This window comes from Cryobacterium sp. BB307, from assembly GCF_012274275.1.
GTDB lineage: Bacteria > Actinomycetota > Actinomycetes > Actinomycetales > Microbacteriaceae > Terrimesophilobacter.
In genome coordinates, this window is record NZ_JAANZA010000002.1 from 57,515 (window position 1) to 170,824 (window position 113,310).

Here is a 113,310-nt window from a genome sequence, read left to right on the forward strand (position 1 = left end):
CAGCGACAACAACCCTGTCTCTCAGGTCATGCAACGAATGATCGACGCGCTCGAAAAGCAGCACCTCGAGAAAGAGACGGAGAAGCTCGACAAGTTCTATGACTCTGTGCGCACGCGAGCCGCAGGAATTACTGACGCCGCTGCAAAGCAGCACATCGTGAAGGAGCTGTACGAGAAATTCTTCAAGACAGCCTTCTCTGGAACGAGCGACCGGCTTGGCATCGTTTACACACCAAACGAGATTGTGGATTTCATCATCCACTCTGTCGATGACGCCTTGAAGGCAGAATTCGGGGCGAGCCTGTCCGACAAGGGGGTGCACGTACTTGACCCCTTCACTGGAACCGGCACCTTCATCGTCCGACTGCTCCAATCCGGCCTTATCCGACCGGAAGACCTCGCCTACAAGTACCGGTACGAGCTACACGCCAACGAATTAGTGCTGCTCGCGTACTACGTCGCTGCAATCAACATTGAAGAGACCTACCACGAGCTCGCAGGCGGCGAGTACATGCCCTTCGAAGGCATCGTGCTCACCGACACATTCCAAATGAATGAAGCCGACGACGAACTCGACAATCACGGCGTCTTCCCCGAGAACAATGATCGCGCAGAGGCCCAGAAGGCGCTCGACATTCGCGTCGTCATTGGAAACCCGCCTTACTCCAAAGGGCAAGAGTCGGGGAATGACAACAACCAGAACCTCAGCTATCCGACCCTCGACGCCAGGATCGCCGCGACGTACGCTATCCGGTCCACGGCTCAGAACAAGAACAACCTCTACGATTCGTACATTCGAGCGATCCGCTGGGCATCCGACCGCGTTGGCGACCGAGGCGTCGTCTCTTTTGTCTCCAACGGCGGGTTTATTGACGGCAACACGGCAGACGGCCTCCGCAAGACCTTTGCCGCCGAGTTCAACAGCATCTACGTTTTCAACCTCCGGGGCAACCAGCGAACCGCAGGCGAGCAGTCCCGAAAGGAAGGCGGCAAGGTTTTCGGTAGCGGCAGTCGCGCGACTGTGGCGATCTACCTCCTCATTAAGAATCCCGTCGATCCAAGCCTAGGAAAAATTTTCTACTGCGACATTGGCGATTACCTCACCCGAGAGGAGAAGCTTGAGATCGTCCGCAACGCACGCAGCTACACCGGCATCGAGTGGACGTCGATCACGCCGAATGTGGAGGGCGACTGGATCAATCAGCGCAACGCTGATTTCGAGTCTTTCACGCTCCTGGCCTCCAAGAGGAAAGAAGATCAGCGAAAACTCCGCGTGCTTCACAGCCATTCGAGAGGATTAGAGTCTGGCCGGGACGCTTGGATCTACAACTACTCAGCTAGCCGACTGCAAGCGAACGTTCGACGAAGCATCGAGACCTATACGAGTGAGGTCGCGCGGTGGATCCAGTCCGGACGTCCGGTCCCGGTCGAAGCTTTCATCGACACTGATCCCACGAGACTCAGTTGGACCCGCAGCCTGCGCAATCATCTGCGCAGGGAGCGATCGATTAAATTTAGGCCCGAGAACGCGCGGTACACCGTGGTCTATCGCCCCTTTTCAAAGCAACATGCATATTTCGACGAACACCTAAACCACGAGCGATCCCAGACTCCGAAGTATCTCCCCACGCCAGAAACTGAGAACTGGGGATTCGTCGTGACGTCTCCCTCCTCGCACTATCCGAGTTTTGAGGTGTTGGCGGTTCGGGGGATCCCCGATGTTCACACTCTGGATACGGGGCAGTTCTTCCCGAGGTTCACGTTTGAAGGGAACGATTCCGCCGGTGACCTGCTCGCAGCTCTGGACGACAGCGACGGCGACTTCCGTCGAGTCGACAATGTAACCGACGAGATCCATGGCGACTATAAAGAAAGCTATGGGCCCCAAGTAACAAAGGACGACATTTTCTTCTATTTGTACGGTCTGCTCCATTCCCGTGAGTATCGAGCGCAATATGGGAGCGACTTGAAGAAGTGGCTGCCCCGCATTCCGAAAGTCAAGGACTTCCGGGCGTTCAGCGAAGCTGGACGCAAACTGTCGGATCTGCACCTGAATTACGATGCCGTTGAGCAGTACCCGCTCGAGGAGCATCGCAGCGCAAACGCGACCTACCGAGTCCGGAAAATGAAGTATGCAAAGGCAGGGCGCCTCGCGGACAAGTCCACTCTCATTTACAACTCCGACATAACTGTCTCCGGCATACCGGCGGAAGCACACGAGTACATGTTGGGCTCCCGTTCCGCGATCGACTGGATCATCGAGCGCTATCAGGTCAAGCCCGACAAGGCCTCTGGAATCATTAATGACCCAAACGACTGGGCCGAGGAGCAGGGAAACCCGCGATACATCCTGGATCTCCTTGCCCGAATCGTCACGGTGAGCGTGGAGACGGTCCGCATTGTCAACTCGCTGCCGGCCTTGGAGCTTCTGAGTGAAGAAGATGAGTCGCCGGCCGCGTGACTAATTGGATTGAAGCAAAGGTGGAATAGTGCCACTGACCGCCTTCCTCAACGGTGAGGAAATCCTGGCTCCATTCGTTTCGGAAAGCGATTGGGTCGGAATGAAGGGACGCAAGCCGCGGCCGCTCCTGAGTTGCGGCGTCGAGGCCGTGGTCAAGACCTCAAAGTTGGGGACGCAATTCTTCGCGCATCTCTACGTGCCAAGGGACGACGAGCACAAGGGCGAGTCCCCCGAGCACTTACGGGTGAAGTCCGCCATAGTCACGATCGCGCGTGAACTGGGATGGAACGCCCGCGCCGAAGTAGCGGCCGCGGATCGCAGCTGGATAGCGGATGTGCTGGTCGAAAAAGGCGACCGGCGGATCGCCTTCGAAGTGCAACTCGCCTCGCAGACGGCGGCTGACTACCGCATGCGGCAGAGTCGCTACGAGCGCGACGGTCTCGAGTGCTATTGGTTGGTGCGGCGCGGTGACTACATCGTGCACCGTGACGTCCCGGCAGTACAGGTCAACCTCGAAGCCGAACTGTCAGTGTCTGCTTGGGGGAGCACACACCGTTGGATCGGTGATGAGTCGTTGCTTTTGCCGCAATTCTTAGGGAACGTCCTAGGAGGTGACCTGCGCTGGAATTCGCGGCCCAGGGGCGAGATTCACGCCGAGGTGGCATGGGCCGTGCATGAGTGTTATCGCTGCCACGAACTCAACGTGCTTCACGATCTCCGAGTCGAAGCCGCACTCAGATGTGCGGAGTGTGAGTTCAGCAGTGTCATTCGCCCACCGGAAGCCAAGCAAACCTACCCCGCCCGCGCGCTGAGTTCCCTGGGGCTGTTCATCGAGTCAGCCCGCGTCGGCTGGCAACACAATTACCGAAACGGGAAACGTGAGTGGGGATGGTCTTGCCACAAGTGCGATGCCTACTTCTACCGTTCACACGTGGAGCCGGCACTGCAATGGCCCCATCACGCGATAGCCAGCGCGAAGCTCGGCCACGGAACACTCCGTGCACATTGGTGCACGCCCGGTCATGACATCGGCGACATGGTCGACTTGATCGGCTTTCTTCACGACCCCGTACCGAAGGTCCAAAAGGAACCGGATGAGCGCTCCGGTGAGGACATGATCGCGGAAGCCCGTCAGCGCGAACGGCATCGCCGCAAGCACCGGGACCTTGAGCGAGAGGCTGAACAGCGCCAGGAGCGACCCGGAAAAACCGCCACGCAAGCCAAGGAAGTGGAGTTCTACTTCGTCGCATCCGGCGACGCGCCGGCGTACGAGGGTCCCCGGATCGTTAACCCTCACCAGCGAACCAGCGCCATCGACGCTTACACGCGTGAGCACCTCCGGCATGTCGACGAACTCCTCGAGATCTTCCCCGTTCTGGAAGGGGAGTGCGGTTGCGCCGAGTGCCAAGCAATCTGGAAGGAGTTCACGCGCACACACCGCAAACAACTGTGGCCTGGGCGAAGTGAAAGTCGTATTGACTGGGCGGACCCAGATCGCGACGGTGCGCCGAAATGAGTTCTCGGCTTCCTCCGTGGGAAGAACTGAAACACGCTGCGGCGAAGCACGTCGATCCGGCGCCGCAGACCTCCCAGCGGCGATCAACCAAGCACGGGATCGAGCACATTGCGTAAAGGCTGGAGTGCAATTGCGGCCACGTGACCGTCTGGTCGGCCCGACAGCAAGATGCAGTGAGTAAGTGGCTGAACCACCTCGCGCTCGTAGGCGGGCTAAAGCGACCGACAGATCATCAGAAGGTGACGCCAAGGTCGCACCCGCGGGGACGCTAATCAAGAGTCAGTGCGTTTATCCCACGATTGAAGCCCCGGTCCAACCAAGAAGATGAGTGCGGTTCAAAGCGAAACCTATCCGCCCATCTCAGGAAGTGCGCCCATCGAGACTATCGATCCGGCGGCGTCGCAGGCCTGACTGACGGCACCCTTCGCCGCAAGGAACGCGGGGTCGTCCGGGTCAACACCATCTGCAGCTACACGCTGAGCCTCGCGAAGGCTTGGGGTCACGGTGGAGTCGCCGAAGACGGCGTACATCCAGGCATCTTGAAGGGCGTCGAGACGTGAGGCGTAGGCCGCGTCGTCGATCTTGCCGCTGTTGTGCTCCCACCGGGTCCGGAACTCGATGCCTTCAAGTGCGCTGAACTGGCCGCACTCCCAGTCGGGACTTGCAACCCGGCCGAACATGTCCGCCGGCGATGGAGAGGGAGCCTCAGCGGCTACCGGACTCGGCGCCGGTGAAGGCGTGTCAGTGGCGATCGTGCACCCGGCTGTACCGATTGCCACGGCCAGCAGGAGAACAACGGAGAAGTGGCGCGACCTCGGGTTCATCTCGCCATCGTAGCCGCGGTCCAATCGAAAGATGAGTCCAAACCTACTTCGGCCCGTTTGCAACAACCGATGAGGGATGGGAGAACGGATGAACTATGTGGCGCAGTTGCGGGCAGGAAGTGCGGGGATGGTGAGTGTGGGTTCACCGATATCGGTTATCGGTCCTGGGTTCGAATAGGTGTCCCGGTACCAGATGTCCAGCGAGTGACCATTGCGCTCGGCAATGTACTCACCGTGCGCGAACCGCAAACCATCCGCATGGCCTGTGCGAGCGACTGTCGCCGCGAGGAGACCGTTCGGCTCATAGATGGTGCCGCTTGTGTCAAAGAGCCCGCGTTGCTCTTCTACTACGTATCCTGTTTCGCACCCGTCGCTAAGAAGCGGCGTCACGATCGCGTCAGCGCTGAAGGCCCACAACGCGGGCCAGATTGCGGCAAAGGCCAGGAACCGCGCCGGGACCATGAGCAGGAGCCCCGTCCTTGGCACAGGGATCAGGCACAGAGCGACACCGATCAGACCGAACGCCACCATCATCGTGACGGCAGCAATTGAATCTGAGTCGATAGAGCCGATAAGTACCTTCTGTCTTCCTCCCGAGCGCATGTCGATCAGCGCCAGCGCTAAAAGAATCAGCGCTGTGCACCCAAGAAAGACCGCAATCACAACGAGCAGCGCCCGACGAACCCAGAAGGGGAGAGACACGGGCGGTTCGGCCTCCCCAGGCCAGCTCGGAGGTGTAAGTGACATTTCACCAGTATGAGACTGAATGACCCGAAAGGCTCTCCTGGAGCGACCCGCCGGGCGCGCTTCCCTGGATGAAAGGGTCCGATTACCGCGATTGCGAGCCGGCTGTCTCAACTAGGTTGGCAAAAGTCTCAACAAGGTTGGCACGTGTCAATTGGAGGGGATGACGGGAATCGAACCCGCACCATCAGTTTGGAAGACTGAGGCTCTACCATTGAGCTACATCCCCACAGGCGCCTGAATCAGGCGCGACTGCCGTAGCTACTGTACCGGATGCGTCAAGCTCACGGGATCGGCACGCCCGCCTCACGGAGCCACGCCAGCGCGGGATCCAGGTAGGTACCAACGTTCAGCCCGAGGTCGACGCCCGCCCACTGCCTGAGCACGACGTAGCCGACGACGATCGACAGCAGCACGCCGAGGATGCCGAGGAACACGCCCCAACCCGCGCGTCGTCGACCATTCGGCCGGTAGCCGAGTCGACCCCAGCCGCGAGCTCGCGCCGCGCCGATCCCGCCAACGATGAACGCGGCGACGCTCAGCACGAATACAGGCACGACAACCGACAGCAGACCCAAGATGAGGCCGATGGTCGCGGGGAAGTTCCTGCGGTCGTCCTGCGCACGGTGGGGGAGCGGCGGATTCGCCTCACCCGCGCGAGGAGCGCTCAAGCTGGTGTCCGGCAGACCTGACAACCGTGGCGCCGTGGCCATCCCGGCCGGCGCGGTCGGCAAACCGGGAGGCGCAGGAGGAAGGTCTGCCGCGCCCAGCGGTGCCGAGCGGACCGGAGGCGCCGGCTGCGCGAGGGGCGCAGCTGCTGAAGGTGAAGGGGGCGCTGCCTGAGCGGGGGCGGCAGGCGGAGCGGAGGGCGGAGGCGGCGCTGACGTCCGCAGCGGTTGCGCACTCGCCGGCGGCACCGGCGCGGGAGCAGCGCTTCCAGGGAACCGCGGCGCGGCCGGCGCAGCAGGAGTGGTCGGCAGGGGTGGTGCCGGAGGGGCAGCTAGAGCCGACGCGAAGGCCGCCTCGAAACTGGGCAGCTCATTGTGCGACGGCCCGAACGAGACCAGTTCTGCAGGCAAAGCCGCGGTGGCCATGGCGGGTGCGGCAGGCTGCGGCGTGCCGCCATCCGGAGCATTCCCCGAAGCCCGTAGCGGGGTCGCCGAACTCGGCGGCGGCGGAGCGGAAACCGGGCCGCTCGACGTGATCGCGAGCGGTGCTGCAGGCAGCGACGCATTCCCCGTCGGCTTGGGCACCGAATGGCTCGTCCAGTTCTTCCCATCGAACCAACGGATGTTTCCGGTGACGATCGGATCCGGGTACCACCCGGCCGTCGGCGCACCAGTGATCGTGTCAGTCATGCGGGCCACCGTTCCCCCCGGGTCAGCATCAGCATCCGCACGAGGTCGGATACTGCCGCCAGCATAGGGCAATCCCAACCGATAACCACAGCGAACCGCTCGCGAAAAGCGGCTAGACTTGCCGAGGCCAATTTGCGTTCACTTGCGCGTGCACTGGCCGAGCCACCCAGTTGAACGGGGCGTAGCTCAGCTTGGCTAGAGCGCCCGCTTTGGGAGCGGGAGGCCGCAGGTTCAAATCCTGTCGCCCCGACGATTGCCCATTTCCATCATCAGGAGTAACGACAAGCCCATGAAGACCACCGTCGACCGGTTGAGCCCCACCCGCGTGAAGCTGATCATCAACGTCAGCCCCGAGGAGCTCAAGCCCAGCATTGACCACGCCTACAAGCACATCGCTGAGCAGGTCAACATCCCTGGTTTCCGCAAGGGCAAGGTGCCGCCGCCCATCATCGACCAGCGGATCGGCCGCGACGAGGTAATCAACCACGCTGTGAGCGAGGGACTCGACAAGTTCTTCCGGCAGGCAACCGAGGAGACCGGCATCCGCCCGCTCGGCCGCCCGGAAGCCGACGTCACCGAGCTCCCGAACAGCAAGGATTTCAGCGGCGACCTGGTCGTCACCGTCGAGGTCGACGTGCGGCCAGAGTTCGAGCTGCCCTCGCTGGACGGCGTCGAGCTCACCGTCGACCCGATAGAGGTGACGGATGACGAGGTCGAGGCCGAGCTCGAGAACCTGCGCAGCCGCTTCGGCACCCTCGTCACGGTGGACCGCCCCGCCAAGACCGGCGACTTCGTACAGATCGACCTCAAGGCCACCATCGGCGACAGCGAGGTCGACACCGCGACCGGCATCTCCTACGAGGTCGGCAGCGGCGAGCTCATCGAGGGCATCGACGAAGCGCTCGACACCCTCACCGCGGGGGAGAGCACCACGTTCGACGCTCCGCTGCTCGGCGGCGACCACGCAGGCGAGACCGCGCTGATCTCGATCGACCTGATCGCGGTCAAGGAGCGCGACCTGCCCGAGGCGGACGACGACTTCGCTCAGATCGCCAGCCAGTTCGACACCATCGACGAGCTGCGCGAGGACCTCCGCGTGCAGCTGAACCAGTCCAAGGTGTTCGGTCAAGGCGCCAAGGCGCGCGACCTGCTCGTCGAGAAGCTGCTCGAGTCGGTAGAGATCCCGATCCCGCAGCAGCTCATCGACGACGAGGTGCACCGCCACCTCGAGAACGAGGGACGCCTCGAGGACGACGAGCACCGCGCCGAAGTTGCAGAGTCCAGCGAGAAGACGTTCAAGCAGCAGCTGCTGCTCGACGCCGTGGTCGAGGCCGAAGAGGTCAAGGTCAGCCAGGACGAGCTCACCCAGTACCTGGTGCAGAGCGCCGCGCAGTACGGCATGGAGCCGGGCGAGTTCATCCAGGTGCTGTCGCAGAACGGCCAGATCCCCGGCATGGTCGGTGAGGTCGCGCGCGGCAAGGCGCTAGCGCGCGTGCTCGCCAAGGCCACTGTCAAGGACACCGCAGGCAACGTGGTCGACCTTTCCGCCTTCACCGCCACCCCGGATGAGGACGAAGACGGCTTCGACCCGCGCGGCACCGCCGACATGCTGCAGCAGCTGAACTCAGCCGACACCGGCACCGACCGCCACGGTCGCACACCCGACCACGAGCACTTCGGTCACGACCACCAGTAGTCGCATCGACTCGCGGGCTGGGCTTCGGCTCGGCCCGCGCTGTCCTTAACGGACGGATGTGAGTTCGTCGGCGTAGGCATGGATCGCCCGCGAATACTCCGTCATGGTGCCCGCAAGCGCGTGCAGCGCGATCGCCGCACCCTTCTGCGGGTCGCCGCCCGACACGTGAGCCAGCGCGAGGAAGGCGTTCGCTGCTGAGGACTGCGGATGCGCCGGGTCGGTGACCCCGCTCTCCTCGAGTATCCGGATGGCTTCGCTCGCCTCTCCGAGGTTCCGCAACGTGCTCGCGAGCTGGATGATCGCGTAGGACTTGTGCGGCTCGGGCAGCCCCGCCTCGAGCGCCCGGCGGTACAGAGGTGCCGCCTCGGCCTCCTGCCCGACATAGTCCCTGGCGCTGGCCGCCTCGAACGCGGCGAGGGCATCCGTTTCGCCCCGCTCCGCCACCAGCTCATCGATCCGGCGCAGCACTTCAGCCTCGCCGAGTTCGGCAGCGGCACCCCACACAGCATCGACCCGAGCATCCCAATCCGCATTCACGCCTGTAAGCGTAGGCGGGACTCTCAGCCGACGGCGAACACGGCAGTTCGCAAGGTGTCGCTCGGATAGATTCGTAACGCAAGCGACAACTGAATGGAGCGCGACAGCATGGCCCAACCGGCACTCGTCAGCAGTATCTTCGACCAACTCCTCAAGGATCGGATCATCTGGCTCGGATCCGAGGTACGCGACGACAACGCGAACGAGATCTGCGCCAAGATCCTCCTCCTCGCCGCCGAGGACTCGAGCCGCGACATCTACCTGTACATCAACTCGCCCGGTGGCTCGATCACCGCGGGCATGGCGATCTACGACACCATGAAGTTCGTCGGCAACGACATCGTCACGGTGGGCATCGGCATGGCGGCGTCAATGGGTCAGTTCCTGCTGTCCTCCGGCACTAAGGGCAAGCGGTACATCACGCCGAACGCGCGCGTGCTGCTGCACCAGCCCTCCGGCGGCTTCGGCGGCACCGCTGCCGACATCCAGACTCAGGCCAAGCTGATCCTCGACATGAAGCAGCGGATGGCTGAGCTCACCGCGGAGCAGACCGGCAAGTCCATCGAGCAGATCATCAAGGACGGTGACCGCGACAACTGGTTCACCGCGCAGGAAGCGCTGGAGTACGGATTCGTCGACCACCTGCGCGAGTTCGCCACCGACGTCGTCGGCGGCGGCGGAACCGAAGACACCTCGGCAGAGAAGTAGGGAACAGGCACAAACACCATGGAATTCACGAACCCCTCAATGTCCTCCGGCTACCAGCCGTCAGGGCTGGCCCGCCCGACGGCGGAGTCGCGCTACATCCTGCCGAGCTTCGAGGAGCGCACAGCCTACGGCTACAAGCGCCAGGACCCATACGCGAAGCTGTTCGAGGACCGCATCGTCTTCCTCGGCGTGCAGATCGACGACGCCTCGGCGGATGACGTCATGGCGCAGCTGCTCGTGCTCGAGAGCCAGGACCCCGACCGTGACATCGTCATGTACATCAACTCACCCGGTGGCTCCTTCACTGCAATGACGGCGATCTACGACACGATGCAGTACATCCGGCCGCAGATCCAGACCGTATGCCTCGGCCAGGCGGCATCGGCGGCCGCCGTGCTGCTCGGCGCCGGTGCGCCCGGCAAGCGTCTCGCGCTGCCGAACGCGCGCATCCTGATCCACCAGCCGGCAACCGGTGACGCCGGGCGCGGCCAGGCCTCCGACATCGAGATCCAGGCGCGGGAGATCCTCCGGATGCGCACCTGGCTCGAGGAGACCATCTCGCAGCACTCAGGCCGCACGATCGAGCAGGTCGGCTCCGACATCGACCGCGACTACATCATGAGTGCCGCCGAGGCGCTCGAGTACGGCCTGATCGACCAGGTGCTCACGAGCCGCAAGAGCGTGCCGGCGCTCACCAAGTAGCGCCCGCCAGGAACCAAGAATGCCCCGCACTCTCGAGTGCGGGGCTTCTTGTTGCCCGACGCCATGTGAAAGAATCTGCGTATGGATGCAGATAACGTGATTGGCGGTGCGGGCGACGCCGAGTTCGCCGAAGTCGCGGTCGAGGTATTCCGGATGCTCGCCGACGCGACTCGGGTGCGGATCATCCTCGCCCTGCGTGCTGGGGACCTGTCGGTCAGCGAGCTGGCGGAGGCGGTTGGAAAGTCGCCGGCGGCGGTCTCGCAGCACCTCGCCAAGCTGCGTCTGGCACGCATGGTCTCGACCCGTCATGTCGGCACGCGCGTGTACTACCGCCTCGAGGACGAGCATGCGAGTGCGCTCGTCACGAGTGCCATCCAGCAGGCCGAGCACTCGCTCGGCGGAGTGCCGCGCCACCACCGTTCGGACGCACGGAGCGCCTCATGACGCACGAGACCCGCGAGCACGACGACCACCACCCGCACGACCATCACCACGATCACGGTCACGACCATCAGCACGGGCACGATCACGCCCACGGGCACACCCATCCGACCGGGTTGAAGGGCTTTCTGCATTCGATCTTCGTGCCGCACAGTCATGATGCCAGCGACTCGATCGACGATGCGCTGGAGGCGAGCTCGCAGGGCATCCGCGCGGTCAAGCTGAGCCTGGTCGGCCTCGGTATCACCGCCGTGCTGCAGCTGTTCGTCGTCATGATCAGCGGCTCGGTCGCCCTCCTGGCCGACACCGTGCACAACTTCTCCGACGCGCTCACCGCAATCCCGCTGTGGATCGCGTTCGTGGTCGGCCGCCGGGCAGCCAACCGGCGCTACACCTACGGATACGGGCGTGCCGAAGACCTCGCCGGGCTGTTCATCGTCGCCATGATCGCGCTTTCGGCAGTCGTGGCCGGTGTCGAGTCGATTCGAAGGCTCATCGAGCCGATGCCGATCAGCAACCTCGGCTGGGTGCTGGCCGCGGGCATCATCGGCTTCGCGGGCAACGAGCTCGTCGCCGTCTATCGGATCCGAGTCGGCCGCCGCATCGGATCCGCGGCGCTCGTCGCCGACGGGATGCACGCCCGCACCGACGGGTTCACATCCCTCGCGGTCGTGCTCGGTGTCATCGGCGTGTGGTTTGGGATGCCGCTGGCCGACCCGATCGTCGGTCTGGTCATCACCGCGGCGATCCTCGTGCTGCTCTGGGGGACCGCACGTGACATCGGCCGTAGGCTCCTCGACGCTGTAGACCCGGAACTGGTGGACCGCGCCGAGGAAGCTCTGGCTCGCGTCGATGGCGTGCGCTCGGTCGACGTCGTCCGGCTCCGCTGGATGGGCCACCGGCTCACGGTTGCCGCCGACATCGACGTCGATCCTTCGCTGTCAGTGTCGGCGTTCAGTCAGATCGAGCAGCGGGCAGCGCACGCGCTATCGCATGCGCTGCCCGGCGTCGGACTGGTCCGACTCAGCCCTTCGGCGCGCTCTTCGCGCGATGCACCAGGATCGCAATAAGCGCACCGATCGCCCCGAGTCCCAGCACGCCGCCGAGGAGCAAGCCCCACGGCGTGCCGCTGTCCGCGACCGTCTCGGCGTCGTCCCCGTTGTCGGTGGGCAGTGGCGTGTCTGTCGCGTCGGAGGTCTGCTCCGGCGCGGCTGCCGGCTCCTCGCCACACATCGGCGCAGTCGCGCGTCCCTCGCTGATCGGCGCATCCGGGGCAGCGGGCGCCCAGCTGAACGGAATGGTGCCCGAGATGGTGTGCCCGTCCGCGGAGACGACCTGCCAGTCCAGGGTGTAGTCGCCGGGCGCGCCGAGCTCCGGCACGCTTGACGCGCTCGGTCCCTCGACGACGACGCAACCGTTTCCGTAGAACAGCCCGTCGGCATCCGTCACCTGCATGATGGCCGCGCCAGCGGGAAGCAGGTCGTCGCTCGTGCGGATCTCGAAGCGCGCGGGCAGTTCGGTGAGCACTTGATCGTCCGATGGCGTCGTCGAGATGACGGCGTTGTGCGCGGATGCCGGCCCGGCCAGGCCGAGCAGCGCGATGGTTGCGACCGCTCCTGCGGCCATTAAGTTCTTGCGTTTCACTGTGATCTTCTTTCAGCCGTGGGCTGCACGGCGACAATGTGGCACGCGGATGCGTGAGTGCTTCGTTCGCCGATCTTCAGGCGAAGAGGGCGAGCGGCGGACCGCGATGCCGCATCGGCGACAGCATCCGTCGCAGCGCACGCGGGGAGATACTGCGTGACAGTTGCGCGCCGGATGCCCGGCGGGGGAGAGCCACGGGGGCGACGAGCAGCCGGTTGAGCAGTGCGCCGACGCTGAGCCGCGCGGTCTCGAGCAGGCTCCAGAAGGCCCGCTCGCCGAAGCGCAGAATCAGGAAGGTGATGGCCGCGGCCACCGCGTGGGCGAGCCACATGGTCTCACCCGCGTGCACAGCGTGCACGGTGGGCGCGATCGGCTGAAGATTGGCGAGCCCGCCCGGATGCGCGTGCGCTGCGACAGGTACCGCTGCGATCGGTGCGCTCAGGCTGCTGAAGAACGCGTGGAACGCGAACTGGCTCAACGCGATCGAGACGGCCAGTCGCATCCGGGACAGCCGCTTGCCGGCCAACGCGACGCAGAGCATGCCGGAGAAGGCGAGGCAGAGCAGGATGCCGGCCGGTCCAGGAAGGGCGCCATCGGCTGCGGCGTGCGAGAAGGCTGCGACGAAAGTCGACACCAGAGCCGCCGCCTGACCGCGGGCGACGCGGGCCCAACGTGTCGACATGTGTGCGCTCCTGAGTGCTGCGAGGTTCCTCGCGAACAATCCTAGGCGGCGCGCCGTGGGAGGTTATCGGCACGGTGCATCAGAGTGTCCTCGGGTCGGGTTAGGCTCGGTAGCAGGATCACGGTAAAGAATGCGACCCCCGAAGGTGGGGGACCGGGAGGAGGCCGCGAATGGCACGGATAGGCGAAAGCGCCGACCTGCTGAAGTGTTCTTTCTGCGGCAAGAGCCAAAAGCAGGTGCAGCAGCTCATCGCGGGCCCAGGGGTCTACATCTGCGACGAGTGCGTCGAGTTGTGCAACGAGATCATCGAGGAGCGCCTCGCGGAGTCGGGGGAGCAGGCGACAGCCGACTTCGACCTGCCGAAGCCCAAGGAGATCTTCACGTTCCTCGAGGAGTACGTCATCGGCCAGGAGCCGGCCAAGCGGGCGCTCTCGGTCGCGGTGTACAACCACTACAAGCGAGTTCGCGCCGGCCGCACCATCCACTCGGCCGATTCCCACGATGACGTGGAGATCGCCAAGAGCAACATCCTCCTCATCGGGCCGACCGGATGCGGCAAGACCTATCTCGCTCAGACGCTCGCCAAGCGCCTCAACGTGCCGTTCGCCGTTGCCGACGCCACCGCGCTCACCGAGGCCGGTTACGTCGGTGAAGACGTCGAAAACATCCTGCTCAAGCTGATCCAGGCCGCGGACTATGACGTCAAGCGGGCCGAGACCGGCATCATCTACATCGACGAGATCGACAAGATCGCCCGCAAGGCGGAGAACCCGTCGATCACCCGCGACGTGTCGGGTGAAGGCGTGCAGCAGGCGCTGCTGAAGATCCTGGAGGGCACCGTCGCATCCGTGCCGCCGCAGGGCGGACGCAAGCACCCGCATCAGGAGTTCATCCAGATCGACACGACGAACGTGCTGTTCATCGTCGCCGGCGCGTTCGCCGGGCTGGAGGAGATCATCTCCCAGCGTGCGGGCAAGAAGGGCATCGGCTTCGGCGCCCCGCTGCACAGCAAGGGCGACGACATCAACCTGTTCAGCGAGGTGCTGCCGGAGGACCTGCACAAGTTCGGACTCATCCCGGAGTTCATCGGTCGTCTGCCAGTCGTCTCGACGGTCACCCCGCTCGACCAGGCTGCGCTCATGGACATCCTGACGGTGCCGAAGAACGCCCTCGTGCGGCAGTACCAGCGCATGTTCGAGATCGACGGTGTGCAGCTCGAGTTCGAGACGGATGCGCTTGAGGCGATCGCCGATCTTGCGGTGCTGCGTCAGACTGGCGCCCGCGGGCTGCGCGCGATCATGGAAGAAGTGCTCGGGCCGATCATGTTCGAGGTGCCTTCCACCGAGGATGTCGCGCGCGTCATCGTGACCAAGCAGTCGGTCATCGACAACGCTGCGCCGACCATCGTGCCGCACAAGCAGCGCCGCCAGGAGAAGTCCGCGTAGCTCTCCGCCTCACGGTGGTCGAGCTCACGGTGGTCGAGCCTGTCGAGACCTCCACCGGCGACCTCAGAGACCAGCACCCAGCATCCGCCGCGCCTCGTCCGCGTGCGTGACGTCGACCATCACCGAGTAGGAGCTGGCCTCCATCGTCTTCACGCTCGAGAAGTCACGCTGTCCGCGAGTCGACCATTGCCCGATCGCGCCGAAGATCGCCCCCCACAGCGCTCCGAGCAGCACGCTGAACAGCAGCACCGCCCACCAGGCGATGCCGATCACAAACAGACCGAAGATAACGCCGATGAGCAGGCCGAACCAGGCTCCGCCGATCGCTCCCATCCCTGCAGCCTTAGCCACGGTCATCCGGCCGGTGATCTGCTCGACGCTGCGCAGCCCGGTTCCGACGATGCGCAGCCGACTGACGTCGAACCCGTCGTCGGAGAGCTTGTCGACAAGTGCCGCAGCCTCGCGATAGTTGGAGAACTCACGAAGCGGTGTCTGCGCGACCTCTTCTGTCGGTTGAACGGATGCGTCGGTCATCATCGTCTCCTCTCGGTCAGGCCCCGAGGCTATGGCTCAAACCTGACCGATTCGCGAGACTTCGATGCTGGCTTACTCCAGCCCGCGGCGCTTCAGCAGCGGCTCGATGACCGCGTCACGCCCACGGAACTCGCGGTATGCCTGCAGGGCGTCCTTCTTGCCTCCGACACCGAGCAGGAGCTTGCGGAAGCGGTCGCCGTTCTCCCGCTTCAGCCCACCGTTCTCCTTGAACCATTCGACGGTGTCGGCGTCGAGCACCTCACTCCAGATGTAGGAGTAGTAGCCGGCGTCGTAGCCACCCGAGAAGGTGTGCGCGAAATAGGTGCTCGAATATCGGGTCGGCACCGCTGCATTGTCGAGCCCGACCGCGGCGAGAGCCTCGGCTTCGAAGGCCGCGACATCCGTCACCTCGTCATCCGCGGTGATCGCGTGCCACGCCTGGTCGAGCAGGGCCGCCGCGAGGTACTCGCTGGTCTTGAACCCCTCGTTGAACTGCTCGGATGCATGCAGCTTGTCGACGAGCTCCTGCGGCATCGGCTCGCCGGTCTCGTGGTGCACCGCGTAGTTCGCAACCACCTCTGGCCACAGCATCCACATCTCGTTCACCTGGCTGGGGAACTCGACGAAGTCGCGGAACACCGAGGTGCCGCTGAATTTCGGGTAGCTGACGCGCGCGAACAGGCCGTGCAGCGCGTGGCCGAACTCGTGGAAGAAAGTGTTGACCTCGTCGTAGGTGAGCAGTGTCGGCTCGCCGGCAGCGGGTTTGGGCACGTTGAGGTTGTTCACCACCACCACGGGGTGGTCGAGCAGCTCGTTCTGGCCGATCAGGTCGTTCATCCAGGCACCGCCGCGCTTGGAATCCCGCGTGTAGAGGTCGAGCAGGTACAGCCCGACCTCGCTCCCGTCCTCGTTCCGGACCTCGAACACGCGGGCATCCGGGTGGTAGGCCTGCAGGTCGGCGCGCTCGGTGAAGGTGATGCCGTAGAGCTTCGTGGCTGCGAAGAAGACGCCGTCCTGCAGCACTCGCTCCGCCTCGAAATACGGACGCATCGCGGCCGTGTCGACGTCGTACTTCGCCTGGCGGACCTTCTCGGTGTAGAACGCCCAATCGTGAGCCGCGATCTCGTGGCCCGCGAGCTGCTCGAGGTCGGCCTGCTCCGCGCGAGCATTTCGAGCTGCGGCCGGCGCGAGGCGACCCAGCATGTCGGCGACCGCCTTCGGGGTCTTCGCCGTCTCATCCGCCGTCACATACTCTGCGTGAGTCTGGAAGCCCAGCAGTCGGGCGCGTTCGGCGCGCAGGCGCGTGATCTCCAGCACCAGCTCGCGATTGTCGTGTTCGCCGCCGCGGCTGCCACGCGTGCGTGAGGCGTCCATGATGCGCTCCCGCACCTCGCGGTTCGTCAGGTCGGCGAGGTACGGATGCCCCGTCGGCAGCACCAGCGTCACCAGGTACTTGCCGTCGAGTCCGCGCTCCTTGGCTGCCTCGGCCGCTGCGGAGAGCTCGCCCGGTGCGAGTCCGTCCAGCTCGGAGGCGTCATCGAACACCAGCGCGAGGTCGTTGGTGTCCGCGAGCAGATTCTTCTCGAATCGGGTGGTGAGGGTGGACAGCTTGCTGTTGTAGTCCTTCAGCCGTTCCTTCTGCGCGTCGTCGAGGCCGGCGCCGGCGAGGGTCATCTCGGTGTAGTTGCGCTCCACGAGGTAGCGCTGCTCGTCGTCGAGCCCCAACTCGTCGAGAGAGTCGTGCAGGCGCTTGATCCGCGCGTACAGTTCGGTGTTGAGCCGGATGGCGTCGGCGTGCGCCGCCATCTTCGGTGCGAGCTCCTCCTCGAGCTCGTTGGTGAAGTCGTTGGAGTCCGCCGAGGTCTTGTTGTAGAACACGCGAGCGACGCGCGCGAGGGTCTGCCCGCTGCGCTCCAGCGGCACCATGGTGTTCTCGAATGTTGGCTCGTCGTCGGTCGCCGTGATGGCGGCGATCTCGACCAGCTGCTCCTCGAAGCCGCGCTCGAAAGCGGGTCGGTAGTGCTCGTCGGTGATCTCGGCGAACGGCGGAAGCTGGTACGGAAGCGTGCTCGGCGTAATGAACGGATTCGTCATGCCCCGAGCCTATTAGCGTTGAGCCCATGACCGAATCTGACGAGCGATACACGCATGGCCATCACGAGAGCGTGCTCAGGGCGCACAGCTGGCGGACGGTGGAAAACTCCGCCGCCTACCTGATCCCCGAGTTGCGCGCAGGGGCGACCATCCTCGACGTCGGATCCGGTCCGGGCACCATCACCATCGACCTCGCACAGCGGGTCGCGCCCGGCGTCGTCACTGGTCTCGACTACTCGGCGGATGCTGTTGCCCGCGCGCAGGAGAACGCGCGTCAGAAGGGCGTCGAGAACGTGAAGTTCGTGGTCGGCGACGCCTACAACCTCCCGTTCGAAGACGACAGCTTCGACATCGTTCACACGCACCAGACCCTGCAGCATGTTGGGCGTCCGGTTGATGTGCTGCGCGAAATGCGTCGCGTGGTGAAGCCCGGGGGAGTCGTGGCCGCGCGCGAGGTGGACTGGGCGGGCATCATCTTCTACCCAGAGTTGGACGCGCTGTCGCGCTGGCAGTCGCTGTACGACGCCGTGCACCGCAGCAACGGTGGCGAGCCGAACGCCGGCCGCCGCCTGAAGGCGTGGGCGTACGAGGCGGGGTTCACGGATGTCTCTGGCTACGCATCCGTGTGGGGGATGAGCTCCGATGAGGACCGCGGCTGGTGGGGCGAGACCTGGTCACAGCGCGTGCTGTCGTCGTCGTTCGCGAGCGATGTGCAAGAGCTGGGGCTGGCGACCGTCGACGACCTGGAGCAGCTGTCGAAGGCGTGGATCGACTGGCGGGACGACCGCACCGCCTGGCTCGCCATGCCGCACGGCGAGATTCTCGCGCGCCCTTAGCGCCGCATCCGCACACCATCATCGAGTCGGGAGTTGTTGCCCAATTGGACCGGTCCAATTCGGCAACAACTCCCGACTCGTTTGGTTCCGGATGCCATAAGCCGAGAGGCGATGCAAAGGGGTGATTGCAAAGAAGAGGTTGCAAAAGACTAATTGCAAAGAAGTACTTGCAAAGACGTCTTTGCAATGCTACCTTTGCACTCATGGAAGAAACACCGGGCCCGCAGCAGCAGAAGCGCATCCTCGACCTCGAGTCGCTGAAGGCTCTCGCCCACCCGCTGCGAGTTCGCATCTTCGATGCGCTCTCCACCTACGGGCCGGCAACAGCCAGCGGGCTTGCCGAGCGACTCGGTGAGTCAAGCGGGGCTACCAGCTACCACCTCCGCCAACTCGAGAAGCACGCGTTCGTTCGCGAACTCGAGGGCGCAGGCACAGGGCGCGAGCGCTGGTGGGAACGCATCCCCGGCGCCGTCGACCTCGGGCCGGAGGAGTTCATGCGCACCGAGGCAGGCAAGCAGGCATCGAACCTCGTCATGAACGAGTGGTCGAAGAGCCGCGAGCGCAACCTCGCCGACTTCGTGAACCGCGGCATGGAAACCATGCCGGAGGAGTGGCTCAAGGCGAGCATGATCAACGTCACCAGCGTGTTCGCCAGCGCGGCCGACCTGACCGAGTTCAACCAGAAGGTGCTCGCCCTGCTCGAGCAGTTCGCCCTCGCGCACCGCGCACGCAACGTCCCGGGCACCCGCCCGGTCCAAATCCAATTCAACGGATTCCCGATCGTCGATGGCGAGGAGATTCCGTCCCCTGAAACAGGAGAAAAGCCATGACTAGCTATGCCGCAAGTGCACCATTCACGGCCCCTGTAATGACAGTGGTCACGGGTACGTTCGAAGTAATCAAGGAGGTGAATTCGATGACAACCGCAACCGCCAGGGAGGCCTTCACCGGCTCATCCGTGGCCCGTCGCGCGCCCCACACCGGCTTCGACCGCATGGTCGCCCGACTCGCTGTTGCGATGCTCAAGTGGTCACGAGAGCGTGCCGAGCGCAAGGCGCTGACCCATGAAGAGCATGCCCGTCTCATGATGACGGCCACCCACACTTCTCAGCGCGAAGCTGATGCGCTTCGCCTCACCCAGCTGCGCGGCTAAGCCGGCAGCTCCACAGCCCCAACCAGCTCCACCAGCCCCACAAAGACTCAACTCCGGCGAGAAGTGGCGTGCCAGCTGCCTAGAGCTGTTCCTCCACCCACTCCTCGCCGGAGTTGACTTGTCCTTATGGTAGACGCCCTCCCGGCGTCTACCCTTCCTCGGCCTTGACCTCGTCGGCGAGTTCAATCGCGGTGACGCTGACCTCGTCGCTCTCGACGAAAGTCAGCTCCTCGATCCGGCCGACCGACTTCAGGTCCACCGCGGCCTGCTGCAGCAGTGCCGGCCCGGCGATCGTGGCTGACGCGACCGGGGTCTTCTGCGAAGCCTTCGCGTTCGTCTTCGCTCCGCGGATGCCGATGAGCGCCTGCCCGACAAGGCCGAGCAGTCCGGTTGCCTCGGCATCCGTCGGAGAGGCCGGCCACTCGGCGGTGTGCACCGACCCGTCGTGCGTCCACGACCAGACCTCTTCGGTGGCAAACGGGATGAACGGCGCGAACAGCCGCAGCATCACGTCGATCGCGGTGCGCAGGGTGGTGACGGCCGACGCCTGCGCTTCGGCTCCGGATGCCCCGTACGCGCGTTCCTTGACGAGCTCGAGGTAGTCGTCGCAGAAGGTCCAGAAGAACTGCTCGGTGACTTCGAGCGCGCGAGTGTGCTCGAACTCATCGAACGCTCGCGTCGCGGCGGCGACCACGCGGCTCAGTTCGGCCAGGAGGTCGATGTCGAGCGGCTCGGTGACCCGGTCGGCGCCGTCGGCCGCCTCGGGGAACGAGTACACGAACTTCGCGGCGTTGAGCACCTTGATGGCGAGCCGGCGCCCGATCTTCATCTGCTTCGGGTTCTGCGGGTCGAACGCGGCGTCGGTGCCGAGCCGGCTCGAGGCCGCCCAGTAGCGCACTGCGTCCGAGCCGTGCTCGTCGAGCATCGCAGCGGGCGTGACGACGTTGCCCTTCGACTTCGACATCTTCTTGCGGTCGGGGTCGACGATGAAGCCGCTGATCGTGGCGTTCTTCCACGGAACGCTGCCCTGCTCGAGCTGCGCGCGCAGCACGGTGGAGAACAGCCAGGTGCGGATGATGTCCTGGCCCTGGCTGCGCAGCGAGTACGGGAAGACAGCGTCGAACAGCTCCGGGTCGCTCTCCCAGCCGCCGGCGATCTGCGGCGTGAGGGATGAGGTCGCCCAGGTGTCCATGATGTCGAAGTCGCCCTCGAACCCACCCGGCTGCCCGCGCTGGCTTTCGTCGAACCCGTCGGGGACATCCGATGACGGATCGATCGGCAGCTGTGCCTCCGCGGGCGCGATCACGTCGGCGCGTTCGCCGTGCTCGTCCAGCCGGTACCAGACCGGGATGGGCACGCCGAAGAAGCGCTGCCGGGAGATCAACCAGTCGCCGGTGAGGCCGCCGACCCAGTTCTCGTAGCGCACGCGCATGAACTCCGGCACGAAGTTGATCTCGCGGCCGCGCTCGACGAGCTTGTCGCGCAGGTCCTCTTCGCGCGCGCCGTTGCGGATGTACCACTGGCGCGTGCTGACGATCTCGAGCGGCTTGTCGCCCTTCTCGTAGAATTTCACCGCGTGGGTGGTGGGCCGCGGGTCGCCGATGAGGTCGCCGCTTTCGCGCAGCAGCTCGACGATGCGCGCCTTGGCGCTGAACACGGTCTTGCCCGCGAGCTCGGCGTAGGCGACCTTGCCCGCCTCAGCGGTGATCGCATCCGGGGCATCCGGCAGCACGCGGCCGTCCTTGCCGAGGATGGTGCGGTTCGGCAGGTCCAGCTCGCGCCACCAGACGACGTCGGTGACATCGCCGAAGGTGCAGATCATGGCGATGCCGGTGCCCTTGTCCTGCTGCGCCAGGTGGTGCGCAACAACGGGGACCTCGACATCGAAGATCGGGGTGCGCACGGTGGTGCCGAAGAGCGGCTTGTAGCGCTCGTCATCCGGATGCGCGACCAGTGCCACGCAGGCGGGGAGCAGTTCCGGCCGGGTCGTCTCGATCTCGATCGGCTGTCCGTCGGGCTTGTGGAAGGTCACCCGGTGGTAGGCGGCCTGCTGCTCCTTGTCCTCGAGCTCGGCCTGCGCGACCGCGGTGCGGAAGGTGATGTCCCACAGCGTCGGGGCGTCCGACTGGTACGCCTCGCCGCGCGCCAGGTTGCGCAGGAACGCGCGCTGCGCGACCGTGCGGGCGTGGTCGCCGATGGTGCGATAGGTCTGGGTCCAGTCGACGCTCAGGCCGAGTTTGCGCCAGAGCGCCTCGAACTGCTTTTCGTCCTCAATCGTGAGGCGCTCGCACAGTTCGATGAAGTTGCGGCGGCTGACCGGAACCTGGTCGGCTGCCTTCGCGCTCTTGTTGTCGCCGCCCTCGAACGGCGGCGTGAAGTCGGGGTCGTGGGGCAGCGACGGGTCGCAGCGCACGCCGTAGTAATTCTGCACGCGGCGCTCTGTCGGCAGCCCGTTGTCGTCCCAGCCCATCGGGTAGAACAGGTTCTTGCCGCGCATCCGCTGGTAGCGGGCGATCAGGTCCATGTGGGTGTAGCTGAACACGTGGCCGATGTGCAGCGACCCGGATGCCGTGGGCGGGGGAGTGTCGATCGAGAACAGGTCGTCGCGCTGGGCGTCAGCGGCGAGAGCACGAGCGCGGTCGAAGAGGTAGGTGCCTTGTCGCTCCCAGCGCTCACCCCACTTAGCTTCGAGTCCCTCGAGGGCGGGTTTGTCGGGCAGAGAAAAGGCCATCAGGGGCTCCGAATCGCTATGTGCGGCACCGTGTCCGTTCCAAAGGTGCCTGAGTGTGGGTTTGCCCCATTCTAACCGCCCGGCTCAGCGGGTGAGCGTGATGGTGAAGTGCGCTTCCTCTCCGTTGCCCCGGATGCTCACCGTGTACACCTGCGACGGCTCGCTGCACTGGTACGGCAACTCGAACTGCCCGTTCGCGGGCAGGCCGGTCTCGTACGGTTCGGAGAATGCGTTCGTCGTCGCCACGCCGATCGCGGCCTCAACCGCGTTGGTGGTGGTCCAGGTGAAGTTGACCGGCACGGATGCGTTGTCGTTCGGGCAGCCGACCGAGGTGCCACTCGGCGGGGTGAGGCTGAGGAACGCCGGGCTGGTCGACGGCGGCGGCTCCTGCGTCGGTTCCGGGCTCGGCTCTGGCTCGGGCGTTGGGGTGGGCGTCGGAGTCGGAGTCGGTGTCGGTGTCGGCGACTCCGCAGTCTCGGTGGGTGTCGGGGTCGGCTCCGGCTCGCTCGGACGCGTGAACAAGAGAAAGAGCAGCACGATCAACGCGATGAGGAGCAAGCCGCCGATGATAGAGAGCCACGTGATCAGCCGGCGGTTGCGCTTGCCGGGGTCTTTGCCCGCGCCGCCTCCGCTGCCGCCCGGGGGTTGGCCGTAGTTGGGCGGCTCACTTCGTGGCGGGACCTGCGGTGCAGCGGCTGGTGGCGGGGTGAACATCTCCGTCGGCGCGTCATCGCCGGGTGTTGGCAGCCGCCGGGTCGGATCGTTCTCCGGATCGGGCATCCGCTGGGTCGGAGTGTCGTCACTCATTGTCCACTCGATTCGCGAAAGGCGCAGTCAGCGACAGTGTAGACAGCGCCCGTGCGCACAGGTCGTGAACCGCGGTTCACTCGTCGGCGAAGGCGCCGATCACCGGGGATAGGGCTGCAGACAGGTAGGGCAGCAGGTCACCACGCGCGGTGCCGGCATCCGCCCACGCCTGACCGGCTGCTACCACGGCCCCGAGCGCCGCGTAGGACGCGGTCTGGGCGCGCAGCCGCTCGAAGCCGCGGGATGTGAGGAAGTCGGCCAGCAGCGCAGCCTGTCTGGTGAATCGGGTCAGGGCGGATGCCTGTAGCTCGTTGACGCTGCCGACGAGCTCGTATTGGGTCAGGGCGAACGGGACCCGTCCGGGACCGAACTGGCCTCCGAACTCGAGTAGGGCCGCCTCGACGGCCTGCATTCCTCCGGCGGTAGGTGGTGCGGTGCTGAGCGACGCGGGAATCCGTTCGAGGGCGTCGTCCAGCTCGACCCAGAACACATCGCTCTTGGCGTCGAAGTAGTTGAAGAAGGTGTTGCGGCTCACTCCGGCGCGGGTGGTGATCTGCTCGATGGTGGTGCCCGCGTAGCCGTTCTCGAGGAACAGCTCGAGCGCGGCATCCTGGAGCAGCTCACGCGAGGCCGCCTGTGGTCTGCCGCGCGGGGTGCTGGTTTCGGTCATGTCGTGTCCTTGTCTGCTGGCTGAAGCCGAGGCGCGGAATCCACGAGGAGACGGGTATACTCGTGGGTCGGCGAGGTGAAGAGGCGCTCCGGCGGGCCGGTCTCGACGATGCGGCCGTGGCGCATCACCGCCACCTCGTCGCTCATGTGCCGCACCACCCCGAGGTCGTGCGAGATGAATAGGTAGCTGACCCCGAGCGCCTTCTGCAGGTCGGAGAGCAGGTCCAGCACCTGCGCTTGAACCGACACATCCAGGGCGGACACCGGCTCGTCGCAGATCACGATCCTCGGGCCCGGGGCGAGCGCCCGCGCGATCGCGACGCGTTGACGCTGCCCGCCGGAAAGGTGCAACGGGCGCCTGCCGCGCAGAGCATTCGGGAGCCCGACGGCGTCAAGCAGCTCGGTGACGCGCGCACGGTGCTCCCGCCCGCGTCTCGACGTGCCGAGGCTGACGGCATCGGTCAGCACCTCCTCGACGGTGAACCGGGGGTCGAACGAGCTCAGCGGGTCCTGGTAGATCGCTCCGAGGAGCGGCCGGCGGCTGCGGCGATCGCGCTCGGGAACCGTGCTCCACGGTGCGCCGAGAAGGGTCACATCGCCGGCATCCGGTGCGCTGAGCCCGAGGATCATCCGGGCGACGGTGGTCTTGCCGGATCCGGACTCGCCGACCAGGCCGAGGGTCTGCCCCGCGCGCAAGTGCAGGGACACGTCGTCGACTGCGGTGAGCGTCGTGCCGTGCCGGAGACGGAAGGTCTTGGTGAGGCCGGTCGCTGCGAGCACGACATCCGGTGCCTTCGTAGCGGTGGCGGGATCGGCCGGATGGAAGGACAGGGGCCGCACCGGTTCCGATGACGACAAGCGCTCGCCGCGGTCTCGGCCGGTCGGCACGGCGTCCAGGAGCGCCTGAGTGTACGGATGCTGCGGTGCGCCGAGAACGCGATCGGTGGGCCCGTGCTCGACGATGCGCCCGGCCCGCATGACGGCGACGCGGTCGGCGACTCTGCCGACCGCGGTCAGGTCGTGGCTGATCAGCAGGAGAGCGGTGCCATTGCTCTTGAGCCCTCCGAGCAGGTCGAGGATCTGCGCCTGAATGGTCGCGTCCAGCGCGGTTGTCGGCTCGTCGGCGATCAGCAGCCCGGGGTTCAGTGCGATCGCGGAGGCGATGAGCGCACGTTGGCGGAGTCCGCCGGACAGCTCACCGGAGCGCTGGCCGATCCGGTGCTCCGGGTCGGGCATCCGCACCGCCTCGAGCAGTTCAATCACGCGCGCTCGCCGCGCGGCGGGTGTCAGCGACGTGTGCAGCCGCAGCGTGTCGTCGATCTCCCGCCCGATGGTGCGCAGCGGGTCGAGTGACACGAGCGCGTCCTGGAGCACCAGCCCGACTTCGCTGCCCCGGATGCGTCGCCACTGGGCAGGCTTCAAGCCCAGCACCGACCGGCCGGCAAGCTCGAGCCGCCCCGCCGACACCCGGGAACCCGACCCGGTCAACCCGAGGATGGAACGGGCGGTCACGCTCTTGCCCGAACCGGACTCGCCGACCAGCGCGAGCGATTCGCCCGCCTCGAGTTCGAACGACAACCCGTCCACCGCGGTGACCTGGCGCGGGCCGGCCCCGAAGGTCACCCGCAGGTCCTCGACCCAAAGCATCCGGCTCACGACTGCACCTGCCTCGTCCTCGCTTGCAGGCTGCGGCCCAGCGCCGTGGAGGCGGCAGCGGCGAGCACGATGAACAGCCCGGGGAACACGGTCAGCCACCACGCGGTGCTGATGTAGGTGCGCCCGGCGTTGAGCATCGCGCCCCACTCGGCCGCGGGAGGCTCGGCGCCGAGTCCGAGGTAGCTGAGGGACGCTGCCCACACGATCGCCTGGCCGACGCCGAGCGTGGCCAGCACGAACACGGGTGCGATGGCGTTCGGCAGGGTGTGGCGCCGCAGGATAGTGAACCGGGAGCGACCGAGCACCGTTGCTGCCTCGATGAACGGCGCATCGCGCACCGCCCGCAGCTGGCTGCGGATGATGCGCGCGTAGCCGGGGGCGGTGGCGATCCCGACCGCGATAGTCGAGGTGACGACTCCCGGTCCGGTGATGGTGATGAAGATGAGCGCGAGCAGCAGGCCCGGCAGCGCGAACAGCACCTCGCCCACGCGCGTGACGGCGTAGTCGACCGGCCTGGGGCCGAGTCCCGCGAGCATGCCGAGGATGAGCGCGAGCACCAGCCCGATCGCGGTCGCGGCGACGCCGATGATGAGCGAGGGCCGGGTGCCGTAGATCATGCGCGCGAAGACGTCTCGCCCTGACTCGTCGGTGCCGAACCAGTGAGTGAAGCTTGGGACCTGGAACGCCTCGCGAGGGCTGATCGCGAGCGGGTCGAATGGCGTCAGGAGCCAGGGCGCTATGGCGGCGACAACCAAGAGCAGCAGCGCGGTGACAGCGAGCACTTCGCCGACGGTCGGCCGGGCACCCACTCTCGTGCCGGCGTGGCTCAGGGCTCCCGGTTGCGCGGTCTGGGTGTCGATGGTGGCGGTCATGCCGACCTCAATCGCGGGTCCGCGACCCGGTCGATCGCGTCGGTCGCGATGGTGACGAGCACGAACGCGAGCGCCGAGATCAGAGCGACCCCGGTCACCATCGGCACGTCCCGGATGAGCACGGCGTTCAGCAGGCTGCGCCCGAGCCCCGGCCGGGCGAACACGGTCTCAACGACCACCGCTCCGCTGATGAGCGAGCCGAACGCCCACCCGGACAGCGAGATCGCGGGAAGCGCCGCGTGCCGGATGGCGTGCCGCCAGCGCACACCGGTCTCCGACTCGCCCCGCGCCCTGGCGGACAGCACGAACGGCGACTCGAGCGCATCCGTCAGCGACTCGCGCATCACCTGGCCGAGGAAGCCGGCGAGCGGAATGGCCAGCGTCAGCACCGGGAGCACCAGCCCGAGGGGGCCGGGCGTGCTGATCGGCGGCAACCAGCCGAGCGCCGTGGAGAAGATGACGATGAAGATCGACGCGAGCCAGAAGTGCGGCACGGCGGCGGCGATGATCTCCATGCCGGAGCCGATCATCCGGCCGATGCGGCCGCCGCGGGTCGCCCAGAGCGCCAGCGCCAGCGCGAATGCCCAGGCGACGAGCAGCGACAGCACGGTGAGGATGAGGGTGCTGAGGAACAACTCGCCGACCAGTCCGGCGACGTCAGCCTTCAGCGCGTAGGAGGTGCCGAGGTCGCCGGTTGCGAGGCGGCCGAGTGACAACAGGTACTGCTCGTACAGCGGCCGGTCCAGCCCGTACTCGCTGCGCACTTGGGTGATCGCCTCGTCGGATGCCTGCGATCCCGGACCGCCGAGGATCGCCTCGGCCGGGTCGCCAGGGATCGCGCGCATCGCGAAGAAGATCAGCGTTGCGACCGCCCAGAGCACGAAGATGCCGCCGAGTGCCCGAGTGAGCACCCAGCGGCCGATCCTCATCGTCAGCGGGCCAGCCACGCGTCGTAGAACGTCGGCGTGGAGACCGTCGGCATCGCGCGCAGGCCGCTCACGTTCCCGCCGACCAGGAAGTGGTTCTGCTGGTCGTACAGCGGCAGTGCGTAGAACCCACTGAGGATGAGTTCCTGCACCTCGGCGTAGAGGGCGGCCCGCTCATCGGCGTCCGTCACCTGGCTCGCCTCGGTCAGCAGAGCGTCGACCTCGGGGTCGTTCAGCTGGGCGAGGTTGGCGAAGTAGCCGCTCGGCGCGGGAGTGATCGAGTCGGAGTGGTACAGGATGCGCAGCACGTCCGGGCCGACCTTGGTGTAGGGCGCGCTGACCAGGTTGTAGTCGTTGCCGATCAGCGTCGAGTACCAGCTGGAGAGGTCCATGGGCTTGAGTCGCACCTCGAATCCGACCTGCTTCACCGCTGCCTGGATCTGCTCGAACAGCGACTGCTCGGCGGGGATCGACTGGTTGGTGCTCACCGGGAAGTCGACGCTCAGTCGCTGCCCGTTCTTCACGCGGTAGCCGTCACCGTCGCGCTCGGTCCAGCCGGCTTCGTCGAGCAGCGCGTTCGCGGCATCCGGGTCGATGCCGAAGTGCTCCTCGGCCGAGAGCCCGAGCGTTTCGACGCTGGAGAGCACGGAGAAGGAGCGGTCGGCGGTGCCGAAGAACAGCGCCTCGATGCCGTCGTTGACGTCAGCGGCGCGGATGAACGCCTCACGCACCCTGATGTCGTCGAACGGCGCCTTGCCAGAGTTCAGCTCGATGCGGTTGGAGGCACCGGGGCGAGGCGCGTCGAGGTCGGTGATGCCCTGACCTTCTGCGGCGGCGATATCGCTCGGCTGGGCGTTGTCGATCACGTCGACCTGCCCCGACTGGAGGGCAGCGAAGCGTGACGCGGAGTCGGGGATGAAGCGCCAGACGATCTCGTCCAGGTAGGCGGGCCCGTCGTGCTCGGCATCGGCCGGCGGGGAGTTGTAGTCGTCGTTGCGGACGAGCGTGATCGAGTCCTGGCGCTTCCAGTCTGTGACGATGAACGGGCCGGTCCCGACCGGGCTCTCGCAGTTGACGTCCATGCCGCGCGCCAGCGCTGTGGGGGACTGGATGGCGACCCACGGCATCGACAGCGAGTCGAGCAGAGCGCTGTCGGGCGTTGACAGGTTGAACCGGATGGTGTGCTCGTCGACGATGTCGGTCGATGCGACCTTGCCGAGGGCGAGATACCCGGTGGAGGAGGTGGTCGCCGGGTCGAGCAGGTGCTCAACGTTGGCCTGCACCGCCTCGGCGTTGAACGGGGTGCCGTCGGTGAAGGTCACGTCGTCACGGAGCTGGAACTTCCAGCTGAGGCCGTCCTCGGCCGGCTCCCATGCGGTGGCGAGCCAGGGGATGATCTGGCCGTCGGCGTCCTTCGACACGAGCGACTCCAGGTACTGGGTCGCGATCAGCGCCTGCGGGTAGTTGCCGCCGACGTGCGGATCGAGGCAGGTCGGCTCCGCATCGCCGCTCGCATAGACCAGTGTCCCGCCCGCGGTCGGTTCGGTGTTCTGCTGGGCCGCTGGTGTGCATCCGGCGAGCAGGAGCGTTAGAGCCGTGATGCCGGCCGCTGCTGCGATGGACCGATGGGCGAAATGGGCGGGCGCGCGCATGCGGCTCCTGACGTGACGGGTGCGGGATGATTTGTTGAACTCAGTCCAACAATCCTAGCGGGGCACATGGGGCTGATTGCACACGCCTGCCAACGTAGGGACTTGTACTAGTTCAAGTAGAACAATAGACTGAGGGCATGCTCCTCAGAATCGACGCCGCATCCGACGTCCCGATCTTCGACCAGCTGGCCGCTGGCATCCGGACATCGGCGATCTCCGGCGCCGTCGCCCCGGGGGAGCGACTGCCGTCGGCGAAGGAACTCGCGCGCACGCTCGACGTCAACGTGCACACGGTGCTGCATGCGTACCAGGTGCTGCGCGACGAGGGCATCATCGACCTTCGGCCGGGGCGCGGTGCGACCGTCACCGATCGAGCGAGCGAGTACGCCAAACTGAATGCCGCCATCAACGTGGTGGTCACCGAAGCCAGGGAACTCGACATCCATCCAGCGGCGCTTACCGCGCTCATCAGAGAGGCCTACCAATGACATCCGGCACCGCGCGAAGCACTCACCGGCGCATGATCCTCGTCGGGGGAGTGCTGCCGACTGTTGTCGCACTCGCTGCCGCGATCGTGATGTTCAGCTGGCTGCCGGAGCTGCCCGAGGTGATCGCGACACATTGGGGCCCGTCCGGGCCAGACGGCTTCGGCTCGCCGTGGTTCGCCATCCTGATGCCGGTCGGGCTGACACTTGCCTACGCGATGTTCGTGCTTGTCCTGTCTTGGCGGTTGCGCGACGGCGTGCTGCTGGCCAACCAGAAGCTCGTGCTGACGTCGATCGCGTTCATCAGCGGGCTGCTGTCGGTGGGCATAACCGGCACCGTGTACGTGCAGCGCGGGCTGGAGGATGCCACGCTGGCGCCCGATGCGGGCTGGTGGATGCTGGTGGGCGCGGGAGCCGGACTCGCGTTTGGTGCCATCGCCTGGTTCTTGCTTCCGGCGGCAGGTGCCGTGACGGATGACGGCATCGAGGCGCCTCCGCTGCAGCTTCGCGCCGATGAGATCGCGGTTTGGTCGCAGCGGGTGCGGGGGCTGTGGCGAGTGACGGCCGGTCCAGCGGGACTGAGCGTGACGGGACTGGGTGTGCGCAAGTTCCTGCCTGCGGAGTCGATCGAATCGGTGCGCGTCGTGCAAGTCAGTCCGGTTCCGGAATTCGGTGGCTGGGGCTACCGCGTCTCGCTCGACGGTCGCTTCGGGGTGGTGCTCCGCGCGGGCGTGGCGATCGAGGTCAAGTACGCGGGCGGCAAGCGCTTCGTGGTGACGGTCGACGATGCAGCGACCGGCGCATCCGTGCTCTCGGCGGCGGCTGCCGCGCGCCGCCCCGCCTGACCCGCTTTTTGCGCCCCCGCCTCACGCCGCGCCGGATTCACCGAGTTGCCCACTTCCGCCCCGAATTGAGGCCCAAACAGGGGCAGAAGTGGGCAACTCGCGATGTTGGGGCACGGACAGCGCGACCCGCTAGAATTGCGGGCAACGACTGCGATCCGGCCATCACCGGGGAGTCTTCGGAAGAACGGCGGGCAACCGCCAATTAGAACCGAACGGGTGGCCCGTCACAGCCGCAATGAGGGGCCAGTCACGCGCAAGCGCGGCCGGCAAGCGAGGTGGTACCGCGGCATCCGTCGTCCTCGTGTTGGAAGTCGACACGAGGGAAGGCAGCGAATGTATCCGCGATCCGGCACCGGCGATGAGTCCGTCAACCCGAGCCCGCGCTTTCCGGAGATCGAAGAGCGCATCCTCAGCTTCTGGAAGGCGGATGCCACCTTCCGCGCCTCGGTCGCGCAGCGCGAGGGCTGCGAAGAGTGGACGTTCTACGACGGCCCACCGTTCGCCAACGGCCTGCCGCACTACGGCCACCTGCTGACCGGCTACGCCAAGGATGTCTTCCCGCGCTTCCAGACCATGCGCGGCAAGCAGGTGCACCGCCGCTTCGGCTGGGACACCCACGGACTGCCCGCCGAGCTCGAGGCGGAGCGCCAGCTCGGCATCACCGACAAGAGCCAGATCGAGGCGATGGGCATCGCCGAGTTCAACCAGGCCGCGCGCGAGTCCGTGCTGCGCTACACGCAGGAGTGGCAGGAGTACGTCACCCGGCAGGCGCGCTGGGTCGACTTCGAGAATGACTACAAGACGCTCGACATCACCTTCATGGAAAGCGTCATCTGGGCGTTCAAGCAGCTCTACGACAAAGGTCTCGCCTACGAGGGCTACCGCGTGCTGCCGTACTGCTGGCGCGACCAGACCCCGCTGTCCAACCACGAGCTGCGCATGGATGACGACGTCTACAAGCAGCGCCAAGACCAGACCGTCACAGTGACCTTCCCGCTGGTCGGCCCTAAGGCGGAGGCGCTCGGCCTCACCGCCGTGCGCGCCCTCGCCTGGACGACCACCCCGTGGACGCTCCCGACCAACTTTGCTCTCGCGCTCGGGCCCGAAATCGAGTACGCGGTCGTCCCATCCGGCCCGCTGGGCGCCGGCGACGGCGCCGAAGAGGGCGTCGCCGAGTACCTGCTCGCCACCGACACCGTCCACTCCTACTTCAAGGACCTCGGCTACGAGTCCGCCGAGGCCGCGCGTGCCGCGGTGTCCCGCACCCACCTCGGCGCCGCGCTCGAGGGCATCCACTACGACCGGCTCTGGGACTTCTACGCCGACACCGAGAAGTGGGGCACCCAGAACGCCTGGCAGCTGCTCGTGGCCGACTACGTCGAAACCGGCGAGGGCACCGGCATCGTGCACCAGGCGCCCGCCTTCGGTGAGGACGACCAGCTCGTCGGCCAGGCTGCAGGCATCCCGGTCATCCTCTCGGTCGATGACGGCGGCAAGTTCCTCCCGGATGTCGCGCCCGTCGCCGGCCTGCAGGTGTTCGACGCGAACAAGCCGCTCACCCAGCTGCTGCGCTCCGACGGCCGCCTGCTGCAGGTCAAGAGCTACGAGCACCCGTACCCGCACTGCTGGCGCTGCCGCAACCCGCTCATCTACAAGGCGGTGTCGAGCTGGTTCGTGCGCGTCCCGGATTTCCGTGATCGGATGGGCGAGCTCAACGAGCAGATCAACTGGGTGCCCGACAACGTCAAGCACGGCCAGTTCGGCAAGTGGCTCGCCGGTGCCCGCGACTGGTCGATCTCCCGCAACCGCTACTGGGGCTCCCCGATCCCGGTGTGGAAGAGCGACAACCCCGAGTACCCGCGCGTCGACGTGTACGGCTCCCTCGATGAGCTGGAGCGCGACTTCGGCGTACGGCCCACCGACCTCCACCGCCCGTACATCGACGACCTGACCCGCCCGAACCCGGATGACCCGACGGGCAAATCGACCATGCGCCGCATCGAGGATGTCCTCGACGTCTGGTTCGATTCCGGCTCGATGCCGTTCGCGCAGGTGCACTACCCGTTCGAGAACCGCGAGTGGTTCGACAGCCACAACCCCGCCGACTTCATCGTCGAATACATCGGGCAGACTCGCGGCTGGTTCTACACGATGCACGTGCTCGCGACGGCGCTGTTCGACCGTCCGGCGTTCAAGAACGTGATCAGCCACGGCATCGTCCTCGGCAGCGACGGGCAGAAGATGTCGAAGAGCCTGCGCAACTACCCGGATGTCTCCGAGGTCTTCGCGCGGGATGGCGCGGATGCGATGCGCTGGTTCCTGATGTCGTCCTCGATCATCCGAGGCGGCAACCTGGTCGTGACCGAGGAGGGCATCCGCGAGGGTGTCCGGCAGTTCCTGCTGCCACTGTGGAGCACGTACTACTTCTTCACCCTGTACGCCAACGCTTCGACCGGGCTCAGCGCAGGTGCGAGCGGCTACGAGGCGAAGTGGCGCACTGACTCCACCAACGTCCTCGACCGGTACCTGCTCGCGAAGACCCGCACGCTCATCGAGCAGGTCACGGTCGATCTGGAGGCGCTCGACAGCCCGATGGCCGCGGCTAAGCTGCGCGACTTCGCCGATGTGCTCACCAACTGGTACGTGCGTCGCAGTCGCGACCGGTTCTGGGGCGGCGACGACACCGACGCCTTCGACACGCTGTACACGGTGCTCGAAACCCTCACCCGCGTGGCCGCTCCGCTCGCGCCGCTCGTCACAGAAGAGATCTGGCGCGGGCTCACCGGCGGGCGCAGCGTGCACCTGACCGACTGGCCGGATGCGAGGGTCTTCCCCGCCGACGGCCTGCTCGTGGCGACGATGGACCGGGTGCGGGAGATCGCATCCGCCGGTCTTGCATTGCGCAAGACGCGAGGCCTGCGAGTGCGCTTGCCGCTCGCGGCGCTGACCGTGGTCGGCGAGCAGTCCGGTCTCGAGGAGTTCAGCGACATCCTGCGCGACGAGCTCAACGTCAAGACCGTGCAGTTCGTGCCGTTGACCGAGCAGAGCCTCAGCGACTACGGCATCGTCCGGCGTCTGACCGTCAACGCGCGAGCGCTCGGCCCGCGCATCGGCAAGAACGTGCAACGCGTCATCCAGGCCTCCAAGGCGGGCGACTGGTCGCAGGATGGCGACGCGGTCGTGGTCGGCGGCACGCCGCTGCAACCGGGCGAGTTCGACCTCGTCCTCGAGGCGGGCGACGAGAACCACGCGGTGTCGTTCCTGTCCGGCGGCGGCTTCGTGCTCGTCGACACGCTCACCACCCCCGAGCTCGAGAGCGAGGGCCTCGCCAACGACCTCGTGCGCGCGATCAACCAGGCGCGCAAGGCACGCGACCTGGACGTGAGCGACCGCATCCGGTTGACCATCGCCGTTGACGGCGCGTTCACGACCGCGGTCGACTCGTTCGGCGGCCACATCTCCGACGAGGTGCTCGCGGTGGAGCTGCAGACGATGCCGTTCACGGATGCGTCGGGAGACAATTGGGACGAGCGCGCCGCATCCGACAACGGCGAGGGCTCCTACGCATTCAGGATCGAGAAGGTATGAGCGCGCGCGACGACGACCCGGAGCTGAGCGACGACGCGCTGTTCCAGTCCCAGGCTGACCGGGTGTATGCCGAACTGCTGGCCCGGGTGGGGGAGTCCGCCCCGCAGCCCCGGCTCGAGCCGACCCGGCAGGCGGCCGAGCTGCTGGGGGACCCGCAGAAGGCGTTCGGCATGATCCACATCACCGGCACCAACGGCAAGACCAGCACGAGCCGCATCACCGAGAGCATCCTGCGCGCGCACGGCCTGCGCACCGGACTGTTCACCAGCCCGCACCTGAGCCGGGTGAACGAGCGCATCATGATCGACGGGGAACCGATCTCGAACGAGGCGCTGGTGACGAACTGGGACGACATCACGCCGTACCTGAAGATGGCCGACGAGCAGCTCGTCGCCGAGGGCGAGGAGCCGCTCACCTACTTCGAGGCGCTCACGCTGCTTGCCTACGCGAGCTTCGCGGATGCGCCGGTCGATGTCGCGGTGGTCGAGGTCGGCATAGGCGGCGAGTGGGACTCGACCAACATCGCCGACGGCCAGGTCGCGGTGTTCACACCGATCGCGCTGGACCACGTGCACCGACTGGGCGACACCATCGCCGAGATCGCCGAGACCAAGGCGGGCATCATCAAGCCCGGCGCCCGCATTGTCACCGCAGCTCAGCATCCGGATGCCGCGGACGCGATCATCCGCGCGGCAGCCAGCAACAACGGCACCATCGCGGCCGAGGGTCGCGACTTCGGGCTGGAATCGGCCACCGTCGGCGTCGGCGGCCAGCTCATCACCGCGCAGGGCCTCGCCGGACGCTACGAGGAGGTCTTCCTGCCGCTGCTCGGTGACCACCAGGCGCAGAATGCGGCCGTTGCGATCGCCGCGGTCGAGAGCTTCCTCGGCGGCGGAGAGCAGCGCATCGGCGAGGACGTGCTGGCAGAAGGCCTCGCCACCGCCACCTCGCCCGGCCGGCTGCAGCTGCTGGGCATCGAACCGTCGGTGCTCGTGGACGCCGCACACAACCCGCACGGTGCCGAGGCGCTCGCAGCGGCGATCGGCAAGTACTTCGACTTCCGTGAGCTGGCGCTCGTCGTCGGCATCCTCGCCGACAAGGATGCGCACGGCATCGTCGATACTCTCGCGCCCCTCGCGACGCGCATCCACGTCACCCAGTCGCACTCGGATCGGGCGATCCCCGCCGACGAGCTGGCCGATGATGTCGAGCAGTGGACGCACGAGACGGTCATCCGATTCGACACCCTCGAGGAGGCGCTCGACGCCGCACGCGAGTGGGCAGGGCTGGAGCAGGGACGTGCCGTGCTGGTCACCGGGTCGATCACCCTCGTCGGCGAAGCGATCGATATCGGACGAGACCAGGGGTGGGCGCTGTGACTGAGGTGAATCAGCCCAGGCAGCGCAAGCCGCGCAGGCGCCGCAGCGCGACCGAGTCGCTGGTATCGATCGCCCTCGGGCTTGAAGCGACACTCGTCTTCTTTGTGACTATGGCCGTCTTCGGGCTGCGTGAAGTGTCTCCGGGGGTGGCCTTCGGCGGCGGGGCGGTGCTGTTCCTGCTGCTGATCATCGCCGCGGCGTACGCGCGTTTCCCGTGGGCGATCTGGCTCGGCTGGGCGATGCAGGTCGTGCTCATCGCGCTCGGCCTCGTGCTGCCCGTCATGTACGCGATCGGGGCGGGCTTCGCCGCGATCTTCATCTACTGCTTCCTCACCGGCCGCCGGCTGGACAGGCAGAACAACTCAGCAACAGCGTGAACAGGAGAGAAGAAATGACCGATTCCGTCGAAGAGACCCTGGTACTGGTGAAGCCGGATGGCGTCGCGCGTGGGCTGACGGGGGAGATCCTGCGCCGCATCGAGGCGAAGGGGTACCTTCTCGTCGACGTGCGACTCGTGCAGCCGGATCGCGAGCTGTTGGCCAGCCACTACGAGGAGCACCAGGGCAAGCCGTTCTACGAGCCGCTGGTCGAGTTCATGGAGAGCGGCCCGGTCGTCGCGCTGCGCATCGCAGGCAACCGCGTCATCGAGGGCTTCCGGGTGCTTGCCGGCACCACCGACCCGACCACAGCTGCGCCGGGCACCATCCGCGGCGACCTCGGGCGCGACTGGGGCCTCGCGGTGCAGCAGAACCTCGTGCACGGCTCCGACTCGCCAGAGTCGGCTGCACGCGAGCTTGGGCTCTGGTTCGCCTGACGGCCTCTGAGCGCACATAGGTAACGAAACGGCAACGAACACGCCGAGCGGCGAAAGTGCCGAGATTCGCCCCTGACCTGCGGTTTTCCGGCCGAGGACCGGCATCCGGCCTTAACGGCAATTTCCCAGTTTCGCTAAGGTGGTCGACGCAGTACACAAGGCCGCGCCCGAATGAAACCCCATTTCGTTCGGTCGTATGGTTCGTGTCAGGGGAGCGTTCCCGAAGTTCGCTCCCGCCCTGCGGCACTGTCGCACCGGGCACCTGGCATGCACCCGGACCGTGACCAATGACGCCCGCGATCCGAATTTCGGATGCGTGCGCGGAGGTACCGTGACCACGTCCCGACCCGCTGTAGAAGTCCGAAACCTGTTCAAGGTGTTCGGCAGGAAGCCCGAATCCGTAGTCGCCAGGCTGCGAGCCGGTGCGAGCCGCGACAGCGTCGCTGGCGACGGAACAGCCGCCGTCATCGACGCATCGTTCGATGTTGCTCCGGGCGAGATCTTCGTGGTCATGGGGCTGTCAGGGTCGGGCAAGTCGACGCTCATCCGCATGCTCAACGGGCTGCTGGAGCCGACAGCGGGCAGCGTCACGATCGATGGCACGGAGATCGTCGGCATCTCACCCAAGGAGCTGCGCGCCGTACGCCGCTCGAAGGTGTCGATGGTGTTCCAGCACTTCGCTCTGCTGCCGCACCGCACCGTGCTCGACAACGTGGCTTACGGGCTCGAGATTCAGGGTGTGCCGGTCGCCGAGCGGCAGGAGCGCGCTCGCACGATCATCGGCAAGGTGGGACTGGCTGGCTGGGAGGACCGCCTCCCCAGCGAGCTGTCCGGTGGAATGCAGCAGCGCGTCGGTCTCGGCCGGGCGCTGGCGGCGCAGACCGACATCCTGCTCATGGACGAGGCGTTCTCCGCCCTCGACCCGCTCATCCGGCGCGAGATGCAGGAACAGCTGGTCGAGTTGCAGGCAGAACTCGGCAAGACCATCGTGTTCATCACCCACGACCTGAACGAGGCGATGTTCCTCGGCGACCGGGTCGCGGTCATGCGGGACGGTCGCATCGTGCAGATCGGCACACCGGAGGAGATCCTCACCGACCCGGCCAACGACTACGTCGCGCAGTTCGTGCAGGATGTCGACCGCTCGCGCGTGCTCACCGCCTCTAGTGCAATGGAACCGGCGCGCGCGGTCATCTCTGACACGGCCGGCCCTCGCGCCGCCCTCCGGATGATGCGGGACCTGCAGACATCCGCCCTCTACGTCGTCGGCCGCAACCGCAAGCTGATCGGCGTCGTACGAGATCGCCAGATGGTGAAGCTCGTGAGGGCGGGGGAGAGCAGCTTCGGGTCGGCACTTGGGGTCGAAGTGCCGCGCGTGCACGCCGACGAGTACCTGAGCGACCTCTACGAGAGAGCGGTCGAAAGCGACCTGCCGATCGCGGTCGTCGACGAAGACGAGCGCCTGCTCGGGGTGATCCCGAACGTGACGCTGCTCGCCGCGCTCGGCAATGTGACGACGAACACCGGCGAGCAGCCGATCGTCGAACCGCCGCCCACGGTTGAGGTGTCGATCGTCACCGCGACGCTGGAGGAGACGGCGCAGCCCGACTCGGATGCCGTGATGACGGGAGGTCGCTCGTGAACGACTTCCGCATCCCTCTCGGCGACTGGGTTGAGTCCCTCGTCCAGTTCGTGACCAAGTACTTCTCCGACGTGTTCGGCGCAATCAGGACCGTGTTCAAGGGCGCCTATGACGCGCTCGACTGGATTCTCGCGACGCCCCCATTCTGGGCCGTCATCCTCGTGCTCGCGGTCATCGCACTGCTCGTGAAGGGCGTGCCGTTCGCCATCGGAAGCGTCGTTGGCCTAGGTCTCATAGTCGCCGTCGGTCAGTGGGACTACGCGATGGATTCGCTTGCTCTGGTCATTGTCGCGAGCGTGATCGCGGTGCTGCTGAGCATCCCGATCGGCATCCTCGCTGCAAAGTCGCGGGCCGCTTCGACGATCATCCGGCCGATCCTCGACTTCATGCAGACGATGCCGGCGTTCGTCTACCTGATCCCGGCGCTCATCCTGTTCCGCGTCGGCGTCGTGCCGGGCATCGTCGCGACGATCATCTTCGCGCTCGCGCCGGGTGTCCGCCTGACCGAGCTCGGCATCCGCGGTGTCGACCAGGAGGTCGTCGAGGCGGGCAAGGCGTTCGGGTCTTCACCTGGCCGCATCCTCCGCCAAATCGAGCTTCCCCTCGCGATGCCGACCATCATGGCCGGTGTCAATCAGGTGATCATGCTCGCGTTGTCCATGGTCGTGATCGCCGGAATGGTGGGTGCCGGTGGACTCGGCGGGCAGGTCGTCGCGAGCCTGAACCGGATCGACATCGCCCTCGGCTTCGAGGCTGGACTTTCGGTCGTGATCCTGGCGATCTTCCTCGACCGGCTCACCGCGGCATTCGGCAACGGCGGCAGCTTCCTCAGCAGGTTCTTGGGGCGCCGCCGGCCGAACGGCATCACCCAAGAGGCCGAGGTCGCTGCCGTGGGCGAGGGAAGCAAGCGGCCCATCGCCGTCCCCTGAACTCGCGGGCGCCCCGTGCGCCCGTGACCCGTGCGCGCGGAGATTCCGCGTGCAATCACGTCAACCCCGGACGCGCATCTGCGCGCCCAGAAAGGAAGACACCAATGAGAAAGCGCCATTCAGCGCTGATCGCAACGGGCGCCATTGCGGCGCTCGCACTGACCGGATGCTCGGCGGAGGCCGAGCCCGGCAACGCCACCGAGAGCAAGGGCGAGATCACCATCGCCGTGTTCAACGGCTGGGACGAGGGAGTCGCGACCTCGTTGCTGTGGGAGAACATCCTCACCGAGCAGGGTTACGACGTGAACCTCGAGTACGCAGACCCCGCACCGGTCTTCGCGGGACTGTCGACCGGCGACTACGACTTCACGACCGACGTCTGGCTGCCAGGCACGCACTCCAAGTACCTCGAGACCTACGGCAACGACATCGTCGAGTTGGGTGCCTGGAACGACACGGCCTCGCTCACCGTTGCCGTGAACGCGGATGCGCCGATCGACTCACTCGCCGAGCTGGCCGAGAACGCGGACCTGTTCGGCAACCAGATCGTCGGCATCGAGCCGGGCGCCGGCCTCACCGGCGTGATGGAGGACGCCGTGATCCCCGGGTACGGGCTCGAGGATATGAACTTCCTCACCTCGTCGACCCCGGCGATGCTGACGGAGCTGTCGACCGCACTGGATTCCGGCGAGAACATCGTCGTGTCCCTGTGGCGTCCGCACTGGGCGTACGACGCGTTCGACATCAAGGATCTCGAGGACCCGGATGGCGCGCTCGGTGGTTCCGAGAGCATGTACAGCTACAGCCGCACGGGCTTCGCGGACGACTTCCCCGAGGTCGCGAAGTGGCTGGAGGACTTCACCATGGACTCCGACCTGCTTCACTCGCTCGAGAACGCACTGTTCAACGAGTACGACGGTGATGATTACGCGCCCATCGTCGAGGACTGGATCTCGCAGAACCAGGACTGGGTCGACAGCCTCACCAACTAGTGCCGAACGTCCCGAGTTGCCCACTTCCGCCCCAGTTTTCGCACATTTTGGGGGCCGAAGTGGGCAACTCGGCGCTAGAAGAGGTTGTTCACGACGTCGAGGCGCACCTGCGCCAGCACCGCGACGACCACGTAGCAGAGAACGGTCAGCAGCGGCACCCAGGAGTAGAGCTTCCCGAAGAAGCGGCGGGCCGCCGGCGGGACCGGGATGTTGCCCGACTTGAGGTTGTACAGCGTCACCGCAAGGAACAACGGGATGGTCACCGACCAAACGACCATGCACCACGGGCACAGCGTCCCGAGCACGAAGATGCTCTGGCCGATGAGCCAGCACACGAACACGAAGGCGCCGAGCAGCCCGAGGTTGAACAGCATCCAGAACCAGCGCGCAAACCGTGCGCCGGCAAGCAGGCTGACACCGACCGCGATCGGCGCTGCGAAGCCCGCGATTCCGAGCAACGGGTTGGGGAAACCGAATACCGCGCCCTGCCATGAGTCCAGGTTCGGGCCGCACGCGACGAGAACGCTGATGTCGCAGCTGAGCTGCGTGTCAGGGTTCTGCAGCACCTCGAACTTCGAGATGGTGAGCTCCCACGAGCCCCAGAATCCGATAGCTCCGGCGATGATCAGGAAGATCGCGAGTGCCGTCGGACGGGCAGTGGGTTGGGGCGGGCGCACGCTCGCGATTATTCCACTCCGAGGCAAATGCGTACGTTCCGGGCGACAGCGTGCGATAATTGACGACAGTCACCCGAGCCGCGCTCGGCGTGACCTACGACAAGCTTCCCGGTCACAGAACCGGAATGGCCGAGATCCACGGTTGCACGACGCACCGAGTGCCACGGTCAGGACGCACAGGATTTGCGGATGTTCATGACGAACGCCGCTCGAGAATTGAGACCCGGATCGCAGGGTAGCGCGGATACCCGCACCGGGCTGGGAGCGCACCAGCAATGCTGGAGACAGACGACAACAACGAATCACAGGATCCAACAACCGCGCCGGAGGGTGCCGCTGAGGCGGCCCCGAAGCGCCGCATCTTGAGACGGCGGAAGGCGGAGCCGAAGTCGGCTGCCGTGGCCGCGAACGATGTCGCTAAGGTGCCGGATGCGTCGGCTGACCAAGCGGCAGACGTCGCCAAGTCGCCGAACGCCGAGGCTGAGCCTGCAGAGACAGCGGAACCCGCAGCGCAGCCCGAGCAGGCGGCCGAGCCCGAGGCGACCACCCCCGAGCCCGAGCCCATCCGGGCACTGACGACCACGTCGCTGATCTTCCAGGCACCGGACCTGCCCCCGTTGCCGCCGGTGGCTGACTTCGACGACACGGAGGAGACGCCGTCATCGTCGCGTCGACGCACCAGGCGTCGTGCGGGTGAGGACTCCGACCCGGGCGACGACCAGCCAAACACCGTTGTGAGGGTCCGCCAGCCGCGCAAGCAGCCGGAGCTCATCACCGAACCGCAGCGAGTGAAGGGCTCGACGCGGCTCGAGGCGAAGAAGCAGCGCCGCCGTGACGGCCGCGACGCCGGCCGCCGCCGCCCGGTCATCACAGAGGCAGAATTCCTCGCACGCCGCGAAAGCGTCGATCGCGTCATGGTCGTGCGGTCGAAGAACAACCGCATCCAGATCGGCGTGCTCGAGGATGGCGTGCTCGTCGAGCACTACGTCGCCCAGTCGCAGGAATCGTCGCTCATCGGCAACGTCTACCTCGGTCGCGTGCAGAACGTGCTGCCGAGCATGGAGGCAGCGTTCGTCGACATCGGTCGTGGCCGCAACGCCGTGCTGTACTCCGGCGAGGTGGACTGGGATGCCGCGAACACCGATGGCGAGAAGAACCAGCCGCGTCGCATCGAACTGGCACTGAAGCCCGGCGACAAGGTGCTCGTGCAGGTGACCAAGGACCCTGTCGGACACAAGGGTGCCCGACTCACCAGCCAGGTCAGCCTGCCCGGGCGGTACCTCGTGTACGTCCCGAACGGGTCGATGAACGGCATCAGCCGCAAGCTGCCGGACACCGAGCGTGCGCGCTTGAAGAAGATCCTCAAGGAGGTGCTCCCGGAGAACGTCGGTGTCATAGTGCGCACCGCCGCCGAGGGAGCGACGCAGGAGCAGCTGACCCTCGACGTCAACCGCCTGATCGCCCAGTGGGCCGAGATCAGCAAGGCAGTTGAGAAGGGGAACGCGCCGTCCCTGCTGCACAGCGAGCCTGACCTGCTGGTCAAGATCGTGCGTGACGTCTTCAATGAGGACTTCCAGTCCCTGGTCGTGCAGGGTGACGACGCCGAGAAGACCATCTCCGGCTACCTCAGCCAGGTCGCCCCCGACCTGATGGACCGCCTGAAGCGCTACGACGGCGACGGCGACGCATTCGACTCGTACCGCATCTCCGAGCAGATCGAGAAGGCGCTCGACCGTAAGGTCTGGTTGCCATCCGGTGGCTCGCTCGTCATCGACCGCACCGAGGCGATGACCGTCATCGACGTCAACACCGGCAAGTTCGTCGGCTCGGGCGGCAACCTCGAAGAGACGGTCACGAAGAACAACCTCGAGGCCGCGGAGGAGATCGTCCGCCAGCTGCGCTTGCGCGACATCGGCGGCATCATCGTCGTCGACTTCATCGACATGGTGCTGGAGACCAACCGTGACCTCGTGTTGCGGCGCCTGGTCGAGTGCCTCAGCCGTGACCGCACCAAGCATCAGGTCGCCGAGGTGACGAGCCTCGGTCTCGTGCAGATGACCCGCAAGAAGCTCGGCCTTGGGCTGCTCGAGTCGTTCAGCGAGCCGTGCGACGTGTGCGCCGGACGCGGCATCATTGTCCACCACGACCCCGTCACCAAGCACCGCCAGACCCCGCAGCCGGAGACGCGCCGTCGGGGCAAGGCGCAGACCGCGCCGCCGTCGAAGCCCGGCAATGGCACGCACGCCATCACCGATGACGTGAAGAACGCGCTCGCCCAGATCGCGGCGAGCACGATCATCCCGGATGCGCATGACGACGCGGCGAAGAGCGAACCCGCCGAGGAAGCGGTCGAAGAGGCTGCTCCCGCGACAGCAGAGGCGATGGCCGAAACGCCCGCGGCACCCGAGAAGGACGCCGAGGACGCCGAGCTCGCGATCCTGGACATCCCGCTGAAGAAGGTGCAGCGCGCCCCCCGCCGGGTGAGCCCCGAGGCCGCCGAGGACATTCTGGGTTCGGTGCTGGAAGCGCTTCCGGCGCCGAAGGAGCCGGGCACAGGACGCTCAGCACGCCGACCGCGACGCGCGACCTCCGCGAGCATCGCGGCCCAGGCTGAGACCGAAGAGTCCTAATCCCTTCATTGAGTCGGGAGTAGTTGTCCAAATGAACGACCTCATAAGGGCAACTACTCCCGACTCGATGGTTTAGGTCAGAGACCGCGACGCTCGCGCTGCGTCACGCGCAAGCCGCTCGCCAGCAAGCGCTCGACGAGTTCCCGGTTGCTGACGGGGATCGCCCCGGCCGCGACGAGGTCGTCGTACCGGTGGTCCGGCACGTCGTAGTGGTCCAGGTCGAAGCCGCGCCGGGGGAGTCCGACCCGTGCGGCGAAGGCGTGCAACTCCTCGAGGGACGAGTCGCTCACCAGGTGACCCCATAGCATCCCGTGCGCTGGCCAGCTAGGTTGATCGATGAGCACGGCCATGGTGGGAGTTTAGAGGGGGCATCCGGATGCACAGCGTCGCCACAGCGGTCCGCAAACCAAACTCGGTCACGGCCGCGTACGCGGCTGGCCTCGTCCTCGCGGTGATGGTCGCCCAGCAGTTGGCGAACGCTGTGTACACGATCGCCTTCTACGGCAGCTCCGGTCAGCTTGGGCTGTGGCTAGGTGGGCTGGGGTTTGATTTTCTCACCGTCCGGCTGCCGTTCGCACTCGGAGTGTTCGTGAGCTTCTGGCTTGTCGCACGCATCGTCGCGGAGCACAGGATGGCCCAGGTGGTGGCTCGCTCGCTCGCAGCGGCGGGTCTCGGCGCCTTGGCGGTCTTTATTGCCTCGTTCCTGTTCGAAGCGATGGCGCGGCTGTCCGAGGTGAGCTGGTTCGGGCACTCACTGAGCGGTGTCGCCGGCGCACTCGCCCAGAGTGGCAACTACGCGATCGCCGTTGGTCTGATGCAGGCGGTCAACGCGCTGATCTACGCTGCGCCGGTCGTTGTCCTCGCCGGGGTATGCTTGTGGTTCTGGCTGACGAAGCGTCCGGCTCAACAACCCGCGGAAGGCATCCTCGACGAGGTTTGACCGCCGTACCGCCCATCAAGTAGCATTGACCCTTGGTGTGCGCTGGGCTGAGCCCGCTTTTTACGCCAATAGCTTCCTTCAAGAGTTAGGGTCCCCACGTGGTTTACGCAGTTGTGCGCGCCGGCGGTCGGCAGGAAAAGGTCGAGGTCGGTTCGATCGTCGTCCTCGACCGCATCCAGGCGGATAAGAACGGCAACATCGAGCTTGCGCCGGTGCTGCTCGTCGACGGTGACAAGATCACCCACGACGCGAAGTCACTCGCGAAGGTCACGGTCACGGCCGAGGTGCTCGGCAACGAGCGCGGCCCGAAAATCGTCATCCAGAACTACAAGAACAAGACGGGGTACAAGCGCCGCATGGGCTTCCGTGCCGAGCAGACCCGCGTCAAGATCACCAGCATCAAGTAAGGGGCTGAAGCACTCATGGCACACAAAAAGGGAGCTAGCTCCACCCGTAACGGTCGCGACTCCAACGCGCAGCGCCTCGGCGTGAAGCGCTTCGGCGGCCAGGTCGTCAGCGCGGGCGAGATCCTCGTCCGCCAGCGCGGCACCAAGTTCCACCCGGGCGCCGGTGTCGGCCGCGGTGGCGATGACACGCTGTTCGCCCTCGAGGCGGGCTCGGTCGAGTTCGGCACGAAGGGCGGCCGCAAGGTCGTCAACATCGTGGCGGCGGCTGCCGAGTAGCAGCAAAGCTTTTCCCTGCGAGCGAGCTTCGGCTCGCTCGCAGTGTTTAACGTGAGAGACAGGAGGCAGCCATGGCGACGTTCGTCGATGAGGTGACGCTGCACCTGCGTGCTGGCAACGGCGGGCACGGATGCGTTTCAGTGCGTCGTGAGAAGTTCAAGCCCTTGGGCGGTCCGGATGGCGGCAACGGCGGGCACGGCGGGGACATCGTGCTGATCGCCGACCCGCAGGTCACCACACTGCTCGGCTACCACCACTCGCCGCACCGCAGCGCACCCAACGGTATGCCGGGTATGGGCGACAACCGCAACGGCCCGCGCGGCGAGAACCTCGTGCTCCCGGTGCCCGTCGGCACCGTCGTCAAGGACCCGGACGGCACAGAGCTAGTCGACCTGAACGAGCCCGGCATGGAGTTCATCGCCGGCCCGGGCGGCCTGGGTGGTCTCGGCAACGCGGCGCTCGCGAGCACCAAGCGCAAGGCGCCCGGATTCGCGCTGCTCGGCACGCCGGGCTGGCAGGGCGATGTCATCCTGGAGCTCAAGGTCGTCGCTGATGTCGCGCTGGTCGGCTACCCGTCCGCCGGCAAGTCCAGCCTCATCGCCTCCCTCTCGGCGGCACGCCCGAAGATCGCCGATTACCCGTTCACCACGCTGCACCCGAACCTCGGCGTAGTCCAGGCGGGCGAGGTCCGGTACACGGTCGCCGATGTCCCTGGACTCATCGAAGGCGCCAGTGAGGGTCGAGGTCTCGGCCTCGAGTTCCTGCGCCACGTCGAGCGGTGCACCGCGATTGTGCACGTGCTCGACTGCGCCACCCTCGAACCCGGCCGGGATCCGGTGAGCGACCTCGACACGATCCTCGCCGAGCTGGGCGCGTACCCGGTGCCAGCCGGCCAGACGCCGCTGCTGGAGCGCCCGCAGCTCGTGGCACTGAACAAGATCGACGTGCCCGAGGCTCGCGAACTCGCGGACTTCGTCCGTCCCGACCTCGAGGCACGCGGCTACCGCGTGTTCGAGATCTCCACCGTGAGCCGCGACGGCTTGAAGCCGCTCAGCTACGCACTGGCTGAGCTCGTCGAGGCCGACCGCGCCGCAACGCCTGCGCCGAAGCCGCGCATCGTCATGAGGCCGAAGGCCGTCGACGACAACGGCATGACCATCACCGTCGAGGGCAGTTCCGAGGGGCCGATCTACCGCATCCGGGGCGAGAAGCCCGAGCGCTGGGTCGCCCAGACCGACTTCCGCAACGAGGAGGCCATCGGCTTCCTCGCCGACCGGCTGTCCAAGATCGGCATCGATGACCGCCTGTTCCAAGCGGGTGCTGCAGCCGGCGCTACAGTGGTGATCGGCGCCGACGACGGCGTCATCTTCGACTGGGAGCCGACGCTGACGTCTGCCGCCGAGCTGATCACGAGTCCGCGAGGCACCGACTCCCGTTTCGGAGGAAGCGAACGTCCGACCCGCGCCGAGCGGCGCGAGGACTACTTCGCCCGCATGGACGCCAAGGCAGCGGCCCGCGAGGAACTCCGTCGCGAGCGCGAGGCCGGCCTGTGGACCGAAGACGGCGATTTCGAGATCGACCGCACCGGCGATACGAAGGAACAGAACACCGAGGATGACTGAGCCGATAACGCTCCCGCCGCTATCGTCCCGTACCCAGATCCCGCAGGCGAGGCGTGTGGTCGTGAAGGTCGGTTCGTCGTCGATCAGCGGCGCCAACGCCGGACAGATCACCGAACTTGTCGACGCGCTGTCTGAAGCCCACGGGCGTGGTGCTGAGGTTGTGCTCGTGTCGTCAGGCGCCATCGCAACAGGCATCCCGTACCTGCAGCTCGACGCGCGGCCAACCGACCTCGCGACGCAGCAGGCGGCCGCGGCAGTCGGCCAGAACCTTCTGATCTTCCGCTACCAGGAGAGCCTCCGCCGCTACCGGATCGTCGCCGGTCAGGTGCTGCTCACGGCGGGCGACCTGGAGAACCCGTCACACCGCAGCAACGCGCAGCGCGCCATGGAACGCCTGCTCGGGCTGCGTATCCTCCCGATCGTCAACGAGAACGACACCGTCGCAACGCACGAGATCCGCTTCGGCGACAACGACCGGCTCGCGGCGCTCGTCTCGACTCTGGTCCGCGCCGACCTGCTTGTGCTGCTGTCGGACGTCGACGCGCTGTACACCAAGCCGCCGTCGCATCCGGATGCGCGCAAGATCGAGCATGTCGCATTCGACGACGAGTTGGCCGAGGTCGAATTCGGCGGAATCGGCGAAGCCGGCGTTGGCACCGGTGGAGCCGGTACCAAGGTGTCCGCGGCGAAGCTCGCGGCAGCCGCCGGAACCCCCGTGCTGCTTGCGTCGACCACTCAGGTGCGCGAGGCGCTCGCGGGGGACCACGTCGGCACCTGGTTCGACGCGAAGGCTTAGGTCAGCGGCTCGTCGTCACCGTGAGGGTCCGAAGGCTCTGACGAGCGCCTCGACCATCGCATCCGTCTCCCAACCGTGATTCGCTCCGGCAACGGTGACGTGGGCGGCGCTGGGAAGGGACCGCTCAAGCGCGTCAGCCGCAGCGGGGAAGAGCGGCAGCGTTTCGGCGCCGGTCATGACGGTGGTCGGTTGCGTCACGGCAGCCCATTGGGTCGCCCACGGCGTGCCCGCTTCCGCCTTCGCGAGGATCGCTGCGTCGTAGGGCAGTGTCGGAGCCAGAGTGAGCATGGTTGGCCACGCAGGGCTTCGGCGCGACGCCTCCAGCCATTCGGGCGGCATGTCCTGCATGAACACCGCGGTGGCGCCCTCCCGGTCGCCCGCGGTAATCCGCTCGGTCAGGCTGCGCTGATAGGCACCCCCGTCACCCTCAAGCGCCAGCGGAGGCTCCCACAGAGCGAGCGCCGTGACCGGCAAACCGGCGGCAGCTGCCCACAGCGCGAGCACAGCGCCGGACGAACTGCCGAACAGCGCGGCGCTGCCACCGTTCGCCTCGATGAGAGCGGCGAGATCCTCGACCTCACGGTCGACGTGGTACGTGCTGGCGTCACCGCTCTCACCGCGTCCGCGGCGGTCGTAGGTCACGGCGGTGAAGCCCTGCGCGGCCATCCGGTGGGCCAGTTCGCCCGTTCTCGGATCGAACGCCCGGAACTGCATCGCCGCACCGATGAACACCACGGTCGGCCCGTCGCCTTCGCGTTCGTAGGCGAGCCGTGTTCCATCCGTCGATGTGACGAACTCTGTCATGAATGCCTCCGGATGCGTGTAGACACTGACCACGTCGGAGACCCGCACGCAACGCCCAGACGGCTGCCGCGCGACGGTAAACTCGCGAGCATGCACGGTACCACCACGACCAGCACCCTAGCCGACAAGCTTTTCGCCGCTCGGGAGGCTTCACTCGGGCTTGCGCAAGCGACCACCCAGCAGAAAAACTCCGCACTCGAGTCGCTCGCGGTCGCTCTCGAAGTGAATGCCGAGCGCATCGTCGCGGCCAACGCGCACGACCTGGGGGCCGGCAGCAGGAACGGGCTCAGCGACTCGCTGCTCGACCGACTGCGGCTGGACGCCAAGCGTATCGACGCCCTCGCCGCGGCGGTTCGCGAGATCATCGGCCTCACCGACCCGATCGGACAGTCCGTGCGCGGCATGACGCTGCCGAACGGCCTCAGGGTCAACCAGGTGCGTGTGCCGTTCGGCGTTGTCGGCGCGATCTACGAGGCCCGACCAAACGTGACCATCGACATCGCAAGCCTCGCCCTCAAGAGTGGCAACGCGGTGGTCCTGCGGGGCGGGTCTGCCGCGGAGAACTCGAATCGGGTGCTGGTCGAGCTGATCCAGGATGCGCTCGCTGCAGCCGGTCTCCCGCCTCTCGGAGCCCAGACCATCGATGAGTTCGGACGCGACGGAGCGGCGGAGCTCATGCGCGCCCGCGGCCTCGTCGACGTGCTCATCCCGCGCGGAAGCGCAAACCTCATCAACACCGTCGTCGCCGAGTCGACGGTGCCTGTCATCGAGACCGGCGCCGGCATCGTGCACATCTTCGTCGACGAGAGCGCCCCCACCCAGTGGGCTGTCGACATCGTCCGCAACGCAAAGGTGCAGCGGCCGAGCGTGTGCAACGCCGTCGAGACGGTGCTCATCCATCGCGCCGCATCCGAACGCGTGTTACCCGCCCTCATGCAGGCGATGCGCGATTCTTCGGTCACCGTGCACGCCGATCAGGAGGTGGTCGCGAACTTCCCGGACGCGCTCGTCGCGACCGAGGAGAACTGGTCCACCGAGTACCTGTCGCTCGAACTGTCGGTGCGCATCGTCGACACGCTCGATGAGGCGATCGAGCACATCCGGCGCTATTCAACGCGTCACACGGAGTCGATCGTCACCAACGACCTCGCGAACGCGGAACGGTTCCTGAACGAGGTGGACTCCGCGGTCGTCATGGTGAACGCTTCAACCCGGTTCACGGACGGCGGCGAGTTCGGGTTCGGCGCCGAGGTCGGAATCTCCACGCAGAAGCTGCACGCCCGGGGCCCCATGGGGCTGCCGGAGCTGACGAGCACGAAATGGATCGTCAGGGGCTCGGGTCAGGTGCGCGCGTAAGACCCGGCGCCATCGACGGAACACGGTAGATTGGCTATGGTGCTTGCCGAAGCGCCGAACGGAGAAGAAATGTCACTGCTTGCTGTAGTCGCCGCCAGCGAAGAGCACCTGGCACCCATCTGGATGCCCATCATTTGGTTCGCGATCATTCCCGCCGCGGCATTCATACTCATGGGCCTGATCACCTGGAGCTTCCGCGACGTCTCGAACCGTCACGTCATTCAGTCGCATCGGCATGACGAGGCTGCGCACCAGTAGGTTCGCCAGTGACCATGCCGGCAACCGCGCAAGGACGCGCCCGAATCGGAGTGATGGGCGGCACTTTCGACCCCATCCACCATGGACACCTTGTCGCGGCGAGCGAAGTCGCGCAGTCATTCGACCTTGACGAGGTCGTCTTCGTCCCCACCGGCGAGCCGTACCAGAAGCGCGACGTCACAGCCGGAGAGCATCGCTACCTGATGACCGTGATCGCCACGGCATCCAATCCGCGCTTCACTGTGAGTCGTGTCGACATCGATCGAGGCGGCCCCACCTACACGATCGACACGCTGCGGGAGCTGCAGTCGGCCCGCCCCGACGCCGAGTTGTTCTTCATCTCGGGTGCGGATGCGGTGGCGCAGATCCTGGAATGGAAGAACGCCGAGCAGCTTTTCGATCTCGCTCACTTCGTCGCTGTGACCCGTCCTGGGCACAACCTCACCATTTCCGGATTGCCGCAGGAGCACGTAAGCTTGTTGGAAGTTCCCGCGCTGGCCATTTCTTCGACGGACTGTCGAAGCCGCGTCAGTCGGGGTTTCCCGGTGTGGTACCTGGTTCCCGACGGTGTCGTGCAGTACATCTCCAAGTACCGCTTGTATCGGAGTCTTACGTGACAGCCTGGCAAGATGAGCCGCCCCTGAGCAGGCGAGCGCTTCGCGAACGCGAGCGAGCTCGAGCTCAAAGTGATGCCCAAAACCAACAGGAACCGGCAGCGCAGCCGGAACCCCTGAGCTACACCACCTCGGCGCGTCCGCACATCCCGAGCTACGACGGGCCCTCGTTCCGGAACCGTCCGGTGTCGACCGCGCCGCATCAGCCGGACAACCCCGGCTACCGGATGCGCGATTTCAGCCCGGAGTCCCGTCAGACGCGCGCCGCAACACCGGTCGAGGCGCCGGCTCCGTGGTCGCCGCAGGTGGCCAGCGGAGACCTCAAGTACCAGACCTCGGCGCAGCAGCCAGACGCGAAGTCGTCGGCACGACCGCAGGCGTTCCAGAGCCCCGAGGTGGTGCCGGAATCCCCGGTTGAGCGGACCGTCGCCGAGCAGGCTGCGGCGCAGCCCCCGGTTGAGCACACACTGACCCGCCGCGAGCTGCGTGCGATCCGCAACGCCGCCAGCCCCACCCCGCCGACCCTCATCGAACCGAACAACGTCGAGCCGAGCGAGCCGCAGGCGATCCCGCTTCCGGTCGTTCTGCCGCCGATCGAGGACGTCTTCCCGGCCAAGCAGGACAGCGCGGTCGAGGTGCATCCGGAGACGCTCGTCGAGGCGCATCCTGAGCCCGAAGCCGAGCCCGAGATCGTCGTGGAAGCCAGCGAGCCGCCATCGTTCACCGCGGTGATCCGCCCTCCGGTGTTCCCGGAGGCGCCGGCAGCGCAGGTGTTCCCCGAGGTCATCGAGCCCACCGTGATCGAACCGGAAGCGGCCCTGCCGGAGCCGCTGATCGAGCCGCTGCTGCGGCCGACCCGTGACTCACACTCGGCGCAGAGTGCGGACGACCTGGTCATCCCCGGAACTCCGGCTGCCAGCGAATTGCCGACCGACCGCGAGGTGGTCGTTGCACCCGAGTTCCACACTCCGCCGCCACCGGCAGTGAACGTCACCGAGCATGACCACGTGACCGGGCACATCCGCGACCTGTCGATCAGCGACGCCATCACGACCAGCGCGCTCGTGCTGCCGTCCCTTCCTGCCGACCCGATCACCAGCGCGGTCAGTCGCAGCGGGGAGGTGCTGGTCACCGGATCGATCGACCTGCCGCGCAGCTTGAGCGCCTTGGGCATCAGCGCGTCGCATGAGACGCGGGACATCGACCTCGACGACGACCTCGAAGACGGTCAGCCGAGTTCTGCGCCGGTGCGCGCCATCCGCGCCGTGAGCAGTTCGCACACGTCCTCGCACGGTCTCATCGCCAGCAAGCGGCACAAGACCGGCCGCTTCCCGATGATGGCTCTCGCGGTGAGCGGTGCGGTCATGGCTGGCGGTGTCGTCGTGCTGCTCGTCGGCGGCGTCGTCTTGAACATCTTCTGATCAGTGATCGACAATCTCTCAACAGTCAGGCCTCAGTGACAGCATCCGATCGCGCACGCGAACTTCTCCGCATCGCCGCTCAGGCGGCGGATTCCAAGCAGGCAGAGGATCTGGTTGCGCTCGATGTGTCGGGCAGGCTTCCGTTCACCGACATCTTCCTGCTCGCAACCGGTCGGAACGAGCGGAACGTCTCGGCGATCGCCGATGAGGTCGAGGACAAGCTCATCGAGCACGGCGCGAAGCCGCTGCGCCGCGAGGGCAAGGCCGAAGGTCGCTGGGTGCTCCTCGACTTCGGTGACATCGTCGTGCACGTGTTCCATGAGTCAGACCGCGTCTATTACTCACTGGAGCGACTGTGGCAGGACAGCCCGACGCTTCCGACCCTCTGACGCTCACCCGGTGGTGGCGCGCGGCTCCGGATGCGGCGGAGCAGGTCCGCGCTGACGTCGACGCCTGGGCGCAGCGCGTCACGGACAGCGGACTGCTCGAGGCGTTCGGCGGGACAGTGGCGGCGGGGGAGCCGCTGCTGGACTTCCTGGAACGGTTCGCTGCCGCGCACTGGGACTTTCGTGCCGGGCGTGAGCGCAACCTGGCCACCGTGCCCGACCTGACTCCTGCGCAGTTGGAGGCGATCGCCGACGCTGTTGGTCCGCTCGGACTCGATGGCACGCCACCGCCGTCGCTGGATAACTATGACGCGGTGATCATGACGGGCGGGATGGTGCGAGCGGGCATCGTGAAGCCGCGGCATGTTCGCGAGCTGGTGGATGCGGGTGTCAGCTTTGACGAAGGCACGTTCCTGGGCGCCTTTCGGCCGTTCGCGGGCGATGAGGTGGATCTCGCGAGCGAACTCGGCGTCGAGGGTGATGACGAGTTCGATGCGATGGTGGCGGGGTTGGAGAAATCCTTCGGCCCGTTCCCGCACGGCGAGGTGAGCGAGTACTCGGACGACAGCCCCTTCGCGAGCTGGCGTGATGTGCGCTGGAAGCTCGACGGGATGGACGTGCGCGCGGTCGCGGCACCATCATCCGAACCGGAGCGCAGGCGGGCGCACACCGGCGACACATTCCGGTTCTGGGCCGAGCGCATACCTTCGAGCATCCGCAACGTGCTCGTCGTGACGACCCCGGTGTACGTGCCGTACCAGGCGGCGGTCGCGGTCGAGGTTCTCGGCTCGAGTACGGGATCACAGTGGAAACGGTCGCGGTGAGCGACAGCGCGAACGACCTCGGTCCGCTCACACAGCGGTTCCTGCCACACCACCAGTTGCAGGAGCTCCGGTCGGCCATCAGGGGCATGCGGAGCCTGGCTTCCGCGTTAGACGATTGCAACATTCCAACGATCACCCGAGTCGTACGCTATGAGTGACGGTGGCGGAGGCGGTTGGCATGCGGATCGGTACAGCCTGGGTGACGATGGCGGTCGCCGGAATGATCTTGACCGGATGTACCGGAGTGACCGAACCGGGTGCAACTACCACCACCCCGAGTCCGACAGAGGCTGAGGAGCCGACGAGCGTGCCATCTCCCACCGTTCGGGAGTTGGAGCTACCGGAATCATGCGATGAGCTCGTCGACCTTGACGTGGTGCAGCAGCAGTACGGCGCCGATTACGTCGCAATCGACATCGATCCCGCGCATCCGACCGCTGTCGAGTTCCAGGGACGGGGCGGTCTCGCTTGTCAGTGGGGCATCCCGAATTCGGATGCGGGCGTGACTCTCGGGGTTGCAACACGGGCCACCGCCACCGACGCGGAGCAGGTGGCAGCGTGGGAGTCCGAGGGTTACGCAGAAGGACCCGACTTCCTCGACGAGACCTGGGTGCTCAGCGAGGAGACGGTTCTTGGACCGATGATCACGGCGGGCGTGCTGGTTGAAGGCTACGAGCTGCATCTCACGGCCAACGGCACGAGCGTCGACCCGTTGCTCGTGCTCGCTCGCAACGCCACCGAGAACATGGGTTACGTCTGAGCGGTCAACGCACGGGCGCGACGTGTAGTAATCTAGGTAGTCGTTCCGCTCATCCGGAACGAAGCACGGGTCTGTGGCGCAGCTGGTAGCGCACCTGCATGGCATGCAGGGGGTCAGGGGTTCGAGTCCCCTCAGATCCACCAAATTTTCACCTTATGCGCGTGAGCGCAATGGCTGGCTTCTATCGCTGCTGCCGTTTGTTATCGATGCGTGCTTTCTACAGAAGACGCATCGATAACAAATCGCGTCATCGACCAATTAAGCGGCGACTCAGCTCTCGGTGATGGGTTCCTTCGGCAGCTTGCGCACCTTGCTTCGGCGGCGGCGGTTCGGGATCATCGACCGCATCTCCTCGAACTTGCCGAAGCACAGCAACCGGTCGCCGGCCTGCAGCAGCTGGCCACGACGTGGGTTCGGGATGACGGTCGCGCCGCGGTGCAGCGTCAGCACAGTGATGTCGCGCTCAGTCAGCCCGGATTCGCCGAGCGACGTGCCGACCAGATCTGCTCCGGCGTTGACGACCAATTCGGCAACTCCGTACCCGGTGGAGACCGCCAGCCGCTGGCGTACGTCGATGTCGGGGAACGCGACCTCGTTCGAGATGTAGTCGATGATCGCGCCGGCGACATCGAGCTTGGTGGCTGCCTCGATTCCCTGCAGGCCTGGGGAGGAGTTGACCTCCATCACGAGCGGTCCGTCATGGCCCTCGAGCATGTCGACACCCGCGATCTTCAGCCCCATGATCTGCGCCGAGCGCACCGCGGCGCGAGCATACTCCGGTGTCAGGTCGACCGGCTCAACCGAACCACCGCGGTGCACGTTGGAGCGGAACTCGTCGCCGATGGCACTGCGCCGCATCGCCGCGACAACGCGATCGCCGACCACGAGGGCCCGGATGTCGCGTCCGCGGCTCTCCGCGATGAAACGCTGGATGAGCACGTTCTGGTTGGTGGAGTGCAGCGTCTCGATGATCGCCTCAGCCACCTTGGCTTCCGGCGCGAGGATCACGCCGATGCCCTGCGTGCCCTCGAGCAGCTTGATCACCACGGGAGCTCCGCCGACGCGCTCGATCGCGGGCCGCACATCCGCCCGGTTGCGCACGAACGCGGTCGCCGGCATCCCGATGTTGTGCCGGGACAGGATCTGGGTGGCCCGGAGTTTGTCCCGCGCATTGGTGATGCCGTTGGCGGTGTTCGGTGTGTAAACATCCATTTGTTCGAACTGGCGCACCACCGCGGTGCCGAAATAGGTGATCGAGTTGCCGATACGGGGCAGGATCGCGTCGTAGATCGACAACGGGCGGCCGCGGAAATGCAAGTCGGGCTCCGGCCCGGACAGGTCGATCGCGAAACGAAGTGTGTTCAGCACTTTCACGTTGTGCCCGCGCTGCACCGCGGCAGCGCGCAGGCGCTGCGTCGAGTACGAGTGCGGGGCGCGCGAAAGGATGGCGAGTTTCAAACGGTGACCCCTGAGAAGATAGTGAAATGACGCAACCGTCCCATTCAAGCACCATCGCCGGATGGCGCGAGTGGGTGAGCCTTCCCGGCATCGGCGTGCCGTGGATCAAAGCGAAGCTCGACACCGGCGCGCGCACGTCGAGCCTGCACGCGTTCGATGTCGAGGAGCTGGGCGAGGGTGGGGCGCAGCGCGTCCGCTTCTGGGTGCACCCGTGGCAGAACTCGGCCGATGACGCGATCGCCGTCGAATGCCCGATCCACGACCGGCGCATGGTGCGCAGCTCATCCGGCCACGAGGAGGAGCGCATCGTCGTGCTTATGGACGTGGCCATCCTCGGGCGCACCGTCAGCGCGGAGGTCACCCTGAGCAACCGCGACTCGATGGGGTTCCGGATGCTCGTGGGCCGGGAGGCGCTGCGGCAGTCGTTCATCGTCGACCCGGCACGGTCGTTCGTGGGTGGCCGGGCGCCGCGGCGGGTCCGCCTCACCAACCGGGGGCGTTGAACCGCTGTCACGCGCCGCACACCGGGTAGCCGAGTGTTCCCTCATAACCCGGCATCGGCGGCAGGGGCCGAGCGTAGCCTCTGGGTGGTGCTGCCGGCGCATCCGGTGCATCTCACTGTCGAGAGGAGCAGCCCATGCGCGCTGTGGTGTTCGAGGACTACAAGACGTTTCCCGCCCTGAAGGATGTGGAGAGTCCCGTTCCGGGTGCCGGTGAGGTGCTGCTGAAGGTCGCCGGTGCAGGGGCATGCCATTCGGACGTCGCGATTTACGACACCTTCGAGGAGGGGATGCCGGGCGCGCAGCCTCCTGCCTTCACGCTGGGTCACGAGAACTCCGGATGGGTCGAAGAGCTCGGTTCCGGAGTGAGCGGCTTCACCAAGGGCGATGCCTACCTCGTGTACGGTCCCTACGGCTGCCAGCGCTGCCAAGCCTGCTCCCGCGGTCAGGACACGTACTGCGAGAACGTCGCCGAAGTCGGCTCGCTGGGCATCGGTCTCGGACGCGACGGCGGCATGGCCGAGTACGTTGTCGTGCCCGCCCGCAACCTCGTGCCGTTGGGCGACGCTGACCCGGTGAACGCCGCGCCGCTGTCGGATGCGGGGCTGACGCCGTACCACGCGATCAAGAACTCGCTCGACAAGCTGGCCAAGGGCGGTGCGACTGCGCTCGTGATCGGCCTCGGCGGACTAGGCCAGCTGGCCGTCCAGATGCTCAAGGCGATGACGGGCGCGGAGGTGATCGCTACCGACATGAAGGAGGACGCGATGGCACGCGCCGCGCAGTCCGGCGCGAAGACGGTGGGTGGTGGGCCGGACCAGGTGGCCCAGATCCGTGACCTCACCGGTGGTCGTGGCGTCGACGTGGCGCTGGACTTCGTCGGCATTGCCCCGACAGTAGGGACTGCGATGGCTTCCGTCGCACAGGGCGGGCGGGTCACTATCGTGGGGATCGCCGGCGGCAAGTACACCTGGGACTTCTTCTCGACCCCGTACGAGGCGGAACTCACCAATACCTATTGGGGCACCATCCAAGACCTCTGGGAGGTCGTCGCGATGTACCGCGCCGGCCAACTGAAGCCGGCGGTGGAGCGGTTCAGCATGGACGACGCCCTGGACGCGTACCACAAGCTGCAGGCTGGGGAGATCTCCGGTCGTGGCGTCGTCGTGCCGCATTCCTGAGAATTTGCCCCACGTTCCGTTTCCGGTCGCGATGACTGTGGACGGTGCGGTGGGAATGTCTGCGGGTCGTGGTGCAGTGAAGTATGGAACAAATCAGCGACCCGGAACAGCCGCCGGCGCCGGATCCGGCGACCCGAGTTGAGCCGTTGCGGTTCGTGTTCGATGCGTTGGACGATGCGATCGGTGGGGTGGAGACCGCGGATCGGATGATCGCGATGATCATGGCGGCACGGGTAAGGCAACTGCAAGCCGTGATCGAGTTGAACGAGCTGAAAGGGATGTTCGGCAAGTCGGTGCCGTGGAAGCAGAACTTGGAGGCGCGGGCGCTGCGGTTGGAGGTGGCGATGCGGCTCAAGATCTCCGAGCGGGCCGCGGAGGGGCAGTTGGCCGAGGCCGACCAGCTAGTGACCAAGCTGCCGGCGACGCTGGCGGGCCTAACAGCAGGTGAGTTCTCCTACCGGCATGCGCAGGTGATGGTCGAGCACAGCATCGGCCTGTCCGATGATGACTGCGCGGCGTTGGAGCAGAGGGCGCTCCCATACGCGGTGAAGCTGACCCCGACGCGGTTCAGCCAGAAGGTGCGCACCCTGCGCCAGTTGCTCCACCCGGAGGTGCTGGCCGAACGGCACCGCGCCGCCCGGGAGCAGAGGCGGGTGGAGTCGTGGCCGGTCGAGGACGGGATGGCCTGGCTGAGCCTGCACCTGAGTGCGGAGGACGCGCTGGGGGCGATGAACCGGATCACGGCCCACGCCAAGCTGCTGTACGGCAAGGAGGGCGAGACGCGCACGGTGGCGCAGATCGGCGCCGACTTCGCCCGCGACCTGATGCTCGACGGGGTGCCCACCACGGGCAAGTGCAGTATCCGGCCGAAGGTGTTCGTCACCGTCCCGGTGCTGACCCTGCTCGGAAAGAGCGAGGAACCGGGCAACCTGAACGGGTACGGCCCGATCGACGCCAAACCGCCCGCCGGCTCGCTGCCCACGCGCCCTCCTTCATCCGCATCCTCACCCACCCGGAGACCGGCGCGGTGCTCTCCATCGGCCGCGACCGCTACCGGGTGCCTAAAGACCTGCGCGATGCGATCATCGCCCTGGACGAGACCTGCCGGGCGTTCGGATGCGGCGCACTGGCAGGGCATTGCGACATCGACCACGTCCACGACTGGGCGCTCACCGGTGAGACCAACCTCGACAACCTGATCGCGCTGTGCCGCAGCCATCACACCCTAAAAACCGCAGGCAAGATTAAGGCCAAAGCCAAACCCGGACGTGGGGTCACCTGGACCGGGCCGATGGGCGGCACGGCCACCACCGAACCAGCCATCATCCTCCGACTATGAAGATCGGCACAGTCCGACTGTGAAGAATCGGCGTGCTCATCGGTGAAGTGCTGGTGAATTTCGCGACGCGCGTCCGGCCGCTGAGGGAACGCTCATCGGACGAAAGATAGGCTTGCCTTACCTGGGCCTGTTAAAACGTGCTGGCCCTAGAACGAAAGGCATGATTCGCATCATGGGTTATATCAAGTCCGCCGCGCTCGAAGAGACCGGCTACGTCGTACTCGACCGCTACAACCAGGAGCTCGACCCCAAGGAGTGGCTCGACCTCGAGTACGTCGACTGGAAGTCATCCGGTGACACCCGCTTCGCGCCGCTCGCGAGCGCCAAGGGTGAGATCGAGGTCAACGGCTTCTGGAATCACCAGCCGCCGCGCACCGACAAGGACGGGGTCTGGATCCCGTCGCAGGTTGAGAAGGCTCCCAACCTGACCCGTCGTGCGCAGGAACCGGGCGCGAACGTCGGCCGCTGCCGCGTGATCGAGTTGCAGCCGAACAGCTACGCGGATGCCCTCTACAACCTGCACCAGGACGACAACAACCGTCTCAACCCTGACGGCACCGGCTGGATCGTCCGCGGGTTCTTCAACCTCACCGACGACAAGGACAGCTACTTCGTGCTGCGCGACAACCGCACCGACCCGAGCGTCGAGTACCGGATCGCGCTGCCCGCGGGAGCCCAGCTGATCGTCGACACTCAGCGGCTGTGGCATGCCACGTCGCACCCGGGCGCCGAGCCGCGCTACTGCCTGATCACCTCGTGGGAGTCCGGCCCGGAGCTGGACGCTTACATCGCGAAGCACAACGGCGTCAACCGGGTGCCTAACGTAGAGGTGCCGCAGGAGCTGCTCGACGCCGGCCAGGCCGAGCAGACCCGCCGCCTCGAGGCGCGTGCCGCCTACTACGCCGCCAAGGGCAAGGCCGAGGCCACCGCGATGAGCGAGGCCTGATTACTTAGCGCGGATGCCCCGGTCTTCGGACCGGGGCATCCGTCGTCTTTGGGGTCGCTGGGAGCCCTACGGCGTGATGACCACCTTGCCGAGTGAACGTCCGGCACCGACGTGGGCGAGCGCCTGCGGCACCTGGTCAAGCGAGAACGTCCGGTCGATCCGGATGCCCAACTCGCCGGCGACGCAGCGCTCGGCAACCGGCGTGAAGTGTCTTGGTCCCTCGTGCGCCACGAGCAGACCCAGGTGCCGACCGGTCAGACCGCCCAGCGCGGCGCCGAGCGTCACCACCCGCAGCAGAGTTCGCACATTACCGCCGACGCACAGGTAGCGACCACCAGGCGCCAATGCCCGCCGGTAGGCGAACACCGAGCGATCTGCGACGAGATCGAGCACGAGGTCGAACGGCCCACGTCGGGTGAAATCGTCCCGACGGTAATCGATGACATCATCGGCGCCGAGGTCGCGCATGAAATCGAGCTTGTGATCGTTGTCGACCCCGGTCACATGGGCGCCGGCCAATTTGGCGAGTTGGATCGCGAACGTGCCTGCCCCGCCTCCCGCCCCATTGATGAGCACCCGCTGACCGGCGCGGGCGCTGGCTGTTCCTTGGGTCGCGATCGCACCCGCCTGGGGGATGGTCGAAGCCTCGGCGAAGCTCAACTCCGGCGGCTTGCGCGCGAGCGCGGTCTCGGCCACCACAGCGTAATCGGCGAAACCGCCCATGAGGGCGAGATTGTCGCCGTACACCTCGTCGCCGACATGCCAACTGGTGACACCCGAGCCGACGGCCGTGACCTGCCCCGCGATGTCGGAGCCGAGTACCTTGCGCCCGGGCGCGAACAATCCGTTCAGGCGCGCGTATCCGGGGTTCCCCGTCAGCATCTCCCAATCAGACAGGTTGATCGAGGTGGCTGCCACCTTCACAAGCACCTGCTTTTCGCCGGGCGACGGCACCGGACACTCCTCCAGTCGCAGCACTTCAGGCGGTCCGTATCGGTCGTAGACGACGGCTCTCATGCGCTCATTCCCACCGGCGGGCATGCGACAAAGCCTAGCGAGGCGACTACGTCCGGAACGGCACCCCTACATCGGCACCACCCTCACGGGTGAGGCGCGCCCCCATCGTAACCATGGTGGGAGCGGGTACGAAACTGCCGGCGAACAGCGCCTCGCCCTGCCGGAATCGTGGGGAGCGGGCAAGCATCGCGAGAGGCACGAAGCCGAAGATGCGCGCAAGCTCGTCGAGGTCGATGGGGGAGGTCATCTTCATCAGCGCCAGGTTGTCGCATTGGGAGATGATGCTCGAGTGGATGCGTGACGGACGCTGCGTAGAAAGCAGGAGCCACAAGCCGAATTTGCGCCCTTCCGCCGCAATCTGGATGATCCGCTCCCGCACGGCGACATGCAGTGGGCTGGTCTCGTCCGGCGAGCACAAGTTGTGGGCCTCATCGATCACGATCAGGATCGGACGGCGTTCTTCTCGCCGCGCCCACAGGTCCTCGAGCACGGCCATCGCAACGACCAGTGATTCATCCGGGAACTCAAAGCCACCCAGGTCGAGAACGGTCGCATCCGGACGAGCGTTGATGACCTCCGTTACTGGTTCCAGCTTTCCCGCCCAGACACTCCAATCCGTCAATCTGAGGTTCTCGATGCGTGCCGCGAGCGCTGCCGAGGTCCCAGTGCCGCGTTCACGGAGTCTCGGCACGATCTTCGCTGTATCCATCGTGCCGAGGGTCTCTTCCAGGTGCATGAGTTCGTTGTACTCCGCACGATTCTCAAGTGGATCGAGGCGCAGAATTGCCGCCTTCGCCCGCACCGGAAGGTCGAGGTACCGCACGCGAAGCGGTTCCGTGTTCGGTGACGACGGTCGAAGGATTCGGATGTTCCGCTCGGACAGAATGCGGGACTCATCCGAGTCTTCGCTCCCGCTGGGTTCGCGGAGCTTCACGAAATCAGCGTTCGGGTCGAGTACCACGATCGGGAGGCGGGTGCACACGAGCAGCTGTTCGAGCACAACGCCGAGCGCATAGGTCTTACCCGACCCGCTCTGACCGCACCAGAACGTGTGTCGATTGAACCGCCGGGGGAGGAGGTGCGCAGGAGTGCCTTCAGAACCGAGGTGTGAACCGATGTGCAACAACTGCCCTGTGTCTCCGTACAAGAGCTCGAATGTGGCAGCATCCGCCTTCTCCATCTGCGCCGTTGCGAAGGTGACCGGTCGGGAATCGTCTACGCGGCCCTCCATGATGACGCCGAGGATGGTGCCCGTTCCGTGTATGGTCCCGCGCTTGCCGAGGATGACATCGTGGACCTGACCGAGCTGGGCGGAGCCTTCGTGGCTGCGCAGGGTGACGAAACCGCCCGGGTCGAAGGTCGCCCCACGACCACCCTCGAACTGGAAATGTCGACCGTCCAGCGACGCCGCAGTGGAACCGCCGCCCGGAGTCTCAGGCTTCATCATCGCCATCCTTGGGGCACATTTCTCGCAAAGGGTAGCGTCGCCCTTGCGGCACCGAGTCATCCCCCAAGGGTGAGGCAGTCGCAACACCCCACGGTTAGTTTCGTGCCGTGTGAGGTGATGACTCGTGACCGATCCTGGAAGCGCTGAGATGCAAAGACGGATTGATGAGCTCGAAGCTGAAAACTCCCGACTCCGGGACCCAGCCGGGAGCACCGTCCCGGGGCAGTCCGGCGTGGCCAGACGCAGCTGGGCGTGGACGCTGCTCGCCGCGGTGCTGATCACGATTGGCGCGATTCTCGCGCCGGTGGCCGTCATCGCCTCATGGTCGAAAACCGAACTGACCGACACCGGGCAGTTCGTGGCCGCTTACGCACCGCTGGCCAACGACCCCGAGGTTCAGGCGTACATCACCGACGAGATCATCGCCGTCATCAACGAGCGGGTGGATGTTGAGGAGCTCACCACGCAAGTGATCGACGGCATCATCGCTCTGGGCACCGGACCAGCTGCCACCGACGCGCTCAACCTGCTCAAGGGGCCAGCTGCCTCGGGTATCGAGAATCTCATCCGGAATGGCGTGACACGGTTCGTCGCATCCGACGCCTTCGCAAATGTCTGGGCAGCAGCGCTGCGCGTCAGTCACACGCAGCTGGTCGCGGCGATGCAGAACGATCCGGATGCCGCACTCACGATCAGTCGGGAGGGCGCGGTCGGCATTCAACTCGGGCCCATCATCGAAGAAGTCAAGGCTGCACTGCTCAGGCAGGGCATCGATATCGCGAGCCGGATCCCGGCGGTCGACCGCACGATCGAGGTCGCCCAGTCTGATGCATTGCCGACGGTGCAAGTCGTGTACGGACTGACCGTCACTCTTGGGACTTGGCTTCCTTGGATTGCCATCATTCTGCTCGCGGCGGGAGTGCTCGTCGCGCGGCGCCGAGTGATCGCGCTGATCTGGGCGGCCGTGGCTCTCGCTCTGGCGATGATCCTGACGCTTTCGGCGTTCGCAGTCGGCAATGTCGCGTTCACCTCCGCCGTCAGCCAGACCGATCTTCCCGTGGACGTCGCGAGCCTGCTCTACGAGACCGTTGCGACTGACATGCGCGCCACGGCTGTTGCAGTGCTGGTGCTCGCGCTCGTCGTCGCCGTCGTGGCGTGGATGGCCGGACCGTTCGAGGTTCCTCGGCGACTCAGGGCTCTCGCCCGTGAAGGAGCTGGCCGCCTGCGCGGATCCGCTGAGCGGCACGGGGTGACCACGGGGCGGACGGGTGAGTGGTTCTACCAACAGCGGGTGCTCTTGCGTGTGCTTATCGGTGCGGTTGCCGCCATAGTGGTGTTGTTCGTGCGACCGCTCACACCGGGGTTGATCATCTGGACGCTGGTGCTCGCGGTCATCGCTCTATGGATCCTGGAGCTCGTGCAACGACCTGTCGTCACCGTCCCGGCGGAGCGAGCCCTGAACGTGACGACAGAGCCCTGAATCTCACGGCGCCGGGTCGGTCGGCGCGGGCGGGGCGGCGATGCTCAGCCACGCGTTGGGATCCTTGCCAGCCTGGGACTTACGGCCCTGTGAGGTGCCATCCCTGAGCTGCTGCAGCTGCCGGTCGACCTCTGCCTTCGCCGTCACTGCAGCGAGCTGCCGTTCCAGGTCCTCGTCCGGCGGCGCTGTGAGGTCACGGAAGGCACCGCTGGAAAGCAGCTCATCGGTTGCGTCTGCTCGGGCCTGCATCTGGGCGATCCGATCCTTGGCCCGGTCGAGACTGACGCCCACCTCGGTCATCTGTGAGCTCATGCCGGTGGCGGCCTCGTTCGCCTTCACTCGCGCGGCAGAGGCCGTGTAGCTGGCCTTGATGGCTTCCTTCTCGGTCCGGAACGCGTCGATTCGATCGGCGAGTCTGCGCTCGTTCTCCTGCAGTTGAGCCTGCTGTTTCTGCAGCGAGGTGTGCTGATCACGCAGCATGCTGACCTGGTTCTCGAGAAGCGCGCGACGCTCCAAGGCAACGCGGGCCAGGTCTTCCCGTCCTTGGCTCAACGCCTCGCCAGCCTGATCGGTCAAGCGCTGATAGCGGGCCCCCATCTCCTGCCCTTGAAGTTCGACGCGCTTCTTCGCCGTCGCAACCTCGGCTACCCCCTGCCGAACCTCGTACAGCATCCTCACCTGCTGCTCATAGCTGTCATCGAGGGTCTCTCGTGGGTCCTCCATGCTGTCCAGCACGCGGGTGGTCTTGCTGCGGAAGATGGTTCGCAACCGGGCCGCAACGCTCATGATGCTCTCCTAATCAGGCGCTCCATCGATGGCTGGCGGTCAGGCTCGGATACGACGTCGTTCCGATTGAGCGCGTGCAACTCTTGCACCCCAGCGCGCAACGCGATTACTTCCCGATCGACGTCGGAACGCAGCGCGGTCAGCGTGTCGTCGGTGAGTTCTCCGAGACCTGTTGTGACGGCTGAGCGCAGCCGCCGCACTGACCCGGCGAGCTCATCAACCTGCCGCGAAGCGTCAGGCAGCCACTCGGCCAGAACCGCGCCATCCTGCTCGCTTTCCATCAACCGCAATTGCCTCTCCAGCGCTTCAGCGGCGATTCGGATGCGGCGAAAGAGGCGCGGGACTTCTCCGTGTGGGCCGTCGTTATGCGCCGCGAAGTCGACCGCCGCCTGGCCGCTGTCGAGAGTGTCCCGCAGGCGCACGCGCAGCATCAGAACCTTCTGTTGGTCGCCCCAACTGAAGCGCGCACGAGTGCGCAGTGCCGCACCGCCGAGGGTCCGACTGTTGCGAATCCGCTTGTACAGCGTCCGCACGATCACGACTACCATGACGATCGATGTGAGGGCGATCATCGCAAGGGTTGCCAACACCCATCCCAGTACGTCCACGCTAACCACGAGCCTTCCGTCTTGGGATTCATCGGTGCGCAAATCCCTGACTGTGGAGCAAAGAGTACGCGGGACGGTTGCAATTGCGCCTAGAAAACTTTCGCCGAAGCCGGACGCTAAGGCATTCGGCAATTGCTCAGCGAGCGGCATAAATCGGCACTGGCGCTCGTTACTACAGCATGAGCAGCGAAGACCCGCTGGACGCCTACTCGCAGGTGGTGATGCGCGTCGCCGAAAGTCTGCTGCCGAGTGTAGCCAGCGTGCAGGTGGAGACCGCACTCGGACGCGGAGCCGGCAGTGCGTCAGTGGTCGGCGCGGATGGGTTCCTGCTCACCAGCGCTCACGTTGTCACCGGGGCGCGTGCAGTCGTGGCCGCCTTCGCCGACGGCACCGAGGTAGCCGCCGACGTGTTCGGCCGAGATACGTTGTCCGACCTGGCCGTGCTGCGCGCGAAGGGACCTGTGCCGCGGCCAGTGGTGCTCGGTGACGCCGCAGAACTCCGGGTCGGTCAGCTGGTGGTCGCCGTGGGCAACCCCCTCGGCATGGCCGGCAGCGTGACCGCGGGGATCGTATCCGGGCTCGGACGATCCCTCCCAACGCCATCCGGCCGGGTGATCGATGAGGTCATCCAGACGGATGCCGCGCTCAACCCTGGAAACAGCGGCGGCGCTCTGGCTGACAGCGCCGGTCGCATGGTCGGCGTCAACACCGCCGCGGCCGGAATGGGGCTTGGGCTCGCGGTGCCCATCAACGCGACCACGCGCGAGATCATCACAACGCTGATGACCCGCGGTCGCGTGCGCCGGGCGTGGCTGGGCATCGCCAGCATGCAAGTCCCGCTCGCACCGGACCTCGCGGCGAAGGTAGGCTCGCCCACCGGGTTAGAGGTTGCCCAGGTGGTCACGGGCAGCCCGGCCGAAGAAGCCGGCCTCTACCGCGGCGACATCATCGTGCACCTGGACCATCAGCGAGTCGTCACCGCAACGGCCGTTCAGCGCCTGATGGTGGAGGACGCCATCGATCGCCCAATCGAGATCACGGTGTGGCGAAACGGCGCTCTCGTGGATGTCATCACCCGTCCGCGGGAGCTCCAGGAGACCTGACGAAGCGCCGCCGCCAGCACGCTGACGATTTTTCTCGCGGCGGATTGTGCGCTTATGATGACCGTGTCATCAGTCGATGCCCTCGCAATTACCGTTCGTTTCGGGTGCCGAATCGGACCGCAAGAAAGTAAGTACGCCGCCGCATGGGCATCGACATCTCGCTTCTGGACCTCCTCGGATTCACCGCCACCGCGTTCTCCGTCTGCATGTGGATCCCGCAAGCACGCACGACGTGGAAGAGTCGAAACGACGTCACCCGCCTCGCCGGGATCTCCCAAACCAGCCAGTGGCTGATGATGATCGGCTACGTCCTGTGGGGGTTGTTCGGCGTGTTGAGCGGATCGCTCTGGGTGGCCGCACCGAGCGCGGTGATCATCCCCCTCGCGCTGGCGACCATCATCATCGTGCGCCGCGCGCGACGCCTGCCGTTCGTGCGGTCGGTGCCCATCCTCTCGACCAGCGATCCGGTTACCGTCGACGAGACAACAGCGTCGATTCCTATCCTGTCGACGGATGACGCGGTGCCGGCAAGCGAGATATCGGCGCCCGGCGTTTCGCCCACGACCGGAACAATCCCGGTGCTCGCTTAGCGCTCAGGCGTGCACAGCGGCACCGGACGGAGCAGGCTCGTGCCGCAGATAACGACGCCGGAAGCTGCCGGTGCCCGCAGTGAGGGCGCGCAGCTCGATCGCGTAGCGCAGCAACTCGGCATCCGGGATCTCCGCGCTCACCTCGCTGCGGTCGCCGCCGGCCGAGTCCGTGCCGGTCATGCGGCCGCGACGCGATGACAGGTCGTTCATCACAGCACCCAAGTAGCTGTCCGGCACGCTGATCGTGACAACTGACACCGGCTCAAGCAGTTGAATGCGGGCACCGGATGCCGCCTCTCGCAGTGCGAGCGCGCCGGCCGCCTGGAACGCGGCATCCGAGGAGTCCACGCTGTGCGCCTTGCCTCCGACGAGCTTCACCCGGATGTCGACCACCGGGAACCCGGCGGACACCCCTTTCTGCATCTGCTCCCTGACGCCCTTCTCGACCGAACTGATGAACTGACCGGGTACTACGCCGCCAACCACCTTGTCCACGAACTCGAAGCCCGCTCCGCGCTCGAGCGGCTCCACCTCGATGTCGCAGATCGCGAACTGGCCGTGGCCGCCGGACTGCTTGACGTAGCGTCCGCGGGCTGCCGCGGGCGTGGCGAACGTCTCGCGCAGCGGCGTGATGACGTCCACGGTTTGCAGCTTCACCCCCTGGGCGCGCAACCGGTCCAGCACCACCTCGGCGTGGGTTTCGCCCATGCACCACAGGATCAGCTGGTGGGTCTCCGGGTTGCGTTCGACCCGCAGCGTCGGGTCGACCGCCGCGACCTTGCCGAGGCTGCGCGCCAAAGCGTCCTCGTCGCCGTGCGATGCCCCCTGGACTGCAACCGGCATGAGCGGCTCGGGCATCTCCCACGCCGCGATACGCAGCGGCGACTCCCGGTCGGACACGGTGTCGCCGGTCTCGGCCGTAGCCACCTTGGTGAGCGCGCAGATGTCACCCGCCACGGCGAATGAGACGGCACGCAGGCTGGAACCGAACGGAGCCTGCAGGTGCGTGACCCGCTCGTCGCTGTCGTGATCCTGATGGCCGCGATCCTCCAAACCGTGTCCGCCGATGTGCACTGTCGAGTTCTCTCGCACCGTGCCGGAGAAAACGCGCAGCAGGCAGACCCTCCCCAGGAATGAGTCGATCGCCGTGCTCACCACCTCACCGACCAACGGACCGGCCGGATCACAGGTGAGTGGCCCCACCGGATTGCCATCGAGATCCGTCACGGGCGGCACCTCGCGCTCGAGCGGCGAGGGGAACGCGCGCGTCATCACCTCAAGCAGTTCATCGATGCCGACACCGGTTTGGGCGGAGGTCGGCAACACCGGGTAGAAGGAACCGCGCGCCACGGCGGTCTCCAGATCGCTGATCAAGATGTCGAGGCCGACGTCCTCCCCGCCGAGGTAGCGGTCCATCAGCGTCTCGTCCTCGCTCTCGGCGATGATCCCCTCGATGAGCGTCCCGCGGGCGGCATCAGCTGCCGCGAGTTCGCTCGCATCCGCCGGCCGGGTCGTGGGGGGTCCCCCTTCCGGGCGGTAGTCCGACACACTGCCGGACAGCAGCCCCTGCAAGCCGATGATCACGCCGTCGGCGCGCACGGGAAGGTAGAGCGGCAGCACCCCGCCTCCGAAGGCTTCCTGACACCCCATGAGCACCGCCTCGTAGTTGGCGCGGGGATGGTCGATTCTGCTGATGACGACGGCTCGCGGCATCCCGACGTGCTCGCACTCGGCCCACAGCGCGGTGGTCGCCGCGTCCACGCCGTCGACAGCCGACACCACGAACAGCGCAGCATCCGCCGCCCGCAAGCCGGCACGAAGGTCGCCGATGAAGTCCGCATATCCCGGGGTGTCGAGCAGGTTCACCTTGATCTCATCGACCGCGAACGGCAACACCGACAGGGCGACAGAGCGCTGCTGGTGAATCTCGGACGGGTCGGAGTCGCTAACCGTTGTGCCGTCGACTATCGAGCCCATGCGGGAGATGACCCCGGTGGCCGCGAGCAACGATTCGGCCAGCAGTGTCTTGCCTGCGCCGGATCGACCCACCAGGGCGATGTTGCGGATGTTGTCTGGCCTACTGGCCGACACCACCGGTGATGCAGTGCCGCGCGAAACCTCCGCACCGCTCCGGCCGGTGTTCTTGGCGGTGCCGTTAGTGCCTTTCGCGGACATAGGAACTCCCTAGGTCGCCTGCGCTGTCTGCACGTCTGACTAGATTTGACACCCAGAACGGCTGAACGGCAAGGGGAGGACGAATGTCAGAAGTGATTCCAGCAACCGCGGCGATCGCCGACGCGGCACTTCGGCTCGGTATCGACGTGCGGCCAGGGCCGGTCGCGCTGCGTCCGGCCGTCCCCGGCGCCGCTTTCGCCGGCCCGGCCCGACCAGTCACACACCTCGGAAGCGTTGACGTCATCCTTGAGACGATCGACGCGGCATCCCCGGGCGACGTGCTGGTGGTCGACAACGGCGGGCGAATGGATGAGGCGTGCGTCGGCGACCTGGTCGTTCTAGAGGCGCTTATGGCCGGGCTGAGCGGTGCCGTGATCTGGGGACTGCACAGAGACACCAGGCAGTTGATCGAAATCGGGCTGCCGTTGCACAGCCTCGGTGCCCTCCCGTTCGGTCCGCGCCGTGTGCCACCCGGCGGGAGCGCGATGCCGGTCGCCGTGCTTGATTCAGTGACGGTGACACCCGCGTACTTTGTCGTCGGTGATGACGACGGGGTGCTGTTCTTCGAGGCACAGCACCGGGACGCGCTGTTCGAGACCGCCCGGCAGATTCAGCGCAACGAGACTGCGCAGGCGGACAAGATGCGGGGAGGGCTGAGCCTCCGCCAGCAGCTGGATTACGCCGGCTATCGGGCTCGTCAAGCGGTCGACCCGGCCTACACCCTTCGTCGGCACCTGGTCGAACGGGGCAACTCGATCGAGACGTGATTCGCGAGAGCCGCAAGCGGATGGAACGGGGGATGCAGGACATCATCCGGAACCCGGGGGAGCGCACGCCAGAGCTCATGGACGAGATCATGGCCGCCACGGAAGCTCCAGGCGCCATCGAGATCATGGCGGTGCTGGTCAGCTCGCTCGAGCTCAAGTGACAAGAGGCTACTTGTAAAGGCCCTCGCGCAGGTTGATTCCGTGCTCGAGCCACGCCTTCATCGCGATGAGCATTCCGGTCCAGCCCTCGCAGTTGCCGAATGCGCTCTTCGCTCCTTCCCTCGTGGCAGTCCACGCAGACTCGGTGATCGTCACCAGAGTTCGCGTGTCGTCATCGATCGGTTCGAATTCGAAGGTTGTGGTCGTCGTCCCGTCGGGGCTGCTTGTCGAGTTGCCGTCCCAGCGCACGACGATCCGTCGCGGCGGATGCGCTTCGACGACGGTGACCGGGAAGGCGCCGGGGAAGTCGTGGAAGTCCCAGGTCACGTCGCCGCCTGGCTCGAGCCGACCGCGAGCGCCGCCGGTCGTGAAGTACTTCGACAGCTGTTCGGGGTCCGCGACCGCCTCGTAGACCTCGGTGCAGGGGAACGCGATGCGCCCGGAGACGGTGAAGGAGAGTTCTTCCAGGGGAGTGTCCGCAGTCATGGGGCAATTCTGCACGGAAGCAGCGCCGGTCGACCGTGACAGAGTGGAGACAATCAGGAAGGAGACCCGACATGCAGCTCGGTGCATTCTCGATCAGCCTCACAGTCAAGGACATCAACGCATCACGGGAGTTCTACGAGAAGCTCGGTTTCGAACAGTTCGGCGGCGACATCGCCCAGAACTGGCTCATCATGAAGAGCGGCGACGCCATCGTCGGACTGTTCCAGGGCATGTTCGAACGCAACATGCTGACCTTCAATCCGGGCTGGAATGCCGACGCCAAGGAAGTCGACCCGTTCACCGACGTGCGCGAACTGCAGCGGCGACTGAAGGAATCCGGGATCACGATCGCGACGGAAGCGGATGAGCAGTCCGAGGGCCCAGGCTCGTTCATCGTCGTCGATCCGGATGGCAACCCGATCTTGTTCGACCAGCACCGCTGAGTCGGCGGGCCACACGGCACGCGGCGGGAGAATCGCCAGGTGGACAAGTACGACGTCAAGGCGGCGCATAAGGCGCTGTACGCACCCTCGTCGAAGGACTTTGCGATCGTGGACGTTCCGGCGATGCGCTACCTCGCGTTCGACGGTCATGGCAATCCCAACACATCAGCGCTGTACGCGGAGGCGATTGAGGCCCTGTACGGCGTCGCGTACACGGTGAAGTTCGCCAGCAAGGCGGCCGGCCGGGATTTCGCGGTCGCTCCCCTTGAAGCGCTATGGCGAGCCGACGATCCAGCGGTCTTCGCCTCGGGCGACAAGGACGCCTGGGACTGGACGCTGCTGATCAACCAACCCGACTGGATCACGGACGACGCCGTCGCATCCGCCGTCGCCAAGGCACGCGCCAAGAAGCCGCTGTCCGCACTCGATCGACTCCGACTGCTGTCGCTGACAGAGGGTACGTCGGTGCAGATCCTGCACGTCGGACCCTACGACGACGAGGCGCCGACGCTGCACAGGCTCCATCACGAGTACCTGCCCGCGCACGGGCTGACCTTCAACGGCGACCACCACGAGATCTATCTCAACGATGCGCGGCGCACCGCACCGGCCAAGCTCAGGACGGTGCTGAGACAGCCGGTCAGACCCGCATAGGCGGGCTGACCGACCGGATACCAGCGTCAGGCCGCCTGCGCCGTTGCCCTCGCGCGGATGAAGCGGCGTGTCGGGGGAGCCAGCTCAAGGCCGACGACGATTAGGGCGACAACGCCGAAGCTGATCGCCTCGGTCTCCTGGATGGTTACCAGCTTGACCACGGTGAACAGCGCCATGAAGATCGCCCAGGCGATGACGCCCGCCCGGCCCGTGGCGCTTCCCCTGAGTTGGGCGATGACGGCGGCGACCCCGATCAGGGAGAGGTAGCCGTACATCGAGAGGAAGGTCGCATCCACAGGGTCGTAGCCGTCGAGTCCGGAGAAGAAGACGGCACCGTACGTGCCGACCGACGCCAGGAGAATGGTGAGGACCGTGGCGATGATCACGGTCACGGGCGGGCGAGCGGATGTCTCGCTGGGGTCAGCGGACAGGTGCTCTGAGGTCGTATTGGTTGTCATGGGATAACGGTGCCGTCGGTCGAGTCCCAATCGGCAGTGGTGCTCGTCCTATCTTCAGTCGGGACTTCCTGTCCCGTGCTGTTGCGCGCGTTCGCCGCCATAATGAGCGAATGGGAGCGGTCGGGGGTGTTGTTGCGGTCGCTGCCGGCCTGCTCGGCGGACTGCTCCACGCGGTCAACGCCGCATCCGATCGGGTGCACACCCCGTCGTTCTGGTTCATGGGGCTCTCCACCGCCGTGGCCTACGGTGCTGTCTCGGTCATGCTGCGCCGCAGCGATGCCGTCTGGATTCGCCGGGTCACCGCCGTGATCGGGGCAACTTCGGGAGTTGCGCTCTTAGCGATGGAATGGGCTTGGCTGGGCGACGTTGCGCTCGCCGGTTTCGCCCTCTGGCTCGGCACCTGGCTGTGGGTTGTCGCCTATGTTGCGATCCTCACGGTGCTCCCGCATGTGCTGCCGCACGGTCAGCTCACGGCCTCTCGGTGGCGCCCCGCATTCTGGCTCTCGGTCGCCACGCTGGTGGTCGCTTCGGCGATGTGGGCGATGACGCCGTACGACCAGCAGGACTTTTCCGTTCAACTTCGCGACCTGGTGAACCCGATCGGTTCGCCGCTGGCGACTCATCCCGCGCCGGTGATCGCTGTCGGCGCCTTGCTGGTGCTGTCCACCGGGTTGGCGATTGCGTCCCTCGCCGCGCGCTGGCGTCGCTCGACCGGTGTGTCGCGCCAACAGCTCAAGTGGCTGCTGCTCGGGGTCACCGCAACGCTGGCACTGGCCGGCCTGGCCCGCCTCTTCCCCGCGGGACCGACCGAGGTCATCGCGGGCCTGGCCATGCTCCCGGTGCCTCTAGCGTTGGCGGTCGCAGTGCTCCGCCACGGACTGTGGGAGATCGACACCGTCATCTCCCGCTCCATCACCTACACGGCGCTTTCTGTCGCGGTGATCCTCATCTACCTGACCGCCGTCTGGTTGCTTGGCAGCACCGTCGGAGATTGGATCGGAGCCCCGGTTGTGGCGACCGCGTTGGCGGCACTGGTCGCGCTGCCGTTGCACGCGCAACTGCAGCGTTGGGTCAACCTGCGAGTGCACGGCGATGTCGAGGAACCGCACGTGGCGCTTGCCAGGCTCGGCGAACGGTTGGCCGCTGCATCGGACCCGCAGGAGCTGTCGACGAAGGTGTTGCCTGCGGTCGTTGAACAGGTCACCAGATCGCTGCGAGCATCCGGTGCCGAACTCACCCTCGTCAACGGCACAGTCGCGAGCTTCGGCACGCCGATCGAAGCGGACGCCACAGACGGCGTCACCCGGGTGCCGCTCACCTACGGCGGGGTCCCCAGTGGTGAGCTGGCGGTGCACCGGCCGGGTGGGCTGGATGCCTCCGACCGACTGGTGCTCGACCGGCTGGCGACGCAAGCGGGCGTCGCGGCTCACACGGTGATGCTGGCGCACGAAGTGCAGCGGGCGCGTGAGGCGATCGTCGTCGCCAGGGAGGAGGAGCGGCGCCAGTTGCGGCGCGACCTTCACGACGACATCGGGCCAGCGCTCGCCGCGCTCGCGTTGCAGGCGGAAGCGGCGCTGAGTGTGCCATCGGCCGACCCTGACGTCGCATCCGGGTTGATCGCCCGGCTGGTGCCCCGGTTGAACGCGACCGTGGCCGACCTGCGTGCGCTGGTGCATGATCTGCGCCCGCCGAACCTGGACGAGTTCGGCCTGGCCGCATCCGTGCACGACCTTGCCTCCCACCTGACGACGCCGGATGCTCTGGTCACCGCGGAGGTCGCCGCCCTTCCCGAGCTGTCCGCCGCCCTCGACGTTGCCGCCTACCGGATCGTGTCGGAAGCGGTGACGAACGCCGTGCGCCATTCCGGTGCCTCCGTCATCGCGATCCGACTGGCGTTTGAGGACAACGCACTTGCGATCACGGTAGTGGACGACGGTGGCGGCCTGCCCGCGGTGCCGGCGAACGGATTCGGCCTCACCTCGATGAGGCTGCGCGCGGAGGAGTTGGGTGGCCAATTGAGCCTTACGACCGGAGCATCAGGAACGCAGGTCACCGCGCGAATTCCGTTGCTGTCGCCTGCGCGAGCCGGTGCGCAGCAGGTTGCGAGCCTCTCGTGACAACACGCGTACTCGTGGTCGACGACCATCCGCTCTACCGTGAAGGGCTGGTGAGCGTGATCGCCACCATGGCGGGCAGCGAAGTGGTCGGCGAAGCTGCCGACGGCGCTGAAGCGGTGCGCCTTGCCCACGAACTTCAGCCGGACGTCGTAATCATGGACCTGAACCTGCCGGTGGGCAGCGGTGTCGAGGCGACTCGGCAGCTTATCGGGGTGTCGGAACACAGCGCGGTGCTGGTGCTCACCATGCTCGAAGGGGACGACTCCATCTTTGCCGCACTGCGGGCCGGCGCTCGCGGTTACCTGCTGAAGGGCGCGGACCGCTCCGAGATCGAACGCTCCATCGCTGCTGCTGCACGCGGTGAGGTCGTGTTCTCGCCGGCGATTGCCGAACGGGTGCTGTCGTTCTTCGCAGGCGGGGGCAAGCCGGATGCGAGACCGTTCCGGGCGCTGACCGCGCGTGAGCATGAAGTGCTGGATCTGGTCGCCAGGGGGTTGACCAATGCGGAGGTGGCTCGCCGTCTGTTCGTGAGCGACAAGACCGTGCGCAACCACGTTTCGAATGTGTTCGCCAAGCTTCAGGTGACGGGACGCGCTGAGGCCGTCGCGCGGGCCCGCGACGCAGGTCTAGGCGGGGTCTAGCGCCGTAAGCCTTCCATGAGCGTTTTCAGGGCGGGCGCGTACGGTCACCTTGCCGGTGCGAGGGGATCTGCATCGTGGCGGATTCCGGTCTCCGCGGCAGAAGGGTGACACCGCCATGACTGGGCGAGTTGTGCATTTCGAGATCCCGGCGGATGACTTCGATCGGGCAACGGAGTTCTACCGCTCCGCGTTCGGCTGGGACATCAGCCCAGTGCCTGACATCGACTACGCGATGCTGGGGACGACACCGTCCGACGAGAATGGTGCGCCGACGGATTCCGGAGCGATCAACGGCGGTTTGATGTTGCGCGACGCGGACCGGAAGAGCCCCATCGTCACCATCGACGTCGACGACATCGAGCAGGCACTGGAGAAGATCACGACGCTTGGTGGCCGGATGGTCATGCCCAAGCAGGATGTCCTGGGGATGGGTTACAGCGCGTACTTCACCGACAGCGAAGGCAACTTGATGGGGTTGTGGCAGAACGCCTGACCCGGCTCATTTCACATTCCGGCGCGCCCAGTGTCCCCGGGCGTCTCCGCTCTGGCCCGGGCGACCACCATTCCGCGCGCCGACCTGGGGAAACGTTCGAGCATCGCCCGCACTTCGTCAGCATTGACGTCCGCACCGAACAGTTCAGCATGCGGTTCGAGCCGGATGCCTTCGGCCAGCGGGCCCGCGATCACCGGATCGAACCCGAAGGCGTCGACCAACTTCGCGACGGCTGACAGGTCAGCAGGATCGTCGCCGGCGATGGCGATGGCCTTGCGCCCCGGTTGGCCTGCTGGACGTGCCTCGTCCTCCAGGTCGTGATAGCCCATGTGATTGAAGGCCTTCACGACGCGGGACTCTGGAAGGTACGCCTGAACGATTTCGCTCGAGGATGTGCGCGGGTCCGTGAACTCAGTGCGGATGCCGTCGGCCTCCCACCAGTAGTTCATGGCGTCGATGACAAGCTTGCCGCGCAGTTCATCAGCGGGAACCGTCCGATACTTTCCGAGGGGCAGCGCGAGGATCACGATATCGGCTCGCGCGGCGGCCTCCGATGCGGTTGTGGCCTCAGCGCCGTTGCTCAACACATCGACGCTCAGAGCGAGTCTCGCCGGATCGCCCGTACTGGCAATGAGCACGTGGTAGCCGGCGGCGACCGCGAGCCGGGCGAGCACGGGACCGACCTTGCCGGCGCCGAGGATGCCGATGGTGCTGCGCTTGACCGTGTCGTTCACGTTGTGGATCCCCGATCACTGGTTGCGTCGTCTGACTAGCTTCCATTCTCGAGTCTTGGCGCCGGTGTCGGGGGCTTCTTCTAGAGTCTTACCGCATGGGGCGCATCATCTTCGATACCGCGGCGACGTTGAACGGGTTCATCGCCGACAACAGCAACTCGTTGGATTGGCTGTTCGCAGTCGAGGGCGGGGAGCAGCCAGAGTCGGGCTTGTTCCCGGCGGATGCGGTGGTGATGGTCGAGGGCTCGACGACCTACGAGTGGGTGCTCGCGCATGAGCGCCTGCTCGATAACCCGGAGCGGTGGAGCGAGTTATTCGGGAGCAAGCCGACGTTCGTGTTCACCACGCGCATCCTGCCGGTGCCGGCAGGTGCGGACGTGCGGTTTCTGTCCGGCAGTGTTGCGGAGGCCCTGCCGACAATTCGTGAGGCAGCGCGCGGCGGCGACATCTGGGTGGTCGGTGGGGGAGACCTGGCCGGCCAGTTCCTGGACGCCGGGGCGCTCGATGAGATCGCGGTGTCGATCGCTCCCGTGACGCTCACCGGGGGCGCGCCGTTGCTGCCGCGGCGCGTGGAAGCCGACCGTCTGCATCTGGTGTCAGCGGTCCGGGTCGGCCAGTTCGCGCGTCTGGTCTATGAGGTGCGACGGCCTGTCGAGTAGGCGCGGTATCGAGCGCTCGTCTCAAATCCTTCTGGCAATCGCCCCAAAAGGGTTTGAGAACGATTGACACCCGGATGGCGTGAGCGGATTGTTAGGTGAAACCCCCGATCAGGAAACAGTGCGACCCGAGTCACACAACCCGCTTGCGTGTGGCTGATGAGTGATCGCCTGCATGAGGAACGATGCCCTACGTTCTCGCTGTCGATATCGGCACCCGATTTACCACCGCCGCCGTCGTTCGACTAAGCCCCGATGACCGAAGCGCAACACCAGTTCCGCTGAGGCTGGGTGCGCAGAGCGTCGCGACCGTATCCACCGTCTACTTCGCAGACGACGGGCGTGTTCTTGTCGGTGATGCGGCCGAGGAGTGTGGGATCGAACACCCCGACCGTGTCGTGCGCGAGTTCACCCGGCGGGTTGGCGACACCGTGCCGATCATGGTCGCCGAGGAACCAGTCACAGCCGAACACGTCTTCGCAGTCGCGGCTCGCTGGGTGGTCGAGCGGGCTGAGGAGTCCGAGGGAGAGCCACCTGCAGCAATCGTGGTCTCGCACCCGCGTGATTGGGGCGACTACAGGCTCGCGTTGATCGCGAACGCCCTTGCTGAATTCGGGCTGGGCGACGCGACACTGGTAAGCGAGACGCACGCCGCTGCGACACATCACGCCAGCGGGGCGATGGCTGGCACCGGCACTTTCGCGCTGTGCGATCTGGGGGCCGCCACCGCCGATGTGGCATTGGTCACCGTCGACGACACACGGTCCTGGCACCTCAGTGGAGAGCCTTCCTCGATCGACCTCGGGGGGACGGACTTCGACGACGCAATGCTTGCCCATGTCCTGACCAATCTCGACGGGGCCACTGAACAGATCGATCAGGCGGATTCGGAAACTCACCTCGCGCTCACCCGCCTCCGCGCCGACTGCACGCAAGCGAAGGAAGCGCTCTCCTTCGCTTCAGAGGCAACCGTCCCTGTGCAGCTGCCCGGCCTCCAAACGCAGGTGCGAATCGTCCGCTCCGAGTTCGAGGGCATGATCGCAGCCGACGTCCGCAGAATCGTCGAGCTGCTCGCGGGCCGACTGGAGACGGCCGGTGTCGACTCGGACGACCTGACCGCCGTGGTGCTCGTCGGCGGATCATCGCGCATCCCGTTGGTCGCCCAGCTGCTCTCCGAGAAATTCGACGTGCCAATCGTCATCGACACGAATCCCCAGACGTCGATCTCACTGGGCGCGGCCGCGTTCGGGGCACTGCCGTTGCTCGCATCCGTGAATACGGCGGAGATCGATACCGAGGACGAAGGCACAGACACCGAGAACGACGACGTTGTGCAACCCATCTCACGCAGAGACCGGATGCTGGCCAAGGCCGTTCCCGTCGCAGCCGCGGCCGCCGCCGCCGTGCTGGTTATGGGCGTGACGATCATGCAGGGCTCTGGCTTCAATCTGTTCCCTGAGGAAGGGACCAGCGGCACGGGCACAGAGACCAGCGGCGATGCGCCAGCGGTCGGAACAGCGGACGGTGCGGCAGGCGGTGGCGGGCAGCCCGACTCTGCCAACCAGGGCGCCGCGCCAATTTCGGATGCGCCCCGGCAGGGACGGGACGACAGCCAGGGACGCGGAGACGGCGAGGAGCCGCTGCGTCGCCGAACGGGCCAGCCGGTGTCGCCGCGTGACGGCGCCGGGACCTCATCACCGGTGAGGACATCGACAGAAACGCCCGGAACCGCCCCGCGGGGGACAGACCCGGCCCCATCGCCGAGTCCGACGCCCACGCCAACGCCTGATCCAACCCCCGACCCGACTCCGGACCCGACACCCGAGCCGACGCCGGATCCGACACCCGAGCCCACCCCGGATCCGACACCCGAGCCGACGCCTGATCCAACACCCGAGCCCGCTCCCGATCCCACGCCGGATCCGGCTCCAGAACCGGCTCCAGAACCCACGCCCGAACCGACCCCCGAACCGACTCCGGAGCCCACGCCCGAACCCACGACACCGCCGGCGGAGGCGCAGGCAGCGCCGCCCGAGCTCGCCGTGTAAGGCACCGGCATGGGGCAGGCCAACCCGCCAGAGGCGATCGAAGCGCTCGGCCACGAGCTTGAAACGACGTCCGATGCTCTGCGGGAGTTGTTGCTTGCCCTCGCGGTCGGATTCGATCTCGCCGACCATGTGCCGCCGACTCTGGACGCGGCACAGATCGACGACCTCGTCGAGCAGGCCCGCGCGGCCGGGTGGTTGTCGCCCAACGGACGACTTCTGCCGGTCGTGAGACAAACCCTTCTCGACACCACACCGCCCTACCGCGTGCGAGCGCTCCAGCGGATGCTCGTCGATACCTTCGTCGACGAGGGCCTCCCGCTAGACACCGTCGCGGAAGCTCTCGCGCAGGATGGCCTGAGGGACGTCCGGATTTCCCGAACGCTTGAGCACGCCGCCGATGCCGCCCTGGACACAGAACCAGCGCGCGCCGGCGTGCTCTACGAGGAAGCTACCGCGGCCGGAGCCGACGAAGTCCACACGGCTGCCCGACGCGCGCAGGCCGCGGCGGCAGTGGGCGATGTGGACGGTGCATCCCGAATCGTGGATGCCCTTCTCGCACAGGAGAATCCGCCAGATCACTCCAGGGCGATTGACATCGCAGCCGCCGCATGGGCGCAAAGAGGGATGCTCGCACGCAGCGCAGAACTGTACCGATCGCGTGGACCCGAGAACATCGGAGGCTCCGCCGGTCTAGCCGTCGTGGCCATGATGGGAGCAGGCGACCGCGCAGGCGCAGAGTCGATGGCGAACGCCGCTTCATCGCCAGGTACAGTGCATTCCTTGGCGGTGGCCGTCAACCTCATGGGCCAGGGCATCATGCATTCGGTCAGCGACCAAGCCGCCCACGCGCTTCCTTCGCTGATCCAGGCATCCGACATGATGACCGCTTCCGGCGCTACCGTGCCGTTGCCCGAATCGCCGGCCGCTCTCGCCACGCTCGCGGCGCTGCACGCGGGTGACCTCGACGTGGCTGATTCGATCCTGGATGCCGCGCTCCTTGGTGGGCAGGGCGGGCCGGCGGCACGACCGCGCCTCCTGCTGCTGCGAGCGTGGGTAGCCATGCAGCGCGACCGGCCGGAGCGGGCGTACGAGGCCATCACCCAGGCCACCACAGTGGACTGCGAACTCGTGCCGCGCGACGTGCTGTGGCTGCGCGCGCTCGAGGTCGGCTTGGCACGACGAGCGGATGACGGATCGTCACTCGTGCGCGCGTGGCATCGCGCGCGGGAGAGCGTCCTGCACGTCGACATCGACCTTTACAACCTCATGCCGCTGGCCGAACTGCTGATAGCCGCGACGCGCTTGCGTGATGCAGAGCGCCTGGAACCCCAATTGCTCGATGCGTGGGCACTGCTGCAGCAACTCGGCGATCCGCCGCTCTGGTCGGTTCCGCTGCACTGGGCGGCGATCCAGGCAGCCATCCTTGCCGAGCGTCCGCAAGACTTGGGGCCGCACGCGGCCGCGCTCGTACGAGCGTCCGATCACGATCACCTCGCTTCGACGCTTGCCTCAGCAGGGCGGGCCTGGGTAATGGTCCTGGCCGGCAACTTCGACGTCACGGTGGTCGAAGCAGCCGCTCGCGGACTCGCTGCCGTGGGCATGACCTGGGAGGGCGCGCGGCTGGCTGGACACGCTTCGGCACGCGCGCCCGAACGCAAAGACATGGCGCGACTCCTCGCTTGTGCACGCGACCTGCGCCCCAGCACTAAACGGCCACCCGATTCACCTGCGGGCGCACACCCAGCCACACCCAACGACTCCGCCGACTCGGTCGAGAACGGGATGAGCGCTCGTGAACGCGAAGTCGCGGTACTCGTCCTGGAGGGAAAGACCTATCAGGAGATCGGCGAGGCCATCTTCATCTCGCCGCGCACGGTTGAGCACCACATTGCGAGCATCAGGCGGCGGCTCGGCGTCACAACGCGTGGCGAGTTGCTGGCCCAGCTTCGCATCATGCTGGATGAGCGCGACGCCTTTTCCGACTGAGCGGCCGACCAGCCGGTCCGAAAACCCCTATCGAGGGCTGACCCCGGACCGGCAAACCCCGCACCAGAGGAAGCCGAGTAGGGGAGTGCACCCGGATGCCCGGGCAACCGGCCGAAGCCTACGTTCGTCAGACCAGGCAAAACCGCCGGTAAATGAACTCAAGGATGAGGTAACCCGACATGACCACTCTCACCACCATGCTGCTGGATTTCCTGCTCAGCCTGCTGGGCGACCCGGAAAAGGCCGAAGAATTCCGCAATGACCCGGAGGGAACGCTCGCGGCAGCCGGACTGGGCGATGTGACCAGCGATGACATGGACGCCGTCATGCCGGTCGTGCTCGACTGCACGACCCCAACCGGCGACCACCACGGCGGTGGCGGACATCACGACGATGACCACGACCACGACCACGACCACGACCACGACCACGACCACGACCACGACAAGGATCACGGCCACGGACACGGTCGCGACCGCGACGATGATGACCACGGCCACGCCGTGCAGCAGATCACGCACGTCGTGAACAACTACTCCCTGACGGAGACGAACACCGACCAGTCGGTCCACCAGAACATCTGGGCTGACGGCGACGTCACGCAGTACTTCGACAACGACGCGATCATCGCATCTGGTGTTGGCGCAGTTGCCGCAGGCGGCGACGCCGACGTCGACAACTCGGTTGACAACTCTGTCGACAACTCCAGGGACGAATCGACGAACATCTGGGCCGGCGACGACATCTCGATGGGAAACACGGACATCGACGTCGACGTGGAGGACTCGTTCAACGACAACTCCGACAACTCGGTAGACAACTCGGTAGACAACTCCGTTGAGATTGAGGATTCGTTCAACGACAACGAGATCGACACCGATGTTGACATCGAAGACTCCTTCAACGAGGACAACTCGGTTGACAACTCCACCAACACCGAGGTGGACGTTGACATCGAAGACTCCTTCAACGAGGAGGAGACCAATGTCGAGATCGAGGACTCCTTCAACGAGGAGACCGAGGTCGAGATCGAGGACTCCTTCAACGAGACGACGACCGAGATCGATGCCGAGATCGACGTCGAGTTCGAGGACTCCTTCAACGAGGACAACTCGGTCGACAACTCGATCGAGGTCGAGGACAACGTAGTTGTCGTCGAAGAACCCGCCCCCTAGGAGGTGGACCCCAGCTGGGTGACCCGACACCTGGCAAAAACCCGACGAAGGCGGCCCAGCAGGAGCGATTGCTTTTGCTGGGCCGCTTGGTGTGTTCTGATGGGAATGGTCCGTCAAGAGGAAGACATCGTGGTCGAACTTGTCAAGCTGGTGGAACGTGGCATCGAACTCGTCAGCGCGGCCGAGAGACCGGACCTCCTGCGGCGGCTCGAGCACACCCGTGAACGGCTGGCGGACTCGAGCACACGAGTGATCGTCGTCGGTGAGTTCAAGCAGGGCAAGAGCCAGCTGATCAACGCACTCGTCAACGCACCGGTATGCCCGGTGGACGTCGACATCGCCACAGCGGTGCCCACCGTGGTCAGGCACGGAGACACACCATCCGCACGGATCCTGATCACAGGGGGCGAAAACGGCTCAGGCATGGGCGAGCGCGCCATCGAGACTCGGCCGATCAGCATCGACGAACTCGCGGCACACGTTTCTGAAGGCGGCAACCCCGGCAACAAGGGGCAGCTGATCGCGGCGGAGGTCTTCCTTCCGCGCGAGATTCTCGCAGGGGGACTGTCGCTCGTCGATTCGCCCGGCCTCGGCCGGCTCGATCCCGCCCACTCGCTCACCACGCTGACGGCACTGCCCACGGCGGATGCGATGCTGCTGGTCTCGGATGCATCTCAGGAGTTCACCGAGCCGGAGATCCAGTTCCTCCGTCAGGCGTTGCGCGTGTGCCCCAACGTCGCGTGTGTTGTCTCCAAGACCGACCTGTACCCGAACTGGCGGATGGTGGCCGAGATCAACCGCGAACACCTCGACAAGGTCGACCCGGAGATTCCGCTCTTCCCCGTCTCATCGGAACTTCGGCTGCACGCGGCCCGCCTGGCGGACGAGGAGCTCAACACGGAATCGGGCTTTCCGAGTCTGGTTGCCTATCTGCACACGGAGATCCTGGGCAAGGTCGAACGGATCCAGCGTCGCTCCGTCGCGTTGGACCTGATCTCGATCACGGAGCACCTGCGGCTGTCGCTTCAGGCAGAGCTCAGCGCACTCGAGGACCCCGAAGGCATGCCACAGATGATTGCCGGACTCGAGGCGGCCAAGAGCCGCGCCAACGACTTGCGTCGACAGTCATCCCGCTGGCAGACAACGCTGAACGATGGGGTCAGCGACCTGATCTCCGACATGGAGCACGACCTCCGTGACCGGATGCGAAGCGTGCAGCGGGACGCGGAACAGGCCATAGACGAAGCCGATCCCGGACCGGTGTGGGACGAGACGGTCGAGTGGCTGGATCAGAGGGTGGCCGCCGCGGTGTCAGACACCTTCGTGTGGACTAACGAGCGCGCGCAATGGCTTTCCGAGCAGGTGGCCCAGCACTTCGTGCACGACGAGGTGCCGCTCCCGGTGCTGAAGGTCGATAACACCGACGAGGTCCTCGACCCGGTGCAGGAGGTGAACGAGCTCGACCGCGGGCGACTGACCCTCTTGCAGAAAGTGTTCATCGGAATGCGCGGTTCCTACGGTGGGGTGCTGATGTTCGGGCTCCTCACCGGTGTCATCGGCATGTCCCTGATCAACCCGATCTCCGTCGGCGCCGGGATCCTCATCGGAAGCAAGGTGTACAAGGACGAGCAGGAGGCGCGGCTCAAGCGACGACAGTCTGAGGCCAAAGCACTCGTCCGCAGCCATATCGACGATGTCGTATTCCAGGTGGGCAAGCAGCTCAAAGACCGACTGCGACTCGTGCAACGCCAGACCAGAGATCACTTCATCGACATCGCAGCCGAGCACCACAGGTCGCTGGAGGAGTCGGTGTTCGCCGCGCAGAAGTCGGCGGCAACCTACAAGGTTGAGCGCGAGCAGCGGATCACGCAGATCAAGGCGGAGTTGGCTCGGGTCGACGACCTTCGCAAGCGGGCAGCTGCGCTCGAGCCGAAGGTGGCTGGGGCAGCCCAATGATCGACGAACCAAGCACGATGGTGGCCGAGCTCCTGCAGGACACTATCGCGGTCTATCACGACGACCCGCAGGCGCAGGAGACGCTTCAGCATCATGCGCGCCGGCTCGAGGAGCCGCTGCGCGTGGCTGTCACGGGCATGGTCAAGGCGGGCAAGTCAACGCTGATCAACGCGATCATCGGGGAGGAGCTCGCGCCAACCGGCACGGCGGAGTGCACCCGCATCGTGACCTGGTATCGCTACGGTGACACGCCCAGGGTCACCATGATTCCCCGCAAGGGCGAACCGCGTCTGCTTGCGGTCAAGCGCGTCAACGGATTGCTGGACTTCGATCTGCGCGGCGCACGAGCCGATGAGGTGGATCGGCTGGTCGTGGACTGGCCCAACAGCAGTCTGCGCGACATGACCCTGATCGACACCCCTGGCATCGCCTCGCTGTCGGGAGATGTCTCCGCACGCTCTACCGACATCCTCATCCCGGACCGCGGATCGTCGGCGGTGGATGCACTCGTCTACGTGATGCGCCACCTGCGAGAGGCGGATCTGACGTTCCTGGAGTCGTTCCGCCGCATCAGCGCGAGTCAGCCGGGTGCCATCAATGCCCTCGCGGTGATCTCCCGGGCGGACGAGATCGGGGCGGGCCGCATTGACTCGTTGCTCGCCGCCCGCGACATTGCGAAGCGCTATCGGAATGACAGCACCCTCGGTTCGGTGGCCATGGGCATTGTGCCGGTTGCCGGGCTGCTCGCACAGACGGCCAGAACCATGCGGCAGGCTGAATTCGCCATACTGCTCGAGCTGTCCAAACTTGATCGCGCAGAACGGGAACGGATGCTGCTGTCGGCGGACAGATTCATCCGGTCGCCCGACCACATCTCCGCGGATGCTGAGGCGCGGGCGGCCCTGCTGGACCGCTTCGGGATCTTCGGCATCCGCTTGGCCACGGTGCTCATCAACAGCGGCACGACCGAACCCACGGAACTGGCTCACGAGCTGGCCCGGCGCAGCGGCTTGAACGAACTGGTGAGCCTGGTTGCTGGTCAGTTTCAGGTTCGGGCGGACCATCTCAAGGCGTACAGCGCGATGGTGGGAGTGGAAACCCTGCTGCGCGAGCGCCCGCATGCCGGAACCGAAGCAGTGGCGGCATCACTTGAGCGCATTCGCGTTGGTACTCACGAGTTCCGCGAACTCCGGTTGCTCGCCGCGTCGCGGACCACTGGATTGAACCTGCCCACCGGCCTGGCCGCGGAGGCGGAACGACTCATCGGTGGCACGGGAGTCGCGCCATCCGATCGACTGGGATTGGCTCGCGAGGCCTCAGCCGACGACATCCGCTCCGCGGCGCTGGCGTCGCTGGCGCGGTGGCACGCGCATTCCGAGAACCCGTTGAACGACCGAGCCACCACCGAGGTCTGTCAGGCGGTGGTGCGCAGTTGCGAGGCCATCCTTGCGCGGTTGCCTTAGTTCAGCGCATCCGTCCGCTGTGCCCGTGCTGGCCCCGGAACCATCCTGACGCCCCGGGGAGCAGGCTGCAGACGAACCCCGCACCGGCCAGCACGAATTGGGCGATCAACAGCAGCCAGAGGTACAGGCCATTGCCTTCGGGCGGAATGAGCACGGCGTCGGCGAGCAGCACGGCGCCGGCGTTGAGGACGAGCAGGAACAGCAGTGCCCATCGGGCTCCGCCGTGTCCACGCAGCATGACGCTGAGCATGATCGCCTCCAGCACGAAGACCAGGGCGAGGATCCCCAGGGCACCCCAGAACACGAGTAGTGACAGCGCATCAACGGTTTCGGCAGCGCGCGTGGCATCGAGCTCAGTGATCAGCTGCTTCAAGCGGTCGATCTGGTCCGCCCGGTAGATGAAGATGAAGAAGCCGGCGATCAGCCCCAGGGCGAGACTTGCCAGCCACAGCCAGCGGGCAGCCAGCAGCATTCCGGTCGGCGGGCTGAGGCGCCGCACCGGTGCTGGCGTCGAATCGGACATGCCCGGCCGCGGTGGGCGGGCGTGCGCTGAGGCGGGTTGGTCGGCTCCCGGTTCGCGAGACATGGTGCGTAATCTACCCTCGCCCTCTGCGAGATCAGAAGAATCCACACTGCTTAGCAGGAATGAGGCGTACCCTGTGCCGCGCACAACAACGGTGGAGCCTTCGAGCTTGGAGCAAGCATGCGAACACTTGTGGTCTACGAGTCCCTGTGGGGGAACACCGAGAAGGTCGCACGCGCCATCGCCGACAGGCTCGGCCGGTTGGGTGCGGTGGATGTCGTCGATACGGACGCCGCGCCGAAAGTCGTCACGGGTTACGACCTGGTCGTCGTCGGCGGCCCGACCCATGCCTTCTCGATGAGCCGCCCCAGCACGCGTGGCGACGCAGTGAAGAACCATTCGGCACCGCACGAGCCCAAGCGCGGCATCCGGGAATGGCTGAACGCGGTGGAGCGCTCTGCGATCAAGGTTCCCGCGGTCGCGTTCGATACCCGCGTCGACAAGCCGCGCCTGCCCGGCTCTGCCGCCAAGGCGGCACGACACGAGCTGCGATCGCTGGGCTTCGACACCTCGATCAAGCAGAAGACCTTTCGCGTGCACGACTACGCCGGCCCGCTCCTCGACGGCGAGGAGCAGCGCGCTGCCGATTGGGCCGACCAACTGGTCAAGCAGACGATGCGGTGATGGAGTTCATTCGGCTCGCCTCGATGTCTAGACGCGAAGCTTCCATCGCACTGACGGACGCAAGATCACGACCGCATAGATCAACCACCCGACCCCGTGCAGCATGAAGATCGCGTACTGGTGTGCGGATCCCGGCTCAACGTTGCCGAGTCGGAACGTCAGGTCGTAGACACTGTGCAGGAGGATCGGGATCCACAGCGACCTAGTGCGCAGTCGCATCGCCGAATAACCGAAACCTGCCATGGTGGAGAACGCCACCTGCAACAGGGCGGTGTACCAGGGTGATCCGAGGGCGAGGTTGGTGAGGTGCATGAGGCCGAACATCGCGGACGAGATGCCGACGGCCGGCCAGATGCCTCGTGGCTGCAGTAAACGGAGGAAGACACCACGGAATGCCAGCTCCTCGCTGAACCCGGCCAGGGCGACAGAGGCGATCGCGAGCACAACCGTTGAGACGCCAGCCACTCGGAAGCCGGCAAAGAACCCGAACAGGATCGTGAGCACCGGGAACGACAGCGCTGCCAGATCGCGCCACGACGGCCAGCTCATCATGCCGATGGCGCGCCAACCGGTCATCGCCACAAACGGCACAACCAGCAGGGTGATGAGCGCCTGAAGAGCGACCTGCAGAGTCGCGAGACCGCCGGGGCCGGACGTCAGCTGTGGCCAGAGCGCTTTGGCCGCAATCGCGATTCCGGTTACGACCACCAGGTACGAGCACCACAGTGCGACCGGGTAGCGCAGCGCGCGAAACCGAACAGGATGCTCCCACAGGTCTGCCGTCATAGCGTGTCCGAGACGGTGAACAGGTAGTCGTCCGGGGACCAGGATGCGGCAACCCTCGTCTTCAGGTCGGCGCCAAGACGCTGATAGAAGCGATGGCCGTCCACGTTCGTCAGGCTGGCGCTCCAGACGACAGGAAGGCGATCCGGGGCTGCAAGCCCCGCGACGGCCGCCATGAGCACCTGTCCAACTCCGCGATTTCGGGCAGCCTCCCGCACGTACAGATCGTCCATGGCGAGAACGTCGCCACCGAGCCACAGGCTCAACCGCCGAACGGTGGATGCGTATCCGACCGCGCCAGGGCCGTCACTGGCAATCACAACCCTGACATCATCGCGACTCAGGAGCCTCTTCCAGCCGTCAACGGTCACACGGACGTCGTCGAGCGAGTCTTCGTGAGCAGCGAGTTCCAAGACAAGCGCATGCAGGATTTCGGCGTCGACTGGGCAGGCGAGGCGCGTGCGGACTTCGGTGAGGTGGCCAGACATTCGTGGTTCCTTTCGTGGGTGCTCCGTGACGATCCTCAACCACGCCCGCCTGATTCGCGCCGGTGATTCCACCGGGTAATCGCCTGTGCTCCGATAAGATTTGCCCGTGCTTCTCGGGCGGGACACGGAGCGGGCGATGATCGCCCAAGTGCTCAATCGTGCCCACGATGGGCACGGCGGCGCCCTGGTCCTTCATGGTGAGGCGGGCATCGGGAAGTCGGCTCTGCTCGACTCCGTGGGTGAGGACGCTCGCGACGTGACCGTGCTGCGCACTGCCGGAATCGAATCCGAGAGTCCTCTCGCGTTTGCCGCGCTACACCGACTGCTTCAACCCCTGATGGCCGGGGTCGCGAGTCTGCCGGGTCCGCAAGCACACGCTCTTGGTCAGGTGCTGGGTCTCCAGGCGCCGAAAGAGGCAGGAACCGAGCGTTTTCTGGTGTTCCTCGCCGTGCTCACCCTGATCAGCGAAGCCGCGGAGGGGCGTCCGGTGGTGTGCATCATCGATGACGCACATTGGCTGGACGAGGCGTCAGCCGCCGCGCTCCTCTTCGTCGCACGGCGAATCGACGTTTCGGCAGTCGGGATGCTTTTTGCAGCCAGAGACGGTGGCCCGCGGCGCTTTGACTGGGAGGACCTGCCGGCGCTGTCGATACAGGGACTGCCCGAGGACGCGGCAGGCGAGCTGCTCCTGCACGGAACTGCAGGCATAGAGATCGCCGTGGGCGTTCGGCAGGAACTCATTCGACGAACTGGAAGGAATCCGCTCGCTCTCGTCGAACTGCCTGGTGCGCTCTCGACTGAGCAGCTTGCCGGACTGGAACCGCTTCCCTCGCATCTTCCTTTGACCGACGGCCTCGAGCGGGTGTTTCTAGACCGGTATCGGAGCGTTCCCGCCTCCGCTCAGGCTTTCGCCCTCGTAGCCTCTGTGGACGACTCTGGAGATTCTGCGATTGTCCGCGACGCGGCCCAGCGGCTTGGCGCTGTCGACGGCGAGGATGATGCGGTTGGCGCTGGGCTCATAGTGACAACTGGCACGCGGGTTCACGTGCGGCATCCACTGGTGCGCTCCGCCATCTACCTGGCCGCACCCGACGAGCAACGCCGGCGCGCGCATCTAGCCCTTGCAGAGGCACTTGAACTTCGCGGTGAGACCGACCGTGCGACCTGGCACCGGGCATCCGCCCAAGTTTCCCCGGACGAACCGATTGCCGCGGACCTCGATGCGATCGCCCGCCGGTTCCATCAGCAGGGAGGTCACGAGGCCGCATCAGCGGCGTGGGAACGTGCCGCGACGCTGAGCGAGGAGGGGGAGCTCGCCGCTACCCGCACGGCAGCGGCAGCGATGGCAGCGTGGCTGGCTGGCAAGCCAGACAGAGCGAAGTTCCTGGCACAGTCAGCGCGTGCGCGAAGCACCGACCCGGCGACGATTGCGCAAAGCGATCGGCTGCGCGCCTTCGTGGAAATGAATTTCGGCTCGCCGACTCTGGCGCACGGGATCCTCGCTCACGCCGCCACTGAAGCGGCCGCTTCGGGTCACCTGAGCGTCGCGGGAGAACTTGCGATGATCGCGACGACCTTGGCCGCGTTCGGGGCCAGCTCGGGCGCAACCATCGCCGTTGGGGACTTGCTTGCCGTGTCTTCGCCAGACGACGGTGCAGCTGGGCAATCCGCTCTGCTCCTCTCCATGGACCACTACACCCATGGTCGGCTGGAGGCAGCCGAGAGCGAGCTGCAGCGTGCCCTCCGGCTGCGAGTCGGACTCACCGACCCCGACCTGCTCGCCAACGTCGGCGTCGCCACGCTGTTGCTCGGCGATGACGAGCAGGCGTTGCGATGGCACGATATCCAGCTCGACCAGGCTCGGCTTCAGTCATCTCCCATTCGCATCCTTCATGCGCTCACCCGCAGGGCTATCGCCCAGCTCTCTACGGCGCAGTGGGACGAACTGAGTGCCGCCGCCGACGAGGTGTCGCAACTTGCGGGCATCACGGGGCAGCAGAATCAGCGGCTGCTTCCCAGCGCACAGATCCTCGTCGTCGGCGCCTATCGCGGCGAGGACACCTTCGAGCCGCGCGCCGAACAACTGCAAGCACTCCTATCCACAGAGCGTGCAGGAGTGCTCGACCGGATGATCGCGGACACCTTCTCTTGGGCCCAGGGAATCCGACGCAGCGCACAGGACGCCGTTGCGGCTGCCCACTACTTCGACCGCATTGTCCACCCGATGCTGCGTCGGGCAGCGTTCTACGACATTCTCGATGTGGCGATCCAGGTGGGAGATACCAAGACCGCGACAGCTATCACCGATGACATGGCGCGCTTCGCCGCAGCGACGGGCCACGCTTGGGCCGCGGCCGCTGCCGGGCATGGCCGTGCATTGCTCGCCCACTCAGACGCTGACGCTGAGTCGCACTTCGAGGAAGCGCTGGCCCACCATGCCGGCAGCAGTCGCCCGTTCAACCATGCACGCACCCGCCTCGCTTATGGCCAGCAGCTGCGCCGGGCTCGTCGTCGGGTCGATGCCCGGGGGCACCTGCGCGTTGCTCTTGCTATCTTCGATGGGCTCGATACCGGCCCCTGGTCTGGTCGCGCCGCGGAAGAGTTGCGTGCCTCCGGGGAGACCGCTCGGCGCCGCGGCGCGGACTCGGCGGAGCGTGTCGCCCTGACCGCTCAGGAACTGCAGGTGGCCAGACTCGTGCAGCAGGGACTGTCGAACCGGGATGTCGCTGCGCGCCTGTTCATCAGCCCGCGCACCGTCGACTTCCACCTGCGGAACGTGTTCGCGAAGCTTGGCGTCAGTTCACGTGGAGCGCTCGTCGGGCAGAACATCACACAACCGACCTAACGAATACCGGTGATTTGGCCGGTGCGACAGCCCATCGGTCACCGGGAACCTTGCAGACATGCAAGCCACCATCCTGCTTTTCGACAGGTTCACCGCACTCGAGGCGGTCGGCGCGCACGATGCGCTAGCCGGCACACCCAAGATGGACGTCACGTTCATCGCAGAACGCGTTGGTCCGATCCGCGACGACACTCGACGCCTGCAGCTCACAGCTGACGCGGCTCTCAGTGAGTTCCCGCATCCGGACATCGTCGTATTCCCCGGCGGCCCAGGCGCCCAGCAGCACCTGGTCAATGGCACCGTTCACCAGTGGCTTCGCGCGGCCGACTGCCGGGCCCAGTGGATGCTCGCGATCGGCTCGGGGTCCACTGTCCTTGCGGCGGCAGGACTGCTGCGTGGCGTCTCGGTCTCGGCGACCGACACGACGGGCCGCTTGCTCCGTGAGCACGGCGCCCGCCCCGCTACCCAGGCGGTCGTCATCGACGGCAAGTACGGGACTGCCGCCGACGGCGCCGACGCAGGCGTTCTGATCCGAAACGTTCTTCACCGCCGATTCCACCCACCGCATCATCCCATCGAAAGGAACTACACGTGATCGAAGCACGAAACCTCACGAAGACGTACGGTGACAAGACCGTCGTCGACGACATCACCTTCACTATCCAGCCGGGGCGCGTGACCGGGTTCCTTGGCCCGAATGGTGCTGGGAAGTCGACAACCATGCGCATGATCCTCGGTCTTGACACACCGACGAGCGGGTCGGTCACGGTGGATGGACGCCATTACGGCCAGCATCGTGCGCCGCTCCAGGAGGTCGGCGCACTCCTCGACGCCAGGGCTTTCCATCCCAGCCGCAGCGCACGCAACCACCTGCTCGCCATGGCTACCACCCACGGCATCTCGGCCCGACGTGTGGACGAAGTTCTCCAGCTGACCGGTCTGGCAGAGGTCGCAGGCCGTCGGGCTGGAAACTTCTCGCTCGGAATGGGTCAACGTCTCGGCATCGCCGGCGCCCTGCTCGGAGATCCGAAGAGCGTCATCCTCGACGAACCGGTCAACGGTCTCGACCCGGATGGAGTGCTGTGGGTGCGGCATCTGGCAAGGACACTTGCTGACGAGGGCCGCACGGTGTTCCTCTCGTCTCACCTCATGAGCGAGATGGCGCAGACGGCCGACCACCTCATCGTCATCGGACGAGGCCGAATCATCGCGGACGCCCCGATCGCCGACATCCTCGCGGGCGGGGGACATCGCACCCTCGTTCGCGTCGAACAGCAGGAGCTCCTTCAAGCGGCGGTCGTCGCAATGGGGGCGACCGTCCAGACGGGGGACGATGACGAACTGCTGGTCGCCGGCTTGGAACCCCGCGAAATCGCCGGTGCGGCACTCGACCGTGGCCTGCTCATCTATGAACTGACACCGCAACGCGCCTCTCTCGAAGAGGCCTACATGGAATTGACAAGAGACGACGTCGAGTACCAGTCGCTGGCGCTCACGGGAAAAGGAAACTGACCGACATGACCACAACACTCGAAGCTCAACAGAACCCTGCAGCTTGGACCAAGGGTCTCTCCTTCTCACGGATCGTGCGATCCGAGTGGGTGAAACTCCGCAGCCTGCCCTCCTCCTACATTCTGGTCGCGTCCTCGGTCGCGGCCATGGTGGGCGTCGGAATGCTCGGCGCAGGGGGGATGATCCTTTCACAGCGCGACGGTCAGCCCGTCGCGACCCAAGCCATCCAGTCGATGCCGATGGCCGGACTGTCGTTCGGTCAACTCCTTCTCGCTGCGCTGGCGGTGCTCCTGGTCAGCTCGGAGTTCGGCACGGGGATGATCCGCCCGACTCTGACCGCCGCGCCGATGCGAACCGGTGTGCTGGCAGCCAAAGCGCTGGTCGCGGCCGGAATCGGTGCTCTGACCGGTGCAACCGCAGCGTTCCTGAGCTACCTACTGATCCAGCCGATCCTTGCTCAGGAGGACTTGGACTATGCCCTCGAGAACCCCCGCATGTACGGCCTGCTGCTGGCAACCGGCGTGTACCTGGCGTTGGCAGCGGTCATCGCCGTCAGCATTGGTGTACTTCTCCGGAACTCGGCAGGAGCCATCGTGACGGTGATCGGGCTGCTGTTCGTTCTGCCCACCGCTTTGTCGATGATTCCCGGTGGGGTGGCGGCGGAAATTCTCCGCTACCTTCCGTCGGAAGCGGGATCCCAGTTCATGGCCGCCGAGATCGCCGACGGTGAGCTGACGCGGCTCGAAGGCGCCCTGGTCATGACTGCCTGGGCGGTTGGCTTCGCCCTCACAGCCGCCCTCGTATTCCGCCGCCGCGACGTCTGAGCGAAAGCTACAGGGATCAACGATGAATGGCCGAATCGCCAGCACAACAAGCCGGATGACTCTTGTGCTCCTGGTCGGTGCGCAGTTTGTGGTGATGCTTGACACTTCGATCGTCAATGTCGCACTGCCGACCATCCAAGACAGGCTGGGGCTGAGTCACACCGGAGCAGCGTGGACGGTGAACGCATACTTCCTCGCGTTCGGCGGGACTCTGCTGCTTGGCGGGCGGCTCGCCGACACGCTCGGGCGGCGCCGACTGTTCACGCTGGCGGCGGTCGCCTTCACAGTGGCTTCGGTGGGCGCCGCCCTGGCGTCCACCGAGGTCATCCTCATCGCTGCCCGAGCCGCTCAAGGTCTTAGTGCCGCCGTGCTTAGCCCCACTGCGATGTCGATCCTGCTCGCCTCCTTCCCGGGGAACACCCGGGGCAGGGCGATGAACGCATGGGGCGCCGCATCGACTCTGGGCGGGGCGATCGGAGTCCTCGTCGGTGGCGGCGTGACAGCCGCGTGGGGCTGGTCGGCCGTCTTCTGGATCACGGTGCCTATCACTGCCATTGCCGCGCTCAGCACCCGACGGCTCATTCCCGCCGATACGTCGACAACTAGGCAGCGGACTCCCATCGATATTACAGGCGCAGCATCCGTCACCGCCGCTGCGCTGTCACTCATCTACCTGGCAGTGAGCGTTCCGGTGCAGGGATTCGGCGCACCGGGCACAATCGTTGCGTCGATTGGAGGAGTCGCCGCGATGGTGGTGTTCTGTCTCGCGGAACGTCGAGCGGCCGATCCAATCCTGCCGCTCGTTCTGTTCCGATCCCGAACGGTGTCGCTTGGACTCGTCGTGAGTCTGCTTGGCGGCGCTGCGCGTGCATCGTCCTTCACAATCGCCGCTCTCTATCTTCAACAAGTGATGCGGATGGATGCCGGAACCGCTGGGCTAGCGATGGTGCCCACTTCTGTGGCGGGCTTCGTGGTGACGATAGTTGGCCTACCGCGCGCCCTCCGGAGGCTTGGAGCTCGCGTGACAGTCACAATCGGATTGGTGGTGCTCGCCGTTGGGCATGCCTGGCTGTCCTCCGCCTCGAACTGGGTCCACTACACCGCGGGTGTGTTGCCCGGACTGCTCTTGATCGCCGTCGGCGTCGCGCTGAGTTTTACCCCAACCACGATACTGATCGCGGACGCTATGTCGTCCGAGCGCCCCGGCCTTGCCGCAGGGATGGCGAGTGCGTCGTCGCAGATTGGCGCAGCGCTCGGCGTGGCCGTTCTCACTGCGTCGATTGTGGCCCACGCGGGACCGCAACCGGTGCTCGGGGCGTCCGCGTTGAGCGAGGGCTTCAAGCACGCGTTCCTGAACGCTGCCGGGATCGCGACAACCGCGGCTCTGCTTGCGCTCTCGCTCGTAATTGCCAATCGAGAGCGGCCGGTGTTCGGCATGAATCGGCTTCGGCCCGTTAACGCCGCGTCCCTCCCGGAATAATCACGGGAGGGACGCGAACTCTTCTGATCGGTTAGACGCTGACGGACTCTGACTCTGCCGCCGGCGCGGACGCCGCCTTGGCCGTCGAGACCAGGCCACGCGCGCGGTTGAACAGGTGGTAGGTGACCACCCACGCGCCAAGCCCGACGAGCACGTGGAAGCTCACGATGATGGTTGCAGCCATGGAGTCGGCGGGCGCGTCCGGGTTTACGAAGAGCCCCGCGAGCATGAACAGCCCGGGCTGAAGCAGGATGAGCACAAGAGGCAGCGCTGAGAGCGCGATCGTGCGACCGCCGGCCTTGATGAAGAACGACACGATCAGCAGCAACAGCGATGCGACCGTCAGCACGTAGCGACCGTTCATGCCGTGGAAGCTGAACAGCTCATCGTCGGGGTTGGAGAACACTCCGACGCCGGCCAGGTAGAACTGCACGGTCAAGGCGACCAGCAAAATGACAGTGAGAACAAGGTAGACAGAACGCACGGTGGATCTCCTCAGGTTCGGGTGGATTCGGCACCGACTCCTGATCGGTACCTCCATGACCGCCTCGGAGACTACCTTCGAATGACCCTCACTAGTGGGTCCTAGCCTCGATCCGGCACCCTAGTTCTATCCCTAGTGATTGGTGCCGAGCCACGAGTCGAGCACGGCGCTGGGAGATTCGCCTTGCGCGGGTGCACCTTCCGCGCGCGGGTCAAATTCGACCCGCGCGCGGAAGTTCGACCCGCGCGAGCGCCTACTCGCCGAACGCGAAGATCTTCTTGTTCAGGAACTCCTCGATGCCGAACCGGCCCAGCTCGCGACCGAAGCCGCTGCGCTTGACGCCGCCGAACGGCAGGTACGGCGCATCCAGGCCGACGCCGTTGATGAACACCATGCCGACGTCGAGCCGGGTGCCGACCTCGATGGCGCGGTCGGTGTCCTCACAGATGACGACCGAGCCAAGGCCGTACGCCGAGCTGTTCGCCAGCGCGATCGCCTCGTCGTCGCTCGCGACCTTGTAGAGCACCGCCACCGGGCCGAACAGCTCCTCGTGGTAGGCGTTCATGTCCGGGGTGACGTCGCTGAGCACGGTCGGCGCGAAGAAGCATCCGTCGGCCGTCGTCGAGCCCATGTTCAGCACAGCGCCCTGCTCGACCGCCTGTGCCACCTGGGCGCCCAGCAGCTCCGCGGCCTTGGCCGAGGAGAGCGGGCCGAGGTCGATGCCGTCCTCGGTGGCCGGACCCCACTTGAGGGCCTTCATCGCGGCGATGAACTTCTCGGAGAACTCGTCGTAGTACTTGTCGAGCACGACGATGCGCTTCGAGCCGTTGCAGGCCTGGCCGCTGTTCTCGAGCCGCCCGGCGACCGCCATGTCCACGGCGCTGTCGATGTCGTTCGTGTCCAGCACGAGGAAGACGTCGGAGCCGCCGAGCTCGAGCACGACCTTCTTCAGGTGACGGCCGGCCTGCTCAGCGATCGCAGCGCCCGCGCGCTCCGAACCCGTGAGGGACACGCCCTGCACGCGCGGGTCGGCGATGATGGTCCCGATCTGGTCGTGATCGGCGAACACGTTCACGTACGCGCCCTCCGGGAACCCGGCATCCTTGAAGATCTGCTCGATCGCGAGCGCGGACTCCGGGCACTGCTCGGCGTGCTTCAGGATGATGGTGTTACCGGCGACGAGGTTCGGTCCGGCGAACCGGGCCACCTGGTAGTACGGGAAGTTCCACGGCATGATGCCCAGCAGCACGCCGAGGCCCTGACGCCGCACGAACGCGCGCGCTCCGCCCTCGGTGTCGATCTCCTCGTCGGCGAGAAACTCCGGTCCCTTGTCCGCGTAGTAGCGGAGGATGTCGGCGCTGAATTCGACCTCGCCGATGGACTGCTCGATGGGCTTGCCCATCTCGCGAGCGATGATCTGGGCGAGCTCGTCCTTGCGCTCCAGGTACAGGTCGGCAGCGCGCGTCATGAGCGCAGCGCGTTCGGCCACCGTGGTCTGCTTGGCAAAGCCCTGATAAGCCGACTGGGCCGCGTCGATCGCATCCTGGATGTCGGAGTCGCTCGCCAGCGGGTAAGTAGAAATGGTCTGATTCGTCGATGGATCAATGACCGCGTACTGCTTCATGTGGCTTCCTTTGATGTGGTGGGTGGTCTGTCTCTCAGGATAGGACGGATGGTCGGCAGAGCGCTGGATGCAGCCTCAATGCCCCCTTACCGTCAGGTGTAGCGGCATAGTCTGGACTGGTGCAAGCGCCCACCGACCCTCGTAGCGAACTGGCCGGGCTCGCCGCACGAGGCATCGGCGATTGGGCCGTCGACCCGTCCCGAAGGGTGGCCGACCCGGAGCACGTCCGCCGGGCGGGGGTGCTCGTGCTGTTTGGCGTACTGGACTCGATGCCCGCGGATGCGTCCGGACCGGTCCCGCGCGACCTCGACGTGCTGCTGCAGCGACGCTCGACCACGCTCGGCCATCACCCGGGGGAGATCTCGTTCCCCGGCGGCGGCGTGGAGGCATCCGACGCCGACATCACCGCCACCGCCCTGCGCGAGGCGGTCGAGGAAACCGGTCTCGATCCGAGTGGTGTCGACATCCTCGGCACGCTACCTGAGCTCGCGCTGCCGCGCAGCAACAACCTCGTCACCCCGGTGCTCGCCTGGTGGGCGCGCACATCGCAGGTCACCGCGGTCGATGAGCGGGAGGCCGTCGAGGTGTTCCGGATGCCGGTGGCCGACCTGCTGAATCCCGACAACCGGGCGAGTGTGCAGCGCTCCGTCGGCAACCGCACCTTCCGCATCCCAGCGTTTGAGGTCGATGGTGTCGTGGTGTGGGGCTTCACCGCGATCGTGCTCGCGCGGATCTTCGATGAACTGGGCTGGAGTGTCCCGTGGGACACCGCTCGGCTGGTCGAGCCGTAGCCTAAGCTCTGCCCGCGATGACCTGGTTGCGCAGCGTGCCGAGCCCGTCGATGGTGACTTCGACCAGTTGCCCCTCGGTGAGGTAGCGCTTCGGCTCGCGTGCGTGACCGACACCGCCAGGGGTGCCGGTGAGGATGACGTCACCCGGATTCAGGGTGACGAACGTGGAGATGTAGGACACCAGGAACTCTGGGCTGTGCACCAGGTCACCGGTCGATCCCTCCTGCATGACCTCGCCATCGATCACGGTGCGGATGGCGGCACCCGGCGCCCAGTCATCCGGCGTCACCAAGGCAGGGCCGAGCGGGGTCGTGCGCTCCCAGTTCTTGCCTTGCAGCCACTGCAGCGTGCGGTACTGCCAGGATCGCATCGACACGTCGTTGCTCACCGTGTAGCCGGCGATGTGGGACGCGGCGTCGGCCTCGCTGATGCGGCGGCCGGCGCGGCTGATGACGACGCCCAGTTCGGCCTCCCAGTCCACCGCGGAGTCCTCTTCGGGCAGCCGGATGTCGTCGCCCGGGCCGATGAGCGTCTCCGGGAACTTTGCGAACAGGGTCGGATGCTCCGGCAGTTCCCGCCCCATCTCCAGGATGTGTGCGCGGTAATTCAGGCCGACGCACACGATCTTGCCCGGCCGCGGCACGACCGGCGCGAGGTCAGCGTCGTCCTTGGCGTGCAGGTCTCCGGATGCGCTCGACGCGAGTTCGCGCCAATCCTCACGCTGCAGCAGGGCGCCGACATCCGGGATGCCGTCCAGTTCTCGGTAGCGGTCGGCGGTCTCGACGGCCGCCGCGGTTCCTTCGGGGGTGCGTAGGGTGACGAGTCGCATGGCCCTCAGGCTACTAGCGTGATTGGTACGCGGTGATTTGAACGAAGGAGTTCACGTGAGCAACCAGAGGGGCGCGGCAGAGAGCGCCGAATACGCGGCGGACGACGGCATCGCCACCATCGAGATCAGCGGCCCGGATCGCAACCTGCTGAACCCGGAGAACATGGCCGGGCTCGAGGCGAGCCTGACCGCGGCGTGCGCCGACGAGCGTGTCACGGGCATCTTGCTCACCGGAAGCGGCTCGGTCTTCTGCGGCGGCCTGGACACCGCGGCCTTCGCGCGCGGCGGCGACCCGCGCGAGTTCGCGGGTGCGCTGGTCAGCCTGCTCAAGCTCCTGCCGACGCTGCCGAAGCCGGTGGCCTCCGCCGTGAACGGTGACGCGGTCGCATCCGGGTCCGCCATCGTCGCCGCCTGCGACTTCGCGGTCGCCGGTCCGGACACCAGGATCGGCACTCTCGAGGCCGGCATCGGCGTCTGGCCGATGGTGGCTCAGGTGCCGATCATCCAGCGCGTCGGACCGCGTGCGGCGATCGAGAACATCGCAAGTGGCGAGCCGTTCACGGCGGCTCGCGCGCGGGAGATCGGGCTCATCAACGTGGTGACCGACCCCGCCGACGTCCGTGCCGAGGCCACCGCCTGGTTGCGCAAGGCCGCGCGCGCCGGTGCCGTCATGGCGACCGGGCGACCCTTCGTCTACGAGCTCGCGGAACTGGACTATGACGAGGCGCTCGACACGGCGCTAGCCAGGTTCACGAGCGTGTTCGGCGATCGTCCCTGACCGCCCGGCCACCGCGGCAACGTTGCTGCCGCTTGTTAGCGATGCGCTTGCTGGAACACCTGCAGCGATAACAAACCGGAGCACCATCGAAGGTGAGTGGAAGTCGCCGCTTACGAAAAATGCCTGATCCGTGAGACAATTGATCTTGCCAGCTCGCGACTGCGCGCATTGTGCCGATGCACAGTGACCGTCTTCGCACCCCGCCCGAGCCCGTTCGAAAGCTGTCGAACCGTGGCGGGAGACTGTCCAGGCCGATTACCTCATGTGTAGATCCGACTGATGTCGAGCGTGGCTCTCGCGCGCAACCGGGGAGTCTCGAATGCAGTTTTCCAAAGGTCAGACCATCGTCCACCCGCACCACGGGCCCGCAATCATCCGGACGATCTCGAACCGCAAGGTCAGCGGTGTCTCCACCAAATACCTGAACCTCGACGTGCAGAATTCAACGCTGTCGGTCAGTGTTCCGCTGGACAAGGCGCACGACATCGGCCTGCGCGACGTCTTCACCACACAGCAGCTCGACGAGGTGTTTGGCGTGCTGCGCGCACCCAGTGGCGTGGAAGAGAAGCAGTGGTCGCGTCGCATCAAGAAGAACGCGGAGACGATCAAGAACGGCGACATGCTGCAGATCGCCGAGGTCGTGCGCGATCTCGTTCGCCGTGCTGACGAATCCAACCTCTCCTACGCCGAGAAGCAGATGCTGAGGGATGCCCGCAGCCCGCTTGTCACGGAGATCTCGCTGACGCTGTCCATCGACCTCGACAAGGCGGATGCCCTCCTGGACTCCGTCATCTTGGGCGAAACCGCCGAGTCCGCGACCGTGACGGAACTCCCCGCCAAGAAGGAGCAGCTGCTCGCCGGCTGATGGCGCCGGGCGCCGTCGCTCAGCTGACGGCGCCGGCCCGCCCCGCGAGCTTGGCTACCAGCGCGTCCTCGTCAGGCAGGAACCAGACGTGGTCGGCGCGGTTCGACTCCCACACGAACGCCGCGAACGCGTCGCTGTCCCGCTCGCGCTCGCTGACATCGCCGATGATCGCGAGCTTGAGGCCGTAGTTCACGAGCTTCTGCAGTATCTCTCCGGCGTGCCCAGTGGAGAGATCGAAGAACTCTGTGCCGAAACGTCTCGCAGGCACGACCAGCAACTGCGCGTGGACGTACCAGGCGTTGCCGATGAGGTCGGATGTCTGATCGCCGGTGGCGATGATGGGACCATCGGCTGGGACGCGCTGAACCTGCAGGCCATGTATCTCTTCGACAGTCATCCCGACACGCTATCCACCGCCCGCCCCGGGCAACATGAGTGTTACGCGGCGCAATCCGTCCTACGATCGATTCCACGGTATCGATTCAAGGGAGACGAATGTCGTTTCAGGCATACCTCGACAGCATCGAGGAGAAGACAGGCTTGACGCCTCGTCAGCTCATTGAGCTCGCGAAGGAGAAGGGCTTCGATTCGCCCGATGTCAAGGCGGGCACGATCCTCGATTGGCTCAAGGAGGACTTCGATCTCGGTCGTGGTCACGGGATGGCTCTCGTGCATGTCATCAAGAACGGGCCGCGCATCGACAGCAAGCACGTCGGTTCGAACGGCAGCCACCGTGACGAATCCGACACGTTGTGGCTGGATGGCAAGGCCACCAAACCGAAGGGTGTTGAGTGATGGCTATTCTGCATCAGGCCGAGATCGTCCCGTCGAAGCGCGACATGGTCGCAAAATTCGTCGCCGGACGTGAGTGGGCGGGCGACCTCCCGGAAGACTGGGAGCGGATCGCCGCGTACCGGTTCGACGACCCAGCAGGCGAGGTCGGAATCGAGACGATGCTGATCGGAACCCAAGGCGGTCCGGTGCTGCAGGTGCCGCTCACCTACCGCGGGGCACCGCTTGAGGGTGCCGACGAATGGCTCATCGGCACCGCAGAGCACTCGGTGCTGGGCACGCGCTGGTTCTATGACGCGGCAGGCGACCCGGTCTACGCGCAAATGCTTGCCACGACGATTCTCGGCGGCGGGCGCGAGGCCGACCAGTTCTACCCTGACGGCACGCCGATCGAGGGAACGGCCCAGGTTCGGGGGAGCGGCAGCTCTGCTGACCTGGTGGGTGTGCCCCAGCGGGTGGAAGCCACAACCGCCGGCAGCATCACCACCATCTCCGCTGATGGCCGAGAGTTGCTGGTCGCGCGCCGCGTCGGGGACGAGCTCAGCGGCGTGACCGAACGGCTGACCGGCACTTGGGCGGATCAGTCCGCGCCGGTCACGCTCGCCGGCATCCGCTGACCGACGTCAGGGGACGGGTTTAGGGTGCCGTCATGACACGCGACGAGAGCGCGATCAGGATCGAACCCGCAACGACAGTGCCGTTCGCCGACATCGAGCACGCGTTCACCGGCGGTGGCGACGGCGGCTCGTGCTGGTGCCAGTGGTTCCTCATCCCGCGCTCGGAGTTCAGTGCGCGAAGCCGGGAGGAGCGGAAACAGCTGCTGCGGCGCGAGCTCGGTGCTGCCGAACCGTCTCCGGCGCTGGTCGCATACGTCGACGACGAACCGGCGGCGTGGGTCCGGATAGCGCCGCGAACGCACCAGGCGGCGCTCGCGCGCACTCAGGTGGTCAAGCGAGGCAGCGACGAGCCGCCGGATGCCCCCGATGTGTGGGCGATCACCTGCTTTGTGGTGCGCCGGGAGCACAGGGCGAAGGGCATCGCGACGCGCCTCCTCCAAGCCGCGATCGACCACGCGCGACAACACGGTGCGCGGCTCATCGAGGCGTACCCGATCGACACCGAGCGGCGGAAGTCCTCGAACAACGAGCTCTTCGTCGGCAGCGCACGGCTGTTCAGCGCAGCCGGATTCGAAGAGATCGCCCGGCCGACTGAGAGCCGGGTCGTGATGGCGCTGACAACACGCTAGGACGGCTGGGCGATCATCAGCCAGAGGATCACGGCGAGGCCGACTCCGCCGATCCCCGCGAGGGCCATGGGCCGCCACGAGGTCGGGAGTGTCTCGAGCAGCCCCTCGGTGGCGCGCGCCTCAGCCTTGGCCTGCGCGGACGGGGGGATTCGCGCCCCGGAGAGCACTCGGACACCGAGGTAGTACGGCATCGCGATGCCGTACATGGCGCCCATCACCAGCACGAGCAGCGCGATCGACACCCACAGCCACCACGAGCCCCAGAAGTTGCCCATGAAGCCGAGGATGACGCCCGCGACGATCATGACCAGCAGGCCGATGTACATGAAGGTGATGCCCCACGATGAGACATCCAGGAGTGCCGCCATGCGGGCACGGTCCTTTTCCTTGCGGAGGCGGAACGCGACGCCGATCGACGCGCCGTGACCGAGCACGAACGCGAAGGCGCCGAGCACATGAAGGAAGACCATTGTGAGATACACGGCGTCAGCCTAAATGAGTCGATTTCTGCGCGGTAGCCCCCGCCGCGCGCCGGTTGCGGACATCCGCGCCCCGCGCACCTGTCGCGGATCTCCGGAACGGGCGCATCGTGGCGGAGCGGCGCGGATGTCCGAAACGGCGCCTGTTGGGCTGCGGCGCAGCGGATGTCCGGAACGGCGCGGCAGCGGGTCAGGAGTCGAGCGAACTCGCCCGGATCGCCAGCCACAACTGCACCCGGTCCTCAGCGTTCGACATGGACATACCGGTCAGGTCTTCGACCTTCTGGATACGACTGCGCAGCGTGTGCCGGTGGATGCCGAGCTGCGACGACGAGGCTTCCCAACTGCCGTTCTCGGCCAGGAACACGCGCAGCGAATGCAGGAGGTCCCCGGATGCGTCGGCTGCGGTCAGCTCGTCCAGCGGACGCTTCAGGGCGTGCACCATGATCGGCGTCAGGTGCCTCAGCAGCATGTCGACAGAGTCCAGATCGGCGAACCTCACACACGGCTGATCGTCCGCGATCGCGAGTTCGACCGCCTGCTCCGCCTGCATCCGGCTGCCGGCAAGCTGCCCGAGTGCCGCGGGTTCGCCCACCCCGCAGCGAACCGGCACACCTTCCCGCGAAGCACGTTCGAGCCGTTCCGCCCACGCATTCAGCCATGCCGGGTCGAGCACCACGATGACCGTCGATCCGTCGCTCGAGGCGAGATGCGGCAGCCGCAGCTCGTCAAGCCAGTCGAGCACCTTGGACTCGAGCACAACACTTCGTGACCGCGAGCGGATCACCGCGACGGAGAACTCCGAGCCGACCAATCCCCAACGTGCGGCGACGCGCCGCGCGATGCCCTCGTCTCGCGCGAGCAGCACGTCGATGGCATCCGCCCTCGCGACCGGGTCGAGGCGCGCGCTGTGCTGCGGGCTGAACGTGAGGTCGAGCAACGCGGTGGCCTGAGTCGCGAGCTCGCGCACCAGACCGGGGGAGCCGAGCTTGTCCGAGATGACGAGCTGCGCCTTCGGGTCGAGTGGGTGCCCGACCGGGTACACACCGAGGTTGGTGACCCGGATGCGTCGGGACAGCCGCAGCGCAGCGGCAACAGCATCGTCGTGGTGGATGCGCGAAGCGCCGACGCTCGCAATCGGCGTCCCGTACCGGTCGATCACCACAGCCCACCCGTTGATGAGCTTCGAGAGGGTCGTGACGATGCCGGCGGTCTGACCAGTGCGCGCGGCGTGCGTCAGCGCGGTGATCCCGCGGACCAACTGGCCGTCATAGCGGCCACCCCGCTGTTCGCGGGGTGCGGCATCCGAGGCCCGATCGCCAGCCGGATGGGGCGCGGGAACCTGATCAATGGAGCCGTTCTGCACCTGTTCGACGCTAACACGCTGACTTGTACGAAACGGTGCGCGGGCCCCCGTCAGCGCTCCCATTCGGCGGCTGTGCACCCGATCGCGACCTTCCTAGGCTGACACGGACCGGCCGTGACCCTGTGGTTTGCGGCGCGTGTGCACAGGACAAAGGAGTGGTGATGCAGGCAGTCGTATTCAACGGTGAGACCAAGAAGGTGGAGGTCGCCGACGTCGAACTCGCGGCGCCCGGCGCCGGTGAGGTGCGGGTCAAGATCGCCGCGGCCGGCGTCTGTCACTCTGATCTCCACGTCTACCGCAATGAGTGGGATGTTCCCGTCCCGGTCGTCATGGGCCATGAGGGAAGCGGAATCATCACCGAGGTCGGCCCGGGCGTCACCAACCTCGCGGTCGGCGATCACGTCGTGCTGTCTTGGGTCGCGCCGTGCCACGAATGTCGGTACTGCCTGGCTGGGCACGAGGCCCGCTGCCAGGTGGCCGCGACGATCGTCGCACCCGGCGGCGTGCTGCAGGATGGCACATCGCGGCTCAGCCGAGACGGTGAGCGCATCCACCACTACCTCGGCGTCTCATCGTTCGCCCAGGAGGCCGTCGTTCCCGCGAGCGGCGCCATCCGGGTGCGCGAGGACGCGCCACTCGACGTCATCGCGCTCGTCGGCTGTGCTGTCGCAACCGGCGTCGGCGCTGTCACCAACACCGCTCAGGTCGAGCCGGGCTCGATCGTGGCGGTGATCGGATGCGGCGGGGTCGGCCTGTCCGTCATCCAGGGCGCCCGCCTCGCCGGCGCAGAGCGCATCATTGCCATCGACATCCAGGCCGACAAGACGGCACTCGCCATGCGCCTCGGCGCGACGGACGAGATCGACGCGTCCAAGGTCGATGCGGTCGAGGCGCTGCGCGCGCTGATCCCGGACGGCGTCGACTACGCGTTCGACGCGATCGGACGCACCCAGACCACCGAGCAGGCGATCCAGATGCTCGGACTCGGCGGCGCCGCGGTCGTCGTCGGCCTTCCGCCCACCGGCTCGAAGGCATACTTCGACCCGCTTGTGCTCGGCGAGTCCGACCAGCGCATCCTCGGCTCGAACTACGGGAGCGTGCGCCCGGCGGTCGACATCCCCGCGCTCGTCGACCGCTACATGGAGGGCGACCTCAAGCTCGACGAGCTGGTCACCGCCCGCCGACCGCTCGATGAGGCCGGCGCCGCGCTGGACGCGCTCAACGACGGTTCGGCGCTCCGCACGCTTCTGATCCCTGCGTCCTGAACTACCCCAACCACCTAAGGAGACACATTGAGCAGCGACGTCGCCGCCTCCAAGCAACCAACATCCACAGACCCCGGCCTCCGGAGGGGGGTGATGGGCAGCGCTGAACTGTTCGCGCAGGCAATCGCGAGCATCGCGCCGAGCGCGGTCATCGCGTTCACCGCCGCATCCATCTTCCTGTCGGCAGGCAACTCCACCTGGTTCTCGTTCGTGCTCGCCACGATCGTGATCCTCGCGGTCGGCTACCTCATCTCGCAGTTCGCCAAGCGGCGCGCCTCGGCGGGGTCGCTGTACAACTACGCTGCGGTCGGGCTAGGGCCGTTCGGCGCCTACCTGACCGGCGTGACCCTGCTCATCGGATGCTTCGGCATCGCCTCCGGTTCGCTGAGCGGCGCGACCACCTACATGATCACCGTGCTGAACCAGCTGGGCCTGCCGATCTCCGGCACCCTGGCGAGCGTGGTCGTGACCATCGTGCTCGGGTCGCTTGCGATCCTGTTCACGATCCGCGGCATCCGGCTCTCCGCCCGCGTCTCGCTCGTGCTCGAGCTCGTGTCGGTCGCGATCATCCTGATCGTGCTCGTCCTCGCCATCGTGCACCTCGGCCCGGCGGCCATAGACCCTGCGCAGCTGAGCCTCGAAGGCTTCGAGTTCTCCGGCGTCGCGTTCGGCATGACCCTCGGCATCCTGGGCTTCGTCGGATTCTCCAGCGCCGACTCGCTCGGACGTGAGGCGAAGAACCCGTACCGCGCCATCCCGCGCGCCATCATGTTCAGCGCCCTGCTCGTCGGCGTCCTCTACGTGTTCGCCGCATACACGCAGGTCGCCCTGCTCGGCGACGATCTGGCGACCTCGGCGAGCCCGCTCGACGACATGGCCACCATGGTCGGGCTGCCCGTCTGGTTCAACCCGATCCTGAACTTCGGTGTTGCGGCATCCTTCTTCGCCGTGGTCGTCGCACCGCTCAACGTGATCGGCCGCATCGTCTACGTCATGGGCAAGGAAGGCGTCGCGCCGGCGTACCTCGGCCAGACGCACCCGACGCAGCTGACCCCGCACCGCGTGCTGCTCACCATCGGCCCTGCGGTGATCGCGCTCACCTCGATCCTGTACATCATGGGCGTGAACGGCATGGACATCGTGGTGTGGGTCGACACGTTCGGCACCTACGGCTACATGGTCGCCTACGCGACGGTCGCGATCGCCGCGGTGCTGTTCCTGCGCCGGATCGGCGTGAAGAACTGGCTCGTGCTGCCGACGGCGATCCTCGCAGTGGGTGCGATGCTCTACGTGTTCTACACGAACGTCTACCCGGTGCCCGCCTACCCGTTCAACCTGATCTTCTGGTTGTTCGCCGGGGTGCTCGCGGTTGCGATCGCCTGGTACCTGTTCCTGAAGGCAAGGCGCCCGCAGGTGATCAACGCGATCGGCTCCACCGAGACCGACGTGCTGGAGGGCATCAGCGGCTGACCCTTCTGCCCCACACGGACGCGCCCGGCACCCGCCGTGGCGCGTCCGTGTCTGTGTAGGCAGAGCTTTGTGTCACAAGCAAGGGAACGATCGCTTGCTTTTGGCACAAACGTCTGCCGAAGGGTCAGCGCTTGCGCGCGGTGACCAGCAGGTACTCCCACTCCATCGTGCTGCCGTCGTCGTCGAGGCCACCCCGGCGAGCGAGTTCGACCAGCTGGCGGTCGAGCTCGGCCTCCCGCTCCGGGTCGTCCGCCAGGTTCTTGTACGCGGCGATCGTGGGGCCGTAGTGGGACTTGAAGTAGTCCCTGAACTCTTCTGCGCGCGAGAAGTGCTCGATCCTGACCTTCTGCCTGCGCATATCGAGGTCGGTCAGCCGATCTCCGAACAGCTCCCGGATGTGATCCTCGCTTCCCCACAGCGGCCCCGGCGAAGCGCCGGGCGGGGGAGGCGGCGCGAACGGCTTCATGGTGGCGAAGAGCTGGCCGATGTAGCCCTCCGGCGTCCAGTTGATCAGGCCGAGGGTGCCGCCTGGCTTCAGCACGCGGAGCGCTTCGTCCGCGGTCACCTGATGGTGCGGAGCGAACATCACGCCAACGCACGACAGCACCGTGTCGAACTCGCCATCCGCGAACGGGAGGGCCTCCGCGTCCGCCTCCCGCCACTCAAGTGTCGCCCCTCGCTCATTGGCCTGACGCTCGCCCGCCTGCAGGAGCTCCGGTGTGAGGTCGCTCGCCACCACATCCGCCCCGGCGAGCGCGGCAGGGATCGCGACATTGCCTGATCCAGCCGCGATATCGAGCAAGCGGTCGCCGGGCTTCACTCCCGCTGCCTCAACCAGCACCGGTCCGAGGCTCGCGATGAGGTCGGATGCGAGGGTCGCGTAGTCGCCGAACGCCCACATCGCCCGATGCTTGGCCTTGAGCGCCCGGTCGGCGTCGGTTTGGGTTTCTTCGCTGGTCACGATGCACATCCTTTCGTCGTGTCGGGGAGCTGACACGACGGTCGGGATCGATCGTCCCCGACAGGACGATTGTGCGCTCCCATCGGCCCACTGTCGAGACCCGTGCGGGAGACTCAGATGATCGGCACGCCGCGCCGAATGCGCCGCCTGGCGTCCCACAGCATCAGGTTGTACGGGAAGCGGCGCAGCACGCCAGGAGTCACCCGGTTGAGGGAAGCCGTGAGGCGCAGCCAGCGGTCGAAGCGTGCCTGCTGGCGCTTTGTCCACGGCAAGCCGAGCTCGCGGCGGAACTCCTCTGGCAGGAAACCCAGGGTGAGGAACCGGTTCGCCGGGCCGAACAGCGCGGCGAGCGGGCGGGGGAGGAACCGCAACTCGGCGAGCCGCTGCAGGTAGTCGCGCGTCAGATCGTCCATACGAATCTCCCGGATGCTCCGGTGCCAGTACTCGTCGAAGGCGCGCAGACTCTCCGGCCACAGGTCTTCTGGCATCTGCAGCGTCGTGCCGAAGGCAGCCGCCCGACGGTAGAAGTCTTCCGCGTCAGCGTCGTCCATCGGGCCGTGCAGACGGATCATCACGTCCCGCACACCCCAGTAGATGCAGGCTGCCACCCAGAGTTGCAGCTCTTGATCGAAAGCGGAGTACGGCACCGGCGCATCCGGGTCAGAACGCACCTGCGCGTGCACCCGACTGATCTGATGGCGCAGTTCGCGCTTCTCCGCATCCGTGCCCCCGGATGCGACTGCCAGGTAGGTGAACGTCGTGCGGGCGCGCTTGAGCGGATGCCGGTCGAGACGCCCGCCGTCGACCCGGCTCTCGACGACCCCACGCCCTATCGGCAGCATGGATAGCTGCATGATGACGTTGGCGCCGCCCGCGGCGAGGCCGATGCCGTCGCTCAGGATGCCGTTCACCCCTCCATTCTGCGGCTCAAATGCGTGAACGCTGAGACGGTTCCGGTGTTTTCGGCGTAGCATCCGGCGCAAATCGCTACGTCCGCTACGGAGGTGCCGGATGTCCCACAGCCAGCCTCAGCCGGGTCAGCCCGTCCAGTCGTCAGGCGCCGCGGGATTCATCGTCCTCCTGGTGATCGGCATCGTGTTCAGCCTGATTGGTGCCGGGCTGCTCAGCTCGGGCATCTGGTCAGGCGTCATTGCCGCCAAGCAGAACGACCAGGGCTACTTCATCACCGGTCCCGACACCATCACGAGCTCGACCTACGCGCTGACATCGCCGCGGAGCACCGGGTTCACCGACCGGGACACGAGCACCGTGCTGCCGTTCGACATCGCAACCGCGCGGCTATCGGTCGAATCGACGGGCGATGAGGACATCTTCGTGGGGGTCGGCCCGAGCGGCGAGGTGGCACGCTACCTCGATGACGTCGCGCACACCGAGGTCGATGTCGGCAACGGCCGCTTCAGGGTGAGCAGCAATGACGTTCCCGGTGAACGCGAACCGGGTCGGCCCAGCGCTGAGGACTTCTGGATCGAGTCGGCAACCGGCTCGGGCCCCCAGGAGATCGTCTGGCCGGTGCAAACCGGCAACTGGTCGGTCGTGATCATGAACGCCGATGCGAGCCGCGACGTCTCAGTGGAAATCGAGGCGGGCATCCGCAGCGACCTGCTCGCGCCGATCGCACTCGGCCTGATTCTGGCCGGGTTGGGGATGCTGGTAATCGGCATTCCGCTGACCGCCATCGGAGCGATGGGGCTGGGTCGACGCCTTCCGGGCGACGGATACCCGGCGCCCACCGTGGCCTCCGTCACGCCTGTCCCGGAGGAGGAGCGCCGTCCGTACCCGGCACAGCTCACCGGTGTGCTGGATCCCGGGCTATCGCGCTGGCTGTGGCTCGTCAAATGGCTGCTCGCCATCCCGCACTTCATCATCCTTGCCGGTCTGTGGATGGCCTTCGTGATCACGACAGTCATCGCCTTCTTCGCGATCCTGTTCACCGGCCGCTACCCAAGGTCGCTGTTCAACTTCAACGTCGGCGTGCTTCGCTGGAACTGGCGGGTCAGCTTCTACTCCTACTCCGCGCTGGCGACCGACCGCTACCCACCGTTCACCCTCGCGCGCACCGACTACCCCGCGGACTTCTCGGTCGACTACCCCGAGAAGCTCAGTCACGGACTCGTCCTCGTCAAGTGGTGGCTGCTGGCGATACCGCACTACCTGGTTGTCGCGGCGCTCGTCGGTGGCGCCGGCTGGTGGACCGGCTGGTGGGGGTGGCGCTGGGGCTGGGAGCGCTGGGACGGACCCAACCCGGCCGGTGGCATCTCCCTTCTGACGGTGCTGGTGCTGATCGCTGCCGTGATCCTGCTGTTCACGAACCGCTACCGGGTCGCTCTGTTCGACTTCATCATGGGCATCAATCGCTGGCTGTACCGGGTCACCACCTACGCTGCGCTGATGCGCGATGAGTACCCGCCGTTCCGGCTGGACACCGGGCCCGCCGAGCCGGAGCAGGTCGCAGCCCCGGCCAGCGCGCCACCTCCCGTGATCGGCTAGCTCTGCCCGCCCGCGGATGCGCGGCGCACGCTCGCGCCGGATCGCACCAGTGCGCTCGGTTCAAGCGACTCGAGCTCACCGAGCCAGCCGATCCGATCCGGGCTGAATACCGCGGTGGCGGTGTACCGTCCGGCAAGCAGCCAGTGCGAGCGCAACTCGGCGGGTGCCCGCAGCTCGGCAAGCGGCTGGCTGCCGGCGAGGGCGATGGTGACTTCGTCTGGTGTGACGCGCGCGGGGTCCAGCTTCAAGGTGACCGACACCCGCACGCTGCCATCGTCGTCTTTGGACAGCCGACAATCGCCCGCCACCAACGTGAACCGTCTGCCGCCCACCTGCTTGCGCGCCACGGCGGCGTCCAGTTCGGCCGCCCACCGCCGCGTGATCGCCTCGTCGGTGAACTGAAGGGCAGTCGATCGGGCCGCGTCGCGCATCCGCTCCCGGTCCGGTTCCGGCATCGCAATGAGCTGTGTGACGCATCCGGCAACCGCGTCGATGTCGCCCGCCGGTACCAGAAAGCCGTTCACGCCGTGTCGGATGATGTCGCTCGGACCGTAGGGGATGTCGTACGCGATCGGAATGCATTCGGCCGCCATTCCCTCCTGCAGCACCAGCGGAAACCCCTCGAACTCGCTGGTGAGGAGCAGGAAGGATGCGGACTGGAAGTGCCGGCGCGCATCCGGCTCGAAGCCGCGCAGGTGGATACGGTCTGCCGCCCCCAGCTCTGCGATGAGCCGCGCGAGACGCGCGCGTTGCGTTCCAGCGCCATAGATGTCGAGTGTCGCACGGGCACCAACCGCAGCGACCGCGCGAATGGCGTGGTCGATTCGCTTTCGCGAGTCCAGCGTGGCGAGCATGATGCCGCGGGACGGATCGCGGTCAGGAACCCCGGTCAGGTCGGGCATCGACACGGCGTTCGGGATCGTGACGAGGTTATCGGTCGGCCCTAACAGCACCTCGATGTCCTCCCGCTGCCGGTGCGTCAGGGCGACGACGGCGTCGAAGTCGTGGAGGTTGGTCAGGACCTCCGCGCGACTTGGCCGCAGCGGCCCGAATGGGCGCTCGGCCGTCGCGAGGTGCGAGTTGTGGATGACGTGCACTGTGGTGACGTTCGGGCGGTTGTAGGTGCGCGCGAACCGGGCGACGATCTTGCTGTCGACAATCGCAATCGCGGGCTCGTCGCCGATGAGGTGGTCGAGCCAGGCCGCGTACAGCTGCCAGATCCGCCGCCAGATCCGCACCGGATTGCCCTCGCGGTCGAACAGCACGATCTGGCGTCCGCCGACAGTGCCACGCACCTTGCGGTCGCGCAGGTCGATGGCCAGCAGGGTCCCGTCGCGCCGGTAGTGGTCGACTTGCAGTTCCGTTGTGCCGTCGGCGGCCATCCTGGTCTCGGTCTGGCGCGTCAGCAGGCGGTGGATTGTTCCCCGTGGCAGTCGTTCCGGCACAGTCAGTTCGGGCGCGGTCGCCGTGGTGGGGAAGTCATCGAAGTTCTCGAGCGACTCCAGGTAGTCCCACAGATTGACGATCCGGATGCCCGGGATGAGCGTTCCGCGTTTCGTCTCCCGTGTGATCACCGCGTCGTAGTCGCGGCCGTAGTCGAAGGTGAGCACGTCAACACTGGCTCCTGCCAAGCTGACAAACGCGCGTGATCGGCGGAGGAGTGCGCCGGTCATGCCGCCGTAGGTGCGCGGGATCGACCAGGTGAGGGCGAGTTGCCTCCCCGGGGGGAGGGTGATGCTCCCGGCCGGCTCAGGCACGGTTCTTCTTGAGCAATCCGGTGATGATCCCCACTATGCCAGCCCCGAACATGATGGCACCGATGATCAGCAGGCTCGCACGCAGGGCACCTTCGCCGATGCCCTCTGTGCCAGTCAAGCCGACGATGAAGCCGATCGCGGCGCAGATGGCGCCAAGCACCGCGAGCACGATTCCCACAATCAGCCACACATTGCGGTTGCGGGGCGTCGAAACGGTCTCCCTGCTGGTCATGATTCCTCCCTCGCTTTCGCGTCAGACTAGGTCGGCCAGGCAGCCAGCGACGGAATTGGAGGGAAAGTTACAGCCGCCTTGGCGTTGGCTCGTGTGCTCAGTCCTTGAGGTCGACCACCTGCACGCCGCTCGGCGAATCCAGCACCAGCACATGCCGTGCCGACACTCCCTCGAGCGCGGCAACGACTCTGTCCACGTCGCGTTCGACTCCGGGCGCTGCGTCCGCGCGCTCGAGCACGGTGACCTTGGCGCCCGTGGCCTCGCGTATGCGCTCGCCCTGCCCGTGGTCAGCGGTGACGAGCAGCACCCGGCCGATCGCGCTGACGGTGCCCCCTGGCACGACAGCGCCGCGATCGTGCCGCCAGACGGCGAAGTGATACCAGGACACCAGCACGGTGGAGACCAGGATGCCAAGTGGTGCCCGGATGCTGTCAACCAGCCCGGCGCCGCTCATCGGGTCGAGGAAGAACACGAACAGCTGGTAGCCGATCACCAGCAGGGTGATGAGCGCAACGAGCGCGCTCACGCCGAAGACGACGATGAGGTACACCCGCTTGGCGCTCGACACCGGAACTCGGCGCCAGACCAGCCACCACACGGGCGCGCTCACGGCCAGGATCGCGATGCCGCCGAAGAGCAGCGAGCGTGGGTCGCCGAAGTAGAGAGCCGGGGTGATCGCTGCGAGTGTCGCATTGATCACAATGCCGACACCGGTTGCCGCGCCCGCGAGCGCCGCACCGGAGACGGCGAGGCGGCCCGCGTGCATGACACTCTCGCGCGCGGTTGCCGAGCGGTGGTACAGCAGCACAAGCGCGCCGATCAGCGCCGCGGACACCCCGCCGGCGAGGGGCCACAGCGTGACGCTCAGCGGATCGCCGCTGCCGGCCACCAGAGTCAAAAGCACGTAGAGCACGGTCGCCGTCCCGCCGATTGCCATACCGGTGGGCAACAGGATTCCCATGATGACCAGCGCCACGGCATTGAAGACGGTGCTGAGCGTGCGACCGGCGTCCCGGTACCAGTGCAACCACCAGACGAGTGCGCCGCCGGCCGCCCAGATGAGCGCCTGCAGGGCCCACACCCACCACGGGGCGCCCAACGACGGTGTGTTGGTGGCGATCGCCACCACTTCGTTGACCAGCGTCGACAGCAGGTTGATGCTGCCGCCGATGATGAGCGACAGGCCGAAGACCCAGCCGAGCACGATTGGGACGGTGCGCATCCGGACCGGTCCCTTGTCTCGGTGTGTCAGCATCCAGCGATGCCACACCCACACCAGCGCCCAGACGAGCGCGTTGGCCAGCGCGTACGGGTCCCACGACAGCTGACGGCCGAAGCCGCCGACAGGAAAGACGGTCCACTCTGGGTTCAGCAGCGACGCCAGAAAAGACAGGAGCGCGACCGTGGCTGTGATCAGCGAAATCGTGTGGGCGATCGTCAGGTAGAGGCCCCACCAGATCGACCTGCGCTCATCCGGCTCACTGAGTCGTCGCCAGCTGAGCCACCACAGCACGAGCGCGAGCGGGCCGGCGATCAGGGCGAAGGCGAGCGATCGCGACAGGTTGTCGAGTTCGAAGACGGTGCGTCCGCCCGTGTCGAAGAGGCGGCCGAGCAGGCCAGCCAAGCCGATCGCCGCCGTGATCACGAGGATCAGCAGGAGGGTATAGATGACGATGCGCCGTACGGTGGCGCCCGCTCCGGATGCCTGCACGGGCGCGCTCGGCTGGGGCTGTGTCTCAGTCATGTTCTTCGCCTATCGTCCGATGCAGATGGTCAGCTCCCACGGAGCACGGTCAATCCGCCAGGTTCCGTCGGTGTTCTCCAGTTTGAATTCGCTCTCGCTCTCCCAGCCGCCGCCGCCGATCGGCCCGCGATCACTCGTCACGGCGACGAGCACGCCGACGTCCGCCGTCTCGGAGCGGATGTCCGTGGAGAGCAGGGTCACGCGAACGCTCCCGTCCGGGAGCTGGGACTCCACGAATTGGCAGTCGTCCAAGACCTCCTGGCTGAGGTACTGCTGCGCGGTTTCCTCGTCGCCTTCGATCACCGCGGCCGAGTAGCGCTGCACGACACCCTCCGGCGTGTCCGCATCGAGCAACTCGGGCTCGCCGCGACCGAACACCACGATGACTGCGACAACCACGAGCACAGCGATGACGGCGATGACCGCGATCAGTGCGCGGTCGGGCTTACGTGCCTCCATGAGATCAGCATGGCGTGAAGTGCGGATGATGAACAATCACATCCGACGGTGATTCGTGAGTCAGGTGCCTTCCGCCCCGGAGTGATCGAGGAGGATCGGCGCGCCGGCCGCGCCGGCGGTGTCGTATCGCTGCCCGACCACCTGGACCTGCTTGTGGATGAGGTCCCAGGCCTCGACCACCACCGCATCGAACCGCTCGCCTCCGACGTCGACGAGGTCGACGCTTGCGACGGCGATCCGGTCGGCGTCGTCCTGTGATGCGGCGAAGTCTCGAGCGACTCCCGCGCTGTCCCTCGGGCTTTCGGTCGTGAAGCGGTGCAGCGCTCGGTGGCCGTCCTTCTCGACGATCGCGAATGCCAGCAGTTCAGCGCCGGTCTCGGAAATGGTGCCGAGAGCGGTCTGCAGAGTCGTGTCAGTCAACGACACCAACTCCGGTGAGAAGTAGACCATGCGTCGAATTCTATGGCCAGGCACCAGCGACGCGCGCGGCGAGTCAGGACTCGCCCACGGTGATCCTTCGCC

Annotated in this window: 113 protein-coding genes and 3 tRNA genes (2 of these 116 only partly in view); 71 read left to right on the top strand and 45 right to left on the bottom strand. The window is 66.2% G+C overall.

The window, feature by feature from the left end:
* Positions 1-2,461, top strand: partial view of a type ISP restriction/modification enzyme gene (locus HGK58_RS07540; RefSeq protein ID WP_349236169.1) — the 3' portion only. It extends 2,327 nt beyond the left edge of the window; 2,461 of the gene's 4,788 nt are visible here — the last part of the coding sequence; the start codon falls outside the window, past its left edge; it ends in the stop codon at positions 2,459-2,461.
* Between the two features lie 28 nt (positions 2,462-2,489).
* Positions 2,490-3,977: a hypothetical protein gene (locus HGK58_RS07545; protein WP_168626992.1), complete on the top strand. Its 1,488-nt coding sequence runs from the start codon at positions 2,490-2,492 to the stop codon at positions 3,975-3,977.
* 347 nt (positions 3,978-4,324) lie between these two features.
* Here HGK58_RS07545 and HGK58_RS07550 read toward each other — a convergent pair whose 3' ends face one another.
* The 4 genes from HGK58_RS07550 to HGK58_RS13770 form a co-directional block, all read right to left on the bottom strand.
* Positions 4,325-4,801, bottom strand: a complete 477-nt coding sequence (locus tag HGK58_RS07550; RefSeq protein WP_168626993.1) for a hypothetical protein — start codon at positions 4,799-4,801, stop codon at positions 4,325-4,327.
* Positions 4,802-4,894: 93 nt separating this feature from the next.
* Positions 4,895-5,548, bottom strand: coding sequence for a hypothetical protein (locus HGK58_RS07555; RefSeq protein WP_168626994.1), 654 nt, complete (start codon positions 5,546-5,548; stop codon positions 4,895-4,897).
* Between the two features lie 152 nt (positions 5,549-5,700).
* Positions 5,701-5,774, bottom strand: a tRNA-Gly gene (locus tag HGK58_RS07560).
* Positions 5,775-5,829: 55 nt separating this feature from the next.
* Positions 5,830-6,216 carry a hypothetical protein gene (locus HGK58_RS13770; RefSeq protein WP_246865488.1) on the bottom strand — a complete coding sequence of 129 codons (387 nt, stop codon included), beginning with the start codon at positions 6,214-6,216 and terminating at the stop codon, positions 5,830-5,832.
* A 370-nt stretch (positions 6,217-6,586) separates the two neighbouring features.
* On the opposite strand from HGK58_RS13770, the gene HGK58_RS13775 reads away from it, so the two are divergent.
* The 3 genes from HGK58_RS13775 to tig all read left to right on the top strand — a co-directional run bounded on the left by HGK58_RS13775 (position 6,587) and on the right by tig (position 8,599).
* On the top strand, positions 6,587-6,970 hold the full coding sequence (locus HGK58_RS13775) for a hypothetical protein (RefSeq protein WP_246865489.1): 384 nt from the start codon (positions 6,587-6,589) through the stop codon (positions 6,968-6,970).
* Between the two features lie 108 nt (positions 6,971-7,078).
* Positions 7,079-7,153, top strand: a tRNA-Pro gene (locus tag HGK58_RS07570).
* A gap of 39 nt (positions 7,154-7,192) precedes the next feature.
* Positions 7,193-8,599 (top strand): trigger factor, encoded by a 1,407-nt coding sequence (gene tig, locus HGK58_RS07575; RefSeq protein WP_168626996.1) that lies wholly within the window; start codon positions 7,193-7,195, stop codon positions 8,597-8,599.
* Between the two features lie 45 nt (positions 8,600-8,644).
* Here the strand turns inward: tig and HGK58_RS07580 are convergent, their stop codons facing one another.
* Entirely contained in the window at positions 8,645-9,136 is a 492-nt protein-coding gene (locus tag HGK58_RS07580; protein WP_349236170.1) for a tetratricopeptide repeat protein, read from the bottom strand.
* 108 nt (positions 9,137-9,244) lie between these two features.
* Between HGK58_RS07580 and HGK58_RS07585 the strand changes: the two genes are divergently transcribed.
* From HGK58_RS07585 to HGK58_RS07600, 4 genes are all read left to right on the top strand, one after another.
* Entirely contained in the window at positions 9,245-9,844 is a 600-nt protein-coding gene (locus HGK58_RS07585; RefSeq protein ID WP_168626997.1) for an ATP-dependent Clp protease proteolytic subunit, read from the top strand.
* Positions 9,845-9,883: 39 nt separating this feature from the next.
* Positions 9,884-10,546 carry an ATP-dependent Clp protease proteolytic subunit gene (locus tag HGK58_RS07590; RefSeq protein WP_168627709.1) on the top strand — a complete coding sequence of 221 codons (663 nt, stop codon included), beginning with the start codon at positions 9,884-9,886 and terminating at the stop codon, positions 10,544-10,546.
* Positions 10,547-10,627: 81 nt separating this feature from the next.
* The gene (locus tag HGK58_RS07595; RefSeq protein WP_168626998.1) at positions 10,628-10,990 is read left to right on the top strand and encodes a metalloregulator ArsR/SmtB family transcription factor; all 363 of its coding nucleotides are present in this window, start codon (positions 10,628-10,630) and stop codon (positions 10,988-10,990) included.
* Positions 10,987-12,057 carry a cation diffusion facilitator family transporter gene (locus tag HGK58_RS07600; protein WP_168626999.1) on the top strand — a complete coding sequence of 357 codons (1,071 nt, stop codon included), beginning with the start codon at positions 10,987-10,989 and terminating at the stop codon, positions 12,055-12,057. Before HGK58_RS07595 ends, HGK58_RS07600 begins: the two co-directional genes overlap by 4 nt.
* On the opposite strand, the gene HGK58_RS07605 is transcribed toward HGK58_RS07600, so the two are convergent.
* Entirely contained in the window at positions 12,011-12,631 is a 621-nt protein-coding gene (locus tag HGK58_RS07605; RefSeq protein ID WP_168627000.1) for a copper resistance CopC family protein, read from the bottom strand. The two genes, HGK58_RS07600 and HGK58_RS07605, sit on opposite strands and share 47 nt — an antisense overlap.
* A gap of 76 nt (positions 12,632-12,707) precedes the next feature.
* Entirely contained in the window at positions 12,708-13,313 is a 606-nt protein-coding gene (locus HGK58_RS07610; RefSeq protein WP_168627001.1) for a hypothetical protein, read from the bottom strand.
* Positions 13,314-13,483: 170 nt separating this feature from the next.
* Here HGK58_RS07610 and clpX point away from each other — a divergent pair, with 170 nt between their 5' ends.
* Positions 13,484-14,758 carry an ATP-dependent Clp protease ATP-binding subunit ClpX gene (gene clpX / locus HGK58_RS07615; protein ID WP_168627002.1) on the top strand — a complete coding sequence of 425 codons (1,275 nt, stop codon included), beginning with the start codon at positions 13,484-13,486 and terminating at the stop codon, positions 14,756-14,758.
* 63 nt (positions 14,759-14,821) lie between these two features.
* Here clpX and HGK58_RS07620 read toward each other — a convergent pair whose 3' ends face one another.
* Positions 14,822-15,292, bottom strand: coding sequence for a general stress protein (locus tag HGK58_RS07620; RefSeq protein ID WP_168627003.1), 471 nt, complete (start codon positions 15,290-15,292; stop codon positions 14,822-14,824).
* 72 nt (positions 15,293-15,364) lie between these two features.
* Positions 15,365-17,386, bottom strand: a complete 2,022-nt coding sequence (locus HGK58_RS07625; protein WP_168627004.1) for a M3 family metallopeptidase — start codon at positions 17,384-17,386, stop codon at positions 15,365-15,367.
* A gap of 26 nt (positions 17,387-17,412) precedes the next feature.
* On the opposite strand from HGK58_RS07625, the gene HGK58_RS07630 reads away from it, so the two are divergent.
* The 3 genes from HGK58_RS07630 to HGK58_RS07640 all read left to right on the top strand — a co-directional run bounded on the left by HGK58_RS07630 (position 17,413) and on the right by HGK58_RS07640 (position 19,375).
* Positions 17,413-18,222: a class I SAM-dependent methyltransferase gene (locus tag HGK58_RS07630; protein WP_168627005.1), complete on the top strand. Its 810-nt coding sequence runs from the start codon at positions 17,413-17,415 to the stop codon at positions 18,220-18,222.
* A gap of 203 nt (positions 18,223-18,425) precedes the next feature.
* Entirely contained in the window at positions 18,426-19,052 is a 627-nt protein-coding gene (locus tag HGK58_RS07635; protein WP_168627006.1) for a helix-turn-helix domain-containing protein, read from the top strand.
* An 86-nt stretch (positions 19,053-19,138) separates the two neighbouring features.
* Entirely contained in the window at positions 19,139-19,375 is a 237-nt protein-coding gene (locus tag HGK58_RS07640; protein WP_168627007.1) for a hypothetical protein, read from the top strand.
* A 148-nt stretch (positions 19,376-19,523) separates the two neighbouring features.
* On the opposite strand, the gene valS is transcribed toward HGK58_RS07640, so the two are convergent.
* From valS to HGK58_RS07675, 7 genes are all read right to left on the bottom strand, one after another.
* On the bottom strand, positions 19,524-22,106 hold the full coding sequence (gene valS, locus HGK58_RS07645; protein WP_168627008.1) for a valine--tRNA ligase: 2,583 nt from the start codon (positions 22,104-22,106) through the stop codon (positions 19,524-19,526).
* Positions 22,107-22,190: 84 nt separating this feature from the next.
* Positions 22,191-22,913, bottom strand: a complete 723-nt coding sequence (locus tag HGK58_RS13610; protein ID WP_210422794.1) for a hypothetical protein — start codon at positions 22,911-22,913, stop codon at positions 22,191-22,193.
* A 76-nt stretch (positions 22,914-22,989) separates the two neighbouring features.
* Positions 22,990-23,583, bottom strand: coding sequence for a TetR/AcrR family transcriptional regulator (locus HGK58_RS07655; RefSeq protein ID WP_168627009.1), 594 nt, complete (start codon positions 23,581-23,583; stop codon positions 22,990-22,992).
* Positions 23,580-25,229, bottom strand: coding sequence for an ABC transporter ATP-binding protein (locus HGK58_RS07660; RefSeq protein WP_168627710.1), 1,650 nt, complete (start codon positions 25,227-25,229; stop codon positions 23,580-23,582). Before HGK58_RS07660 ends, HGK58_RS07655 begins: the two co-directional genes overlap by 4 nt.
* Positions 25,230-25,234: 5 nt before the next feature.
* Positions 25,235-26,110: an ABC transporter permease gene (locus HGK58_RS07665; protein ID WP_168627010.1), complete on the bottom strand. Its 876-nt coding sequence runs from the start codon at positions 26,108-26,110 to the stop codon at positions 25,235-25,237.
* Positions 26,107-27,039 carry an ABC transporter permease gene (locus HGK58_RS07670; protein ID WP_168627711.1) on the bottom strand — a complete coding sequence of 311 codons (933 nt, stop codon included), beginning with the start codon at positions 27,037-27,039 and terminating at the stop codon, positions 26,107-26,109. Before HGK58_RS07670 ends, HGK58_RS07665 begins: the two co-directional genes overlap by 4 nt.
* A 2-nt stretch (positions 27,040-27,041) precedes the next feature.
* A complete protein-coding gene (locus HGK58_RS07675) occupies positions 27,042-28,688 on the bottom strand; it encodes an ABC transporter substrate-binding protein (RefSeq protein ID WP_168627011.1) in 1,647 nt (548 codons plus the stop codon).
* Positions 28,689-28,825: 137 nt separating this feature from the next.
* On the opposite strand from HGK58_RS07675, the gene HGK58_RS07680 reads away from it, so the two are divergent.
* The 9 genes from HGK58_RS07680 (at position 28,826) to HGK58_RS07720 (ending at position 39,362) form a co-directional block, all read left to right on the top strand.
* Entirely contained in the window at positions 28,826-29,176 is a 351-nt protein-coding gene (locus HGK58_RS07680) for a GntR family transcriptional regulator (RefSeq protein ID WP_168627012.1), read from the top strand.
* The gene (locus tag HGK58_RS07685) at positions 29,173-30,018 is read left to right on the top strand and encodes a DUF1648 domain-containing protein (protein WP_168627013.1); all 846 of its coding nucleotides are present in this window, start codon (positions 29,173-29,175) and stop codon (positions 30,016-30,018) included. Before HGK58_RS07680 ends, HGK58_RS07685 begins: the two co-directional genes overlap by 4 nt.
* A 333-nt stretch (positions 30,019-30,351) precedes the next feature.
* Positions 30,352-33,606 carry an isoleucine--tRNA ligase gene (gene ileS / locus HGK58_RS07690; protein ID WP_168627014.1) on the top strand — a complete coding sequence of 1,085 codons (3,255 nt, stop codon included), beginning with the start codon at positions 30,352-30,354 and terminating at the stop codon, positions 33,604-33,606.
* Positions 33,603-34,985, top strand: coding sequence for a folylpolyglutamate synthase/dihydrofolate synthase family protein (locus HGK58_RS07695; protein ID WP_168627015.1), 1,383 nt, complete (start codon positions 33,603-33,605; stop codon positions 34,983-34,985). The genes ileS and HGK58_RS07695 overlap by 4 nt, the downstream gene beginning before the upstream one ends.
* Positions 34,982-35,362 carry a DUF4233 domain-containing protein gene (locus tag HGK58_RS07700; protein ID WP_210422795.1) on the top strand — a complete coding sequence of 127 codons (381 nt, stop codon included), beginning with the start codon at positions 34,982-34,984 and terminating at the stop codon, positions 35,360-35,362. Before HGK58_RS07695 ends, HGK58_RS07700 begins: the two co-directional genes overlap by 4 nt.
* Positions 35,363-35,376: 14 nt before the next feature.
* Complete coding sequence (gene ndk, locus HGK58_RS07705) at positions 35,377-35,799, top strand: nucleoside-diphosphate kinase (RefSeq protein WP_168627016.1); 423 nt, start codon at positions 35,377-35,379, stop codon at positions 35,797-35,799.
* A 331-nt stretch (positions 35,800-36,130) separates the two neighbouring features.
* Positions 36,131-37,441 carry a glycine betaine/L-proline ABC transporter ATP-binding protein gene (locus HGK58_RS07710; protein WP_168627017.1) on the top strand — a complete coding sequence of 437 codons (1,311 nt, stop codon included), beginning with the start codon at positions 36,131-36,133 and terminating at the stop codon, positions 37,439-37,441.
* On the top strand, positions 37,438-38,370 hold the full coding sequence (locus HGK58_RS07715; protein ID WP_168627018.1) for an ABC transporter permease subunit: 933 nt from the start codon (positions 37,438-37,440) through the stop codon (positions 38,368-38,370). The genes HGK58_RS07710 and HGK58_RS07715 overlap by 4 nt, the downstream gene beginning before the upstream one ends.
* Before the next feature lie 104 nt (positions 38,371-38,474).
* A complete protein-coding gene (locus tag HGK58_RS07720) occupies positions 38,475-39,362 on the top strand; it encodes a glycine betaine ABC transporter substrate-binding protein (RefSeq protein WP_168627019.1) in 888 nt (295 codons plus the stop codon).
* A gap of 74 nt (positions 39,363-39,436) precedes the next feature.
* On the opposite strand, the gene HGK58_RS07725 is transcribed toward HGK58_RS07720, so the two are convergent.
* The gene (locus tag HGK58_RS07725) at positions 39,437-40,039 is read right to left on the bottom strand and encodes a vitamin K epoxide reductase family protein (RefSeq protein WP_168627020.1); all 603 of its coding nucleotides are present in this window, start codon (positions 40,037-40,039) and stop codon (positions 39,437-39,439) included.
* 275 nt (positions 40,040-40,314) lie between these two features.
* Between HGK58_RS07725 and HGK58_RS07730 the strand changes: the two genes are divergently transcribed.
* Positions 40,315-42,669: an Rne/Rng family ribonuclease gene (locus HGK58_RS07730; RefSeq protein WP_168627021.1), complete on the top strand. Its 2,355-nt coding sequence runs from the start codon at positions 40,315-40,317 to the stop codon at positions 42,667-42,669.
* 77 nt (positions 42,670-42,746) lie between these two features.
* Here HGK58_RS07730 and HGK58_RS07735 read toward each other — a convergent pair whose 3' ends face one another.
* Positions 42,747-43,019, bottom strand: a complete 273-nt coding sequence (locus tag HGK58_RS07735; RefSeq protein ID WP_168627022.1) for a DUF4031 domain-containing protein — start codon at positions 43,017-43,019, stop codon at positions 42,747-42,749.
* 26 nt (positions 43,020-43,045) lie between these two features.
* Here HGK58_RS07735 and HGK58_RS07740 point away from each other — a divergent pair, with 26 nt between their 5' ends.
* From HGK58_RS07740 to proB, 5 genes are all read left to right on the top strand, one after another.
* The gene (locus tag HGK58_RS07740; protein WP_168627023.1) at positions 43,046-43,609 is read left to right on the top strand and encodes a hypothetical protein; all 564 of its coding nucleotides are present in this window, start codon (positions 43,046-43,048) and stop codon (positions 43,607-43,609) included.
* A 98-nt stretch (positions 43,610-43,707) separates the two neighbouring features.
* A complete protein-coding gene (gene rplU, locus HGK58_RS07745) occupies positions 43,708-44,016 on the top strand; it encodes a 50S ribosomal protein L21 (protein ID WP_168627024.1) in 309 nt (102 codons plus the stop codon).
* 15 nt (positions 44,017-44,031) lie between these two features.
* A complete protein-coding gene (gene rpmA / locus HGK58_RS07750) occupies positions 44,032-44,292 on the top strand; it encodes a 50S ribosomal protein L27 (RefSeq protein ID WP_168627025.1) in 261 nt (86 codons plus the stop codon).
* 71 nt (positions 44,293-44,363) lie between these two features.
* Entirely contained in the window at positions 44,364-45,914 is a 1,551-nt protein-coding gene (obgE, locus tag HGK58_RS07755) for a GTPase ObgE (RefSeq protein ID WP_168627026.1), read from the top strand.
* Positions 45,907-46,710 (top strand): glutamate 5-kinase, encoded by an 804-nt coding sequence (gene proB, locus HGK58_RS07760; protein WP_168627027.1) that lies wholly within the window; start codon positions 45,907-45,909, stop codon positions 46,708-46,710. The genes obgE and proB overlap by 8 nt, the downstream gene beginning before the upstream one ends.
* A 15-nt stretch (positions 46,711-46,725) precedes the next feature.
* Here proB and HGK58_RS07765 read toward each other — a convergent pair whose 3' ends face one another.
* Positions 46,726-47,562 (bottom strand): alpha/beta hydrolase, encoded by an 837-nt coding sequence (locus tag HGK58_RS07765; RefSeq protein WP_210422797.1) that lies wholly within the window; start codon positions 47,560-47,562, stop codon positions 46,726-46,728.
* Positions 47,563-47,604: 42 nt separating this feature from the next.
* Here HGK58_RS07765 and HGK58_RS07770 point away from each other — a divergent pair, with 42 nt between their 5' ends.
* From HGK58_RS07770 to HGK58_RS07805, 8 genes are all read left to right on the top strand, one after another.
* Positions 47,605-48,870 (top strand): glutamate-5-semialdehyde dehydrogenase, encoded by a 1,266-nt coding sequence (locus HGK58_RS07770; protein WP_168627028.1) that lies wholly within the window; start codon positions 47,605-47,607, stop codon positions 48,868-48,870.
* A gap of 36 nt (positions 48,871-48,906) precedes the next feature.
* Positions 48,907-49,128, top strand: a complete 222-nt coding sequence (locus HGK58_RS07775) for a hypothetical protein (protein WP_227411923.1) — start codon at positions 48,907-48,909, stop codon at positions 49,126-49,128.
* Between the two features lie 14 nt (positions 49,129-49,142).
* Positions 49,143-49,745 carry a nicotinate-nucleotide adenylyltransferase gene (nadD, locus tag HGK58_RS07780; protein WP_168627714.1) on the top strand — a complete coding sequence of 201 codons (603 nt, stop codon included), beginning with the start codon at positions 49,143-49,145 and terminating at the stop codon, positions 49,743-49,745.
* Positions 49,742-51,163, top strand: a complete 1,422-nt coding sequence (locus tag HGK58_RS07785) for a hypothetical protein (RefSeq protein ID WP_168627029.1) — start codon at positions 49,742-49,744, stop codon at positions 51,161-51,163. Before nadD ends, HGK58_RS07785 begins: the two co-directional genes overlap by 4 nt.
* Before the next feature lie 35 nt (positions 51,164-51,198).
* A complete protein-coding gene (gene rsfS, locus HGK58_RS07790) occupies positions 51,199-51,552 on the top strand; it encodes a ribosome silencing factor (protein WP_168627030.1) in 354 nt (117 codons plus the stop codon).
* Entirely contained in the window at positions 51,519-52,373 is an 855-nt protein-coding gene (locus HGK58_RS07795; protein WP_168627031.1) for a hypothetical protein, read from the top strand. The genes rsfS and HGK58_RS07795 overlap by 34 nt, the downstream gene beginning before the upstream one ends.
* A gap of 178 nt (positions 52,374-52,551) precedes the next feature.
* The gene (locus tag HGK58_RS07800; RefSeq protein ID WP_168627032.1) at positions 52,552-53,133 is read left to right on the top strand and encodes a hypothetical protein; all 582 of its coding nucleotides are present in this window, start codon (positions 52,552-52,554) and stop codon (positions 53,131-53,133) included.
* Between the two features lie 67 nt (positions 53,134-53,200).
* Positions 53,201-53,276: transfer RNA gene (locus HGK58_RS07805), tRNA-Ala, on the top strand.
* Between the two features lie 127 nt (positions 53,277-53,403).
* Here the strand turns inward: HGK58_RS07805 and HGK58_RS07810 are convergent.
* On the bottom strand, positions 53,404-54,591 hold the full coding sequence (locus tag HGK58_RS07810) for a RimK family alpha-L-glutamate ligase (protein ID WP_168627033.1): 1,188 nt from the start codon (positions 54,589-54,591) through the stop codon (positions 53,404-53,406).
* 26 nt (positions 54,592-54,617) lie between these two features.
* Here HGK58_RS07810 and HGK58_RS07815 point away from each other — a divergent pair, with 26 nt between their 5' ends.
* From HGK58_RS07815 to HGK58_RS07830, 4 genes are all read left to right on the top strand, one after another.
* On the top strand, positions 54,618-55,094 hold the full coding sequence (locus HGK58_RS07815; protein WP_168627034.1) for a RimK/LysX family protein: 477 nt from the start codon (positions 54,618-54,620) through the stop codon (positions 55,092-55,094).
* A 134-nt stretch (positions 55,095-55,228) separates the two neighbouring features.
* Positions 55,229-56,272, top strand: a complete 1,044-nt coding sequence (locus HGK58_RS07820; protein WP_168627035.1) for an NAD(P)-dependent alcohol dehydrogenase — start codon at positions 55,229-55,231, stop codon at positions 56,270-56,272.
* A gap of 83 nt (positions 56,273-56,355) precedes the next feature.
* A complete protein-coding gene (locus HGK58_RS07825) occupies positions 56,356-57,471 on the top strand; it encodes a DUF222 domain-containing protein (RefSeq protein ID WP_168627036.1) in 1,116 nt (371 codons plus the stop codon).
* Between the two features lie 312 nt (positions 57,472-57,783).
* Complete coding sequence (locus HGK58_RS07830) at positions 57,784-58,557, top strand: hypothetical protein (RefSeq protein ID WP_168627716.1); 774 nt, start codon at positions 57,784-57,786, stop codon at positions 58,555-58,557.
* A gap of 66 nt (positions 58,558-58,623) precedes the next feature.
* Here HGK58_RS07830 and HGK58_RS07835 read toward each other — a convergent pair whose 3' ends face one another.
* Entirely contained in the window at positions 58,624-59,574 is a 951-nt protein-coding gene (locus tag HGK58_RS07835) for an NAD(P)-dependent alcohol dehydrogenase (RefSeq protein WP_168627037.1), read from the bottom strand.
* 46 nt (positions 59,575-59,620) lie between these two features.
* Complete coding sequence (locus HGK58_RS07840; protein WP_210422798.1) at positions 59,621-61,018, bottom strand: ATP-binding protein; 1,398 nt, start codon at positions 61,016-61,018, stop codon at positions 59,621-59,623.
* Positions 61,019-61,253: 235 nt separating this feature from the next.
* On the opposite strand from HGK58_RS07840, the gene HGK58_RS07845 reads away from it, so the two are divergent.
* Positions 61,254-62,501, top strand: a complete 1,248-nt coding sequence (locus HGK58_RS07845; protein ID WP_349236171.1) for a hypothetical protein — start codon at positions 61,254-61,256, stop codon at positions 62,499-62,501.
* Between the two features lie 3 nt (positions 62,502-62,504).
* On the opposite strand, the gene HGK58_RS07850 is transcribed toward HGK58_RS07845, so the two are convergent.
* Positions 62,505-63,287: a PspA/IM30 family protein gene (locus tag HGK58_RS07850; protein WP_168627039.1), complete on the bottom strand. Its 783-nt coding sequence runs from the start codon at positions 63,285-63,287 to the stop codon at positions 62,505-62,507.
* Positions 63,284-63,937 (bottom strand): hypothetical protein, encoded by a 654-nt coding sequence (locus HGK58_RS07855; protein ID WP_168627040.1) that lies wholly within the window; start codon positions 63,935-63,937, stop codon positions 63,284-63,286. Before HGK58_RS07855 ends, HGK58_RS07850 begins: the two co-directional genes overlap by 4 nt.
* Before the next feature lie 137 nt (positions 63,938-64,074).
* Here HGK58_RS07855 and HGK58_RS07860 point away from each other — a divergent pair, with 137 nt between their 5' ends.
* The gene (locus HGK58_RS07860; protein ID WP_168627041.1) at positions 64,075-64,998 is read left to right on the top strand and encodes a trypsin-like peptidase domain-containing protein; all 924 of its coding nucleotides are present in this window, start codon (positions 64,075-64,077) and stop codon (positions 64,996-64,998) included.
* Positions 64,999-65,141: 143 nt separating this feature from the next.
* Positions 65,142-65,588, top strand: a complete 447-nt coding sequence (locus HGK58_RS07865) for a PQ-loop repeat-containing protein (RefSeq protein ID WP_168627042.1) — start codon at positions 65,142-65,144, stop codon at positions 65,586-65,588.
* Between the two features lie 3 nt (positions 65,589-65,591).
* Here the strand turns inward: HGK58_RS07865 and HGK58_RS07870 are convergent, their stop codons facing one another.
* A complete protein-coding gene (locus tag HGK58_RS07870) occupies positions 65,592-67,763 on the bottom strand; it encodes an elongation factor G-like protein EF-G2 (protein ID WP_168627043.1) in 2,172 nt (723 codons plus the stop codon).
* Between the two features lie 83 nt (positions 67,764-67,846).
* Here HGK58_RS07870 and HGK58_RS07875 point away from each other — a divergent pair, with 83 nt between their 5' ends.
* Together HGK58_RS07875 and HGK58_RS07880 are read left to right on the top strand one after the other, a co-directional pair.
* Positions 67,847-68,530 carry an RraA family protein gene (locus HGK58_RS07875; RefSeq protein WP_168627044.1) on the top strand — a complete coding sequence of 228 codons (684 nt, stop codon included), beginning with the start codon at positions 67,847-67,849 and terminating at the stop codon, positions 68,528-68,530.
* On the top strand, positions 68,527-68,691 hold the full coding sequence (locus HGK58_RS07880) for a hypothetical protein (RefSeq protein WP_168627045.1): 165 nt from the start codon (positions 68,527-68,529) through the stop codon (positions 68,689-68,691). The genes HGK58_RS07875 and HGK58_RS07880 overlap by 4 nt, the downstream gene beginning before the upstream one ends.
* Before the next feature lie 7 nt (positions 68,692-68,698).
* Here HGK58_RS07880 and HGK58_RS07885 read toward each other — a convergent pair whose 3' ends face one another.
* Positions 68,699-69,175, bottom strand: a complete 477-nt coding sequence (locus tag HGK58_RS07885) for an SRPBCC domain-containing protein (RefSeq protein WP_168627046.1) — start codon at positions 69,173-69,175, stop codon at positions 68,699-68,701.
* Positions 69,176-69,246: 71 nt separating this feature from the next.
* Between HGK58_RS07885 and HGK58_RS07890 the strand changes: the two genes are divergently transcribed.
* The gene (locus tag HGK58_RS07890) at positions 69,247-69,618 is read left to right on the top strand and encodes a VOC family protein (protein ID WP_168627047.1); all 372 of its coding nucleotides are present in this window, start codon (positions 69,247-69,249) and stop codon (positions 69,616-69,618) included.
* Positions 69,619-69,657: 39 nt separating this feature from the next.
* Positions 69,658-70,272, top strand: a complete 615-nt coding sequence (locus HGK58_RS07895) for a GyrI-like domain-containing protein (protein WP_168627048.1) — start codon at positions 69,658-69,660, stop codon at positions 70,270-70,272.
* Positions 70,273-70,298: 26 nt separating this feature from the next.
* Here the strand turns inward: HGK58_RS07895 and HGK58_RS07900 are convergent, their stop codons facing one another.
* Positions 70,299-70,730, bottom strand: coding sequence for a hypothetical protein (locus HGK58_RS07900; protein ID WP_168627049.1), 432 nt, complete (start codon positions 70,728-70,730; stop codon positions 70,299-70,301).
* A gap of 110 nt (positions 70,731-70,840) precedes the next feature.
* On the opposite strand from HGK58_RS07900, the gene HGK58_RS07905 reads away from it, so the two are divergent.
* The 3 genes from HGK58_RS07905 (at position 70,841) to HGK58_RS07915 (ending at position 73,981) form a co-directional block, all read left to right on the top strand.
* Positions 70,841-72,847 (top strand): histidine kinase, encoded by a 2,007-nt coding sequence (locus HGK58_RS07905; RefSeq protein WP_168627050.1) that lies wholly within the window; start codon positions 70,841-70,843, stop codon positions 72,845-72,847.
* Positions 72,844-73,488, top strand: a complete 645-nt coding sequence (locus HGK58_RS14065) for a response regulator transcription factor (protein ID WP_168627051.1) — start codon at positions 72,844-72,846, stop codon at positions 73,486-73,488. The genes HGK58_RS07905 and HGK58_RS14065 overlap by 4 nt, the downstream gene beginning before the upstream one ends.
* Before the next feature lie 115 nt (positions 73,489-73,603).
* A complete protein-coding gene (locus HGK58_RS07915) occupies positions 73,604-73,981 on the top strand; it encodes a VOC family protein (protein WP_168627052.1) in 378 nt (125 codons plus the stop codon).
* A gap of 11 nt (positions 73,982-73,992) precedes the next feature.
* On the opposite strand, the gene HGK58_RS07920 is transcribed toward HGK58_RS07915, so the two are convergent.
* Positions 73,993-74,715, bottom strand: coding sequence for an NAD(P)-binding domain-containing protein (locus tag HGK58_RS07920; RefSeq protein WP_168627053.1), 723 nt, complete (start codon positions 74,713-74,715; stop codon positions 73,993-73,995).
* Positions 74,716-74,810: 95 nt separating this feature from the next.
* Here HGK58_RS07920 and HGK58_RS07925 point away from each other — a divergent pair, with 95 nt between their 5' ends.
* From HGK58_RS07925 to HGK58_RS07950, 6 genes are all read left to right on the top strand, one after another.
* Entirely contained in the window at positions 74,811-75,374 is a 564-nt protein-coding gene (locus HGK58_RS07925) for a dihydrofolate reductase family protein (RefSeq protein WP_168627054.1), read from the top strand.
* A gap of 182 nt (positions 75,375-75,556) precedes the next feature.
* On the top strand, positions 75,557-77,419 hold the full coding sequence (locus HGK58_RS07930; RefSeq protein WP_168627055.1) for an Hsp70 family protein: 1,863 nt from the start codon (positions 75,557-75,559) through the stop codon (positions 77,417-77,419).
* A gap of 9 nt (positions 77,420-77,428) precedes the next feature.
* A complete protein-coding gene (locus HGK58_RS07935; RefSeq protein WP_246865490.1) occupies positions 77,429-79,405 on the top strand; it encodes a helix-turn-helix transcriptional regulator in 1,977 nt (658 codons plus the stop codon).
* A gap of 179 nt (positions 79,406-79,584) precedes the next feature.
* On the top strand, positions 79,585-80,580 hold the full coding sequence (locus HGK58_RS07940) for an IniB N-terminal domain-containing protein (protein ID WP_168627056.1): 996 nt from the start codon (positions 79,585-79,587) through the stop codon (positions 80,578-80,580).
* A gap of 129 nt (positions 80,581-80,709) precedes the next feature.
* Positions 80,710-82,536: a dynamin family protein gene (locus HGK58_RS07945; RefSeq protein ID WP_349236172.1), complete on the top strand. Its 1,827-nt coding sequence runs from the start codon at positions 80,710-80,712 to the stop codon at positions 82,534-82,536.
* The gene (locus HGK58_RS07950; protein WP_168627057.1) at positions 82,533-83,999 is read left to right on the top strand and encodes a dynamin family protein; all 1,467 of its coding nucleotides are present in this window, start codon (positions 82,533-82,535) and stop codon (positions 83,997-83,999) included. Before HGK58_RS07945 ends, HGK58_RS07950 begins: the two co-directional genes overlap by 4 nt.
* A gap of 1 nt (position 84,000) precedes the next feature.
* Here the strand turns inward: HGK58_RS07950 and HGK58_RS07955 are convergent, their stop codons facing one another.
* Positions 84,001-84,585, bottom strand: a complete 585-nt coding sequence (locus tag HGK58_RS07955; protein WP_168627058.1) for a hypothetical protein — start codon at positions 84,583-84,585, stop codon at positions 84,001-84,003.
* Between the two features lie 117 nt (positions 84,586-84,702).
* Between HGK58_RS07955 and HGK58_RS07960 the strand changes: the two genes are divergently transcribed.
* The gene (locus tag HGK58_RS07960) at positions 84,703-85,206 is read left to right on the top strand and encodes a flavodoxin domain-containing protein (RefSeq protein WP_168627059.1); all 504 of its coding nucleotides are present in this window, start codon (positions 84,703-84,705) and stop codon (positions 85,204-85,206) included.
* A 27-nt stretch (positions 85,207-85,233) separates the two neighbouring features.
* Here the strand turns inward: HGK58_RS07960 and HGK58_RS07965 are convergent, their stop codons facing one another.
* Positions 85,234-85,992 carry a CPBP family intramembrane glutamic endopeptidase gene (locus HGK58_RS07965; RefSeq protein WP_168627060.1) on the bottom strand — a complete coding sequence of 253 codons (759 nt, stop codon included), beginning with the start codon at positions 85,990-85,992 and terminating at the stop codon, positions 85,234-85,236.
* Entirely contained in the window at positions 85,989-86,477 is a 489-nt protein-coding gene (locus HGK58_RS07970) for a GNAT family N-acetyltransferase (RefSeq protein WP_168627061.1), read from the bottom strand. The genes HGK58_RS07965 and HGK58_RS07970 overlap by 4 nt, the downstream gene beginning before the upstream one ends.
* A gap of 106 nt (positions 86,478-86,583) precedes the next feature.
* Here HGK58_RS07970 and HGK58_RS07975 point away from each other — a divergent pair, with 106 nt between their 5' ends.
* From HGK58_RS07975 to HGK58_RS07995, 5 genes are read left to right on the top strand one after another with little or no spacing between them, the layout of a single operon-like run.
* The gene (locus HGK58_RS07975; RefSeq protein WP_168627062.1) at positions 86,584-89,322 is read left to right on the top strand and encodes a LuxR family transcriptional regulator; all 2,739 of its coding nucleotides are present in this window, start codon (positions 86,584-86,586) and stop codon (positions 89,320-89,322) included.
* Between the two features lie 58 nt (positions 89,323-89,380).
* On the top strand, positions 89,381-89,917 hold the full coding sequence (locus HGK58_RS07980) for a DJ-1/PfpI family protein (protein WP_168627063.1): 537 nt from the start codon (positions 89,381-89,383) through the stop codon (positions 89,915-89,917).
* Complete coding sequence (locus tag HGK58_RS07985) at positions 89,914-90,834, top strand: ABC transporter ATP-binding protein (protein WP_168627064.1); 921 nt, start codon at positions 89,914-89,916, stop codon at positions 90,832-90,834. Before HGK58_RS07980 ends, HGK58_RS07985 begins: the two co-directional genes overlap by 4 nt.
* Positions 90,835-90,839: 5 nt before the next feature.
* Positions 90,840-91,658 carry an ABC transporter permease subunit gene (locus HGK58_RS07990; protein ID WP_168627065.1) on the top strand — a complete coding sequence of 273 codons (819 nt, stop codon included), beginning with the start codon at positions 90,840-90,842 and terminating at the stop codon, positions 91,656-91,658.
* 55 nt (positions 91,659-91,713) lie between these two features.
* The gene (locus HGK58_RS07995) at positions 91,714-93,138 is read left to right on the top strand and encodes an MFS transporter (protein WP_168627066.1); all 1,425 of its coding nucleotides are present in this window, start codon (positions 91,714-91,716) and stop codon (positions 93,136-93,138) included.
* Between the two features lie 31 nt (positions 93,139-93,169).
* Here the strand turns inward: HGK58_RS07995 and HGK58_RS08000 are convergent, their stop codons facing one another.
* Positions 93,170-93,622, bottom strand: a complete 453-nt coding sequence (locus HGK58_RS08000; RefSeq protein ID WP_168627067.1) for a DUF6220 domain-containing protein — start codon at positions 93,620-93,622, stop codon at positions 93,170-93,172.
* A 253-nt stretch (positions 93,623-93,875) separates the two neighbouring features.
* The gene (locus tag HGK58_RS08005) at positions 93,876-95,246 is read right to left on the bottom strand and encodes an NAD-dependent succinate-semialdehyde dehydrogenase (RefSeq protein ID WP_168627068.1); all 1,371 of its coding nucleotides are present in this window, start codon (positions 95,244-95,246) and stop codon (positions 93,876-93,878) included.
* Positions 95,247-95,365: 119 nt separating this feature from the next.
* Between HGK58_RS08005 and HGK58_RS08010 the strand changes: the two genes are divergently transcribed.
* Positions 95,366-96,037, top strand: a complete 672-nt coding sequence (locus HGK58_RS08010) for a CoA pyrophosphatase (RefSeq protein ID WP_349236173.1) — start codon at positions 95,366-95,368, stop codon at positions 96,035-96,037.
* Position 96,038: 1 nt separating this feature from the next.
* Here HGK58_RS08010 and HGK58_RS08015 read toward each other — a convergent pair whose 3' ends face one another.
* Positions 96,039-96,866 carry a fumarylacetoacetate hydrolase family protein gene (locus HGK58_RS08015; protein ID WP_168627069.1) on the bottom strand — a complete coding sequence of 276 codons (828 nt, stop codon included), beginning with the start codon at positions 96,864-96,866 and terminating at the stop codon, positions 96,039-96,041.
* Positions 96,867-96,921: 55 nt separating this feature from the next.
* Here HGK58_RS08015 and HGK58_RS08020 point away from each other — a divergent pair, with 55 nt between their 5' ends.
* Together HGK58_RS08020 and HGK58_RS08025 are read left to right on the top strand one after the other, a co-directional pair.
* Positions 96,922-97,644, top strand: coding sequence for an enoyl-CoA hydratase/isomerase family protein (locus HGK58_RS08020; protein ID WP_168627070.1), 723 nt, complete (start codon positions 96,922-96,924; stop codon positions 97,642-97,644).
* Positions 97,645-97,963: 319 nt separating this feature from the next.
* Positions 97,964-98,509, top strand: coding sequence for a CarD family transcriptional regulator (locus tag HGK58_RS08025; RefSeq protein ID WP_168627071.1), 546 nt, complete (start codon positions 97,964-97,966; stop codon positions 98,507-98,509).
* Positions 98,510-98,528: 19 nt separating this feature from the next.
* Here HGK58_RS08025 and HGK58_RS08030 read toward each other — a convergent pair whose 3' ends face one another.
* Positions 98,529-98,906 (bottom strand): DUF4180 domain-containing protein, encoded by a 378-nt coding sequence (locus HGK58_RS08030; RefSeq protein WP_168627072.1) that lies wholly within the window; start codon positions 98,904-98,906, stop codon positions 98,529-98,531.
* A 98-nt stretch (positions 98,907-99,004) separates the two neighbouring features.
* Between HGK58_RS08030 and HGK58_RS08035 the strand changes: the two genes are divergently transcribed.
* The 3 genes from HGK58_RS08035 to HGK58_RS08045 are packed head-to-tail and all read left to right on the top strand — an operon-like array spanning position 99,005 to position 100,547.
* Positions 99,005-99,304 (top strand): DUF4287 domain-containing protein, encoded by a 300-nt coding sequence (locus tag HGK58_RS08035; protein ID WP_168627073.1) that lies wholly within the window; start codon positions 99,005-99,007, stop codon positions 99,302-99,304.
* Positions 99,304-99,918, top strand: coding sequence for a hypothetical protein (locus HGK58_RS08040; protein WP_168627074.1), 615 nt, complete (start codon positions 99,304-99,306; stop codon positions 99,916-99,918). The genes HGK58_RS08035 and HGK58_RS08040 overlap by 1 nt, the downstream gene beginning before the upstream one ends.
* A gap of 32 nt (positions 99,919-99,950) precedes the next feature.
* Positions 99,951-100,547 (top strand): GNAT family N-acetyltransferase, encoded by a 597-nt coding sequence (locus tag HGK58_RS08045; RefSeq protein ID WP_168627075.1) that lies wholly within the window; start codon positions 99,951-99,953, stop codon positions 100,545-100,547.
* Here HGK58_RS08045 and HGK58_RS08050 read toward each other — a convergent pair.
* Positions 100,544-101,029: a hypothetical protein gene (locus HGK58_RS08050; protein ID WP_168627076.1), complete on the bottom strand. Its 486-nt coding sequence runs from the start codon at positions 101,027-101,029 to the stop codon at positions 100,544-100,546. The genes HGK58_RS08045 and HGK58_RS08050 overlap by 4 nt on opposite strands.
* A 187-nt stretch (positions 101,030-101,216) precedes the next feature.
* Positions 101,217-102,392: a helix-turn-helix domain-containing protein gene (locus tag HGK58_RS08055; protein WP_168627077.1), complete on the bottom strand. Its 1,176-nt coding sequence runs from the start codon at positions 102,390-102,392 to the stop codon at positions 101,217-101,219.
* Between the two features lie 161 nt (positions 102,393-102,553).
* Here HGK58_RS08055 and HGK58_RS08060 point away from each other — a divergent pair, with 161 nt between their 5' ends.
* Both HGK58_RS08060 and HGK58_RS08065 read left to right on the top strand, forming a co-directional pair.
* A complete protein-coding gene (locus HGK58_RS08060) occupies positions 102,554-103,657 on the top strand; it encodes a Zn-dependent alcohol dehydrogenase (protein ID WP_168627078.1) in 1,104 nt (367 codons plus the stop codon).
* A 27-nt stretch (positions 103,658-103,684) separates the two neighbouring features.
* Positions 103,685-105,127 carry an APC family permease gene (locus HGK58_RS08065; protein WP_246865493.1) on the top strand — a complete coding sequence of 481 codons (1,443 nt, stop codon included), beginning with the start codon at positions 103,685-103,687 and terminating at the stop codon, positions 105,125-105,127.
* Between the two features lie 124 nt (positions 105,128-105,251).
* Here the strand turns inward: HGK58_RS08065 and HGK58_RS08070 are convergent, their stop codons facing one another.
* Entirely contained in the window at positions 105,252-106,028 is a 777-nt protein-coding gene (locus HGK58_RS08070) for a class I SAM-dependent methyltransferase (RefSeq protein ID WP_246865516.1), read from the bottom strand.
* Between the two features lie 173 nt (positions 106,029-106,201).
* On the bottom strand, positions 106,202-106,999 hold the full coding sequence (locus HGK58_RS08075; RefSeq protein ID WP_210422800.1) for an oxygenase MpaB family protein: 798 nt from the start codon (positions 106,997-106,999) through the stop codon (positions 106,202-106,204).
* Between the two features lie 100 nt (positions 107,000-107,099).
* Here HGK58_RS08075 and HGK58_RS08080 point away from each other — a divergent pair, with 100 nt between their 5' ends.
* Complete coding sequence (locus HGK58_RS08080; protein WP_168627081.1) at positions 107,100-108,596, top strand: DUF4389 domain-containing protein; 1,497 nt, start codon at positions 107,100-107,102, stop codon at positions 108,594-108,596.
* Here the strand turns inward: HGK58_RS08080 and HGK58_RS14070 are convergent.
* From HGK58_RS14070 to HGK58_RS08110, 6 genes are all read right to left on the bottom strand, one after another.
* Entirely contained in the window at positions 108,593-110,353 is a 1,761-nt protein-coding gene (locus tag HGK58_RS14070; protein WP_168627082.1) for a glycosyltransferase, read from the bottom strand. The two genes, HGK58_RS08080 and HGK58_RS14070, sit on opposite strands and share 4 nt — an antisense overlap.
* The gene (locus HGK58_RS08090; protein WP_168627083.1) at positions 110,346-110,585 is read right to left on the bottom strand and encodes a hypothetical protein; all 240 of its coding nucleotides are present in this window, start codon (positions 110,583-110,585) and stop codon (positions 110,346-110,348) included. The genes HGK58_RS14070 and HGK58_RS08090 overlap by 8 nt, the downstream gene beginning before the upstream one ends.
* A 97-nt stretch (positions 110,586-110,682) precedes the next feature.
* Complete coding sequence (locus HGK58_RS08095; RefSeq protein WP_168627084.1) at positions 110,683-112,329, bottom strand: DUF5671 domain-containing protein; 1,647 nt, start codon at positions 112,327-112,329, stop codon at positions 110,683-110,685.
* A gap of 9 nt (positions 112,330-112,338) precedes the next feature.
* Complete coding sequence (locus tag HGK58_RS08100) at positions 112,339-112,788, bottom strand: hypothetical protein (RefSeq protein ID WP_168627085.1); 450 nt, start codon at positions 112,786-112,788, stop codon at positions 112,339-112,341.
* Between the two features lie 60 nt (positions 112,789-112,848).
* On the bottom strand, positions 112,849-113,238 hold the full coding sequence (locus tag HGK58_RS08105; protein ID WP_168627086.1) for a hypothetical protein: 390 nt from the start codon (positions 113,236-113,238) through the stop codon (positions 112,849-112,851).
* Positions 113,239-113,281: 43 nt separating this feature from the next.
* Positions 113,282-113,310, bottom strand: partial view of a pyridoxamine 5'-phosphate oxidase family protein gene (locus tag HGK58_RS08110; protein WP_168627087.1) — the 3' portion only. 397 nt of this gene lie beyond the right edge of the window; only the last 29 of its 426 coding nucleotides appear in the window; its start codon lies off the right edge, out of view — the gene reads right to left on this strand; it ends in the stop codon at positions 113,282-113,284.

Coding starts and splice junctions, on each gene's coding strand:
- HGK58_RS08035 (WP_168627073.1), top strand. CDS start 99,005: ATGTCGTTTCAGGCATACCTCGACAGCATCGAGGAGAAGACAGGCTTG.
- HGK58_RS08090 (WP_168627083.1), bottom strand. CDS start 110,585: ATGACCAGCAGGGAGACCGTTTCGACGCCCCGCAACCGCAATGTGTGG.
- HGK58_RS07950 (WP_168627057.1), top strand. CDS start 82,533: ATGATCGACGAACCAAGCACGATGGTGGCCGAGCTCCTGCAGGACACT.
- HGK58_RS08105 (WP_168627086.1), bottom strand. CDS start 113,238: ATGGTCTACTTCTCACCGGAGTTGGTGTCGTTGACTGACACGACTCTG.
- HGK58_RS07980 (WP_168627063.1), top strand. CDS start 89,381: ATGCAAGCCACCATCCTGCTTTTCGACAGGTTCACCGCACTCGAGGCG.
- HGK58_RS08040 (WP_168627074.1), top strand. CDS start 99,304: ATGGCTATTCTGCATCAGGCCGAGATCGTCCCGTCGAAGCGCGACATG.
- HGK58_RS08095 (WP_168627084.1), bottom strand. CDS start 112,329: ATGACTGAGACACAGCCCCAGCCGAGCGCGCCCGTGCAGGCATCCGGA.
- HGK58_RS07635 (WP_168627006.1), top strand. CDS start 18,426: ATGGAAGAAACACCGGGCCCGCAGCAGCAGAAGCGCATCCTCGACCTC.
- rpmA (WP_168627025.1), top strand. CDS start 44,032: ATGGCACACAAAAAGGGAGCTAGCTCCACCCGTAACGGTCGCGACTCC.
- HGK58_RS07915 (WP_168627052.1), top strand. CDS start 73,604: ATGACTGGGCGAGTTGTGCATTTCGAGATCCCGGCGGATGACTTCGAT.
- HGK58_RS07825 (WP_168627036.1), top strand. CDS start 56,356: ATGGAACAAATCAGCGACCCGGAACAGCCGCCGGCGCCGGATCCGGCG.
- HGK58_RS07740 (WP_168627023.1), top strand. CDS start 43,046: ATGCACAGCGTCGCCACAGCGGTCCGCAAACCAAACTCGGTCACGGCC.
- HGK58_RS07670 (WP_168627711.1), bottom strand. CDS start 27,039: ATGAGGATCGGCCGCTGGGTGCTCACTCGGGCACTCGGCGGCATCTTC.
- HGK58_RS07815 (WP_168627034.1), top strand. CDS start 54,618: ATGACGCAACCGTCCCATTCAAGCACCATCGCCGGATGGCGCGAGTGG.
- HGK58_RS07675 (WP_168627011.1), bottom strand. CDS start 28,688: ATGCGCGCGCCCGCCCATTTCGCCCATCGGTCCATCGCAGCAGCGGCC.
- HGK58_RS07555 (WP_168626994.1), bottom strand. CDS start 5,548: ATGTCACTTACACCTCCGAGCTGGCCTGGGGAGGCCGAACCGCCCGTG.
- HGK58_RS07625 (WP_168627004.1), bottom strand. CDS start 17,386: ATGACGAATCCGTTCATTACGCCGAGCACGCTTCCGTACCAGCTTCCG.
- HGK58_RS07925 (WP_168627054.1), top strand. CDS start 74,811: ATGGGGCGCATCATCTTCGATACCGCGGCGACGTTGAACGGGTTCATC.
- HGK58_RS08045 (WP_168627075.1), top strand. CDS start 99,951: ATGACACGCGACGAGAGCGCGATCAGGATCGAACCCGCAACGACAGTG.
- HGK58_RS08060 (WP_168627078.1), top strand. CDS start 102,554: ATGCAGGCAGTCGTATTCAACGGTGAGACCAAGAAGGTGGAGGTCGCC.
- HGK58_RS07680 (WP_168627012.1), top strand. CDS start 28,826: ATGCTCCTCAGAATCGACGCCGCATCCGACGTCCCGATCTTCGACCAG.
- HGK58_RS07940 (WP_168627056.1), top strand. CDS start 79,585: ATGACCACTCTCACCACCATGCTGCTGGATTTCCTGCTCAGCCTGCTG.
- HGK58_RS07835 (WP_168627037.1), bottom strand. CDS start 59,574: ATGAGAGCCGTCGTCTACGACCGATACGGACCGCCTGAAGTGCTGCGA.
- HGK58_RS07890 (WP_168627047.1), top strand. CDS start 69,247: ATGCAGCTCGGTGCATTCTCGATCAGCCTCACAGTCAAGGACATCAAC.
- HGK58_RS07850 (WP_168627039.1), bottom strand. CDS start 63,287: ATGAGCGTTGCGGCCCGGTTGCGAACCATCTTCCGCAGCAAGACCACC.
- HGK58_RS08030 (WP_168627072.1), bottom strand. CDS start 98,906: ATGACTGTCGAAGAGATACATGGCCTGCAGGTTCAGCGCGTCCCAGCC.
- HGK58_RS13610 (WP_210422794.1), bottom strand. CDS start 22,913: ATGAGTGACGACACTCCGACCCAGCGGATGCCCGATCCGGAGAACGAT.
- HGK58_RS07595 (WP_168626998.1), top strand. CDS start 10,628: ATGGATGCAGATAACGTGATTGGCGGTGCGGGCGACGCCGAGTTCGCC.
- tig (WP_168626996.1), top strand. CDS start 7,193: ATGAAGACCACCGTCGACCGGTTGAGCCCCACCCGCGTGAAGCTGATC.
- HGK58_RS08100 (WP_168627085.1), bottom strand. CDS start 112,788: ATGGAGGCACGTAAGCCCGACCGCGCACTGATCGCGGTCATCGCCGTC.
- HGK58_RS07990 (WP_168627065.1), top strand. CDS start 90,840: ATGACCACAACACTCGAAGCTCAACAGAACCCTGCAGCTTGGACCAAG.
- HGK58_RS07970 (WP_168627061.1), bottom strand. CDS start 86,477: ATGTCTGGCCACCTCACCGAAGTCCGCACGCGCCTCGCCTGCCCAGTC.
- ileS (WP_168627014.1), top strand. CDS start 30,352: ATGTATCCGCGATCCGGCACCGGCGATGAGTCCGTCAACCCGAGCCCG.
- HGK58_RS07955 (WP_168627058.1), bottom strand. CDS start 84,585: ATGTCTCGCGAACCGGGAGCCGACCAACCCGCCTCAGCGCACGCCCGC.
- HGK58_RS07930 (WP_168627055.1), top strand. CDS start 75,557: ATGCCCTACGTTCTCGCTGTCGATATCGGCACCCGATTTACCACCGCC.
- HGK58_RS07655 (WP_168627009.1), bottom strand. CDS start 23,583: ATGACCGAAACCAGCACCCCGCGCGGCAGACCACAGGCGGCCTCGCGT.
- HGK58_RS07590 (WP_168627709.1), top strand. CDS start 9,884: ATGTCCTCCGGCTACCAGCCGTCAGGGCTGGCCCGCCCGACGGCGGAG.
- HGK58_RS07620 (WP_168627003.1), bottom strand. CDS start 15,292: ATGACCGACGCATCCGTTCAACCGACAGAAGAGGTCGCGCAGACACCG.
- HGK58_RS08070 (WP_246865516.1), bottom strand. CDS start 106,028: ATGTGGGCGTTCGGCGACTACGCGACCCTCGCATCCGACCTCATCGCG.
- HGK58_RS07875 (WP_168627044.1), top strand. CDS start 67,847: ATGTCAGAAGTGATTCCAGCAACCGCGGCGATCGCCGACGCGGCACTT.
- HGK58_RS07550 (WP_168626993.1), bottom strand. CDS start 4,801: ATGAACCCGAGGTCGCGCCACTTCTCCGTTGTTCTCCTGCTGGCCGTG.
- HGK58_RS07830 (WP_168627716.1), top strand. CDS start 57,784: ATGGGTTATATCAAGTCCGCCGCGCTCGAAGAGACCGGCTACGTCGTA.
- HGK58_RS07860 (WP_168627041.1), top strand. CDS start 64,075: ATGAGCAGCGAAGACCCGCTGGACGCCTACTCGCAGGTGGTGATGCGC.
- HGK58_RS07900 (WP_168627049.1), bottom strand. CDS start 70,730: ATGACAACCAATACGACCTCAGAGCACCTGTCCGCTGACCCCAGCGAG.
- HGK58_RS07935 (WP_246865490.1), top strand. CDS start 77,429: ATGGGGCAGGCCAACCCGCCAGAGGCGATCGAAGCGCTCGGCCACGAG.
- HGK58_RS07865 (WP_168627042.1), top strand. CDS start 65,142: ATGGGCATCGACATCTCGCTTCTGGACCTCCTCGGATTCACCGCCACC.
- HGK58_RS07720 (WP_168627019.1), top strand. CDS start 38,475: ATGAGAAAGCGCCATTCAGCGCTGATCGCAACGGGCGCCATTGCGGCG.
- valS (WP_168627008.1), bottom strand. CDS start 22,106: ATGGCCTTTTCTCTGCCCGACAAACCCGCCCTCGAGGGACTCGAAGCT.
- HGK58_RS07685 (WP_168627013.1), top strand. CDS start 29,173: ATGACATCCGGCACCGCGCGAAGCACTCACCGGCGCATGATCCTCGTC.
- HGK58_RS07660 (WP_168627710.1), bottom strand. CDS start 25,229: ATGCTTTGGGTCGAGGACCTGCGGGTGACCTTCGGGGCCGGCCCGCGC.
- HGK58_RS07695 (WP_168627015.1), top strand. CDS start 33,603: ATGAGCGCGCGCGACGACGACCCGGAGCTGAGCGACGACGCGCTGTTC.
- HGK58_RS07965 (WP_168627060.1), bottom strand. CDS start 85,992: ATGACGGCAGACCTGTGGGAGCATCCTGTTCGGTTTCGCGCGCTGCGC.
- HGK58_RS07960 (WP_168627059.1), top strand. CDS start 84,703: ATGCGAACACTTGTGGTCTACGAGTCCCTGTGGGGGAACACCGAGAAG.
- HGK58_RS08015 (WP_168627069.1), bottom strand. CDS start 96,866: ATGCGACTCGTCACCCTACGCACCCCCGAAGGAACCGCGGCGGCCGTC.
- ndk (WP_168627016.1), top strand. CDS start 35,377: ATGACCGATTCCGTCGAAGAGACCCTGGTACTGGTGAAGCCGGATGGC.
- HGK58_RS08080 (WP_168627081.1), top strand. CDS start 107,100: ATGTCCCACAGCCAGCCTCAGCCGGGTCAGCCCGTCCAGTCGTCAGGC.
- HGK58_RS07885 (WP_168627046.1), bottom strand. CDS start 69,175: ATGACTGCGGACACTCCCCTGGAAGAACTCTCCTTCACCGTCTCCGGG.
- HGK58_RS07585 (WP_168626997.1), top strand. CDS start 9,245: ATGGCCCAACCGGCACTCGTCAGCAGTATCTTCGACCAACTCCTCAAG.
- HGK58_RS07905 (WP_168627050.1), top strand. CDS start 70,841: ATGGGAGCGGTCGGGGGTGTTGTTGCGGTCGCTGCCGGCCTGCTCGGC.
- HGK58_RS07995 (WP_168627066.1), top strand. CDS start 91,714: ATGACTCTTGTGCTCCTGGTCGGTGCGCAGTTTGTGGTGATGCTTGAC.
- nadD (WP_168627714.1), top strand. CDS start 49,143: ATGCCGGCAACCGCGCAAGGACGCGCCCGAATCGGAGTGATGGGCGGC.
- HGK58_RS07665 (WP_168627010.1), bottom strand. CDS start 26,110: ATGACCGCCACCATCGACACCCAGACCGCGCAACCGGGAGCCCTGAGC.
- HGK58_RS07770 (WP_168627028.1), top strand. CDS start 47,605: ATGCACGGTACCACCACGACCAGCACCCTAGCCGACAAGCTTTTCGCC.
- HGK58_RS07870 (WP_168627043.1), bottom strand. CDS start 67,763: ATGTCCGCGAAAGGCACTAACGGCACCGCCAAGAACACCGGCCGGAGC.
- HGK58_RS08005 (WP_168627068.1), bottom strand. CDS start 95,246: ATGAAGCAGTACGCGGTCATTGATCCATCGACGAATCAGACCATTTCT.
- HGK58_RS07610 (WP_168627001.1), bottom strand. CDS start 13,313: ATGTCGACACGTTGGGCCCGCGTCGCCCGCGGTCAGGCGGCGGCTCTG.
- clpX (WP_168627002.1), top strand. CDS start 13,484: ATGGCACGGATAGGCGAAAGCGCCGACCTGCTGAAGTGTTCTTTCTGC.
- HGK58_RS07735 (WP_168627022.1), bottom strand. CDS start 43,019: ATGGCCGTGCTCATCGATCAACCTAGCTGGCCAGCGCACGGGATGCTA.
- proB (WP_168627027.1), top strand. CDS start 45,907: ATGACTGAGCCGATAACGCTCCCGCCGCTATCGTCCCGTACCCAGATC.
- HGK58_RS08025 (WP_168627071.1), top strand. CDS start 97,964: ATGCAGTTTTCCAAAGGTCAGACCATCGTCCACCCGCACCACGGGCCC.
- obgE (WP_168627026.1), top strand. CDS start 44,364: ATGGCGACGTTCGTCGATGAGGTGACGCTGCACCTGCGTGCTGGCAAC.
- HGK58_RS07730 (WP_168627021.1), top strand. CDS start 40,315: ATGCTGGAGACAGACGACAACAACGAATCACAGGATCCAACAACCGCG.
- HGK58_RS07640 (WP_168627007.1), top strand. CDS start 19,139: ATGACAACCGCAACCGCCAGGGAGGCCTTCACCGGCTCATCCGTGGCC.
- HGK58_RS07800 (WP_168627032.1), top strand. CDS start 52,552: ATGCGGATCGGTACAGCCTGGGTGACGATGGCGGTCGCCGGAATGATC.
- HGK58_RS07840 (WP_210422798.1), bottom strand. CDS start 61,018: ATGAAGCCTGAGACTCCGGGCGGCGGTTCCACTGCGGCGTCGCTGGAC.
- HGK58_RS07600 (WP_168626999.1), top strand. CDS start 10,987: ATGACGCACGAGACCCGCGAGCACGACGACCACCACCCGCACGACCAT.
- HGK58_RS07775 (WP_227411923.1), top strand. CDS start 48,907: ATGGTGCTTGCCGAAGCGCCGAACGGAGAAGAAATGTCACTGCTTGCT.
- HGK58_RS07820 (WP_168627035.1), top strand. CDS start 55,229: ATGCGCGCTGTGGTGTTCGAGGACTACAAGACGTTTCCCGCCCTGAAG.
- HGK58_RS07630 (WP_168627005.1), top strand. CDS start 17,413: ATGACCGAATCTGACGAGCGATACACGCATGGCCATCACGAGAGCGTG.